General features: G+C 73.3%; 85 protein-coding genes and 1 tRNA gene. 31 read left to right on the forward strand and 55 right to left on the reverse strand.

Annotated features, from left to right (window positions below; genetic code table 11):
• Both AB0B41_RS07940 and AB0B41_RS07945 read right to left on the reverse strand, forming a co-directional pair.
• Positions 1-3,579: glycosyltransferase (locus AB0B41_RS07940; RefSeq protein ID WP_358200267.1), on the reverse strand; the 3,579-nt coding region annotated here is incomplete at its 3' end.
• Between the two features lie 326 nt (positions 3,580-3,905).
• The gene (locus AB0B41_RS07945) at positions 3,906-5,285 is read right to left on the reverse strand and encodes a GAF domain-containing protein (RefSeq protein WP_358200269.1); all 1,380 of its coding nucleotides are present in this window, start codon (positions 5,283-5,285) and stop codon (positions 3,906-3,908) included.
• 192 nt (positions 5,286-5,477) lie between these two features.
• Here AB0B41_RS07945 and AB0B41_RS07950 point away from each other — a divergent pair, with 192 nt between their 5' ends.
• Both AB0B41_RS07950 and AB0B41_RS07955 read left to right on the forward strand, forming a co-directional pair.
• Complete coding sequence (locus AB0B41_RS07950; RefSeq protein WP_358200271.1) at positions 5,478-7,001, forward strand: aldehyde dehydrogenase family protein; 1,524 nt, start codon at positions 5,478-5,480, stop codon at positions 6,999-7,001.
• A complete protein-coding gene (locus AB0B41_RS07955; protein ID WP_358200273.1) occupies positions 7,001-7,438 on the forward strand; it encodes a DUF779 domain-containing protein in 438 nt (145 codons plus the stop codon). Before AB0B41_RS07950 ends, AB0B41_RS07955 begins: the two co-directional genes overlap by 1 nt.
• A gap of 75 nt (positions 7,439-7,513) precedes the next feature.
• Here the strand turns inward: AB0B41_RS07955 and AB0B41_RS07960 are convergent, their stop codons facing one another.
• Positions 7,514-8,752, reverse strand: a complete 1,239-nt coding sequence (locus AB0B41_RS07960; protein WP_358200275.1) for a cytochrome P450 — start codon at positions 8,750-8,752, stop codon at positions 7,514-7,516.
• A 5-nt stretch (positions 8,753-8,757) separates the two neighbouring features.
• Entirely contained in the window at positions 8,758-9,474 is a 717-nt protein-coding gene (locus AB0B41_RS07965; RefSeq protein ID WP_358200277.1) for a helix-turn-helix domain-containing protein, read from the reverse strand.
• A 52-nt stretch (positions 9,475-9,526) separates the two neighbouring features.
• On the opposite strand from AB0B41_RS07965, the gene AB0B41_RS07970 reads away from it, so the two are divergent.
• Positions 9,527-10,297, forward strand: coding sequence for an enoyl-CoA hydratase-related protein (locus AB0B41_RS07970; RefSeq protein WP_358200279.1), 771 nt, complete (start codon positions 9,527-9,529; stop codon positions 10,295-10,297).
• Positions 10,298-10,318: 21 nt separating this feature from the next.
• Complete coding sequence (locus AB0B41_RS07975; protein ID WP_358200281.1) at positions 10,319-11,206, forward strand: transporter substrate-binding domain-containing protein; 888 nt, start codon at positions 10,319-10,321, stop codon at positions 11,204-11,206.
• A gap of 39 nt (positions 11,207-11,245) precedes the next feature.
• Here the strand turns inward: AB0B41_RS07975 and AB0B41_RS07980 are convergent, their stop codons facing one another.
• From AB0B41_RS07980 to ehuB, 4 genes are read right to left on the reverse strand one after another with little or no spacing between them, the layout of a single operon-like run.
• Positions 11,246-12,007, reverse strand: a complete 762-nt coding sequence (locus AB0B41_RS07980) for an amino acid ABC transporter ATP-binding protein (RefSeq protein WP_358200479.1) — start codon at positions 12,005-12,007, stop codon at positions 11,246-11,248.
• A gap of 13 nt (positions 12,008-12,020) precedes the next feature.
• The gene (ehuD, locus tag AB0B41_RS07985; protein WP_358200283.1) at positions 12,021-12,677 is read right to left on the reverse strand and encodes an ectoine/hydroxyectoine ABC transporter permease subunit EhuD; all 657 of its coding nucleotides are present in this window, start codon (positions 12,675-12,677) and stop codon (positions 12,021-12,023) included.
• On the reverse strand, positions 12,677-13,405 hold the full coding sequence (ehuC, locus tag AB0B41_RS07990) for an ectoine/hydroxyectoine ABC transporter permease subunit EhuC (protein ID WP_358200286.1): 729 nt from the start codon (positions 13,403-13,405) through the stop codon (positions 12,677-12,679). Before ehuC ends, ehuD begins: the two co-directional genes overlap by 1 nt.
• A 19-nt stretch (positions 13,406-13,424) precedes the next feature.
• Positions 13,425-14,336, reverse strand: coding sequence for an ectoine/hydroxyectoine ABC transporter substrate-binding protein EhuB (gene ehuB, locus AB0B41_RS07995; protein WP_358200288.1), 912 nt, complete (start codon positions 14,334-14,336; stop codon positions 13,425-13,427).
• 274 nt (positions 14,337-14,610) lie between these two features.
• Here ehuB and AB0B41_RS08000 point away from each other — a divergent pair, with 274 nt between their 5' ends.
• On the forward strand, positions 14,611-15,891 hold the full coding sequence (locus tag AB0B41_RS08000) for a hypothetical protein (protein ID WP_358200290.1): 1,281 nt from the start codon (positions 14,611-14,613) through the stop codon (positions 15,889-15,891).
• Positions 15,892-16,508: 617 nt separating this feature from the next.
• Here the strand turns inward: AB0B41_RS08000 and AB0B41_RS08005 are convergent.
• From AB0B41_RS08005 to glyA, 17 genes are all read right to left on the reverse strand, one after another.
• Positions 16,509-18,524 (reverse strand): protein meaA, encoded by a 2,016-nt coding sequence (locus AB0B41_RS08005; RefSeq protein WP_358200293.1) that lies wholly within the window; start codon positions 18,522-18,524, stop codon positions 16,509-16,511.
• Positions 18,525-18,702: 178 nt separating this feature from the next.
• Positions 18,703-19,677 (reverse strand): DUF1206 domain-containing protein, encoded by a 975-nt coding sequence (locus AB0B41_RS08010; RefSeq protein ID WP_358200295.1) that lies wholly within the window; start codon positions 19,675-19,677, stop codon positions 18,703-18,705.
• A gap of 115 nt (positions 19,678-19,792) precedes the next feature.
• Positions 19,793-21,061 (reverse strand): UDP-N-acetylglucosamine 1-carboxyvinyltransferase, encoded by a 1,269-nt coding sequence (gene murA / locus AB0B41_RS08015; protein WP_358200297.1) that lies wholly within the window; start codon positions 21,059-21,061, stop codon positions 19,793-19,795.
• 26 nt (positions 21,062-21,087) lie between these two features.
• Complete coding sequence (locus AB0B41_RS08020; protein ID WP_358200299.1) at positions 21,088-21,669, reverse strand: cob(I)yrinic acid a,c-diamide adenosyltransferase; 582 nt, start codon at positions 21,667-21,669, stop codon at positions 21,088-21,090.
• Positions 21,670-21,725: 56 nt separating this feature from the next.
• Complete coding sequence (locus AB0B41_RS08025; RefSeq protein WP_358200301.1) at positions 21,726-22,163, reverse strand: DUF2550 domain-containing protein; 438 nt, start codon at positions 22,161-22,163, stop codon at positions 21,726-21,728.
• Between the two features lie 33 nt (positions 22,164-22,196).
• Complete coding sequence (locus AB0B41_RS08030) at positions 22,197-22,589, reverse strand: F0F1 ATP synthase subunit epsilon (RefSeq protein WP_358200303.1); 393 nt, start codon at positions 22,587-22,589, stop codon at positions 22,197-22,199.
• 4 nt (positions 22,590-22,593) lie between these two features.
• Positions 22,594-24,030, reverse strand: a complete 1,437-nt coding sequence (gene atpD / locus AB0B41_RS08035) for a F0F1 ATP synthase subunit beta (protein WP_358200305.1) — start codon at positions 24,028-24,030, stop codon at positions 22,594-22,596.
• On the reverse strand, positions 24,030-25,043 hold the full coding sequence (locus AB0B41_RS08040) for a F0F1 ATP synthase subunit gamma (RefSeq protein WP_358200307.1): 1,014 nt from the start codon (positions 25,041-25,043) through the stop codon (positions 24,030-24,032). Before AB0B41_RS08040 ends, atpD begins: the two co-directional genes overlap by 1 nt.
• A 13-nt stretch (positions 25,044-25,056) precedes the next feature.
• Positions 25,057-26,703 (reverse strand): F0F1 ATP synthase subunit alpha, encoded by a 1,647-nt coding sequence (atpA, locus tag AB0B41_RS08045; RefSeq protein WP_358200309.1) that lies wholly within the window; start codon positions 26,701-26,703, stop codon positions 25,057-25,059.
• A gap of 38 nt (positions 26,704-26,741) precedes the next feature.
• On the reverse strand, positions 26,742-27,572 hold the full coding sequence (locus tag AB0B41_RS08050) for a F0F1 ATP synthase subunit delta (RefSeq protein WP_358200311.1): 831 nt from the start codon (positions 27,570-27,572) through the stop codon (positions 26,742-26,744).
• Entirely contained in the window at positions 27,572-28,114 is a 543-nt protein-coding gene (locus tag AB0B41_RS08055; RefSeq protein WP_358200313.1) for a F0F1 ATP synthase subunit B, read from the reverse strand. Before AB0B41_RS08055 ends, AB0B41_RS08050 begins: the two co-directional genes overlap by 1 nt.
• A gap of 39 nt (positions 28,115-28,153) precedes the next feature.
• A complete protein-coding gene (gene atpE / locus AB0B41_RS08060; RefSeq protein WP_037044700.1) occupies positions 28,154-28,360 on the reverse strand; it encodes an ATP synthase F0 subunit C in 207 nt (68 codons plus the stop codon).
• Positions 28,361-28,435: 75 nt separating this feature from the next.
• Positions 28,436-29,218, reverse strand: a complete 783-nt coding sequence (gene atpB / locus AB0B41_RS08065) for a F0F1 ATP synthase subunit A (protein ID WP_358200315.1) — start codon at positions 29,216-29,218, stop codon at positions 28,436-28,438.
• Positions 29,219-29,275: 57 nt separating this feature from the next.
• Positions 29,276-29,515, reverse strand: coding sequence for an AtpZ/AtpI family protein (locus tag AB0B41_RS08070; RefSeq protein WP_358200317.1), 240 nt, complete (start codon positions 29,513-29,515; stop codon positions 29,276-29,278).
• A 271-nt stretch (positions 29,516-29,786) separates the two neighbouring features.
• The gene (locus tag AB0B41_RS08075) at positions 29,787-30,233 is read right to left on the reverse strand and encodes a hypothetical protein (RefSeq protein WP_358200318.1); all 447 of its coding nucleotides are present in this window, start codon (positions 30,231-30,233) and stop codon (positions 29,787-29,789) included.
• 35 nt (positions 30,234-30,268) lie between these two features.
• Complete coding sequence (locus AB0B41_RS08080; RefSeq protein ID WP_358200321.1) at positions 30,269-31,510, reverse strand: MraY family glycosyltransferase; 1,242 nt, start codon at positions 31,508-31,510, stop codon at positions 30,269-30,271.
• Between the two features lie 19 nt (positions 31,511-31,529).
• Positions 31,530-32,840 carry a serine hydroxymethyltransferase gene (gene glyA, locus AB0B41_RS08085; protein ID WP_358200323.1) on the reverse strand — a complete coding sequence of 437 codons (1,311 nt, stop codon included), beginning with the start codon at positions 32,838-32,840 and terminating at the stop codon, positions 31,530-31,532.
• Between the two features lie 169 nt (positions 32,841-33,009).
• Between glyA and AB0B41_RS08090 the strand changes: the two genes are divergently transcribed.
• Positions 33,010-33,708, forward strand: a complete 699-nt coding sequence (locus AB0B41_RS08090; RefSeq protein ID WP_358200325.1) for a TetR/AcrR family transcriptional regulator — start codon at positions 33,010-33,012, stop codon at positions 33,706-33,708.
• Positions 33,709-33,730: 22 nt separating this feature from the next.
• On the opposite strand, the gene AB0B41_RS08095 is transcribed toward AB0B41_RS08090, so the two are convergent.
• The 11 genes from AB0B41_RS08095 to argS form a co-directional block, all read right to left on the reverse strand.
• Entirely contained in the window at positions 33,731-34,624 is an 894-nt protein-coding gene (locus AB0B41_RS08095) for a hypothetical protein (RefSeq protein WP_358200327.1), read from the reverse strand.
• Positions 34,625-34,740: 116 nt separating this feature from the next.
• A complete protein-coding gene (locus AB0B41_RS08100; protein WP_358200329.1) occupies positions 34,741-35,400 on the reverse strand; it encodes an L-threonylcarbamoyladenylate synthase in 660 nt (219 codons plus the stop codon).
• Between the two features lie 102 nt (positions 35,401-35,502).
• Positions 35,503-36,363: a peptide chain release factor N(5)-glutamine methyltransferase gene (gene prmC / locus AB0B41_RS08105; protein WP_358200330.1), complete on the reverse strand. Its 861-nt coding sequence runs from the start codon at positions 36,361-36,363 to the stop codon at positions 35,503-35,505.
• A gap of 7 nt (positions 36,364-36,370) precedes the next feature.
• Positions 36,371-37,465, reverse strand: a complete 1,095-nt coding sequence (gene prfA, locus AB0B41_RS08110) for a peptide chain release factor 1 (RefSeq protein WP_358200332.1) — start codon at positions 37,463-37,465, stop codon at positions 36,371-36,373.
• A gap of 83 nt (positions 37,466-37,548) precedes the next feature.
• A complete protein-coding gene (gene rpmE, locus AB0B41_RS08115) occupies positions 37,549-37,767 on the reverse strand; it encodes a 50S ribosomal protein L31 (RefSeq protein WP_037044689.1) in 219 nt (72 codons plus the stop codon).
• A 171-nt stretch (positions 37,768-37,938) separates the two neighbouring features.
• Positions 37,939-40,032 (reverse strand): transcription termination factor Rho, encoded by a 2,094-nt coding sequence (gene rho / locus AB0B41_RS08120; protein WP_358200481.1) that lies wholly within the window; start codon positions 40,030-40,032, stop codon positions 37,939-37,941.
• Between the two features lie 406 nt (positions 40,033-40,438).
• Positions 40,439-41,344 carry a homoserine kinase gene (gene thrB / locus AB0B41_RS08125; protein ID WP_358200334.1) on the reverse strand — a complete coding sequence of 302 codons (906 nt, stop codon included), beginning with the start codon at positions 41,342-41,344 and terminating at the stop codon, positions 40,439-40,441.
• Positions 41,344-42,360, reverse strand: coding sequence for a threonine synthase (thrC, locus tag AB0B41_RS08130; RefSeq protein ID WP_358200483.1), 1,017 nt, complete (start codon positions 42,358-42,360; stop codon positions 41,344-41,346). The genes thrB and thrC overlap by 1 nt, the downstream gene beginning before the upstream one ends.
• A 103-nt stretch (positions 42,361-42,463) precedes the next feature.
• Entirely contained in the window at positions 42,464-43,828 is a 1,365-nt protein-coding gene (locus AB0B41_RS08135; RefSeq protein WP_358200336.1) for a homoserine dehydrogenase, read from the reverse strand.
• A 138-nt stretch (positions 43,829-43,966) separates the two neighbouring features.
• Positions 43,967-45,415 (reverse strand): diaminopimelate decarboxylase, encoded by a 1,449-nt coding sequence (gene lysA / locus AB0B41_RS08140; RefSeq protein ID WP_358200338.1) that lies wholly within the window; start codon positions 45,413-45,415, stop codon positions 43,967-43,969.
• A gap of 10 nt (positions 45,416-45,425) precedes the next feature.
• A complete protein-coding gene (gene argS / locus AB0B41_RS08145) occupies positions 45,426-47,069 on the reverse strand; it encodes an arginine--tRNA ligase (protein ID WP_358200340.1) in 1,644 nt (547 codons plus the stop codon).
• Between the two features lie 146 nt (positions 47,070-47,215).
• Here argS and AB0B41_RS08150 point away from each other — a divergent pair, with 146 nt between their 5' ends.
• The 12 genes from AB0B41_RS08150 (at position 47,216) to AB0B41_RS08205 (ending at position 64,133) form a co-directional block, all read left to right on the forward strand.
• Complete coding sequence (locus tag AB0B41_RS08150) at positions 47,216-48,028, forward strand: DUF3105 domain-containing protein (protein WP_358200342.1); 813 nt, start codon at positions 47,216-47,218, stop codon at positions 48,026-48,028.
• Positions 48,025-48,753 carry a DUF305 domain-containing protein gene (locus AB0B41_RS08155; protein WP_358200345.1) on the forward strand — a complete coding sequence of 243 codons (729 nt, stop codon included), beginning with the start codon at positions 48,025-48,027 and terminating at the stop codon, positions 48,751-48,753. The genes AB0B41_RS08150 and AB0B41_RS08155 overlap by 4 nt, the downstream gene beginning before the upstream one ends.
• A 57-nt stretch (positions 48,754-48,810) precedes the next feature.
• Positions 48,811-48,882 (forward strand) — tRNA-Arg (locus tag AB0B41_RS08160).
• A gap of 115 nt (positions 48,883-48,997) precedes the next feature.
• Positions 48,998-51,886: a SpoIIE family protein phosphatase gene (locus tag AB0B41_RS08165; RefSeq protein ID WP_358200347.1), complete on the forward strand. Its 2,889-nt coding sequence runs from the start codon at positions 48,998-49,000 to the stop codon at positions 51,884-51,886.
• Positions 51,887-52,044: 158 nt separating this feature from the next.
• Positions 52,045-56,136, forward strand: a complete 4,092-nt coding sequence (locus AB0B41_RS08170) for a bifunctional nitrate reductase/sulfite reductase flavoprotein subunit alpha (RefSeq protein WP_358200349.1) — start codon at positions 52,045-52,047, stop codon at positions 56,134-56,136.
• A 120-nt stretch (positions 56,137-56,256) separates the two neighbouring features.
• A complete protein-coding gene (locus tag AB0B41_RS08175) occupies positions 56,257-57,492 on the forward strand; it encodes a hypothetical protein (protein ID WP_358200351.1) in 1,236 nt (411 codons plus the stop codon).
• Between the two features lie 80 nt (positions 57,493-57,572).
• Entirely contained in the window at positions 57,573-59,030 is a 1,458-nt protein-coding gene (locus tag AB0B41_RS08180; RefSeq protein WP_358200353.1) for a lipopolysaccharide biosynthesis protein, read from the forward strand.
• A 17-nt stretch (positions 59,031-59,047) separates the two neighbouring features.
• Positions 59,048-59,626, forward strand: coding sequence for a DinB family protein (locus AB0B41_RS08185; RefSeq protein WP_358200355.1), 579 nt, complete (start codon positions 59,048-59,050; stop codon positions 59,624-59,626).
• A 432-nt stretch (positions 59,627-60,058) separates the two neighbouring features.
• The gene (locus tag AB0B41_RS08190) at positions 60,059-60,256 is read left to right on the forward strand and encodes a hypothetical protein (protein ID WP_358200357.1); all 198 of its coding nucleotides are present in this window, start codon (positions 60,059-60,061) and stop codon (positions 60,254-60,256) included.
• A 1,003-nt stretch (positions 60,257-61,259) separates the two neighbouring features.
• On the forward strand, positions 61,260-62,015 hold the full coding sequence (locus tag AB0B41_RS08195; RefSeq protein WP_358200359.1) for a hypothetical protein: 756 nt from the start codon (positions 61,260-61,262) through the stop codon (positions 62,013-62,015).
• A gap of 33 nt (positions 62,016-62,048) precedes the next feature.
• On the forward strand, positions 62,049-63,128 hold the full coding sequence (locus AB0B41_RS08200) for a DUF3616 domain-containing protein (RefSeq protein ID WP_358200361.1): 1,080 nt from the start codon (positions 62,049-62,051) through the stop codon (positions 63,126-63,128).
• A gap of 201 nt (positions 63,129-63,329) precedes the next feature.
• Positions 63,330-64,133: a hypothetical protein gene (locus AB0B41_RS08205; RefSeq protein WP_358200362.1), complete on the forward strand. Its 804-nt coding sequence runs from the start codon at positions 63,330-63,332 to the stop codon at positions 64,131-64,133.
• 58 nt (positions 64,134-64,191) lie between these two features.
• On the opposite strand, the gene AB0B41_RS08210 is transcribed toward AB0B41_RS08205, so the two are convergent.
• A complete protein-coding gene (locus tag AB0B41_RS08210) occupies positions 64,192-66,267 on the reverse strand; it encodes a PhoX family phosphatase (RefSeq protein ID WP_358200364.1) in 2,076 nt (691 codons plus the stop codon).
• Between the two features lie 154 nt (positions 66,268-66,421).
• A complete protein-coding gene (locus AB0B41_RS08215) occupies positions 66,422-66,895 on the reverse strand; it encodes a hypothetical protein (protein WP_358200366.1) in 474 nt (157 codons plus the stop codon).
• 129 nt (positions 66,896-67,024) lie between these two features.
• Between AB0B41_RS08215 and AB0B41_RS08220 the strand changes: the two genes are divergently transcribed.
• Entirely contained in the window at positions 67,025-68,050 is a 1,026-nt protein-coding gene (locus AB0B41_RS08220; RefSeq protein WP_358200368.1) for a 6-phosphofructokinase, read from the forward strand.
• Between the two features lie 135 nt (positions 68,051-68,185).
• Complete coding sequence (locus tag AB0B41_RS08225; protein WP_358200369.1) at positions 68,186-68,605, forward strand: hypothetical protein; 420 nt, start codon at positions 68,186-68,188, stop codon at positions 68,603-68,605.
• Positions 68,606-68,765: 160 nt separating this feature from the next.
• Here the strand turns inward: AB0B41_RS08225 and AB0B41_RS08230 are convergent, their stop codons facing one another.
• Positions 68,766-69,722: an AIR synthase related protein gene (locus tag AB0B41_RS08230; RefSeq protein ID WP_358200371.1), complete on the reverse strand. Its 957-nt coding sequence runs from the start codon at positions 69,720-69,722 to the stop codon at positions 68,766-68,768.
• Positions 69,719-70,312 carry a cupin domain-containing protein gene (locus tag AB0B41_RS08235; RefSeq protein ID WP_358200374.1) on the reverse strand — a complete coding sequence of 198 codons (594 nt, stop codon included), beginning with the start codon at positions 70,310-70,312 and terminating at the stop codon, positions 69,719-69,721. The genes AB0B41_RS08230 and AB0B41_RS08235 overlap by 4 nt, the downstream gene beginning before the upstream one ends.
• A 67-nt stretch (positions 70,313-70,379) precedes the next feature.
• Between AB0B41_RS08235 and AB0B41_RS08240 the strand changes: the two genes are divergently transcribed.
• A complete protein-coding gene (locus tag AB0B41_RS08240; protein ID WP_358200376.1) occupies positions 70,380-71,114 on the forward strand; it encodes a GntR family transcriptional regulator in 735 nt (244 codons plus the stop codon).
• A gap of 126 nt (positions 71,115-71,240) precedes the next feature.
• On the opposite strand, the gene AB0B41_RS08245 is transcribed toward AB0B41_RS08240, so the two are convergent.
• The 7 genes from AB0B41_RS08245 to AB0B41_RS08275 form a co-directional block, all read right to left on the reverse strand.
• Positions 71,241-71,576 (reverse strand): glycerol dehydratase reactivase beta/small subunit family protein, encoded by a 336-nt coding sequence (locus AB0B41_RS08245; protein WP_358200378.1) that lies wholly within the window; start codon positions 71,574-71,576, stop codon positions 71,241-71,243.
• Positions 71,573-72,634, reverse strand: coding sequence for a diol dehydratase reactivase subunit alpha (locus AB0B41_RS08250; RefSeq protein WP_358200380.1), 1,062 nt, complete (start codon positions 72,632-72,634; stop codon positions 71,573-71,575). Before AB0B41_RS08250 ends, AB0B41_RS08245 begins: the two co-directional genes overlap by 4 nt.
• Entirely contained in the window at positions 72,631-73,389 is a 759-nt protein-coding gene (locus AB0B41_RS08255) for a hypothetical protein (RefSeq protein ID WP_358200382.1), read from the reverse strand. Before AB0B41_RS08255 ends, AB0B41_RS08250 begins: the two co-directional genes overlap by 4 nt.
• Positions 73,386-73,961 carry a propanediol/glycerol family dehydratase medium subunit gene (locus tag AB0B41_RS08260; RefSeq protein ID WP_358200384.1) on the reverse strand — a complete coding sequence of 192 codons (576 nt, stop codon included), beginning with the start codon at positions 73,959-73,961 and terminating at the stop codon, positions 73,386-73,388. The genes AB0B41_RS08255 and AB0B41_RS08260 overlap by 4 nt, the downstream gene beginning before the upstream one ends.
• The gene (locus AB0B41_RS08265) at positions 73,961-75,652 is read right to left on the reverse strand and encodes a propanediol/glycerol family dehydratase large subunit (protein ID WP_358200386.1); all 1,692 of its coding nucleotides are present in this window, start codon (positions 75,650-75,652) and stop codon (positions 73,961-73,963) included. Before AB0B41_RS08265 ends, AB0B41_RS08260 begins: the two co-directional genes overlap by 1 nt.
• Entirely contained in the window at positions 75,652-76,101 is a 450-nt protein-coding gene (locus AB0B41_RS08270; RefSeq protein ID WP_358200388.1) for a diol dehydratase small subunit, read from the reverse strand. The genes AB0B41_RS08265 and AB0B41_RS08270 overlap by 1 nt, the downstream gene beginning before the upstream one ends.
• Before the next feature lie 157 nt (positions 76,102-76,258).
• Positions 76,259-77,014, reverse strand: coding sequence for an MIP/aquaporin family protein (locus tag AB0B41_RS08275; protein ID WP_358200390.1), 756 nt, complete (start codon positions 77,012-77,014; stop codon positions 76,259-76,261).
• 249 nt (positions 77,015-77,263) lie between these two features.
• Between AB0B41_RS08275 and AB0B41_RS08280 the strand changes: the two genes are divergently transcribed.
• Positions 77,264-77,665, forward strand: coding sequence for a heme-binding protein (locus AB0B41_RS08280; RefSeq protein ID WP_358200391.1), 402 nt, complete (start codon positions 77,264-77,266; stop codon positions 77,663-77,665).
• A gap of 108 nt (positions 77,666-77,773) precedes the next feature.
• On the opposite strand, the gene AB0B41_RS08285 is transcribed toward AB0B41_RS08280, so the two are convergent.
• Complete coding sequence (locus AB0B41_RS08285; protein ID WP_358200393.1) at positions 77,774-78,547, reverse strand: response regulator transcription factor; 774 nt, start codon at positions 78,545-78,547, stop codon at positions 77,774-77,776.
• Between the two features lie 175 nt (positions 78,548-78,722).
• On the opposite strand from AB0B41_RS08285, the gene AB0B41_RS08290 reads away from it, so the two are divergent.
• A complete protein-coding gene (locus AB0B41_RS08290) occupies positions 78,723-80,246 on the forward strand; it encodes a GAF domain-containing protein (protein WP_358200394.1) in 1,524 nt (507 codons plus the stop codon).
• 93 nt (positions 80,247-80,339) lie between these two features.
• Here AB0B41_RS08290 and AB0B41_RS08295 read toward each other — a convergent pair whose 3' ends face one another.
• Positions 80,340-81,527 (reverse strand): MSMEG_0565 family glycosyltransferase, encoded by a 1,188-nt coding sequence (locus AB0B41_RS08295; protein ID WP_358200396.1) that lies wholly within the window; start codon positions 81,525-81,527, stop codon positions 80,340-80,342.
• Positions 81,528-81,590: 63 nt separating this feature from the next.
• Between AB0B41_RS08295 and AB0B41_RS08300 the strand changes: the two genes are divergently transcribed.
• Positions 81,591-82,778, forward strand: coding sequence for an MSMEG_0568 family radical SAM protein (locus AB0B41_RS08300; protein ID WP_358200398.1), 1,188 nt, complete (start codon positions 81,591-81,593; stop codon positions 82,776-82,778).
• Positions 82,775-83,371: an MSMEG_0567/Sll0786 family nitrogen starvation N-acetyltransferase gene (locus tag AB0B41_RS08305; protein WP_358200400.1), complete on the forward strand. Its 597-nt coding sequence runs from the start codon at positions 82,775-82,777 to the stop codon at positions 83,369-83,371. The genes AB0B41_RS08300 and AB0B41_RS08305 overlap by 4 nt, the downstream gene beginning before the upstream one ends.
• Positions 83,372-83,390: 19 nt before the next feature.
• Here the strand turns inward: AB0B41_RS08305 and AB0B41_RS08310 are convergent, their stop codons facing one another.
• Entirely contained in the window at positions 83,391-84,413 is a 1,023-nt protein-coding gene (locus tag AB0B41_RS08310) for an alpha/beta hydrolase (protein ID WP_358200402.1), read from the reverse strand.
• 57 nt (positions 84,414-84,470) lie between these two features.
• Between AB0B41_RS08310 and AB0B41_RS08315 the strand changes: the two genes are divergently transcribed.
• Positions 84,471-85,124: a Clp protease N-terminal domain-containing protein gene (locus tag AB0B41_RS08315; protein WP_358200405.1), complete on the forward strand. Its 654-nt coding sequence runs from the start codon at positions 84,471-84,473 to the stop codon at positions 85,122-85,124.
• Positions 85,125-85,192: 68 nt separating this feature from the next.
• On the opposite strand, the gene glmS is transcribed toward AB0B41_RS08315, so the two are convergent.
• The 5 genes from glmS to AB0B41_RS08340 form a co-directional block, all read right to left on the reverse strand.
• Positions 85,193-87,031, reverse strand: coding sequence for a glutamine--fructose-6-phosphate transaminase (isomerizing) (glmS, locus tag AB0B41_RS08320; RefSeq protein ID WP_358200407.1), 1,839 nt, complete (start codon positions 87,029-87,031; stop codon positions 85,193-85,195).
• A 32-nt stretch (positions 87,032-87,063) separates the two neighbouring features.
• Entirely contained in the window at positions 87,064-87,369 is a 306-nt protein-coding gene (locus AB0B41_RS08325; RefSeq protein WP_358200409.1) for a hypothetical protein, read from the reverse strand.
• A gap of 200 nt (positions 87,370-87,569) precedes the next feature.
• Positions 87,570-91,451 (reverse strand): ABC transporter ATP-binding protein, encoded by a 3,882-nt coding sequence (locus tag AB0B41_RS08330; protein WP_358200411.1) that lies wholly within the window; start codon positions 91,449-91,451, stop codon positions 87,570-87,572.
• A 67-nt stretch (positions 91,452-91,518) separates the two neighbouring features.
• Positions 91,519-92,370, reverse strand: coding sequence for a hypothetical protein (locus AB0B41_RS08335; protein ID WP_358200414.1), 852 nt, complete (start codon positions 92,368-92,370; stop codon positions 91,519-91,521).
• Complete coding sequence (locus AB0B41_RS08340; protein ID WP_358200416.1) at positions 92,367-93,275, reverse strand: ATP-binding cassette domain-containing protein; 909 nt, start codon at positions 93,273-93,275, stop codon at positions 92,367-92,369. Before AB0B41_RS08340 ends, AB0B41_RS08335 begins: the two co-directional genes overlap by 4 nt.
• 151 nt (positions 93,276-93,426) lie before the next feature.
• On the opposite strand from AB0B41_RS08340, the gene AB0B41_RS08345 reads away from it, so the two are divergent.
• The 5 genes from AB0B41_RS08345 to AB0B41_RS08365 all read left to right on the forward strand — a co-directional run bounded on the left by AB0B41_RS08345 (position 93,427) and on the right by AB0B41_RS08365 (position 101,245).
• Positions 93,427-94,995: a long-chain-fatty-acid--CoA ligase gene (locus AB0B41_RS08345; protein ID WP_358200418.1), complete on the forward strand. Its 1,569-nt coding sequence runs from the start codon at positions 93,427-93,429 to the stop codon at positions 94,993-94,995.
• A 31-nt stretch (positions 94,996-95,026) separates the two neighbouring features.
• Complete coding sequence (locus AB0B41_RS08350; RefSeq protein WP_358200421.1) at positions 95,027-96,058, forward strand: LLM class F420-dependent oxidoreductase; 1,032 nt, start codon at positions 95,027-95,029, stop codon at positions 96,056-96,058.
• Positions 96,059-96,291: 233 nt separating this feature from the next.
• A complete protein-coding gene (locus AB0B41_RS08355; protein WP_358200423.1) occupies positions 96,292-97,083 on the forward strand; it encodes a hypothetical protein in 792 nt (263 codons plus the stop codon).
• Positions 97,084-97,222: 139 nt separating this feature from the next.
• Positions 97,223-101,068, forward strand: coding sequence for a multifunctional oxoglutarate decarboxylase/oxoglutarate dehydrogenase thiamine pyrophosphate-binding subunit/dihydrolipoyllysine-residue succinyltransferase subunit (locus tag AB0B41_RS08360; RefSeq protein ID WP_358200424.1), 3,846 nt, complete (start codon positions 97,223-97,225; stop codon positions 101,066-101,068).
• Positions 101,069-101,074: 6 nt separating this feature from the next.
• Positions 101,075-101,245 (forward strand): DUF6104 family protein, encoded by a 171-nt coding sequence (locus AB0B41_RS08365; RefSeq protein ID WP_358200426.1) that lies wholly within the window; start codon positions 101,075-101,077, stop codon positions 101,243-101,245.
• Positions 101,246-101,359: the final 114 nt, after the last annotated feature.

Consider the following 101,359-nt stretch of genomic DNA (forward strand, 5'->3'; position numbering starts at 1 on the left):
GGCCGCTCGGCCGGTGACCCGCGCCCCGGTCCGCACCGGCGCAGCGCCCTCTCGCGGCACCGGCGCACCGCCCTCTCGCGCGGCCGCCGCAGCGCCCTCTCGCGCGGCCGCCGGGGCGCCCTGGCGCGGCACCACCGGCAGCACCTCGGTCGCCGGCATCTCGGCGATGCGCCGGGCGGTGGCCTCGGCGAGCGTCCGGGGCCGCAGGACGGGGCCCTGACGGACGGCGTCGTCGTCCTTCTTCCCGCGGGCCGCCGCGGCGCGCTTCCCGCCCGGCAGGATCTGCAGCGGCCGGCGAGCGGCGAGGTCCTCGACCCAGCCGAAGCAGGCCACCCCGATCACGATGACCACCACGGAGCTGAGCACGAGCCAGCCGCTCGAGTCGGGGAGGCCGAGCCGGTCGTTGGCCCAGGCGGCAACGTCGATCGCCGGGTTGTTCAGCAGGTAGATCGTGATGGCCCGCGCGTTGACGACGGCGATCAGCCGGCCGAGCCCGGGCACCTTGTCGACCCAGCCCAGCGCCGGGTTGATCCGCAGCACCAGCAGCACGAACCCGGCCGAGACCAGGGCCTGCGCCATCGGGATCTCGTTGAGGTCCAGCCCCGCCTCCGGCGACGGGTGCCCGACCGCCCAGAACATGCCCGCCGCGATGCCGGCCGCGGCCAGGCCGAGCAGGGCCGGCAACGGGAGCCTGCGGATCATGCCCTCGCGGTGCGCGAAGCCGAGCATCCAGCAGGCACCGAAGGTCACGAAGTCGAGCAGGCCGGCGCCGAGCCCGCTGGCGTCGGACAGCGGCGACCCGAGCAGGCCGTCGACGATCACCAGGGCCAGCGGGACCAGCACGCTGATCACCGGGCTCTTCCGGAAGGCCTTGAGCATCACCGGCGTGAGCAGCACGAACCACAGGTAGGCGCGCAGGTACCAGAGCACCTCGACGGTGTCGAAGCCCCACTCGCTGCCGGGCGGGTCCATGATCGGGAAGACCCACCAGACGAGGTCGCTCCACGGGATGCCGTTGCCGGGGCTCTCGGCGTCGGCCCCCTCGGCGGCCCAGCCCTGCCACACCATGATCGGCACGAAGATCACGGCCATCAGCCACAGCGGCGGCAGGAGGCGCCGGATCCGCTGCCCGATGACGTCGATCGCCGGGGTCTTCCGCATCGACTGCACCATCAGCGACCCGCCCAGCGCGAACATCACGCCCATCGACGGGAAGACGATCGACAGCCAGCCGAGCCCGAGCGCGTGGTAGACGACCACGCGGACCAGCGCGAGCCCGCGCAGCGTGTCGAGCCACCGCTCCCGGCCCCGCGGTCGCGCGACGGGGGCGGGGAGCGGTGACCCGGGGTCGTCGGGCCCGGCGGACCGGGGCTCCGGGACGGCCGCGACGGCGGTCGGGGCGGGCACGGCCGGCATGCTGGGGAACGACGGGTGCCGCCCGGCCGCACCCGCGGGCGGGACCGGGGCGGGCGAGGCCTGCGGGGAGAGCAGCGCGTCGACCGCGCCCGTGCGCTTGAGCTTCTGCCAGCGCACCCGGACGCCGCTGATGGCGCTCACCGCGGACTGCACGAGCACCACGTACATCAGCTGCCGGTAGACGAACTGCTGCACCGGGAGCACCCACAGCGCGCCCTTGGGCTCGCCGTCGACGTGGAAGGCGTAGATGCCGCCCGCGACCTGCAACCCCATCATCAGGCTCCAGAGCAGGATGGTGGTCGCGGGGTCCTCGAACAGCAGGCCGTAGAGCAGGAAGATGTCGACCAGCGGCGCGGACAGCGGCAGCATGATCTGGAACAGCATCACGTGGGCCAGGCCCAGCCAGCCGAACGACCCGGGCTCACGCACCGCCCGCCGGTGCTTCCAGATCGCCTGCATGGTCCCGTAGCTCCACCGGTACCGCTGCCGCCAGAGCTGGCCGGCGGTCGCGGGCGCCTCGGTCCAGGCCAGCGCGCGGTCCTCGAACACGACCTTCCAGCCGGCCCGGCCCAGGGCGATGGTGAGGTCGGTGTCCTCGGCGAGGGTGTCGTCGGACAGCCCGCCGACCTCACGCAGCGCCTCCTTGCGGAAGGCCCCGGCGGCGCCCGGGATCGTGGTGATCGACGACGTCGTGTCCTGCACCCGGCGGTCGATGCCGAACCCGACCACGTACTCGACGTGCTGCAGCCGGCCGATCAGCGTGTCGGTGTTGGCGACCTTCACGTTGCCCGCGACCGCGCCCACCCGCGGGTCGGCGAAGGGCTGCGCGAGGTGCCGCACGGTGTCCGGCTCGAAGACCGTGTCCCCGTCCATCATCACGACGACCTCGTACCGCGCGTTCGCCGTGCCGGTGTTGAGCGCGGCCGGTTTGCCGGCGTTGAGCTGCCGGATCACCCGGACCCGGGGCAGGTTGAGCGACTCGACGAGCTCGGCCGTGCCGTCCGACGACCCGTCGTCGACGACGATCACCTCGAGCGGATGGTCGTTCGCGAGGATCGACCGCACGGTCGCCTCGATGTTCTTCGACTCGTTGTAGGCCGGGACGATCACCGAGACGGGCTGCGTGTACGTCGGCCCCCAGGCCCAGTCCGGGTCGCGCCGCCGTTTGTCGTGCCGCCGCGCGGCCACGACCATCAGGATCAGCCGCAGGACGACCAGGGTCGCGACCCCGGCCAGGAGCCAGCGGGCGGCGTCGGAGACCCACCAGGCCGCGCCGATGACGCCGAGCAGGAGCTTCCCGAGCAGGACGTCCGTGGTGCTCGCCGCCGGGGCGGGCGGCAGGTTCATCGCCTGCTCGACGGTCTTGAACGTGTAGCCGGCCGCCTGCAGCTGGGGGATCAGCTTGTCGAGCGCCGCGATGGTCTGGGTGCGGTCACCGCCGGAGTCGTGCAGCAGGATCGTGCCGCCGGTGCCGTCCTTCGGCGTGGCGTTGCGGACGATCTCGTCGACGCCGGGCCGCTTCCAGTCCTCGCCGTCGACGTCGGTCAGCACGGTCAGGTAGCCCATGGCCCCGACCTGCTTGACCGTCTGGTAGCCGATGTCGTCGAGCGCCGCGGCGCTGGAGGAGTACGGCGGCCGCATGAGGTAGGTCGACTCGCCGGTGGCGCCCTGGATCACGAGCTGGGTCTCGGCCATCTCGCGCTCCACCCGCCAGCTCGCCGACGTGCCGAGGTCGGGGTGCGAGAAGGAGTGGACACCCAGCTCGGAGCCCTGCTCGTGGATGTCGCGGATCAGCTCCGGGTAGCGGCTGGCCATCGAGCCGACCACGAAGAAGCTGCCGGGCACGTTGTGCTTGCGCAGGATCGAGAGCACCTGCGGCGTCCACGTGGGATCGGGCCCGTCGTCGAAGGTGAGGACGACGGTGCCCTTCGGGATGCTCGTCGAGCGCACGGGCTCGTGCTGGCCGTCGATGATCGGGCCGCCCGAGAGGATCTCGTCGGGCACCTGCTCGGACGAGCCCTCGTCGTGGGCGCCGGTCGCGTCGTTGCCGATCTTGCCGGCGGTCAGCCCGCAGACGACGAGCACGACGAGGAAGGCGGCGAGGAGCGAACCGACCAGCAGCCACGACGGCGCGGGCCGGACCGTCGCGCGAGGGCGGGGCACGGCGAACCTTTCCCGACAGGGGGGAGCGCCGCGCCGGCGGGGTCCGGGCAACGGCCTGTCACTCGGCTTTCGACCGCCCGCGGGGTCCTGTTACACGCCGTGACCTGAATCCCGTCGTCACTGGGCCGGACGGGTGCGTCCTGCTGCTCCGACCTGCGGGGACAGGCGGGATGAAAACGACATAACAGACACCGAGCGTGCAAGGGTGGGGAACGTCGTCCTGCCGCCCTGAGAACGACCCCGCACACCCGTCCGAGCGCCGTCGCACACCGAGACCCGCTGAGACCCGCCGAGACCCGCCGAGACCCGCCGAGACCCACCGGGACTCAGTGCGGGTCGAGGCCCGGCAGGGTCCGGCGCGGGTCGCCCGCCGGGAGCAGCACCCCCAGCCGCTCCCGCACCTCCTCGTCCGACTTCCCGTCCTCGGTGCGGGCGTAGGACCACACCGCCTCGGCGTCTCCGCTGCGCAGCACCAGGGACCGGACGGCGACGGCGAGGGCGTCCCGTTCCTCGCGGACGGCGGGGGCGTCGGAGGCGGGCAGGAGCTCGCCCCGGTGCAGGTCGGCGGCCTCCCGGGCCCGGCCGAGGCGCAGGGCCTCGCGGAGGGCGAGGAAGTCGGCGTCGACGGCGGCCTGCAGGCGGTAGGGCTGGGTGCGGACGATCCCGGCGTCGAGCTGGACCCGGAGCCGGTGCATCTCGGCCCGGACGGTCACGGCCTTGCCCGCGTCGCCGTAGAGAGCGGTGGTGAGCCGGTCCGCGGTGAGTCCCTCCGGGTGCAGCGCCAGCAGGGTGAGCAGCTCGGCGTGCCGGGACGAGAGCCGGACGGCCCGGCCGTCGAGGCGCGCGACGGGCCGCTCCGCCCCGAGGAAGCGCAGCGCGAGCGAGGGGCGGCGACGGGCGCCGGGGCGGTGCAGGCGCAGCAGGTACCCCTCCGTCAACTGCTCCAGGACGCCCTCGCCGCGGGCGCCCAGCGCCACCCGCATGCCGTCGGCGGGGTCCATGCCGAGGTCGACCCGCTCGGCGAGCCAGCCGTCCGGCTGGGCGACCAGGACGCGCCCGCGCGGGCTGAGCAGCGCGCCGGGCTCGTCCCGGAGCCCGATCAGGTGCGGCAGGTTCCGGGTGAGCAGCCGCTCGTCCCGTACCGCGATCCGCGTCTCGAGGTGCTTCTCCGCCAGCTTCGCCGCCGCGCTGACCAGCGCGAGCGTGGTCGGATGGAACGTGCGGGCGGGCCCGGTGATGTCGACGACGCCGACCATCTCGCCCGAGTCGGGCTCGTGGATGGGGGCCGCGGCACAGGTCCACGGGTGGTAGGCGCGGACGTGGTGCTCCGACGAGTGGATCCGCAACGCCCGGTTCTCGGCGAGCGCGGTGCCCATCGCGTTGGTGCCGATGGCGTCCTCGCTCCATCGGGTGCCCTCGACGAGCCCGACGCCCTCGGCGCGGCGCAGCACGTCCTGGTGCCCCTCGCGCCACAGGATGTGCCCCTGCGCGTCCGTGACGATCATCATGTGCATCGCCTCGTCGGCGATCTGCAGCAGGGTGTCCCGCAGCAGCGGCAGCACCTCGGCCAGCGGGTGGCCGGCCCGGACGTCGGCGACCTCGCGGTGCTCGAAGACGTGCGGCGGCAGCCCGTGGTCGGGGTCGACCCGGGCCGCGTGCGAGCGGCGCCACGAATCGGACACCAGATCACGGACCTGCTCGCTCATGTCAGCCCTCCGCCGACGTCGTCGTCCCGCACGATCGTCCTCTCACCTGCGAGGACAGGCAACCCAAAGCTGTCTCCGCCCGTTCGGACTGTCCGAACGGAGGGGTCCGCATCTGCGTGCAACGCGGCTGCAACCCCCACCTTCCTAGTGTCCGCCATCACGAGCTGGACCCAATGTTGTGGAAGGACGGACATGGCCAAGTACGCCAACCCCGGGCAGCCGGACAGCGTCGTCAGCTTCAAGCCTCGCTACGACCATTTCATCGGCGGCGAGTACGTGGCCCCTGCGAAGGGTCAGTATTTCGAGAACCCGACGCCGATCACCGGCCAGACGTTCACCGAGGTCGCCCGCGGCACGGCGGAGGACGTCGAGAAGGCCCTGGACGCGGCGCACGCCGCCGCCCCGGCGTGGGGGAAGACCTCCGTCGCCGAGCGCGCGAACATCCTCAACAAGATGGCCGACCGCATCGAGGCGAACCTCGAGAAGATCGCCATCGCCGAGTCGTGGGAGAACGGCAAGGCCTGCCGCGAGACCCTGGCCGCCGACATCCCGCTCGCGATCGACCACCTCCGCTACTTCGCCGGCGCGGTGCGCGCCCAGGAGGGCGGCATCTCGGAGATCGACGAGAACACGATCGCCTACCATTTCCACGAGCCGCTGGGCGTCGTCGGGCAGATCATCCCGTGGAACTTCCCGATCCTGATGGCGATCTGGAAGCTCGCGCCGGCCCTGGCCGCCGGCAACGCGGTCGTCCTCAAGCCGGCCGAGCAGACCCCGGCGTCGATCCACGTGCTGCTGGAGACGGTCGCCGACCTGCTGCCCGCGGGCGTCGTCAACGTCGTGAACGGCTTCGGTGTCGAGGCGGGCAAGCCGCTGGCCTCGTCGAACCGCATCCGCAAGATCGCCTTCACCGGTGAGACCACCACCGGCCGGCTGATCATGCAGTACGCGTCGGAGAACCTGATCCCGGTCACCCTGGAGCTCGGCGGCAAGAGCCCGAACGTCTTCTTCGACGACGTCGCCGCCGCCAACGACGCCTTCTACGACAAGGCCCTCGAGGGCTTCGCGATGTTCGCCCTCAACCAGGGCGAGGTCTGCACCTGCCCGTCCCGCGCGCTGATCCAGGGCGGCATCTACGACGACTTCCTGCAGCAGGCGGTCAAGCGGACCGAGCAGATCAAGCAGGGGCACCCGCTCGACACCGACACGATGATCGGTGCCCAGGCCTCGAACGACCAGTTCGAGAAGATCCTGAGCTACATCGACATCGGTCGCCAGGAGGGCGCGAAGGTCCTCACCGGTGGGGAGAAGGCCGACCTCGGCGGCGAGCTCTCCGGCGGGTACTACATCCAGCCGACCGTGTTCGAGGGCAACAACTCGATGCGGATCTTCCAGGAGGAGATCTTCGGCCCGGTCGTCTCGGTCGCGCGCTTCAGCGACTACGACGACGCCATGAAGATCGCCAACGACACACTGTACGGCCTGGGCGCGGCGGTCTGGTCCCGCGACGGCAACACCGCGTACCGCGCGGGTCGCGACATCCAGGCCGGCCGCGTGTGGGTGAACAACTACCACGCCTACCCGGCGCACGCGGCCTTCGGCGGCTACAAGCAGTCCGGCATCGGTCGCGAGAACCACAAGATGATGCTCGACCACTACCAGCAGACCAAGAACATGCTGGTCAGCTACTCGCAGAACGCCCAGGGCTTCTTCTGATGGGCGACTCCGCGGTCGACCGAGCCGAGGCCCCGGTGGCAGAGGTCCCGGGTACGGGTACCGAGCGAGTGGCGCTGACGCCGGCGGCGGCGGAGCTGCTGGTCAAGCTGACCGACATCCACGGTCCGCTGATGTTCCACCAGTCCGGCGGGTGCTGCGACGGCAGTGCGCCGATGTGCTACCCCGACGGCGACTTCAAGTTAGGGGGGCAGGACGTCCACCTGGGCGACCTGACCGTCCCCGGCCTCGAGAAGCCGATCGGGTTCCACATGTCGGCGTCGCAGTACGAGTACTGGAAGCACACCCACCTCACCGTCGACGTGGTGAAGGGCCGCGGCAGCGGGTTCTCGGTCGAGGCACCGGAGGGCGTCCGGTTCCTGATCCGCTCGCGGCTGTTCACCGACGAGGAGTGGGAACGGCTGAAGGACGAGCTCTAGCGGTGTGGACGAACGGCGCTCTCGCTCAGACCTAGTGAGCGAGAGCGCCGCTCGCCGGTTCCCCCCGGGGTGGCTCTAGAGGCGGACGGGGAGGGCGGCGAGGCGACGGGAGCCGGGGACCGGCTGCCACACCAGCTCCTCGGGCGGCACGGCGAGCTCGAGGGACGGGAAGCGGGTGAACAGCGCCCGCAGCGCCACCTCCCCCTCCTGCCGGGCCAGCGCGGCGCCCAGGCAGTAGTGCGCGCCGTGGCCGAACCCGACGTGCCCCTCCCCCCGCTCGGTCCGCCGCCCGACGTCGAACGCCTCGGGGTCGTCGAACTCCCGCGGGTCGCCGTTGGCGGACAGCAGGATCGGCTGGACGGCGGCGCCGGCCGGGATCTCGACCCCGCCGATCTCGACCGCCTCGGTCGCGTACCGCACGCGGACCTGGCTGACGGGTCCCCAGATCCGCATCAGCTCGTTGACGGCGGTCGGCCACAGCTCCGGCTCGGCCTGCAGGCGTGCCAGCTGGTCGGGCCGGCTCAGCAGCGCGGCCACCGAATTCGCGATCAGGTGCGCGGTCGTCTCGTGCCCGGCGAAGACCAGTGCGAGGACCATCGTGACCAGCTCGAACTCCGACAGCCGGTCGCCGTCCTCCTCCTGGGCGCGGATCATCGCGCTCAGCAGGTCGTCGGCCGGCTCGGCCCGGCGACGGCCGATCAGGTCGCGGATGTGGTCCACGGTGGCCTGCAGGGCGGCCGGGACGCGTGCGGGATCGGTCGAGACCATCTCCCGGCCCCAGACGTGCCAGTTCGGACGGTCCGCCTCCGGGATCCCGACGAGCTCGCAGATCACCGTGATCGGCAACGGGTAGGCGTAGGCCTCGACGAGATCGACCGGCTGCTCCGCGACGGCCAGCTCCGCGAGCAGCCCCGCGGCGATCTCCTCGACGCGCGGCCGCAGGTCGGCGACGCGACGGACGGTGAACGCCCGGGAGACGAGCTTGCGCAGCCGGGTGTGGTCGGCGCCGTCCGCGTCGAGCACGCTGCGGGTCATGTAGTCCGCGAGCTCGGGCGTGATCCCGATGGCGGCCATCAGCTCCTTGCGCGTGTCCCGGCCCTCGGGGGCGTTCGCCGGGTCGTTGACGAACCGCGGGTCGCTGAGCACCGCGCGCACGTCGGCGTAGCGGGTCACGAGCCAGAGCGGCGCCTCGTCCCCGCCCAGCCCGAACCGGCTGCGCAGCACGGGCGCCTGCTCGCGCAGGCGGCCGAAGGCGTTCCAGGGGTCGGCGAGGAGCTCCGGGTCGGTGAGGGCGGGCGCGTCGAGCACGGCCATGGTGGTCACCTGGTTCCGCTCGGGGTGGGCAGGTCGTCGAGCAGCGAGCGGAAGAGTGCCGCGCACTCCGCCGCGCACTCGCGCGTCAGCGGTGCACCCGGGATCTCCAGGGCGCTCCGCAGGGCGTGTTCGAGCAGGTCGGCACGCGCGTCCGGGTCGGTGGGACCCGGCGCGGACGGCATGCCGTCGAGGAAGAAGAAGCCGGTGGTGACGGCGGAGAACAGATGCATCTGCGCGTCGATCGGCAGGTCGGTGGGCATCCGGCCCGCCTCGCGCAGCAGCGAGAACCAGCGCCGGCCCACCTCGGTGCGCCGGGCCGTGAGGCCGCCCAGCGCCTCGGCCGCCTCGTGCGCGAGCCGGCCCAGCACCTCCGGGTCGCCGAGGTAGAGCGGCCGGGTCACCGGGTCGTCGAGCAGCTCGCGGTAGATCGACCGGACGGCCCGCGCCGGCAGCGCCTCGGCGGGATCGGCCTCCATCCGGTCCGCCATCCCCGCGGTCACCGTGCGGTGGCTGCGCATCAGGACGGCGAGGAACAGCGCCTCCTTAGTGCGGAAGTGCAGGTAGACGGTGCCCTTGCCGATCCCCGCCCGGCGCGCGACCTCGTCGATCGTCACGCGCTGGTAGCCCCACCGGACCAGCAGATCGGCGGCCGCGTCGAGGAGCCGGTCCTCGCGTGACCCCGCTCCCGGTGACCCGGTGACTGGAATTGCCGATCCGGTCATGCGGTCACGGTAGACCCGTTCCACCCGGCCGTCCAGCCACTACCGTGGACGCATGGGTTACGAGCACCTCCTGGTCAAGGAGGACGGGGAGACCGTCCGCATCACGATGAACCGGCCGGAACGGCGCAACGCCCTCTCCGAGGACCACCTCCGCGAGCTGCTCGACGCCTTCGAGACCGCCGGCAGCAGCGACGCCACCGGCATCGTGCTCGGCGCCGAGGGCAAGGCGTTCTCGGCGGGGCACGATTTCGCCGACGTCGCCGCGCGGGACCTCAAGGGCGTCCGCGAGCTGCTCACCCTGTGCACCGAGGTGATGCAGACCATCCAGGCGGTTCCGCAGGTCGTGGTCGCGAAGGTCCAGGCCATCGCGACGGCGGCCGGCTGCCAGCTCGTCGCCACCTGCGACCTGGCCGTCGCGGGCGAGTCCGCCGCCTTCGCGCTGCCCGGTGGCAAGGGCGGCTGGTTCTGCCACACCCCGGCGGTCCCCGTGGCGCGCAACGTCGGCCGCAAGCGGCTGATGGAGCTGGCCCTGACCGGGGACCCGATCGACGCCCGCACCGCCGCCGACTGGGGCCTCGTCAACTACGTCGTGCCCGACGCCGAGCTCGACGCGAAGACGGACGAGCTGCTCGCCCGCGCGACCCGCGGCAGCCGGTTCGGCAAGGAGGTCGGCAAGCAGACGCTCTACGCGCAGCTCGACCGCCCGGAGGCCGACGCCTACGCCATCGCCGTCGAGGTCATGGCGGCGATGTCGCAGTCCGCGGGGGCCAAGGAGGGCATGGCTTCCTTCCTCGAGAAGCGCCACCCGGTCTGGCCCGACTAGCAACGACTAGTCTTCGGCGCGATGCACCTGGTCTCCCGACGATCGCTCCTCGCCGGGGCGGCCGCGCTCGGGGGCGCCGCCGCGCTGGCGGGGTGCGGGTCGCGCGCGGGCTCGGCGCTCGAGCGCATGCAGGGCGACGGCGTGGCCCGCATCGGGATCGCCGGCGAGCGCCCGTACGGCTACTCGGCCACGGACGGCACGGTCACCGGCGAGGCGCCCGAGGTCGCCCGGGCCGTCCTCGCCGGACTCGGCGTCGGCGGGATCGAGGCGATCCAGGTCCCCTTCGGCCGACTGCTCGACGGCCTGCTCGACGAACAGTTCGATATCGTCGCCGCGGGCACCACGATCACCCCGACGCGGTGCGCGCGCGTCGCCTTCTCGCGGCCGGACTTCCTGGCGCCGTTGGCCTTCCTCGTCCCCGCGGGCAACCCGAACGGGATCCGCACGTTCGACGGCGTGCGGCGCGCGGGCATCACCGTCGGCGTGCTGACCGGGTCGGCGGAGCAGGAGTTCGCGCTCGCGGCGGGCGTGCCGCCGGAGGCGGTCCGCACCTACGACGGGCAGAGCACGCTGTTCCGCGCCGTCGCCAACGGTGAGGTCCCCGCCGCCGCCCTCACCCGCATCTCCCTGCTCGACGAGCTGGCCCGCAACCCGGGTACGCCGCTGCAGGTGACCCCGGGCGTCGCCGCGCGGGTCGACGCGGACGGCCGGCGAGTGTTCCCGGTGGGCGCCTTCGCCTTCCGCCCCGCCGACACCGATCTGCGCACCGCCTTCGACGCCGGCCTCGCCGAGCTGCACGCCTCCGGCCGCTGGCTGGACCTCGTGCGGCCCTTCGGCTTCGCCGCCGAGAACGTCCCGCCCGCCGACCTCACCACCGAGTCGATCTGCGCAGGTCAGCCCGGGTTGTGAGTGGCAACTTCCCCTCTAGGGGCAGTTGCCGCGCACGGGTCAGTGGTTCAGGACAGCCTGCAGGAAGTCCCGGGTGCGCTGGTGGTCCGGGTCGGTGAAGAGCTTGGCCGGCGGCGCGTCCTCGAGCACCCGGCCGCCGTCGAACATCATCACCCGGTGCGAGAAGTCCCGCGCGAAGCCCATCTCGTGGGTCACGCAGAGGATGGTGATGTCGGTGGTGTCGCCGATGTCCTGCAACAGCTTCAGCACCCCCGCCACGAGCTCGGGGTCCAGCGCAGAGGTCACCTCGTCGAGCAGCAGCACGTCCGGCCGCATCGCCAGCGCCCGGGCGATCGCGACCCGCTGCTGCTGCCCGCCGGAGAGCTGGGTCGGATGGGCGTCGATCTTCTCCTTGAGCCCGACGAGGTCCAGCAGCTCCTCGGCCCGGCCGTTCGCCTCGTCCTTCGACAGGCCCAGCACCCGCGTCGGGCCCTCGATCAGGTTGCCCCGCACGGTCATGTTCGGGAACAGGTTGAACTGCTGGAAGACCATCCCGATGTGCTTGCGGACTTCGCGCAGGTACTTCTCCCGCGGCGGGCCGAGCTTGCCGCTGCGCAGCTCGTGGGACAGGTAGCGCCCGCCGACCGAGATCGTGCCCTCGTTGCACTGCTCGAGGGTCATGAGCAGGCGCAGGATCGTCGTCTTGCCCGAGCCGGAGGGGCCGATCAGGGTGACGTGCTCCCCCGGCGCCACCGTGAAGTGGAGGTCCTTGAGCACGACGTTCGACCCGAAGCGCTTCTCCACGCCGTCGAACACGATCATCGGCTCGGTGGTGTCAGGCGGTGACACGGCGGCGCTCCAGTCGTCGGACCAGTATGGACGCCGGGTAGCTCAGCAGCAGGAAGAGCAGGCCGGCGATCGTGTAGGGCTCGGTGTAGCGGAAGGTGAGCGAGCCGAGCTCCCGTGCCTCGTTGACGACCTCGACCACGCCGATCGCCAGCAGCAGCGGGACCTCCTTGAACATCGAGATCACGTAGTTGCCCAGCGCCGGCAGCACGCGCGGGACCGCCTGGGGCAGGATGACCCCGGTCCAGATCCGCAGGCGGGGCAGGGACAGCGCGGTGCACGCCTCCCACTGCCCCTTAGGGATCGCGTCGATGCCCGCCCGGTACACCTCGGACGTGTAGGTCGCGTAGTGCACCCCGAGCCCCACGACGCCGACCACGAACGCGCTCAGCGTGACCCCGAACTGGGGCAGCACGAAGAACAGGAAGAACACCTGGACCAGCAGCGGCGTCGAGCGCACGACCTCGATGAAGGCCCACAGCACCTGGTCCAGCACCGGGATGTGCAGGCGCCGCAGCACCGCGAACACCAGCCCGAGCAGGAGCGCGACCACCGAGCCGAGCAGCGTGATCTCGATCGTCGTGACCAGCGCCCACAGCAGGTCCGGCAGGATCTCGAACGCGTAGTTCCAGTCCCAGAGCGGCATCAGACCGCGACCCCCTCGGTCCCGGTCGGCCCGGCCGCCCGCGCCGCCGCCCGCGCCGCCCGGGAGGGCCTGCGGCCCAGCCGCGCCGAGGCCACCCGCTCCAGGAACCGCATCAGCAGCGTGATCAGCGCGGCAAGCACCAGGTAGATCACGAAGGTGACGCCGAAGATCAGCAGGATGTCCGCGCCGAAGTTCGGGATCAGCACCTCCCGGGCCTGCCGGGTCACCTCGGGCACGGTGATCAGGGCGAGGATCGCCGAGGACTTCAGCAGCTGGATGAACAGGTTGTTGAAGGGCGGCAGCATCTCCACGAACGCCTGCGGGAGGATCACGCGCCGCATCCGCTGCGCCGGGGAGAGGCTCAGCGCGATCGCGCCCTCGTACTGGGCCCGCGGCACCGACCGGACGGCGCCGCGCACGATCTCGGCGCCGTACGCGCCGTGGTTGAGCCCCAGCACCACGATGCCGGCGAAGAGGGGCACCAGCTGGAAGCCCACCAGCACGGGGAGCACGAAGTAGATCCAGAACAGCTGGACCACCTCGGACGTGCCGCGGAAGCCCTCCACGTACACCCGGGTCACGCCGCGCACGGTGCGCGACGACGAGAGCAGCAGCAGGCCCGCGCCGACCGACAGGACGATCGTCAGCAGCACGCCCCCGAGCGTCGCGATGACGGTCTCGGGGATGCCGTCGGACAGGACGCCGACGATCTGCGGGAGGTTCTCCACCGTGGACCGAGCCGGACGCTCAGGCCGCCGCGCAGAGCTTCTCGGTCGTGACGTCCGCGCCCGGCAGATTGTCCTCGGTGAACCCGAACGGCGTCACGATCTGCAGCCACTGTCCGCTCTGGTGCAGCTTCGTCAGCTCCGTGTTGAAGGCGTTGAGGAGGTCGGTGTCGGCCTTGCGGAACACGAAGGCGCCGGCGGAGACCGTCTGGGCCCCGTCGATCGTCGGGAAGAAGCCCTTGGTCACCTCGACGTTCGAGCCGGGGTTCTTGGCGACGACGTCGTTGAGCGAGATGTTCGTCAGCGCCGCCGCGTCGGCCCGGTCCGTGGTCACGGCCTGCAGGAGCGTGTTCTGCGAGTCGAACACCTGGATCTGGCTGTCCGGCACGCCGCTCTTCTGCGCGTACCCCTGCTCGACGGCACCACTGAGGACCGCGAGCCGGAGGTTCTTGTTCTTGATGTCCTCGAAGGTGGCCACGCCGTCCGGGTTGCCGGTCGGCACGAGGAAGGCCGTCGGCGCGGTGTAGTCCGGGGTGGAGAACGCCGCGTTCTGGCAGCGCTGGGGGTTGATGAACATGCCCGCGGTGACCATGTCGAACTGGTTGGCGTTGAGCGCGGGGATGAGCGAGCCGAAGTCCACGGTGGTCGCCTGGATGTCGTTGATCCCCAGGCTCCTCAGCACCGCGCGGCCCACCTCGACCGACTCGCCGGTCACCTTCCCGGTGCTGTCGGTGAAGCCGTAGGGCGCCTCGTTGGCGATACCCACCTTGATCGTGCCGGCGGACTTCGCGCGGTCGAGCGTGCCACCGGCCCCGGAACCACCGGTGCTGGTCTGGGTGCAGGCCGACAGCAGCGCCGGCCCCCCGATGGCGACGGCCCCCGCGATCGCGCTGCGGCGGAAGAAATCACGGCGGGTCCAGGCGGATCCGGACATGGCAGGCACCCCTTCGGCTGTCGACGACGTCGTCTCGAGCTGGCCGGACCGGGCACACCCCCTGCGCCGAAGACCGGCAACGGAGATCGAACGTAGGTGGTCGATCATGACTGGTCAAAGGCTGGCGGCGGTTACCCACGGTCGTTACGCGACTGTGACGAACGGCGACGTACCGCACCGACCGGGGGCGGCGGCGGTGCCGGAGAGTGATCGCCGCGGCCCGCCGGACGCGGGTGACCCGGCCGGGGCGGCGCGAATACGGGAGGATCGCCGCATGGCACTTCGCATCGCCGGCCTGCCCGTCCCGGGTCCCGCGGACCTGCTCGACGGGGCGCGGGCCTTCGCCGGGTGGACCGGCGAGGCGGTCGGCGTCGCGGCCGGGATGCCGGAGCGGACCGTCGGGCTGCTCGACGAGGTCTCCACCCTGCTCGCCCGGGTCAACGGCATCGCGGGCCGGGTCGAGGGCCTGCTCGACCGCGTCGAGGGCGTCGCGGACCGGGCCGACGGCCTGATCGGCCGGGTCGAGCTCGTCGCCGGGACGGCGGAGGGTCTCGTGGGGCGCGTGGACCGTGTCGTGACCGAGGCGACGGCCCTGATCACCCGGGTCACCACCACCGCGTCCGACGCCGAGGCGCTCGTCGCCCGCGTCGGGGTGGTCGCGGAGGAGGCCGAGGGGCTCGTCGCGGGAGTCCGCGGGACCGCGGGTACGGCCGACGAGCTGATCGCGCAGGTCACCAGCACGGCGGGCAGCGCGGACGAGCTGATCACACGGGTCTCCGGAACGGCCGAGTCGGCCGAGGGTTTGATCACCCGGGTCTCCGCCACCGCCGAGTCCGGCGAGTCGCTCATCGGCCGCGTCGCCGGCACCGCCGAGTCCGCCGAGGAGCTGATCACGCGGGTCTCCGGAACGGCCGAGTCGGCCGAGGGCCTGATCACCCGGGTCTCCGCCACCGCCGAGTCCGCCGAGTCGCTCATCGGCCGCGTCGCCGGCACCGCCGAGTCCGCCGAGGAACTGATCACGCGGGTGACCGAGACCGCCGGATCGGCCGAGGAACTGATCACGCGGGTCGGGGCCGTGGCGGCCGACGCCGAACGCCTCGCCGCCTCCGCGGGCTCGGTGGCGGACGACGCCCGGACCATCGTCACCAACGCGGGCTCGGTCGCCGACGACGCCTCCGGGGTGATCGAGCGGGCCACCGCGGTCGCCGAGCGCGCCGACAAGCTGGTCGGCGACGCCTCCGGCCTCAGCGAGCAGGCGGGCGCCCTCCTGGCGACCTACCGCCCCATCGCGGAGCGGGCCGCGCCGCTGGCGACGAAGTTCGTCGACGAGTTCTCCGAGGAGGAGCTGCACGCCGCGATCCGCATGGTCGACCAGCTCCCGGCGCTCACCGAGCACCTCGAGACCGACATCATGCCGATCCTCGCCACGCTCGACCGGGTCGGCCCGGACGTCCACGAGCTGCTCGAGGAGCTCAAGGGCGTCCGGCAGGCCATCAACGGCATCCCCGGCTTCAGCTTCTTCCGCCGCCGGGGCGAGGAGCGCGAGGAGCCCTGAGCGCGGCCGCACCCACCGCCACACCCACGAGCCGGCGAGACGCCCTCAAAAGCCCGAACGTGCGGTCGAGCACGGCATCCCCGCACACCCGGTGGCGCCCCGGCACACGTCGGTGAGCGCGGCACACCCGACGGCACCCACATGCTGGTGAGCGCGGCGCACCCCGACCAGCGCGACACACCCCCGGTGACCAATTCCCACACCCGCTGGGTTCGCTGCACAGTCGACGGGCTGTGGCCGGCGCGACCGGGTGTGCGAAGCGCCGGAGGCGATCAGCTCACCCGACTCCGCAGCCGACGCAGCTCCCCGCCCGCACACCCGCTCGCGCCCTCCACACCTCGCCGACGTCCGAGGGCGGGTCAGCGACCCGCCAAGATCCACACCTCGGCAGCGGAACGGCCGGAAGCCGAACGTTCCGCTGCCCGGTCATGGATCATCCGCAGTGATCACGGTCCTGGCGAGCAGGGTCTCGGTCAGCGGGGGCGACACCGCCCAGATCGTGATCATGAACGGGCCGATGTCGCCCGGCGCACCGTGATCCACATCCGGGGCGGACGTCGAACGTTCCGCTTCCCCACCGTGGATCACGCTCCGACGACCCCGCCCGGATCGCGGGCTCAGTCCAGACCGTGCTCCCGGCGGACGAGGGTGACGATCTCGTCCATCATCTCGGTGAGCTGGTAGTCCTTCGGCGTGAAGATCGCCGCCACCCCCTTCTCGCGAAGGGCCGCGGCGTCCTCGGCCGGGATGATGCCGCCGACGATGACCGGGACGTCGTCCGCGCCCTGGGCCCGCAGGCCCTCGACGACCGCGGGCACGACCTCGAGGTGCGAGCCGGACAGCACCGACAGCCCCACGACGTGCACGCCCTCCTGCACCGCGGCCGCGACGATCTGGGCCGGGGTGAGGCGGATGCCCTGGTAGACGACCTCGAAGCCGACGTCCCGGGCACGGACGGCGACCTGCTCGGCGCCGTTGGAGTGCCCGTCGAGCCCCGGCTTGCCCACCAGCATGCGCAGCCGCGAGCCCAGCTCGTCGCCGGTCGCCCGGACCCGCTCGCGCACCTCTGCGATCTCCACGGCCGCCTCCCCCGAAGCGACGGCCGCCGACACCCCGGTCGGCGCCCGGAACTCCCCGAACACCTCGCGCAGCGCCCCGGCCCACTCGCCGGTCGTCACGCCCGCCTTGGCGCAGTCGATCGAGACCTGCATGAGGTTCTCGTCCGTCTTGGCCGCGTCCTGGAGCCTCGTCAGCGCCTCGGACACCGCGGCCTGGTCCCGCGATGCCCGCCACTCCTCGATCGCGGCGATCGCGGCGGCCTCGGTGGCCGGGTCGACGGTCTCGATCGCCCCGCCCTCGCCCTGCAGCGGGCTGGGCTCCGTGGTGTCGAACTTGTTGACGCCGACCACCACGTCCTCGCCGGACTCGATGCGGCGCCGGCGCTCGGCGAGCGAGGTGACCAGCTCGCCCTTCATGTACCCGTTCTCGACGGCCGCGACCGCGCCGCCCATCTCCTGCACCCGGTCGATCTCCGCCTGCGCGGCGTCGACCAGCTCGGCCACCTTGGCCTCGATGACGTGCGAGCCGTCGAAGATGTCCTCGTACTCGAGCAGGTCCGTCTCGAACGCGAGCACCTGCTGCATGCGCAGCGCCCACTGCTGGTCCCACGGCCGCGGGAGGCCGAGCGCCTCGTTCCACGCGGGCAGCTGGATCGCCCGGGCGCGCGCGTCCCGGGACAGCGTGACCGCGAGCATCTCCAGCACGATCCGCTGGACGTTGTTCTCCGGCTGGGCCTCGGTGAGCCCCAGCGAGTTGACCTGCACGCCGTAGCGCAGCCGCCGCTGCTTCGGGTTCTCGACGCCGTAGCGCTCGCGGGTGATCGTGTCCCACAGCCGGCCGAGGGCGCGCATCTTGCACATCTCCTCGACGAACCGTAGCCCGGCGTTGACGAAGAACGAGATCCGCCCGACGACGTCGCCGAACCGCTCCTGCGGCACCTGCCCCGAGTCGCGCACCGAGTCCAGCACCGCGATGGCGGTGGAGAGCGAGTAGGCCAGCTCCTGCGCCGGCGTGGCGCCCGCCTCCTGCAGGTGGTAGCTGCAGATGTTGATCGGGTTCCACTTCGGGATCTCGGTGACCGACCAGGCCACCATGTCCGTGATCAGCCGCAGGCTCGGCGCCGGCGGGAACACGTACGTCCCGCGGGACAGGTACTCCTTGACGATGTCGTTCTGCGTCGTGCCGGCCAGCTTGGCGCGCACCTCGGCGTGGTCGAGCCCGGAGGCCTCGGCCTGCTCCTCGGCGACGGCGACGTAGAGCGCGAGCAGCCACATCGCCGGGGCGTTGATGGTCATCGAGGTGTTGGCCTCGGCGACCGGGATGCCGTCGAAGAGCGTGCGCATGTCGCCGATGTGACTGACCGGCACGCCGACCTTGCCGACCTCACCCTTGGCGAGCTCGTCGTCCGGGTCGTAGCCGGTCTGCGTCGGCAGGTCGAACGCGACGGACAGCCCCGTCTGCCCCTTGGCGAGATTGCGCCGGTAGAGCGCGTTGGACTTCTCCGCCGACGAGTGACCGGCATAGGTCCGGATCACCCAGGGGCGGTCGCGCTCTCGATCGGTCGGGTACGGCACCGGACACCTCCACGTCGAAGACCCCCGGATCGTACTGGCCGGTAGCCTCTGCCACCCCCGACGAACGGACGTCGTCACACCTGTCTGGGTGGAAAAGTACGCGACTTGCGCGGAAAAGTACGCACCCGGCCGGTCACACCGTCCGATCGGCCGGGCCGTCAGACCCGGTGGTACGCCGTCAGACCCGGTGGTACTTGGCGTCGAAGAAACAGAAGATGCCGTAGGCCGCGATCCCGAGCGCCACGAGACCGAGCAGCACGACGCCGAAGGGCTGGTCGGCGAGGGTCTTGAGCGCGCTGTCGAGCCCGTTGGCCTTGGCCGGGTCGAACGTGATCGCCGCGGAGACGATCAGCCCGCCCAGGATGCCGATCGCGATCCCCTTCGCGATGAAGCCGACCTGGCCGGTGCGCTCGTCGACCTTCCGCGCGTGCGGATGGACGCCGGCGAGGTCCTGGTCCTCGGTGAACTTCTTCTTCGCGCCGTGCCAGATCATCACGCCGCCGCCGATCATCACGCCGACACCCACTATCCCGACGATGACCTGGCCGCCCGGGAGGCCGAGCACGCCCGCGGTGGCCTGGCTGCCCCCGCCGCCACCCGCGTTCCCCTGGACCGCCGCGCGCACGGTGAGGACCGCGAGGGCGGCGTAGACGACGGCCTGGCCGGCGCTGGTCAGGCGCTTGACCAGCTTCTTCTTCTTGTCCTCGACGTAGCCGAAGCCGAACAGCGCGGTCGACAGCCGCCACAGCACCACGGCCACGAACCCGACGAACAGCACCCACAGCAGCACCCGTCCGAACGGCTGCTGCGCGAGTGTGGTGATCGCGCCGCTCTGGTCCGCCTGACCGCCCCCGCCCAGCGCCACCTGCAGCGCCAGCCACGCGATGAGCAGGTGCACCACGCCGTTGGCGGCGATCCCGACCCGCGCGCCCTTCCGCACGGGTTCGCTGTGGGAAGCCTTCGCGGCGTGCCGGTGCGCCCCGCGGGCGGCGGTGCCGACGGACCCGGCGACCTCGCCCACCTTCTCGCCGACGCCGCTGCTCGACGACTGGTCCGGCCGCTCCGACGCCCGGTCCGGCGTGCCGTCCGGACTCCGCCCCGCACCGTGCCTGCGCGAGGTGCGGGACGAGCGGTCCGGGCTGACGTCGGTCATCGGTTCCTCCGCGGTCATGCGTCCGGGTGAGGTATCACCCGGAGGTGACGCGGACTGTCGCACGCCGGGTGGGATCCGGCATCCCGGGCTAGTCCGTCGGAGGGAACGCCGGCCGCTACCGCTCGGGGTCGGCCGAGACCCGCCGGATGTCGGCGCCCAGCGACGCCAGGTTCTCGACGAACCGGGGGTACCCGCGGTCGATGTGGTCGACGTCCCACACCTCGGTCACGCCCTCCGCGCACAGCCCGGCGAGCACGAGGCCGGCGCCGGCCCGGATGTCGCTGGCCCACACCGGGGCGCTGGAGAGCTGCTCCACCCCGCGGACGACGGCGTGGTGGCCGTCCGTGCGGGCGTCGGCACCCAGCCGCACCATCTCGTCGACGAACCGGAACCGCGCCTCGAACACGTTCTCGGTGATCATGGACGTGCCGTCGGCCACCGCGGACAGCGCGATCGCCATCGGCTGCAGGTCCGTGGCGAAGCCCGGGTAGGGCAGCGTCACGAAGTCGACGGCCAGGGGCCGCCCGGCCATCGACACCGAGAACTCGTCGACGCCCGTGCGGGTCTCCGCGCCCGCGCTGCGCAGCTTGTCCAGGACGAGCTCGAGGTGGTGCGGGTCGACCCCCCGCACGGTGACCTCGCCGCGGGTCATCACCGCGGCGAAGGCCCAGGTGGCGCCGACGATCCGGTCGCCGATCACGCGGTGGGTGGTGGGCTGCAGGACGGGGACGCCGTGCACCGTGAGCGTCGACGAGCCGACGCCCTCGAGCTTGGCGCCCATCTGCTGCAACATCACGCACAGGTCCACGATCTCGGGCTCACGGGCGGCGTTGTCGATGACCGTGGTCCCCTCGGCCAGCACGGCCGCCATGAGGATGTTCTCGGTGGCCCCGACGCTCGGGAAGTCCAGCCAGATCTGCGCGCCGTGCAGGTCGTCCGCCTGCGCGACGACACGGCCGTGCTCGATCTCCGTGGTCGCGCCCAGCTTCCGCAGCCCGTTGGCGTGCATGTCGAGCGGCCGCGAGCCGATGGCGTCACCACCGGGCAGCGGGACGACGGCCTTGCGGCAGCGGGCCACCAGGGGGCCCAGCACGCACACCGAGGCCCGCAGCCGCGACACCGAGCGGTAGTCCGCCTGGGCGCCCGGCTGGGCCGGCACGTCGATGGTGACCGTGTCCCCCACGACCTCGACCGTGCAGCCGAGGCTGCGCAGCACGTCCGCCATCAGCGGGACGTCGAGGATCTCGGGGCAGTTCGTGATGGTCGTCGTGCCCTCGGCCAGCAGCGCCGCCGCCATCAGCTTCAGCACGCTGTTCTTGGCCCCGACGACGTCGACCGTCCCGGACAACCGGGCGCCGCCGCGGACCGCGAAATGCTCCGTCACGACGCCCGACGGTATCGGCTCCCGGCTCAGCTCCCGCCCTCGGGCCCACCCGGCTGCCAGAGCACGTCGCCCGCCGGGTTCGCGGCGCGGCAGAGGATGAACAGCAGGTCGGAGAGCCGGTTGAGGTACTTGGCGGTCAGCGGGTTGGTCCGCTCGGCGTCCGTCTCCAGGAGCGCCCAGACGCTGCGCTCCGCCCGCCGCGCGACCGTGCGGGCGACGTGCAGGTACGCCGCGCCGGGCGTGCCGCCGGGGAGGATGAACGACGCCAGCTTCGGCAGGTCCGCGTTGAACTCGTCGCACCAGCCCTCGAGCCGGGTGACGTACTTCTCGTCGATCCGCAGGGGCGGGTACTCCGGGTCGGGGACGATCGGCGCACAGAGGTCCGCGCCCACGTCGAACAGGTCGTTCTGGACCTGTCGCAGCGGCACGAGCAGCCGCTCGTCGAGCTGCCCGACGGTCACCGCGACGCCGACGGCCGCGTTGCACTCGTCCGTGTCGGCGTAGGCCGCGAGCCGGACACTCGTCTTCGGGACCCGGCTGAAGTCGCCGAGCGCGGTGGTCCCGTCGTCGCCGGTCTTGGTGTAGATCCTGGTCAGGTGCACGGCCATGGGCCGAGCCTAACCGGCGCCGCGCGCGCGGGCCCCGGCCCGAAGGGCAGGTCCGGTCAGCTGGCCTGCCGGTAGCCAGTGCTGCGGCCCGGCGGCGTGGCCTCGAGCCAGGCCAGGAAGCCGGTGAGGACGTCCTGGGACATGGCCAGCTCGACGTCCTCGCCGTGGTCCCGGCAGCGGAGCACCGCGGCGGCGTAGGGGATGGCGAAGGACTCCTCGGGCAACGGGCCCCGCCTGTCCACGATCTCGACCTCGGTGCGGTCGATGGCGACGGTCGGGCCCACCCGGAAGCTCGTCAGCCGGTACCAGGCGAACTCGTCCCCCCGGTAGCGCCCGACGCCGAAGTGCCAGTCCGTGACGGCGAAGCGGCGGCGCAGACACAGGTCCACACCGCCGCCCCGCATGAGTCGTACCCGCCGTACGGCGAGCCAGCCCAGCAGCAGGCACGCGAGCAGCAGCACGGCCCCGACGACGATCGCCACGGTCCCGGCCACTGTTGTGTCGACGCTCCCGCCTGCTGTCCGGGCCTACTGCCCGGCCGCGGCGGACTCGGCCGCCCGCAGCCGTACCTCGGCCCGCTTGCGCGCGGCCGCGCCCTCCTCGTCCGACGTGTCCGCGCGGTCGAGCGCAGCACGGGCGCGGCTGACGTCGATCTCGTCGGCCAGCTCGGCGAACTCGGCCAGGATCGACACGCGCTCCGGCGAGATCGACAGGAAGCCACCGTGCACGGCCACGGTGAGCGGCGAGCCGTCCACCGGGTCGATCCGGACGACGCCCGCCTCCTCGAGCTGCGCGAGCGTGGGCTCGTGGCCGGGCATGATGCCCAGCTCACCCTCGGTCGTGCGGGCGAGTACGAAGCTCGCCTCGCCCGACCAGAGCCGCCGCTCGACCGCGACCAGCTCCACGGTCATCTCAGCCATACGGTCAGCCCTCGAGCTTCTTGCGGTTCTTCTCGAGGTCCTCGAGACCACCGCAGAGGAAGAAGGCCTGCTCGGGCACGTCGTCGAACTCGCCCTTGGCGATCTTGTCGAACGACTCGATGGTCTCCTTGAGGGGGACCGTCGAGCCCGGCTGGCCGGTGAACTGCTCGGCGACCAGCAGGTTCTGCGACAGGAAGCGCTCGATCCGGCGGGCCCGGCCGACGAGCTGCTTGTCCTCCTCGGACAGCTCGTCGATACCGAGGATCGCGATGATGTCCTGCAGGTCGTTGTACTTCTGCAGGATCCGCTTGACCTCGTTGGCGACGCGGAAGTGCTCCTCGCCGATGTACTGCGGGTCCAGGATCCGCGAGGTCGAGGTCAGCGGGTCCACCGCCGGGTAGATGCCCTTCTGCGAGATGGGGCGGGAGAGCTCCGTCGTCGCGTCCAGGTGGGCGAACGTGGTGGCCGGCGCGGGGTCGGTGTAGTCGTCCGCGGGCACGTAGATCGCCTGCATCGAGGTGATCGAGCGGCCGCGGGTCGAGGTGATCCGCTCCTGCAGCTCGCCCATCTCGTCCGCCAGGGTCGGCTGGTAGCCCACCGCGGAGGGCATGCGGCCCAGCAGCGTGGAGACCTCGGAGCCGGCCTGGGTGAACCGGAAGATGTTGTCGATGAAGAGCAGCACGTCCTGGTCCTGCTCGTCGCGGAAGTACTCCGCCATCGTCAGCGCCGACAGGGCGACGCGCATACGCGTGCCCGGCGGCTCGTCCATCTGCCCGAACACCAGCGCGGTGTCGTTGATGACGCCGGACTCGGTCATCTCGGTGATGAGGTCGTTGCCCTCACGGGTGCGCTCGCCGACACCGGCGAACACCGACGTACCACCGAAGTTCTTGGCGACACGGGTGATCATCTCCTGGATGAGCACCGTCTTGCCCACGCCGGCGCCGCCGAACAGGCCGATCTTCCCGCCCTGCACGTACGGGGTGAGCAGGTCGATGACCTTGATGCCGGTCTCCAGCATCTCGGTCTTGCCCTCGAGCTGGTCGAAGTTCGGCGCCTTGCGGTGGATGCTCCACAGGTCACCGGTCGGCTTGAAGTCCGCGTCGTCCAGGCAGTCGCCGAGCGCGTTGAACACGTGCCCCTTGACCTGGTCGCCGACCGGCACCGAGATGGGTCGGCCGAGGTCCTCGACCGCCTGGCCACGGACGAGGCCGTCCGTCGGCTGCATGGAGATCGCGCGGACCAGGTTGTCGCCCAGGTGCAGGGCGACCTCCAGGGTCAGCGTCTTCGCCAGGTCGCCGAACTCCACCTTCACCTGGAGGGCGTTGTAGAGGTCCGGGACGGCGTTGCGCGGGAACTCGACGTCGACGACCGGGCCCGTGACCCGGACGACGCGGCCCGTTGTCGTGCCGGCGGCCGTGTTCTCAACGGTGGCGGTCATCAGCTCTCACTTCCTGCGCTGACGAGAGCGTCGGCGCCACCGACGATCTCGCTGATCTCCTGGGTGATCTGGGCCTGACGGGCCTGGTTGGCCTCCAGCGTCAGGGTACGGATGAGTTCGTTCGCGTTGTCGGTCGCGGCCTTCATGGCCCGCTGCCGGTTGGCCGACTCCGACGCCGCCGACTCGAGCATCGCCGCGAACAACCGCGCCCCGACGTACTTCGGCAGGAGCGCGTCGAACAGCACGTCCGCACTCGGCTCGAACGCGTAGAGCCGCGCCGGGCCGTCGCCCGCCGAGGGGCCCGACTCACCCGGCCGGACACCCGTCGCGCCGCCCGTCTCGGTCTCGGACGTCGTGGCGTCGACCCCGTCGCCCTCGCCGACGTACTCGACCTCCATCGGCGCCATCCGCCGCGCCTGCGGCACCTGGTTCACCATGTTGCGGAACTGCGTGTAGACGAGGTGCAGCTCGTCGACGCCGCGGACCCCGTCGTCGCCGTCGGAGTCCTCGGTGTCGTCCGCACCCGCCATGAACGCCTTCACCAGGGTCCGCGCCACCTCGGCGGCGTTCTCGTAGTTCGGCTGCTCCGAGAACCCGGTCCAGGAGGCCTCGATCGGCCGCCGGCGGAACCGGTAGTAGTTCACGCCCTTGCGCCCGACGACGTAGAGCACCGGCTCCTTGCCCTGGTCGCGCAGGAGCGACTGGAGCTGCTCGGCCTCCTTGAGCACGTTGGCGTTGTAGCCGCCGGCCTGGCCACGATCACTCGTCACGACGAGGACCGCGGCACGCTTCGGGTTCTCCCGCTCGACGAGGAGGGGGTGGTCGAGCGCCGAGTTGCTGGCCAGCTCGGTGAGCGTGGCCGTCATCTGCTCGGCGTACGGCTTGGCCTCCTCGACGCGCGCCCGGGCCTTCGCGATCCGGGAGGTCGCGATGAGCTCCATCGCGCGCGTGATCTTCTTGATGGACTGCGTCGACCTGATCCGCCGCCGCAGCACACGGATCTGTGCCGCCATCGGTCCCTACCCGTCAGCTCGAAGCCGGCGCCGGCTTGTTGACCTTGACCGTCTCCTGGTCGACCTGGTCCTCGTCGAGGGCCTCGGCCTTCTCCTCCTTGACCACGGAGGAGCCGTCGGACGCGGTGAAGTTCTTCTTGAACTCGTCCACCAGGCCCTTGAGCCGGTCCACGTTCTCGTCCTTCAGGAGCCCGGTGTCCCGGATCTCGGCGAGGACGCCCTCGTGGTTGCGCCGCAGGTGGTCGAGGAATTCGCTCTCGAAGCGCGAGACGTCGCCGACCGGGACGGTGTCGAGCTGGCCGGAGGTGCCGAGCCAGATCGAGACGACCTCGTCCTCGACCGCGAACGGGGCGTACTGCGACTGCTTGAGCAGCTCCACCAGGCGCTCGCCGCGGCCCAGCGCGGCGGCCGACGCGGCGTCGAGGTCCGAACCGAAGGCGGCGAAGGCCTCCAGCTCGCGGTACTGCGACAGGTCCAGGCGCAGCGAGCCGGACACCGACCGCATCGCCTTGATCTGCGCCGAGCCGCCGACCCGGGAGACCGAGATGCCGACGTTGATCGCCGGCCGGACACCCTGGTTGAACAGGTCCGACTCGAGGAAGACCTGGCCGTCGGTGATGGAGATGACGTTCGTCGGGATGTACGCCGACACGTCGTTCGCCTTGGTCTCGATGATCGGGAGGCCGGTCATCGAGCCCGCGCCGAGGTCGTTCGACAGCTTGGCGCAGCGCTCCAGCAGGCGGGAGTGCAGGTAGAAGACGTCGCCCGGGTAGGCCTCGCGGCCCGGCGGGCGGCGCAGCAGCAGCGAGATCGCGCGGTACGCCTCGGCCTGCTTCGACAGGTCGTCGAAGACGATGAGCACGTGGTTGCCGGCGTACATCCAGTGCTGGCCGAGCGCCGAGCCGGTGTACGGGGCGAGCCACTTGAAGCCGGCCGGGTCGGACGCCGGGGCCGCGACGATCGTCGTGTACTCGAGCGCGCCCGCGTCCTCCAGCGACTGCCGGATACCGGCGATCGTGGAACCCTTCTGGCCGATGGCGACGTAGATGCAGCGGACCTGCTTCTTGGGGTCGCCCGACTCCCAGTTCTGCCGCTGGTTGATGATCGTGTCGACGCAGACCGCGGTCTTGCCGGTCTTGCGGTCGCCGATGATCAGCTGACGCTGGCCGCGGCCGATGGGGGTCATCGCGTCGATGGCCTTGATGCCGGTCTGCAGCGGCTCGCGGACCTCCTGGCGCTCCATCACGGAGGCGGCCTGGAGCTCCAGCACGCGGCGGCCCTCGGCCTCGATGTCGCCCAGGCCGTCGATCGGGGCGCCCAGCGGGTCGATGACCCGGCCGAGGAACTTGTCGCCGACCGGCACCGAGAGGATCTCGCCGGTCCGCTTGACCTGCTGGCCCTCCTCGATCCCGGCGTAGTCGCCCAGGATCACGGCGCCGATCTCCCGCGCGTCGAGGTTCAGCGCGACACCCCGCACGCCCCCCGCGAACTCGAGGAGCTCGTTGGTCATCGCCGAGGGCAGGCCCTCGACGTGGGCGATGCCGTCACCGGTGTCGGAGACGGTGCCCACCTCTTCGCGGGAGGTCCCGGTCTCCAGCGACGAGACGTAGCTGGAGATCGCACTCCGGATCTCCTCCGGGGAGATCGTCAGCTCTGTCATGGCTGTCGTCTGTTCCTTCTCTTCGAAACGTGGGGCGGTCAGCTCGGGATCGACCGGCGGGCCGCGGCGAGCTTGCCGGACACGCTGCCGTCGATGACCTCGTCGCCGACCCTGATGACCATGCCGCCCAGCAGGCTCTCGTCGAGCTCCACCTGCAACGCGATGTCCCGGCCGTAGAGGCGCGTGAGGGACGCGCTGAGCTGCTGCTCCTGCGCCTCGCTCAGGGCGACCGCCGTGCGCACGTAGGCGACCGAGCGGTTGCGCCGGGCCGCGGCGAGCTCGGACAGCTCCTCCGCGGCGACGTCGAGGTGCCGGGCCCGCGGGGTCCGCACCAGGTCCCGCAGCAGGGCCGCGGTGACCGGATAGACCTTGGTGCCCAGCACCGAGTCCAGCAGCCGGACCCGGTTGTCCGCCGGCACGGCCGCGTCGGACAGCAGGGCCGTGAGCTGCGGCTCGCGCTCCAGGATCCGGCCGAACCGGAACAGCTGGTCCTCGACGTCGTCGAGGGCGCGCTGCTTCTCGGCGGCGGCCAGCAGCGCGGTGCGGGCCAGCGACTCGGTCGCCTCGACCAGGTCGGCCGGGCCGGACCAGCGGGCCCCGACCAGGTCCCCGACGCTCTCCAGGGTGGCCGGCGAGACCTTGCCGGCGAGCACGTTGCCGGCGAGCCGGCCGCGCTGCTCCGACGAGGTGGCCGGGTCCGAGAAGGCCCGGCGCAGGCTGCGCTCGGCGACCAGCAGCCGGGTGACGGCGTAGAGCTCCTCGCCCAGCTTCTGCCGGTCCCCCGCGGCGAGCGGGCCGAGTCGGGTCTCGAACCGCTGCGAGACCTCGCCCAGCGACTCGCGGCTGGTGGCGGCCAGGACGAGCGCCATCAGCTCGCCCCGGTCGTCTGGGGCGGGGCCATCGCGTCGAGCTCCGAGAGGAAGCTGTCGACGGTGGCCGACCGGCGCGACGGGTCGGCGAGCTCCGACCCGAGGATGCGCTCGGCCAGCTCGGCGGACAGGCCACCGATCTCGCCGCGGAGCGAACGCTCCGCGGCCTCGCGCTGCGCCACGACCTGCTCCTCGGCACGCGCCCGGATCCGCGCGACCTCGTCCTCGGCCTCGGTGCGCAGCTCGGCCTTGATCTGCTGGGCCTCGGCCCGGGCGTCGTCGCGGATGCGCGCCGCCTCGGCCCGCGCACCGGCGAGCTGGTCCTCGTACTTCTTCTTCAGCGCATCGGCCTCGGCCTGCGCCGACTCGGCCCGCTTGAGGCCGCCCTCGATCTGGTCCGTGCGCTCCGCGTACAGCTTCTCGAATTGCGGGAACACGGTCTTCGCGAGGACCCAGAACAGCAGGCCGAACGCGACGAGACCGACGATGATCTCGGCGAGGTGCGGGACGAGCGGGTTCAGCTCCTCCGCGGCGATTGTCATGGTGTGCTCCTCCGCGTCACCTGTGGTTCAGGGGGTGCGTCAGAGGGCGAAGGCGAGCACCAGGCCCAGAATCGCGAGGGCCTCGGAGAGGGCGAAGCCGATGAACGCGATGCCCTGGAGCTGGCCACGGGCCTCCGGCTGGCGGGCGACGCCGTTGATGAAGGCCGCGAAGACGATGCCGACGCCGATACCCGGGCCGATGGCCGAGAGGCCGTAGCCGATGGCGTTCAGGTTACCGGTGATCATTGCGCTTTCCTTTCGATCCGGGTCCGCGGCCGTCCCGCGGTTCCGAAGGGTCTCTGGGGTGGGACTCGACGGGACCTAGTGGTCGTCCGCGAGGACGGTGCCGATGTACGACGCCGTGAGCATGACGAAGATGTACGCCTGGATGACCTGCACGAACGCCTCGAAGAACGTGAAGACGATCGCCATCAGGAAGGCGAACGGGGACAGCACCTTCAGCTGCCAGTCCCCCGCGTGCAGCAGCATGTACTCGCCACCCAGGACGAACAGCAGCAGCAGCAGGTGGCCGGCGAACATGTTGCCGAAGAGCCGCAGCGACAGCGTGACCGGCCGCAGGACCAGGTTCGACAGGAACTCGATCGGCGTGAGGATGATCCGGACCCACCACGGCACGTCCGGAGGCCAGGTCGACAGGCGCACGTAGCCGCCGAACCCGTGCTTCTTGATGCCCGCGTACGTGAACACGACGTACACGAGCGCCGCCAACGCGTAGGGCACGCCCGGGTGCGAGAAGGTGGGGAACTGGATGAACGGAATGATCCCGAACAGGTTGTTCACCAGGATGAAGGCGAACAGCGCGGTCAGGAACGGCACGTACTTGACGAAGTCGCGCCCGCCGATCATGTCCCGCGCGATCGTGTTCCGGACGAGGCCGTGGAAGGCCTCGCCGAGGAACTGCGTCTTCCCCGGCACGAGCGCGGGCCTGCGCACGGCCACCAGGAAGAACGCGGCGATGATGACCGCCGCGAGCACGAGCTCCAGGACCGGCTTGGTCACGGGCCCGAAGACCGGCGGCAGCTGGAAGTCCTCGACCCCCGGGGCTTCGAACCCCGGCGCCGGGGCGGTGGCCGTCGTGGTCACCCAATGCTCCTTCCGGTTCCGCCGTCCGGGGAGCCGGACCCTGCGGAATCGAGACGATCAGGACTTAACGTACCTGACGTAGATCAAGTACATCGAGGCCGCCGTACCGACCAGCAGGCCGGCCACGGTGAAGCCCCGTAGGTCGAGCAGTTCGTCCACCGCCCACCCGATTCCCCCGAAGAGGAGGATTCCGGTCAGGAGGTGCGACAGAGCGGTCCAGGCCTCGCCGGGCGGCGGCGTGTTCCCCGGCGTCCCGCCGGGTCCGCCGCTCGCCTTGTGCGGCCGTTCCTGCTCCATCACGGGGGACCCTATCAGCCGGGTTACGGCTCACTTACCCGGTACGACCTGCCGTGACGACCCCCGGCGGCCCGATCCTTACCCTCCGGCACCCCCACGGGCGCCCGACGTCGCTCTATCGCCTGTAGAAGTTCCGGGAGCGTGTGACGCACGTCGCTGTGAGAGCGCCATCACGGACATCTCGGACACCGCGGACAGGATCCGCAACATCACCCGTTCAGCCCAACGAGTGAGGCCCGACGACCTGCGCGGATGCGTGCGAAAGACCCCGTCAGACGTCGACGGACGGAGCCTTCGCGCGCACGAACCCGACCACCTCGCCGGCGATCCAGCCGACGGTGACGCCCAGGAGGCTGAAGGCGAAGGTCTGGTTGTCGAAGAGGGTCGTACCCCGGAAGACGAGCAGGAAGACCAGCAGGATCACGAACTTGCCGGCGAACGACGCCATCGCGCCCACCATCACGCCGCCGGGCGTCGCGCGGGCCGTCCCCTTCATCACCGCGGTGCCGATGAACCCGAGGGCCAGCCCGATCACCACCCCGAGCAGGCTCCCGATCAGGCCGGGGACCCCGCGCAGCAGCACCGACAGGACGAGCGCCACCACGCTGACGGCGACGCCACCCACGATCGCGGCCTTCTGCATGGCGGCGGCCAGCCGCAGCACGGTACGGACGTGCGGCTGCTCGGCCGCGGGGGCGGGGTCCGGGTTCTCGCTCATGGTCACTCCTCGTCGGCCGGGACGGGCCGCTCGTCTCAGGTCCGCCCGGTGGCTCGCGGCGGGGCGCCGGGGCGGGGCGGCCCCGCGGACCCGGCCCGTCGCGCGGTACGGGCGCGCGGCACGGCGGTGGCGAGCACCGCCACGCCCAGGCCGAGCGCGACCGCCCACAGCACGAAGGCAGGGTCGTCGATCAGGGCGAGCGCCACCGCGCCGAACGCGAGGATGCCCGCCCACAGGTAGATCAGGAGCACCGCGCGCCGCTGGCTGTGCCCGATCTCCAGCAGCCGGTGGTGCAGGTGCATCTTGTCAGGCGAGAAGGGGCTCATCCCGGCCCGGGTGCGCCGGACGACCGCCATCAGCAGGTCCAGCAGGGGCACGAACACCACCGCGGCCAGCACGATGAGCGGGGCGAAGAGCGCCAGGACGTCCGTGCCGTCCGTGGTCGTGGTGATCGGGATCTTGCCCGACGCGCTCGTCGTCGCGGCGGCGAGCATGAGCCCGATCAGCATCGAGCCGGAGTCGCCCATGAAGATGCGGGCCGGGTTGAAGTTGTGCGGCAGGAACCCCAGGCAGGCCCCCGCCAGCACGGACGCCATCAGCGCGGGCGGGTAGGCCGCCGCGTCGTTGCCGTTCTCGCGGACCAGGCCGATCGCGAAGGCACAGGTCGCTGTGGCGGCGATGAGGCCGATGCCGGCGGCGAGCCCGTCGAGCCCGTCGACGAAGTTCATGGCGTTGACCAGGGCGACGGTCAGCACCACCGTGAGCACGACGCCCTGCTCGGGTCCCAGCGACAGGATCGAGCCGGAGATGCCGGTGCCGCCGCCGCCCCACGGGATCCAGAACACCGAGAACTGCACGCCGAACAGCACCAGCACGCCCGCCGCGGTGACCTGGCCGGCGGCCTTGGTGACGGCGTCGAGCTCGAAGCGGTCGTCCAGGGCGCCCACCGCGACGAGCAGCGCGGCCGCGAGCAGCACGCCCTGGACGTCCCGCGAGTAGTCGAAGGCCAGGCGCAGCGCGGGCAGCTGGGCGGCCAGCCCGATGCCGGCGAGCACGCCGCCGAACATCGCCAGCCCGCCCCACCGCGGCGTCGGCGTGACGTGGACGTCCCGGCCGCGGGGCCAGGCCACGGCGCCGAGCCGCAGCGCCAGCACCCGCACCAGGCCGACCAGCAGGAACGTCACGACGGCGGCGGCCAGCCCGACCAGCAGGTACTCCCGGATCGGGAGCCCCAACCCGAAGGAGGACTGGCCGTACGAGGACTGGGCGAGCTCCACCGCGGGCGCGCGGGCCGGGTCAGCCGCGCGGGTAGGCGGGCGCGCGTGAGACCAGGCTGGAGACGGCCTCCGCGACGTCCGCGAGCTCGCGGTCGCCCGCCGCGGTGCCGTGCTCCGCCTTGACGGCGCGCGCCAGCAGCGAGGCGATCTCCGCCATGTCCGACTCGACCATGCCCTGAGTGGTCGTGCTGGGCGAGCCCACCCGGATGCCCGAGGGCTTCATCGGCGGGGCCGGGTCGTACGGGATGGCGTTCTTGTTCAGCGTGATGCGGGCGAGATCGCAGCGGGCCTCGGCCTCGCCGCCGGTCACGCCGATCGGGCGCAGGTCGATCAGCGCGAGGTGCGTGTCGGTGCCGCCGGAGACGGCGCGCATGCCCTCGGCCTCGAGGCCCTTGGCCAGCGCCTGGGCGTTGGCGATGACCTGGTTCGCATAGGCCTGGTAGGCGGGCTGCGCCGCCTCCTTCATCGCGACGGCCTTCGCCGCCACCGAGTGCATGAGCGGCCCGCCCTGGGAGAACGGGAAGACGGCCTTGTCGATCGCCTTCGCGTGCTCCTCGCGGGCGAGGATCATGCCGCCGCGCGGGCCGCGCAGGACCTTGTGCGTGGTCGCGGTGACGACGTCGGCGAACGGCACCGGCGACGGGATCGCCTTGCCGGCGACCAGGCCGATGAAGTGCGCGGCGTCGACCATCAGCTTGGCGCCGACCTCGTCGGCGATCTCGCGGAACCGCGCGAAGTCGATCAGCCGCGGGTAGGCCGTGGCGCCGGCGATGATGATCTTCGGCTTGTGTTCCAGCGCCAGGTCGCGGACCTGGTCGTAGTCGATGAGCTCGGAGTCCTCGCGGACCGTGTAGGACACGGCGTGGAACCAGAGGCCCGAGAAGTTGACCTTGCTGCCGTGGGTGAGGTGGCCACCCTGCTTGAGGTCCATGGCCAGCACGGTGTCGCCGGGCTTGGCGAAGGCCGCGTAGGCGGCGAGGTTCGCGCTGGCGCCGGAGTGCGGCTGCAGGTTGACGTGCTCGGCGCCGAACAGCGCCTTCGTGCGCGCGTTGCCGATCTCCTCGGCCTGGTCCACCACCTGGCAGCCGCCGTAGTAGCGGCGGCCCGGGTAGCCCTCGGCGTACTTGTTCGAGAGCGTGGACCCGAGCGCCGCGAGGACGGCCGGACTGGTGAGGTTCTCGCTGGCGATCAGCTGCAGTCCGCCGCGGAGGCGCTCCAGCTCGTCGAGGACGACGCCGGCGATCTCCGGGTCCTCCTGCTGCAGGGCTCCGAAGTCCGGACCCCAGAACGGCACGTCCTGACCGGGGGCGTTCTCGCTGTGCGCACTCACGGTGGACCAGGCTACCTGCGGTTCCTGCCCGTCCGACGAGGACCCGCTCACAAATCCGAGGTCCTGCGGAGCGTCACCGGGTCGTGCACGGACGGTACGAACGAGGACGGCCTTCGGATCGGTGCTCGCTGATGTGGACACCGCTCCGGGACGCTGGGAGACTCCGCCCATGACCTCCCCCCGCTCCGCGCCCCGGACGGCCCGCGAGCGCGTCCGCGCGCAGCTCACCGCCGAGATCGTCGACGTCGCCCGGACACACCTCGCCACCTCGGGCGCGGCGGCGCTGTCGCTGCGGGCCGTCGCGCGGGAGCTGGGGATGGTGTCGTCGGCGGTCTACCGGTACTTCCCCAGCCGGGACGACCTGCTCACCACGCTGATCATCGAGGGCTACGACGCGCTGGGCGAGGCCGCCGAGCTCGCCGAGGCCGCCGTCGCGCGGGAGGACCTGCTGGGCCGCTGGCACGCGGCCTGCACCGCAGCCCGGAGCTGGGCTTTGGCGCACCCGCACGAGTACGCGCTGCTCTACGGCTCCCCCGTGCCCGGGTACTCGGCCCCGCAGGACACCACGGGCCCGGCGGGACGGGTCGCGCTCGTGCTCGCCGGCGTGGTGCGGGACGGGATCGCCTCCGGCACCGTCACTCCCCCGCCCGGCGGCGACGACGCCACCATCCGCCCCGGCCTGCTCGACGAGCTCGGCCTCCCGGGCGGCACGGGGCTCGGCGGGCGCCTGGTGCTGGCCTGGTCGGGCCTCTTCGGCGCCATCGGCTTCGAGCTCTTCGGCCACACCCACAACGTCGTCGTGGCGCACGAGGAACACTTCCACGCCCTGTCGACCCGCCTAGCCGCCGAGGTGGGTCTCCCGAGCTGAGTGGGACCTCGGAGCTGTTCGATCATGAGCCGACAGCTCTGATGTCCCGCTCGAGGTAGCGGGCGCGCTCGCTGCGGAGGCCGGCGACCAGGCGGACCGTGGCCTGCGGCGTGCGCAGGACGTCCGCGCCCAGCAGACGGAGGGTGTGCCAGCCGAGCTGTGCGGTGCGGGCGTCGCGCTGCCGGTCGAGCGTGTCGTCGTGCTCGTCGCCGTCGTACTCGATCGCGAGCAGCGCCTCCGGGTAGGCCAGGTCGAAGCGAACGCGTCGACCGTCCCTGGTGCGGATCTCGTGCTGCACGGCGGGCGCCGGCAACCCGGCCAGGACGAGCAGGAGCCGCATCCGGGTCTCCATCGGCGACTCGGCACGCGCATCGGCGAGGGCCACGACGCGATCCAGCCGGGCGGACCCGCGTGCTCCGGGCCGTGCCTCGCGCAGCCGCAGCAGGTCGCCGGGGACGAACGGCGCGGGCTGCCGGCGCTTCCGCCGCGCCAGCGCGTCGACCGCGACCACGGCCTCGACCAGGTCCAGGCGCCGCGCGAGGTCCCATGCGGTGCGCAGCGGCGAGGTGGCCGCCCACCCACCGTCCCGCCAGACCTCGCCCGGGCCGGTGGTGCCCCGGTGCACGACGAGGCCGGCGTGTGCGCGGACGTGCCCGGGGACCAGGACCTCCGCCGGTGCGTTCCGTGGACCGCAGGACCGGCCGAGGAGTTCGGCCGCGGCCCATCCCGCTGCGACGCCTCCACAGCGCTCGACCAGGAGGAAGCCCGCCCGCGCCCGGAGCACCGCGCTGTCCTCGGCCTCCGCGGCCACGTAGACGTCCGGGAAGAGCCTGCGGAAGCGCGGTCCCCGCAGCATCGCCTTCGTCAGGCGACCCGCCGCCACCGCTTCCGATCCGCGGAACGGAACGTCGTCCATGCGCGCAGCGTGCGCGCGCTCCCGTCGCGGCGAGGCAGGTTCGGCTCAGCCGTTGGCGATCGTGAAGTGGGACGGGAGTGCTGTCCGACCATGATCGAACAGCGCTGGTGTCCCGGTCAGCCGAGGGGGACGTCCTGGCCCACGACCTCGGCGACCTGGGCGCGGGTCACCGCGCCCTCGCGGAGGATGCGGGGCTGCTTGCCGGTCAGGTCGACGATGGTGGAGGCCACCGGGTCGCCGCTGGGGCCGCCGTCGAGGTAGAGGGCCACGGAGGAGGCGAGCTGGTCGAGGGCCTCGGCGGCGGTGCTCGCGGGCGGGCGGCCGGAGATGTTCGCGCTGCTCACCGCCATGGGGCCGACCTCGCGGAGCAGCTCGAGCGCCACCGGGTGCAGCGGCATCCGCAGCATCACGGTGCCCTTGGTGGAGCCGAGGTCCCAGGACAGCGACGGCGCGTGCGGCAGCACGAGGGACAGCCCGCCCGGCCAGAACGCCTCGATCAGCGCGCGGGCGGTCGCGGGGACGCCGAGGACCAGGCCGTCGATCGTGGACCACGACCCGACCAGCACCGGCACCGGCATGTCCGGGCCGCGGTGCTTGGCGGCGAGCAGGCTGCGGACCGCGGTCGAGGAGAAGGCGTCGCAGCCCAGGCCGTACACGGTGTCCGTCGGCAGCACGACGAGCTGTCCGGCCCGTACGGCGCGCGCGGCGGCAGCCAGCCCCTCGAGGCGGGCGTCGGGGTCGGAGCAGTCGTAGACGGGAACGGCCGGAGCAGTCACGTCGGGCACCCTACGACCGCGCCCCCACGGCCTCACCCGCACCCCCGTGACATGCACGAACGGCACTTTCGCTCACGAGGCGTGAGCGAGAGCGCCGCTCGCCTACAGGGGGGTGGTGCGGCGGGCGGTGGCGAAGCGGGGGCGGCCGTTGAGGTCGGCGTGCTCCTGGACGTCCGTGAGGACCTTGCGCCGCCGGAGCAGGGCGGGGACGGACTCGCCGTGGGTGTCGTCGTGCTCGATCGCGAGCCCGCCGCCGTAGCGCAGCAGGGTCGCGGCCAGCGAGATGACGGCGGGGATGAGGGCGAGCCCGTCCGCCCCGCCGAACACGGCGACGGCCGGGTCCCACTCGGCGACCTCGGGCGGCACCGCCGTCCCTTCCGGCACGTACGGCGGGTTGCACACCACGAGGTCGACGCGGGCCTCGAGCTCGGGCAGCGGGTCCGCCCAGCGGACGTCCGCGGCGTGCAGCGTGATGCGGTCGCCGTGCGCCGCGATGTTCCGCCGCGCCCAGCTCAGGGCGCCGGGATCGATGTCGACGGCGTGCACCCGCGCGTCCGGACGGCTCTCGGCGAAGGCGAGCGCGAGCGCCGCAGTGCCGGTGCACAGGTCCACGACCAGCGGGTTCTCGACGCCGCGGAGCTGCCGCAGACCCCACTCGAGGAGCAGTTCGGTCTCCGGGCGCGGCGTGAACACGCCGCGCCCGACGGCGACCTCGACCGGCCCGAGCACGGCGGTGCCGAGGACGTGCTGCAGCGGTTCGCGGGTGGCGCGCCGGGCGACGAGCCGGCGCAGCTCCTCCACCTGCGGCATATCGACGAGCGGGTGCAGCATCAGCCGCCCGCGCGGCACGCCGACGACGTGCGAGGCCAGGAACTCCGCCTCCACCCGGGGCGACTCGATCCCTGCCGCCGCCAGCGACCGCTCGGCCTCCGCGATCGCCACCCGCAGGGGCTCCCGGCTCACGCGTGCCTCACGTGCCCTCGTCGGCGGCGGCGATCGCCTCGGCCCGCTCGGCCCTCGTCAGCGCGCCGACGACGTCGTCGAGGTCGCCGTCGAGCACCGCGGAGAGGTTGTGCGCCTTGTAGCCCACCCGGTGGTCGGAGATCCGGTTCTCCGGGAAGTTGTACGTGCGGATGCGCTCCGACCGGTCGACCGTCCTGACCTGCGACTTCCGCTCCGCCGACGCGGCCGCGGCCTGCTCGGCCTCGTGCAGCGCCTGCAGCCGGGACCGCAGCACCTCCATGGCGCGCGCCCGGTTCTGCAGCTGCGAGCGCTCGTTCTGGCAGCTCACGACGATCCCGGTGGGCAGGTGCGTGATGCGCACCGCCGAGTCCGTGGTGTTGACGCTCTGCCCGCCGTGCCCGGACGAGCGGAACACGTCCACCCGGATGTCGTTCTCGTCGACCTCGACCTCGGCATCCTCACCGGTGTCGGGGTAGACGAGCACGCCGGCGGCGGAGGTGTGGATGCGCCCCTGCGACTCGGTGACCGGGACGCGCTGCACCCGGTGCACGCCGCCCTCGAACTTCAGCGCGGACCAGACGCCGTCCGGCGTCGGCGTCCGGGACCTGAGCAGCAGGGTGATGTCCTTGTAGCCGCCGAGGTCGGAGCCGACGGAGTCGAGCACCTCGACCTTCCAGCCGCGGCGCTCCGCGTAGCGGGTGTACATGCGCACGAGGTCGCCCGCGAACAGCGCCGACTCCTCGCCGCCCTCGCCGGACTTGACCTCCATGACGACGTCGGCGCCGTCGTGCGGGTCGCGCGGGACCAGCAGCTCGGCGAGCCGGGCCTCCAGGCCCGGGATGCGCTCCGCGATCTCCGCCGCCTCGGCGGCGAACGCCTGGTCCTCGGCGGCCAGCTCGCGGGCGGCGGCCTCGTCCGACCGCGCCCCGGCCAGTTCGCGCGCCACGGCGACGACCGGGCCGAGCTCGGCGTAGCGCCGGCCGAGCTTGCGGGCGGTGGCCGCGTCGGCGTGCACCGCCGGATCGGCCAGCCGCGTCTCCAGCTCGGCATACTCGTCGATCAGCGCGTCCACGCCTGCCGCGCTGCTGCTCACCGCCACCACGTACCCCCGTTCTCCCGGTCGTCACCCCTGACATGCGAACGGCGCCCGGCCCCTGAGGAGGGGACGGGCGCCGGACGGGAAAGCTACTTGGCGGCCTTGCGCTTGCCGTAGCGCGCCTCGAAGCGGGCGACGCGACCACCGGAGTCCAGGATCCGCTGCTTGCCCGTGTAGAAGGGGTGGCAGGCGGAGCAGGTCTCGACGGTCATCGAGCCGCTGGTCTTGGTGCTGCGGGTGGTGAACGAGTTGCCGCAACCGCAGGTGACCTGGGTCTCGACGTACTGGGGGTGGATGCCCTCACGCATGGGGATGTTCCTCTCGAAGATCGGCCGCCGGGTCTCACACCCCTCGCCGTTCGGGGGTTTCCGAGGGCGGAGCCCCCGGATGTGGGTGAACCGGAGCCGGATGCGTACAGCCCTATTCAACCACCCGGCCCCGGCGGGGATTCCCACCGGGGCCGGGCGTCGAGACGCGGGTCAGTCGTCGTTGCCGAAGTTCCCCGGCGTGGTCTTCTGGACCTGCATGAGGAACTCGATGTTGGTGCGGGTCTTGCGGAGCTGACCCAGCACCAGCTCGATCGCCTGCTGGTGGTCGAGCGCGGCGAGCACGCGGCGGAGCTTGACGCTGATGGCGAACTCGTCGCCGGACATCAGCAGCTCCTCCTTCCGGGTGCCGGACGCGTCGACGTCGATCGCCGGGAAGATCCGCTTGTCCGCGAGCTTGCGGTCCAGCTTGAGCTCGGCGTTGCCGGTGCCCTTGAACTCCTCGAAGATCACCGTGTCCATCGTCGAGCCGGTCTCGACCAGCGCGGTGGCGAAGATGGTCAGCGAGCCGCCGTCCTCGATGTTCCGCGCCGCGCCCAGGAACCGCTTCGGCGGGTAGAGCGCGGTCGAGTCGACACCACCGGACAGGATCCGGCCCGACGCGGGGGCGGCCAGGTTGTAGGCGCGGCCCAGGCGGGTGATCGAGTCCAGCAGGACGACGACGTCGTGCCCCAGCTCCACCAGCCGCTTCGCGCGCTCGATGGCGAGCTCGGCGACCGCGGTGTGGTCCGACGGCGGGCGGTCGAAGGTCGAGGCGATGACCTCGCCCTTCACCGACCGCTGCATGTCGGTGACCTCCTCCGGCCGCTCGTCGACGAGGACGACCATGAGGTGGCACTCGGGGTTGTTGGTGGTGATCGCGTTGGCGATCGACTGCAGCACCATCGTCTTGCCGGCCTTCGGCGGCGAGACGATCAGCGCGCGCTGGCCCTTGCCGATCGGCATGACCAGGTCGATGACCCGGGTGGTGAGCTTCGACGGCTCGGTCTCCAGGCGCAGCCGCTCGTTCGGGTAGAGCGGGGTGAGCTTGGTGAACTCCGCCCGCTGCTTGCCCGACTCCGGGTCGCGCCCGTTGATGGTGTCGATGCGCACCAGCGGGTTGAACTTCTGCCGCTGCTGCTCGCCCTCGCGGGGCTGGCGGACGGCGCCGGTGATCGCGTCGCCGCGGCGCAGGCCGTGCTTGCGGACCATCGACAGCGACACGTAGACGTCGTTCGGTCCGGACAGGTAGCCGGTGGTCCGGACGAACGCGTAGTTGTCCAGGATGTCGACGATGCCGGCCACCGGGAGCAGGACGTCGTCGTCGCGCACCTCGGTGTCGACGTTGCGCTCGCCGCCCCCGCGGGTGTCGCGGTCGCGGCCCCGGCGGCGGTCCCGGAAGCGGCGCCCGCGGCGGCCGCGGCCGTCGCCGTCGTCGTCGCCGTCGTCGTCCGCCCGGGAGTCCCGCGGCTCGTTCCGGCCGTCGCCGCGGTTGTCGCCACGGCTGTCGTTGCGGTCGGTGCGCTCGGTGCGGTTGCGCCCGCCGCCCTCGCCGCGGTCGGTGCGCTCGTTGCGGTTGCGGCCGCGGTTGCGCCCGCCCTCGCCGTCCCGGTCGGACCGCTCGCCACGGTCGGACTTCTCCTTCTCGGGCGCGCCGACGCTTGCGGCCACCGCCTCGAGGGCGTCCGACTGCGGCTCGCCACCGGAGCGGCGACGGGTCTGGCGGCGACGGCCGCCCTCCTCGCCCTCCGACGACTCGGCGGGCTGCCCGCCGGACTGCTCGGCGGCCGGGGCGACGCCGTTGGCGGCCTGCTCGGGCGCCTGCCCGTTGACCTGCCCGTTCGCCACGTCGGCGGCCGGGGCGACCCCGTTGACGCCGGGGGTCGGCTTGGGCTCCGGGGCGCCCGCGGGCCGGCTCGCCGCGCGGCGGCGCCGGGTCGGGGCGGGAGCCTCGCCGGAGGCGGCGGGGGTGTCGGCCGCCTGCTCGGCAGGCTTCTCGGCCGGAGCCGCGGTCTCCACGGCGGGCGCCGAGGCGGCCTCGACGCTCTCGGCCTTGGCCGCGCGGGTGCGGCGCGGCTTGACGGGCGCGGTGTCCTCGCCGCCGTCGAGCGGGAGCTGGTCGGCGGCGGCGGCCTTCCTCGAGGTCCGCTTCGCCGGCCCGGCGCCCTGCTTCTCCTTGATGGCGGCGATGAGGTCGCCCTTCCGCATCCCGGCGATGTCCGGGATGTTCAGCTCTCCGGCGAGCTGGCGCAGGTCGGCGAGGACCATTCCGGACAGTCCGCCCCGCCTCTTGGGGGCAGCACCCTCTGCCGTTGCCGGGGTGCTGACGAGATCGGTCTCGCTCACGAAGTTCCTTCCTGACCGGCCCGCGGGCGGTGCCGGGACCAGCGGATTCCACACGTCACGTCCGGCTCCTCCGCCGGACTACGACACCGGGGCGGCATGAAGAGAGCCGCCGTCGGCGATGTGCAGGGGCGGCGACCAGTGCGACGGTCGCGGGGAAGAGGCCGCTCGGTCCGGTCCGGAATCCGACCGCATGGACTGCAGAGAGTGGGATCCGGCTCGAGAGGCCACGCGGATGACGCGTGGATCGCCGTGCGACGCCGAGGGTAGCCCGTCGGCGGTTCCGCGGCAACAACAACCCCGGTCGGGCCCGGCGTGTCGGCGCAGGACCTCAGCCGATCTCGACCTGCGCACCGAGCGTGTCGACGGGCAGCGGGAGCGCCGTGAAACCGGTGGTGTCCACGTCCCCGGGCACCGTTCCGTCCGTGGTCAGCGCCAGGACGGTCGGACCGGCGCCGGAGATCGCGGCCGGCACGCCGTGCGCGCGCAGCGCGTCGACGAGGTCCGCGGACCCGGGGTACGCCGGGCGACGGTAGCCCTGGTGCAGCCGGTCCTCCGTGGCCGCCATCAGCAGCTCGGGCCGCTGGGTGAAGGCGAGGACGGAGAGCGCGGTCCGGCTCCCGGTGAACGCCGCGTCGGGCAGCGGCACCAGCTCGGGAAGGAGGCCGCGGGTCGTCTTGGTGGAGGACTCGACCCCTGCGACGAGCGCGACCGGCGCGATGCCGGCGTGCACGTCGAGCCGTACAGCGTGGAACCGCGCGCTGGTATTCCCGACCTGCTCCCACGCGACGACGAAGCCGCCGAGCAGGCTGGCCGCGGCGTTGTCCGCGTGGCCCTCCATCCCGGCCGTGACCTGCAGCAACGCCTCCTGCTCGAGCTTCGGGTCGCGCCCCGACAGCACGCAGGCGGCAACGGCGCCGGCGACCGCCGCGGCGGCCGAGCTGCCCAGCCCGCGCGAGTGCGGGATCGCGTTGCGGCACCGCATCCGCAGGCCCGCCGGCTCGTCGCCGAACAGCGCCCACGCGGTCCGCATGGCGCGCACCACAAGATGCGTCTCGTCACACGGCACCTGCGCGGCGCCCTCGCCCTCGACCTCGACGTGCACGCCGGGCTCCGCAGTGGCGCACACCTCGACGTCGTCGTACAGGCCGAGCGCGAGCCCGAGCGAGTCGAAGCCGGGCCCGAGGTTGGCCGACGACGCCGGGACCCGCACCCGCACCTCGGTGGGCCGCCCCATCAGGCCAGCTCCAGGGCCGCGGCGACGGCCGTGGGGTCGATCGGCACGATCTCGGGCGCCGGGGCGGTGGCCAGCACGCTGTCCGGGTCCTTGAGCCCGTTGCCCGTGACCGTGCACACCACGAGCTGCCCGCGGTCCAGCCAGCCGTTCGCCGAGGCCTGCAGCAGCCCGGCGACGCTCGCGGCCGACGCGGGCTCCACGAACACCGCCTCGCGGGTGGACAGCAGCCGGTGCGCGGCCAGGATCTCGTCGTCCGTGACGGCGGCGAACCGGCCGTCGGACTCCTCGCGGGCGGTCTCGGCGCCGTTCCACGAGGCGGGGGCGCCGATCCGGATCGCGGTGGCGATCGTCTCGGGGTTCTTCACGGGTGCGCCCTGGACCAGCGGCGCGGCGCCGGCGGCCTGGAAGCCGAACATGCGCGGCAGCGAGGAGACCAGCCCGTCGGCGTGGTAGCCGCGGTAGCCCTTCCAGTACGCGGTGATGTTGCCCGCGTTGCCCACCGGCAGGCAGTGCACGTCGGGGGCGCGGCCGAGCGCGTCGCAGATCTCGTAGGCCGCGCTGGCCTGGCCCGCGATCCGGGTCGGGTTCACCGAGTTGACCAGCGCGATCGCCGGGTAGTCCGCGGTGGTCTTGCGGGCCAGCTCGAGGCAGTCGTCGAAGTTGCCGTCGATCTGCAGGATCCGGGCCCCGTGCGCCACGGCCTGGGCCAGCTTGCCCAGCGCGATCTTGCCGCGCGGCACCAGCACGGCGCTGGTCATCCGGGCACGGGCGGCATAGGCGGCCGCCGAGGCGGAGGTGTTGCCGGTCGACGCGCAGAGCACGCTCTGCTTGCCCTCGGCGAGCGCCGCGGTCACGGCCATGGTCATCCCGCGGTCCTTGAAGGACCCGGTCGGGTTGAGCCCGTCGACCTTCAGGTGGACCTCGCAGCCGGTGCGCTCCGAGAGCACCGGCGCCGGCAGCAGCGGGGTGCCGCCCTCCGCCAGGGTGACGATCTCCCAGCCCGGCCCGACGGGCATCCGGTCGCGGTAGGCCTCGATCACGCCCGGCCAGGGGGCCAGCCGGTTCACGGCGGTGCTCACAGTCTCTCCCGTCATCGCGCGGCGTCGTCCGCCCGCGCGCTCATCCGACCACGCCGAGGGTGCTGACCGGACGGCCCAGCCCCTCCACGCGCAGCACGCTCTCCACACCGCGGACCACGTCGAGCCCGGCGAGCGCCTCGACCGTCGCGTGCAGCGCGGAGTCCGGCGCCCCGTGCGTCACGACGACCAGACGCGCGGCCTCGGCCTCGGCCTCCGGCACGTCCCCGTCCTCGCGGCCGCCGGTCTGGCGCACCGCGGCGATGCTCACCCCGCGTCGCGCGAACTCGCCCGCGACCGCGGACAGCACGCCCGCGCGGTCCGCGACCTCGAGGCTCACGTGGTAGCGGGTGTGCACGTCGCCGATCGGCAGCACCGGCAGGCTCGCGTAGGCGGACTCGCGCGGCCCGCGCCCGCCGGCGACCCGGTTGCGCGCCACGGCGACCAGGTCGCCCAGGACCGCGCTGGCGGTGGGCGCGCCGCCCGCGCCCTGGCCGTAGAACATGAGCTGGCCGGCGGCGTCGGCCTCGACGAACACGGCGTTGAACGCCCCGTCGACGCCCGCCAGCGGGTGGCTGAGCGGGATCATCGCCGGGTAGACGCGCGCGGACACGGACTCGGGCGCACCGCCGGAGCCGGGGACGCGCTCGCAGATCGCGAGCAACTTGATCGCACAGCCGAGCCCGCGAGCGGCGGCGATGTCCGCGACGGTGACCCGGCGGATGCCCTCGCAGTGCACGTCGGCCGCGGTGATCCGGGTGTGGAAGGCGATGGTGGCGAGGATGGCGGCCTTGGAGGCGGCGTCGTAGCCGTCGACGTCCGCCGTCGGGTCGGCCTCGGCGTACCCGAGCCGGGTGGCCTCTTCGAGGGCCTCCGCGTAGCCGGCGCCCGAGGCGCTCATCGCGGAGAGGATGAAGTTGGTGGTGCCGTTGACGATCCCGGCCACCCGGGTGATCCGGTCCCCGGCGAGCGACTCGCGCAGCGGGCGGAGCAGCGGGATCGCGCCCGCGACGGAGGCCTCGTAGTAGAGGTCGACACCGGCGCCGTCCGCCGCCTCGGCGAGCGTGGCCCCGTCCTCGGCGAGCAGCGCCTTGTTCGCGGTGACCACGGACTTGCCGGACTTGATCGCCTGCAGCAGCAGGGTCCGCGCGGGCTCGATGCCACCGACGACCTCGACGACGACGTCCACGTCCTCCCTGGTGACCAGGGCGGACGCGTCCGTGGTCACCAGGTCGGGGTTCAGCTCGGGGTGCCGGTGCGGCCGGCGCACGGCCACCCCGGCGAGCTCGACGGGCGCGCCGACGCGGGCCGTGAGGTCCCCCGCCTGGTCCTCGAGCAGCCGGACGACCTCGGACCCGACGGTCCCGCAGCCCAGCAGCGCGACCCGGACGGGCGCGTCTGACGTCACGACGATCCTCCTGACACGGTCATGCGGGCGATCCCGGCGGGTGCGACGGGCCGGGCCCGACCGGGGATCATCCCTGCTCGGCGCCCCGCGCGACAGTCCGGGGTGCCCACCCTCACGCCCGTCCGCACGCGGCCCGCCTCACGGGCCGACCTCGAGCCGGAACAGGTCCTCGTCCGTCTCCCGGCGCAGGATCACCCGCGCCTCGCCGTCGCGGACGGCGACGACGGCCGGCCGCGGCAGCCGGTTGTACGCGCTGGCCATGGAGTAGCAGTAGGCGCCGGTGGCGGCCACGGCCAGCAGGTCGCCGGGCGCGAGGTCGGCGGGCAGCCAGCAGTCCCGCACCACGATGTCGCCGGACTCGCAGTGCTTGCCGACGACGCGGGAGAGCGCCGGCCGGTCTCCGCCGGGCAGCGAGTCGACCGCCGACGCCCGGGAGACGAGCCGGCAGTCGTAGAGCGCGTCGTAGAGGGCGGTGCGGATGTTGTCGCTCATCCCGCCGTCGACGCTGACGTACCGCCGCGCGCCGACGCCGAGCGGGACCTCCTTGAGCGTGCCCACCTCGTAGAGCGTGATCCCGCCGGGCCCGGCGATGGCGCGCCCGGGCTCCACGGCGATCTCCGGCACGTCGAGCCCCGCGGCCGCGCACTCGCGCTCGACGATCCCGCGCAGCTCCTTCGCCAGCGCCGGGATCGACAGCGGGTCCTCGTCCGGCCGGTAGGCGATGCCGATGCCGCCGCCGAGGTCGAGGGTGGCGAGGTCGGCGAGGGCGGCCGCGCCGTGCTCGCGGTGCAGCTCGGCCAGCAGCCTGACGACGCGGTGTGCCGCCACCTCGAAGCCCTCGGTGTCGAAGATCTGGCTGCCGATGTGGCTGTGCAGCCCGACCAGCTGCAGGTTGCCGGCCTTGAGCACGCGTCGGGCGGCCTCGGCGGCGTCGGACTCGAGCCCGCCGGCGATGGAGAAGCCGAACTTCTGGTCCTCGTGCGCGGTGGCGATGAACTCGTGCGTGTGCGCCTCGACGCCCACGGTCACCCGGATCATCACCGGCTGGACGACCGCCCGCTCGGCGGCCACGGCGTCGAGCCGGACGATCTCGTGGAAGGAGTCGAGCACGATCCGGCCCACGCCGCTCTCCACGGCGTCGGTCAGCTCGGCGACGGACTTGTTGTTGCCGTGCATCGCGATCCGCTCGGCCGGGAAGCCGGCCCGCAGCGCGACGGCCAGCTCGCCGCCGCTCGCGACGTCCATCGACAGGCCCTCCTCGGCGACCCAGCGCGCGATCTCGGTGCTGAGGAAGGCCTTGGCCGCGTAGTGCACGGACCCGGCCCCGAAGGCCGCGGCGAACTCGGCCGCGCGGGACCGGAAGTCCCCCTCGTCGACCACGAACAGCGGGGTGCCGTACTGCTCGGCCAGCTCCCGGACGTCGACGCCGGCGACGCGCAGGGCGCCGTCGGCGCCGCGGGCGGCGTTGCGCGGCCAGACGGCCGGCGCGAGGTGGTCGAGCTCGGCGGCGCCGGTCGGGCGGGGGCCGGCGGTCTCCGGCGGCGCCTGGATGCCGCCGTGCAGCGGGCCGGCGGGGTGCGCTCTCACGGGTCCGTCCTCACATCCGTTCCGGTGCGCTCACGCCGAGCAGCCCGAGACCGTTCTCCAGCACCTGCCGGGCGGCGACGCACAGGCCGAGCCGCGCGCGGTGCAGCCCGGTGACCTCCTCGTCGCCCATCGGCAGGACCCGGCAGCTGTCGTAGAACTTGTGGTACGCGCTGGCCAGGGACTCGAGGTAGCGCGCGACCCGGTGCGGCTCGCGCAGCTCGGCGGCCGCGCGCACGATCTCCGGGAACTCGCCCAGCGTGCGGATCAGATCACCCTCGCGCGGGTGCTCGAGCAGGCCGTACTCGGTCCCCGGCTCGACGCCGAGGTCGGCGGCGTTGCGGGCGAGCGAGGCCAGCCGGGCGTGCGCGTACTGCACGTAGAAGACCGGGTTGTCGTTGCTGCGCCTGACCAGCAGGTCCAGGTCGACGTCCAGCGCGGAGTCGACCGACGAGCGGATCAGCGAGTACCGGGCGGCGTCGACGCCCACCGCCTCGACCAGGTCCTCCATCGTGACGACGGTGCCCGCCCGCTTGCTCATCCGGACCGGCTGGCCATCCTTGACCAGGTTGACCAGCTGGCCGATGAGGACCTCGACGACGGCGGGGTCGTCGCCGAACGCGGCGGCCGCCGCCTTCAGCCGGGCGATGTAGCCGTGATGGTCGGCCCCGAGCATGTAGATGCACAGGTCGAAGCCGCGCGCCCGCTTGTCCCGCAGGTAGGCGAGGTCGCCGGCGATGTAGGCCGGGCGGCCGTCGCTCTTGATGACGACCCGGTCCTTGTCGTCCCCGTAGTCCTTCGACCGCAGCCACCAGGCGCCGTCCGCCTCGTAGAGCGCGCCGGAGTCCTTGAGCTGCTGCACGACCGCGTCGACCGCGCCGGACTCGTGCAGCGAGTTCTCGTGGAACCAGACGTCGAAGTCCGTGCCGAACTCGTGCAGGTCCTGCTTGATCTCGGCGAACATGAAGCCGACGCCGACCCGGCGGAAGACCTCGTCCTGGTCGGGGGACCCGAGCGCCTCCGGCTCGGCCTCGACCACCCGGGCGGCGATGTCGACGATGTAGGCGCCGCCGTAGCCGTTCTCCGGCGCGGGCTCGCCCTTCGCGGCCGCGACCAGGGAGGCGACGAACCGGTCGATCTGGGCGCCGGCGTCGTTGAAGTAGTACTCGCGGGTGACCTTCGCGCCCCGCGCGGTGAGCACCCGGCCCAGCGCGTCGCCGACCGCGGCCCAGCGGGTGCCGCCCAGGTGCAGCGGGCCGGTCGGGTTGGCGGAGACGAACTCCAGGTTCACGTTGCGCCCGGCGTACTCGTCGCCGGTGCCGTACGAGCCGCCGGCCGCCAGCACCTCGCCGACCAGCGCGCCCTGCGCGTCCGCCGCCAGCCGGAGGTTGATGAAGCCCGGGCCCGCCACCTCGGCGGACGCGATCCCGGGGCGGCCCGCGAGGTCCTCGGCCAGCCAGCCCGCGAGGTCCCGCGGGGCCACGCCGGCCTTCTTCGCCGTGCGCAGCGCGACGTTGGTGGCGTAGTCGCCGTGCTCGGGGTTGCGGGGCCGCTCGACGCCCGCGTCGGCGGGCAGCGCGTCCGCGGCCAGGCCGCGCGCGGCCAGCACGTCCAGCGCGGCGACACGGACCAGGTCGGCGAGCACGTCGGGAGTCACCCCACGAGGATAGGAGGTGGCACTCGGGGGTTTCTCAGGCGGCGCTCCTAGACTGCGGGGCCGCGGCCACCGAGCGGAGCGTGCGGAGCGAGAATCCGGCTCAGTCCGGGTGAGGTCGCCTCGACCCCCGATCAACTGGACGGTTCATGGCCAGCGGCAAGAGCAGCAAGGCGAGTCGGAACAAGGCGCGCAACTCGGTCGTCACCCAGCGGTCGACGCCGTGGGGCCTGATCGCGGGCGTACTGGTCGTCGTGCTGTTCGCCGGCGCGATCTTCGGCTACGCGGTCTACAAGAACAACGAGAACAGCGCCGCCCAGGACGCCCTCGCCGCGTACACCCCGAGCGACACCAACAGGGACCCGTCCGCCCAGATCGCCGGCGTGGTCACGGACAACTACACCGGGTCCGGGCAGGGGCACGTCGTCGGGCCGACGCGCGTCGCCTACACCCACACGCCGCCGTTCGGCGGGGACCACGACCAGTACTGGGCCGCGTGCACCGGGATCGTCTACCCGACGGCGGTGCGCCAGGAGAACCTCGTGCACTCGCTCGAGCACGGCGCCGTCTGGATCGCCTACAACCCGGACCAGGTCAGCGGGGCGGCGCTCGACACCCTCTCGGCGAAGGTCGACGGCCAGCCGTACACGGTGATGGCGCCGTACCCGGGCCTGGACCAGCCGATCTCGCTGCAGGCGTGGAACCACCAGCTCAAGCTGAGCGACGCGAACGACCCGCGGATCGACCAGTTCATCACCGCGCTGCGCCGCAACCAGTACAACTACCCGGAGATCGGCGCGACCTGCCAGGCCCTCGGGCCGGGGGCGTTCGACCAGGACAACCCGCCGGCCTTCGAGCCGACCCCGGGCGTGGCCGAGATCAACGGCGGCACGATCGTCGCCGAGCGCGGCGCCGGCACCACCGGCGGCACGATGCCCGACCCGACCACCGGCGGCCAGTGAGCCCGGTGGCCGCGGACCTCGCCGAACCCCACGCGGCGGCCGACCCCGGCCGCCGCGAGCCGCGGTGGGTCCGCCCGCTGGTGGTGATCGCCGCCGCGGTGGCGCTGCTGCTGATCGGCGGGGCCGCCGGGATGCTGGTCGGCCTGCCCGGCTCCGCGGGGACCACCACGCCGTCGGCCGACTCGGTCGACGTCGGGTTCGCGCAGGACATGACCGTGCACCACGAGCAGGCCGTCGAGATGGCGTCCTGGGCCCGGGACCACACCTCGGATCCGCAGGTCAAGCAGCTGGCGTTCGACATCGAGACCACCCAGCTGCAGCAGATCGGGCGCATGCAGGGCTGGCTCGGGCTCTGGGGCGCCGCCCCCTTCCCCACCGGCCGGCCGTACATGACGTGGATGGCCGGCCCGGGCGACGACGGACACGGGCACGCGATGTCCGGCGCGTCGTCGGCCGGCGCCGCCCGGATGCCGGGGATGGCCACGGACGAGGACCTGCGGAACCTGCGGGCGGCGTCGGGTACGCAGCTCGACACGCTCTTCCTGCAGCTGATGCTCCGCCACCACCTCGGCGGCGCCGACATGCTGCAGTACGCGGCCGAGCGCGCGGCCGTGCCGGAGGTCCGCAACCTCGCCGCGCAGGCGTTGTCGGCGCAGACCTCCGAGGCCGACCTCATGCGGCAGCTGCTGGCCGCGCGGGGAGCGCAGCCCCTCCCGCAGAACTGAGCCGGGGGTGTTGTAGGGTTTCTCCTGCACGCCGCGGGAACGCGGCGAGCGGGAGTCGCCCCCGTAGCTCAGGGGATAGAGCACCGCCCTCCGGAGGCGGGAGCGCAGGTTCGAATCCTGCCGGGGGCACGACGAAGCGGCTACGGCCGCTTTTCGTGTTTCCGGGGTCCGTCCGGGCGTCCTGACCAGCGGCTTCGGCGTCGGACGCCCTGCGACCGTCGGCCCGGATGGCTACGATCCTCCGGTGCTCGATCCCCCCGCGGCCCCCGGTGCCGCGGATCCCCGCTTCACGGCCGGGCTCGAACGTGCGCTGCAGCCGCTCGAGGACCCCGAGGAGATCATGCGGGTGGTCGCGCGGATGCTGGGCGAGCACATGCGGGTCGACCGGTGCGCCTACGCCGAGGCCGAGGCGGACGAGGACCACTTCACGATGACGGGCGGCTATGCCCGCGGGCTGCCGCCGCTCACCGGCCGGATGGCGATGTCGGAGTTCAGCGCCGACACCCTGCGCTGCATGCGCGAAGGCGTGCCCTACGTGCTCGACGACGCCGGGACCGATCCCCGGGTGCTCCCGGCGCAGCGCGAGATCTACCACCGCACCGGGATCGCGGCCGTGATCTGCACGCCGCTGCACAAGGGCGGGCGGTTCGTCGCCGCGATGGCCGTACACCACGCGACGCCCCGGCACTGGACCCCCGACGACGTCGCCCTGCTCGACGCCGTCGTGGCGCGCTGCTGGGAGTCCCTGCAGCGGGCCCACGCGCACGCCGCGGTGCGGGAGGGCGAGGAGCGCTACCGGCTGCTGGCCGAGCGTGCCACGGACGGGATCTGGCTCGCCGACGCCGACGGGCGCTACATCGACGTCAACCCGGCGGCCTGCGCGATGCTCGGCCACACCCGCGAGGAGCACCTCCGGCTCACGATCGTCGACGTGGTGCGGCCGGACGACCGGGGCCGGCTCGAGCAGCTGCTCGCCGCGCTGCGGAGCGGCGAACCCGTCACCGAGGTGTGGGAGCTGCGCCGGCGCGACGGCGGCACCGTCCCCGTGGAGCTGTCCATGCGGTTCGCCGGCGAGCGGCTGCAGGCGATCGGTCGCGACATCACCGCGCGGCGGCGCGCCGAGGCCGAGCGGGAGCGCCTGCTGCGCCGCGAGCAGGAGGCCAACCGCCAGCTCGGGCTGCTGCAACGGGCCACCGCCGCGCTGTCCGCCGCCGCGACCCCCGCCCGGGTCGCGGAGGTCGCCCTCGAGCAGGTCCGGGAGCTGCTGGGGCCGTGCGGGGTGGCCGTGTGGGAGCCCGCGGGCGAGGAGGGGCTGCGCAGCATCGCCGTCGCCGGGTGGACGGACGAGCGGCTGGCGGACGGCGGGGCGCTGACGGCACGGCCCGACGGGCTGCTCGCGGGCCTGCGCGGGGCGACGCTCTGGCTGCTCGAGGAGGGGACGGCCGACGCGGCCGGCTTCGGCTGGGCCGGCCGGTACGCCCGGGTCCACGACGCCCTGGCGCAGCGGGGGTACGGCTCGCTCGGCTGCCTGCCCCTGCGCGCCGCGGACGGCGGGCCCGACCTGCTCACGGTCGCCCTGCCGGAGGGCCGGGTGCCGAGCCCCACCGAACGCGCGACGGCCGAGTCGCTCGCCGACCAGTGCGCCCAGGCGCTGCACCGGGCGCGGCTGCTGGAGGCGGAGCGCGAGATCGCGACCGTGCTGCAGCGCAGCCTGCTGCCCCGCGAGCTGCCCGCCCTCGCCCGGCTCGCCGCGTCGGCGCGGTACACGCCGTCGGCGGAGGACGCGCACGCCGGCGGCGACTGGTACGACCTGCTCCCCGTCGACGGCACGCGGGTCGCCCTGGTGATCGGCGACGTCGTCGGGCACGGGCCCGCGGCCGCCGCGGTCATGGGGCAGCTGCGCAGCGCACTCGCCGGGCACCTGCTCGACGGCCGCTCCCCCGCCGCCGCGCTGGAGCGCCTCGACCGCTTCGCCGCGCACGTCCCCGGCTCGGCCGGCAGCAGCTGCGCCTGCCTGACCTACGACTGGTCGAGCGGCGAGCTGCGCTGGTCCTCGGCCGGGCACCCGCCGGTCCTCCTGCTCGACGAGACGGGCTCCCGGTTCCTCGTCGGCGGCGCGGGCACGGTCCTGGGCGCGTCCGCCCGGTCGCCCCGGCCGGAGGGCGCGGAGGTCCTCGGCCCCGGCACCTCGCTCGTCCTCTACACGGACGGGCTGGTCGAGACCCGCGACGAGGTGCTCGACGCCGGGCTGGACCGGCTCGCCGCCACCGTGCGCGGGCACGCGGAGCTCGATCCCGGTGCGCTGACCGAGCAGGTCGTGGCCGGGGTGCTCCGCGGGTACGCCCCGACGGACGACGTCGCCCTCCTCGTCGTCCGGACCGTGCCGGCCCCGGTGTCCGTCACCCTGCCGGCCGACCCCATGAGCCTGCGGGGGATGCGCCGCGCCGCCGGAGCGTGGCTGGTCGAGGCCGGGGTGCCGCCCGAGGCCGCCGACGACGTCCAGCTCACCCTCGGGGAGGCCGCGGCCAACGCCGTCGAGCACGCCTACCCCGAGGGCGGCGGCGACTTCACCTGGTCGCTGGCGCGGGCGGGCGACGGCGCGGTCGAGGTCGCCGTGGCCGACTCCGGCCGCTGGCGTCCCGTCCCCGCGGACTCCGGCTACCGCGGGCACGGCCTGCGGGTGATGCGCGAGCTCGGCGAGGAGCTGGCGATCGAGCGCGGCGGGAGCGGGACGCGGGTGGAGTTCCGCGTGCCGGCGGGCACCGCGCCGCCGGCGCCCGCCGGCACGCTCCCGCACCGCCCCGTCGCGCCGGTCCCCGTCGCCGTGACGTGGCGCACGGGTCCCGGCGGCGCGCAGGTCCTCGTGGTGACCGGCGACGTCGACCTCGCCGGCCGCGGGCCGGTCGCCCGCGCGCTGCTGCCCGCCGCCCGCTCCGGGGAGGCACCGCTCGTCGTCGACCTCGCGGGGGTGCCGTACCTCAGCAGCGCGGGGATCGCCCTGCTCAGCGAGGCCGTCGCGCTGCGGCCGGATCTCGCCGTGGTGGTCGCGGCGGGCAGCGCCCCGGCCCGCGTTCTGGAGGTCACCGGGCTCGCTTCCGTCCTCACGGTGCGGGTGACCCAGACCACCTCCTGACCTGCGCCGCACACCGCCACCCCCGCCGCCGTGAGCGGGATGTGACACGGCGGACCGATTGCGCTGACCTCACGGCAATCCCCCGTTCCTAGCGTCGACCCGGCGGGTGACGAGAACCCGCGCAGGTCACCAGCGCGACGGCACGGAGGACATCAGGCGTGGGCACACCGGACCCCGGCCCGCTCACCAGCGTTCGGACGGTCTGCTCCTACTGCGGCGTCGGCTGCGGCATGGTGCTGGACCTCGAACCCGGCCCGGACGGGGCCACGCGGATCCGCAAGGTCCGCGGCGACGCCGAGCACCCCGCCAACGCCGGCCGGCTGTGCACCAAGGGCGCGCACAGCGCCGAGATGCTCGTCGCCGACGGCCGGCTGCGGACCGCGCTGCGCCGGCCCGAGCGCGGCGCCGAGGCCGAGCCCGCCTCCGTCGACGCCGCCATCACCGAGACCGCCCGCCGGCTGCGCGAGATCCTCGACGAGCACGGGCCGGACGCGCTGTCGCTCTACGTCTCCGGCCAGATGACGCTCGAGGCCCAGTACCTCGCCACGAAGCTCGCCAAGGGCTTCTGGCGAACGAAGTGGATCGAGTCGAACTCGCGGCTCTGCATGGCCAGCGCGGGCACCGGCTACAAGCAGTCCCTCGGCTCCGACGGCCCGCCCGGCTCGTACGCCGACCTCGACCACGCCGACGTCTTCCTGGTGATCGGCGCGAACATGGCCGACTGCCACCCGATCCTCTTCCTGCGCATGATGGACCGGGTCAAGCAGGGCGCGAGACTCATCGTCGTCGACCCCCGCCGGACGGCGACGGCCGCGAAGGCCGACCTGTTCCTGCAGGTCGAGCCGGGCACCGACCTCGCGCTGCTCAACGGTCTGCTGCACCTGCTCGTCGAGCAGGGCGCGGTCGACGAGGAGTTCGTCGCCGAGTTCACCGAGGGCTGGGAGGCGATGCCGGAGTTCCTCGCGGACTACGCGCCCGACGCCGTCGCCGCGATCACCGGCGTGCCCGAGGCGGACCTGCGCGAGGCGGCCCGGCTGATCGGCGGCGCCGCGAACTGGACCAGCTGCTGGACCATGGGGCTCAACCAGAGCACCCACGGCACCTGGAACACGAACGCCCTGGTCAACCTGCACCTTGCCACCGGCGCGATCTGCCGCACCGGCTCCGGGCCGTTCTCGCTCACCGGCCAGCCCAACGCCATGGGCGGGCGCGAGATGGGCTACATGGGTCCCGGCCTGCCGGGCCAGCGTGCCGTGCTGTCCCCCGACGACCGCCGGTTCGTCGAGGAGCTGTGGGCGGTGCCCGAGGGGACGATCCGCGCCGACGTCGGCGGCGGCACGATCGACATGTTCGCGCGGATGGCCGAGGGCGAGATCAAGGCCTGCTGGATCGTCTGCACGAACCCCGTCGCGAGCGTGGCCAACCGCGGCGTGGTGATCGACGCCCTCGAGCGCTGCGACTTCGTGGTGACCCAGGACGTCTTCGCGGCCACCGAGACCAACGCCTACGCCGACGTCGTGCTCCCGGCGGCCATGTGGGCCGAGGTCGAGGGCGTGATGATCAACTCCGAGCGGAACATGACGCTGCTGCGGCCCGCGGTCGCGCCACCGGGCGGGGCGCTGCCGGACTGGCAGATCATCGCGCGCGTCGCCTGCGAGATGGGCTACGCGGAGCACTTCACCTACTCCTCGGCCGAGGAGGTGTTCGAGGAGCTCAAGCAGGCCTGGAACCCCGCCACCGGGTACGACGTCCGGGGCGTGACCTACGAGCGGCTGCGCGGGACGCCGGTCCAGTGGCCGGCCGCGCCGGACGGGCCGGAGCGCAACCCGGTCCGCTACCTCAACGACGGGGTCAGCCAGCGGCGGCGGCCGGAGAACGGGCGGCTGTCCTTCGCCACGCCGTCGGGCCGGGCGCAGTTCCTCCCCCGCCCCCACATGCCGCAGGCCGAGCTCCCCGACGACGACCATCCCCTCGTCCTCACCACCGGCCGGGTGCAGCACCAGTGGCACACGCTGACCAAGACCGGCAAGGTCGCGGCGCTGAACAGGCTCAACCCCGGCCCGGTCCTCGAGGTCAACCCGGCCGACGCCGAGGCCGCGGGCATCGTCGACGGGGACCGGGTCGCCGTGGCCTCGCGCCGCGGGCGCGCGGTGCTGCCGGCGGTGGTCACCGACCGGATGCGGCCCGGCACCTGCTGGGCACCGTTCCACTGGAGCGACCTGTTCGGCGAGTACCTCGCGGTCAACGCGGTGACCAACGACGCCGTCGACGCCGCCTCGCTGCAGCCCGAGCTCAAGGCCTGCGCGGTGTCGGTGGAGAAGGTCGCCCCCGCCACTGTGAGTGCGGATGGTCGCTCCGGCGACGATTCCCACTCACGAGGGGTCGGGGCGGCGCTCGGGCTCGACCTCGCCCCGCCGGTCCTGACGGGTGCGGAGCGGCGCTACCTCGCGGGCTTCCTGGCCGGCGTCGAACGGGGCGGGGCGCCGGGCGTGCCGGTCCTGCCCTCCGGTGCGCCGGTGGGGTCCGAGACCGCAGCGTGGATCAACGGGATGCTCGCCGGGACCTTCTCCCGGCTCGCCGCCGGCGGCCCCGCGGAGGAGGCGGGAGCGGAGGCCGCGGAGGAGATCGCGGAGGACGGGCGGCCCCTGCTCGTCCTGTGGGCCTCGCAGACCGGCAACGCCGAGGGTGTGGCCACCGCCGTCGCCGCGCGACTCACCGCGGCCGGGCGGCGCCCGCGGCTGCTCTGCATGGGTGACACCTGTCCGGACGCCATCCCCCCGGATGCCGACCTCCTCGTGGCCACGAGCACGTTCGGCGACGGCGACTCCCCGGACGTGGGAACCGGTTTCTGGGAGGATCTCGCCGCCGACCGGCCACCGCTGCGGAACGTCCGGTTCGCGGTGCTCGCGCTCGGCGACCCCAGCTACTCGGAGTTCTGCGGGCACGGCCGCCGGGTCGACGAGCGCCTCGCCGAGCTCGGGGGCACCCGGCTGCTCGACCGCGTGGACTGCGACCCGGACTTCGAGGCCGCGGCCGAGGCGTGGACCGAGCAGGTCGTGGGCCTGCTGACCGGCGACGACGACGGCGCGCGGGCCCCGGCCACCACCCGTCCCGCCGCGGCCCCGGCACCGGCGGCCGAGCCGGCCCCCGCGACCGTCGACGCGACCCTGCGCGAGGCCCGGCTGCTGAGCCTGCCCGGCTCGGCCAAGGAGATCCGCCGGTTCACCCTCGCCGGCGAGGCGGGCTTCTCCTACGAGGCGGGGGACGCGCTCAGCGTGCGGCCGGTCAACCATCCCGACCTGGTCGCGGAGTGGCTCGACCTGACCGGCCTGCCCGCCGACGAGGCGGTGACCGTGCGCGGCACGGACATGGCGTTCGCCGAGGCGCTGGGCCGGCACCTGGACATCACCCGGATCTCCCCGGCGCTGCTCGGGTTCGTCGCCGAGCGGACCGGCGACCGCGTGCTCAAGGAGCTGCTGCGGGCCGGGCACGGCACGGACCTCGCCCGCTGGACGTGGGACCGGCAGGCCCCGGACGTCCTCACGGAGTTCCCGGTCCGGGCCTCGGCGCAGGAGTGGGCGGACACGCTGACCGCGCTGCAGCCGCGCCAGTACTCGATCTCCTCCAGCCCGCTGACCAGCCCCGACGCCGTCTCGCTGACCGTGTCGGTGGTCCGCTTCACCAGCCGGCACGGCCGCTCCCGGCGCGGGGTGTGCTCGACCTTCCTCGCCGACGCGGCGGGCGAGGGCTCCACGCCGGTCCTGGTGAAGTCGTCGCCCCGGTTCCGCCCGCCGGCGGACCCCGCCACCCCCATGATCATGGTGGGGCCGGGCACCGGCGTGGCCCCGTTCGTCGGGTTCCTCGAGGACCGGCGGGCCCGCGGGCACACCGCGCCGAACTGGCTGTTCTTCGGCGAGCAGCGCTGCGCCACGGACTTCTACTACCGCGAGGAGCTGGAGGCCATGCGGGCCGACGGCACGCTCGCCCGGCTCGACGTCGCCTTCTCCCGCGACCAGCGGCACAAGGTCTACGTGCAGGACCGGATGCGCGAGCACGGCGCGCAGCTCTGGCGGTGGCTCGCCGACGGCGCCCACTTCTACGTCTGCGGCGACGCCAGCCGGATGGCCAAGGACGTGGACCTCGCGCTGCGCGACGTCGTCGCCGCCCACGGCGGGATGGACGCCGACCGCACCGCCGCGTACGTGAAGCAGCTGGTCGCCGACGGGCGGTACGCGCGCGACGTCTACTGATCATCCGCTGGTCACGGGCGGAGCCCGTGATCGTCGACGCTCGGTCAGGGCTCCTTCACCGCGCGTTCACCTCACCCGTATGCTCGCCCCGTCCGGTCGAGTTGGGCCGATGGGGGGACCATGACGATCGACGACGCACGCGACGCGGTCACGCCGCCGAGGGGCCTCGCGGCCCGGCCCGCGGCCGAGATCCCGGCCTGGCGCGGGCTGGTGGTGTTCGTGGTCCGCGAGGCCGCCGCGCACCAGGTCGACGAGGCGGTGGCCGGCATCGCGCGCGGGCTGGAGATCCTCGACGTGGTCGAGCTCGACGCCGCGCAGCGCGCCGCCGCCCGCACCGGGCTGGCCGGTGCCGACTGGGGCCCGGCCGGCAAGCCCGTGCCCGGCGGCGGCCCGCACACCTTCGTGATCGCCTGCGACGTGGCGCCGCCCGTCGGCGTCGTGCAGGGGGTGCGGAGCATGGCCGACCGCATCGCCGAGGTCCGCGGGCACACCACGCACCGGCTGCTGCACATGCTCCCGCCGCAGCAGCACTACGAGCCGCTGCACGTGTCGACCGGGCCGCAGCAGGCGCTGGACTTCCTGGAGGTCCTCGGCGACCTCGGCGTCCAGGCCCGGCTGCTCCCGCGGGTCACCGCGCTGATCGAGGCGTGCTCGGTGCCGTTCCCGCTGGTGCGGATGCTGGCCCCCGACTCGCCCGGCTACCGGGCGCGCGTCGCGCTCGTCGACCACCCGGTGCACGGCCGCACGGTGTGCAAGATCTTCCGGCCAGGGGCGCTGGACTCGTTCCGGCGGGAGCTGCGGGCCCGCCAGGAGCTCGCCGACCTGCCCGAGGTGCCCGAGCTGCTCGAGCACGGCCCGAACTGGCTGCTCACGCCCTTCTACACGGACGTCGGGCGGCACCTCGTGCGCCCGCTGTCCGGGGTCCGTGAGATGCACCAGCTGCGGCCGGACGTCGTGCGGCAACTGGCCCGGTTCGCCCGCGACCTGCACGAGCGCGGCAAGTTCGTGCTCGACCTCTCCCCCCACAACCTCATGTGGGACGCTCACGCAGGCCTCAAAGTGCTCGATCTCGAGTTCGTGCTCGACTACCCCGGGCCCGTGCCGCCGTTCGCGGAGTGCTGGAGCTTCCACGGGGTCCCGCGCGAGCTGCGGCGCATCGGCGACGGCCTGCCGGACCTGATGCTGACGAAGGGGGTCGGGAACTCGGTGTTCCATCCCGCCGTGTCCGGGCTGTCGCCGGACAGCCTGTTCGGGCCCCCGCGCCGCGGCGAGACCGTGCGCCGCGCCGCCACCCAGTTCGCCTGGTACGCCGGGCTCGCCGTCGCCGGACGCGTGCACCCCGCGATGCGCCGATGACGGCGCTTCCGCCCGAGCCCCCCACCGAGCCGATCCCGAACCCCGGGCGCCCGTCCAGGCCGAGCCTCACCGCCCGGACCGTGCGTGGGTTCGCCTGGTCCTTCACCGGGTCGGTCGGGCAGGCGGTGCTGCAGATCGCGGCGACCGTCGTGCTCGCCCGGCTGCTCACCCCGGAGGAGTTCGGCTCGGTCGCGGCGGCGCTGCTCGTCGTCGGGCTCACCCAGCTCGTCACGCAGCTGGGCGTGGCGGCGGCGCTGGTGCACCGCCGGGAGCTCACCGACCGGGACGTGGCGGCGGCCTTCTGGTTCTCGATCCTGCTCTCCGCGGTCTTCGCCGGGCTGCTGTTCGCCTTCGCGCCGTCGTTGAACGGGCTGGTCGGACTGCCCGCGGACTCCGGGCTGCTCCGGATGCTGTCGGTCACGCTCGTGCTGGCCGGCGCCACCGCGGTGCCCACCGGACTCCTGCAGCGGGACCTGCGGTTCCGGCCGATGGCCGTCGTCGACCTGGTCGCGGCCGGGCCCGGGATCATCGGCGTGTCCGTGGTGCTGGCCCTGCTCGGCTTCGGCGCGACCGCCCTGGCGTGGGCGGAGATCGCGGCCGCGCTGATCAAGTGCGTCGGCTACCTCGCGCTCACGCGGCCGTCGGTGGCGGTCGAGGCGCCTCCCGCGGCGTGGGGGCGGCTGCGCCCGATGCTGAACTTCGGCTCGGGGTACTCGCTCACCCAGCTCGGCAACTGGATCGCCCTCAACGCGGACAACCTCGTCGTCGCCAACGTCCTGGGCACCGGGCCGCTCGGCGTCTACACGCGGGCCTACAACCTGCTCTCCGAGCCCGCCAACGTGATCGGCGGTGCCGCGGACAAGGCCCTGTTCCCGGCCATGGCCCGGGTGCGTGACGACGGCGCCCGGCTGCGGCACGCCTACGTCCGGACCTCGTCGCTGGTCGCCCTGGTGACCGCGCCCGCCGCCGTGCTGCTGTTCGTGCTCGCGCCCGAGGTCGTGCACATCCTGCTCGGCTCGCAGTGGGACGCGGTGATCCTTCCGGTCCAGGTGTTCGCGCTGGTCCTGCTGCCCCGCACCTCGTACAAGATCAGCACCTCGCTGACCCGTGCGACCGGCGCGGTGTACCGGGCGGCGTGGCGGCAGTGGCTCTACGCGGCCGAGGTCGTGGTGCTGTGCTCGCTCGGCGCGCGGTTCTGGGGCGTCGACGGCGTGGCGGTCGGGGCGTCCATCGCGATCCTGGCGCACTTCCTGGTGATGCTGCGGTTCTCCGCGCGCGTCTCGGAGGGGCTGATGGGCGCGGTGCTGCGGATGTACGTCAAGCACGTGCCGGCCGTCGTGGCGGTCGCGCTGGCCAGCTGGGCAGTGGCCGCCGCCGTGCGCCCGATCGGATCGGACGTGCTCACGCTGGTCGCCGCGGCCGCCGCCGGGGGCGCCGCCGCCCTGGGCGTGCTCGTGCTGCTGCGGGGCCGGTTCGCGGAGGAACTGGCGGTGGTCGCCAACCTGCGGCGCGGAAAGAAGGTGCCGGTCCCGGCGTGAGCCGGTAGGACGGCGCCATGACGGTCGCTCCCGATCCGAAGGCCGAGCTGCAGCACTACTTCCGGCAGGGCCGCGAGGCGCTCCTGTGGAAGCTCGACGGGGTCTCCGAGTTCGACGCCCGCCGCCCGCTCACCCCCACCGGCACCAACCTGCTCGGCCTCGTCAAGCACACCGCGATCGTGGTCGCGGGGTACTTCGGCGCCGTGTTCGACCGGCCCTTCCCGCAACCGCTGCCGTGGGCCGAGGAGACCGCCGCGCCCAACGACGACATGTGGGCCCTGCCCGGCGAGACGCGGTCGCAGATCGTCGCGCTGTTCCACGCGGCCAACGCGCACGCCGACGCCACCATCGACGCCCTCGACCTCGACTCCCCCGGCTACGTCCCGTGGTGGTCCGGGCCGGTCACGCTGAGCCGGATCCTGGCCCACGTGGTCGCCGAGGTGCACCGGCACGCCGGCCACGCCGACATCGTCCGCGAGACGATCGACGGCGCCGCGGGCCTCCGGACGGACAACTCCAACCTCGCCGACGGCGATGAGGCGTGGTGGGCGGAGTACCGCCGCCGGGTGCAGGCGGAGGCGGAGCGGTTCCGGTAGGTCGGTGTCGGTGGCGATTCGGGACGGAGTGGGGTCGTCGGCCCACCACGCGCCGTCGATCTCGGTCGGGTCACCACCGGCCGGCGACCGCCGTGGCACACCCACTCGGGCGCCCGACCGCCCGTCGACCGGGTGTGCGGCGGACACCGCGGGTGCAGGAGACCGCGCCGGCGGGTGTGCCCAGGACCCGAGCGGGTGGAGTCGTCCCGGACACTCGGAGGAAGGAGAACGGGCGTTCGGCAAGTACTCCGACCGACCGTTTCGCCCGCCCACGGATCGCCCATCGGGCCCCTCGGCCGTACGCCGATAGCAGGCTTCCGTTAACCGGTTCGCAACGACCCTGGCTGTCACCTCGCGTAGTCGCAGCACTACCTTCGCGGCCACAGTTCCAGGAGGTGACAGTCAGTGGCGCTTGCGTCGATCTTGTCCGGTATGCCCGACCTGTTGCAGCGCACGCTCGCGCAGCACACCCCCGACCCGAACGGGTACTGCCGGGAATGTCGCGAGGCGTCGGGCATCGCCGCGGCGTGGCCGTGCGCGACCCGCGAGGTCGCCGAGGAGGCCGAGTACATCCAGCGCGGCGGGCTCCCCGGCACGCTCGGCGGCCGGCACCGCACCAGCTGGGCCTGAGGCTGCCGGCACGGACCGCCCGAGGGTCCTCCCGCCACACGCGGGTGCCCTCGGACCGTCCCGCGGCATCGCTTCCGAGGTCGTCCCGGGGGCGGAGCCACCGGGCCGTCGCCGGCCGGTGATCACCGTTGATGTGCCGAGAAGGTCGACCCGCCGGCCCTGAGCGCACCCGAACGCTGATCACCGACGAGCGCGGGAAGGCAAGGTCGACGACGCCGGCCCCATGATCGTCAGCTGCATGCACACCAGGCTCTTCCAGCAGCCGCAGGCGCACTCGAACGCGGATCCTGCCCGACACCCCCGCCTATGATCGCCAGCTGCGTGCATCCACAGCTCATCCGGCACCGTCGGGCGCAGCCGAGCGCAGATCCGCCCCAGCGCCTGCCATGATCGCCGGCCGCGTGCATGCACGGCTCGTCCGACATCCTCGACTGCACGCGACATGGTCGGGACGGATCGGTCGGGACACCCGGAGCGGGAGGCGGGAGCGCCGACGTCACTCGGCGCACCCCTCCCCTCCTTGCACCGGGGAGCGGATTCCACTCAGGACGTTGGACCGGACGGACGCACCGCACCCCCGCCGGGACCGGACGTTCGGCGGAAGCCCGGCCGCAGCCGTCGCGGACGGCGCGCCGAACGGCACCTGACCTGTGAACGCGACCACGGTGTCGACCGCCCGGCGAGACCGCCACCACCCGAACGGCCGTTCGTCGCTCGGCTCGATCCGATCGTCTCAACAGGAGCAACCTCTCCGCACGACCCGGCCCGGAAGCCCCTAGCGTCGGTCGCGACCGGATCACGGAACGATCACGAACGGCCCTGGGCGCCCCGAACGCCCGCCTCCCCAGCAGGGCCGATCCCCTTCGGACCGCCCGCGGCCCGGTCGCCGTCCGACAGCTGAACACGAGAGGTCGTTGTGGCCCGGCATCGCTCCCCACGAGGCCGCACCGCGATCCCCCACCAGCAGCCGGCGCCGAGCTCCCCACGGCGTCGTCGCGCAGGGGTGGGGGACGCGGTCCGGTCGGTCCCCGGTCCCGTCCGTCACGGGTCCGCGCTCGCACTCGCCGCGGGCGGCGTCGTCGCCGTCCTCGCGGCCGCCGCCCCGCTGGCGGGATCCGTCGACGCCGCGCTCCCCACGAGCGCGTCGCCCGAGGCACGGCTCGCCGCCGAGGCCGTGCCCGCCCCGGCACCCGCGATCCCGACGCAGCGGGAGGCGCCGGTCGTCGAGATGACGGCGCTGGCCGACGCCGCCCGCATCGCGGGCGAACACGCCACCGCCGAGGTCGACCGGCAGAAGGAGGAGGCGGCCGCGGAGGCGTCGGCCGCCGAGGAGCGCGCGAAGCAGGCGCTCGCCGGCCGCACGCTGCAGACGAGCTCCGGCAGTACCTCGTGCGGCATGAGCACCGCGAGCCTCGGTGCGGTCAAGCCCTGGGTGTCCGACGCCGTCGAGTTCCTGGGCTGCCAGTTCGGCGAGCCGCAGACGCTCGGCGTCGGCAGCCGGGGCAACGCCTCGGACCACCCGTCGGGCCTCGCGGCGGACTTCATGGTCGGCCGGGCGAGCGGCGACGCGATCGCGGACTGCGCGCTGCAGAACATGCAGGCCCTCGGCATCAGCTACGTGATCTGGCAGCAGCAGATCAACTACGGCAGCGGCTGGCAGGCCATGGAGGACCGGGGCAGCCCCACGGCCAACCACGAGGACCACGTGCACGTGTCGTTCGAGAGCTCGGCACCCTCCGGGCGGCCGGCGACCTGCTGACCCGGAGCCCGTCGCACCGGTAGAACTGGAGGAATGGACGCAGGTCTCCTCCGGCTCGAACGCCAGGTCGAGCTCCGCTTCGCGGGCGACACCGTCCGCTCGGGCAACCACGTGAACCTCTCGGCCGTGCGGGTCGAGGGGTCCACGCTGTGGCTGGCCGGCGACGAGACGGCGACCATCGAGCGGCTCGAGTTCGACCACGGGCTCGCCGTCGCCGACAAGCCCGTGACGTTCCCGCTCGCCGAGCTGGTCCGGCTGCCCGGTCCGCCGGAGCAGGAGGCGGACGTCGAGGGCCTCGCGCGGTCCGGCGGCTTCCTGTGGGCGATCGGCTCGCACAGCCTCAAGCGCCGCCGCGTCCGGCCGCACGACGACGTCACCAAGGCGCTGAAGCGGCTGTCGAAGGTCCGCCGCGAGGAGAACCGGTACGTCCTCGCGCGGCTCGCCGTCGAGACCTACACCGAGGGGCCGCCCGAGCTCCGGCTGCGCACCGCGGCGGGCGCCTGCTCGGCACTCATCGGCGCACCCGGCAGCGTCGGGCTGGCGGACCTGCTCGCCGACGATCCGCGGCTCGGCCCGTTCCTCGCGGTGCCGGGCAAGGACAACGGGTTCGACGTCGAGGGCCTGGCCGTGCTCGGCGACTCCGTCTACGTCGGGCTGCGGGGGCCGGTGCTGCGCGGCTGGGCGGTGGTCCTCGAGCTGCTCCCGCAGCCGGACCCGACCGACGACGGCCGCCTCGTCCTCGGCGCCTTCCCCGGCGGCGAGCGGTACCGGACCCACCTGCTCGACCTGGGCGGCCTCGGCGTGCGCGACCTCTGTCCGCACGGCGACGACCTGCTCGTCCTCGCCGGGCCGAGCATGGCCCTGTCCGGCCCGGTGCGCCTCCACCGCTGGCGGGACGCGGCGGCGTCGGGCGGCAGCGAGCTGATCCGCCGCGACCGGCTCCCGCTGCTCGGCGCGCTCCCGCACGGGCAGGGCGAGGACCACCCCGAGGGCATCTCGCTGCTGCCCGGACCGGGTCCCGCGCGGCTGCTGGTGGTGCACGACAGTCCTGGGCCGGCCCGTCGGCCGACGCCGTCGTCCGTGCTCGCGGACATCGTCGCGCTCGACGGCTGAGTCGACGGGCAGGCCGACCGCTCGCCGCGCGCGCGGGCACGCACGACTCACGGTGAGTCACCGATACCCGACGGGTCGTGACCTCTCCGCTACATTCTGGACACGACGCGACGGCCCGGTTCCCCCGACGGACCCGGAGACCCTCCGCCCGGTGTCCCCGCACCGGCGGTCCGCCCGGGCCTCGCACCGAGAAGGCAGGACGTGTCGCGGCACCGCTCCCCCGCCGCGGGCGCGCCCGGTCGCGGGACGGTCGACGTACGCCGGCTGCTCGCGCGCGCCGGCGCCCCGCCGCCCCGCACCCGCCGTCAGGCGCTGCGTCGCGGCGCCACCGCTGCCGCGGTGACCGGCGGCGCGCTCGCCGTGGTCGCGCCGGCGGCGTCGCTGCTGGACACGGCCCCGTCCGCCGCAGTGGACTCGGCCGAGGTGGGCCTGGCGTCGGCCGACGTCGTCGACGACGAGCTGTTCGCCGCCGACGGCGCCGCGCTCGCGGCGAGCGTCCTGCCGGTCCGTCGCGAGGCCGATCCGCCCGGGCTCGTCGCCGCACAGAACCTGCTGAAGTCCGCGGGGCTCAACGACGCCGCCCGGCAGGCCGAGGAGGAGCGGCTGGCCCGGGAGGCCCGCACGCACTGCGCGGTCGACCTGTCCGAGCTCGGCGGGGTGAAGCCGTGGGTGCGCGACGCGGCCCGGTTCCTCTCCTGCCTCTACGACCAGCCCGACCTCATCGGCGTCGCCGGCCGCGGCCGCGTCTCCGACCACCCCACCGGCAAGGCCCTCGACCTCATGACGACCGGTGCCCACGGCGACCGGATCGCCGCCTGCGCCCTCGCCAACCGCGAGGCGCTCGGCATCTCGTACGTGATCTGGGAACAGCGGATCAACTACGGCGACGGCTGGGAGACGATGGAGAACCGGGGCAACGCCACGGAGAACCACTTCGACCACGTGCACGTGTCGTTCGAGGGTTCCGCGGGCTCCGGCGAGCCCGACCCCGACCTCTGCACCTGATCTGTGAGTGGCAATAGTCGCTATAGCGACTATTGCCACTCACAGGGTGCGGGCGCCTTCAGATGCCGATGCGGGCCGGGCGGCCGTCCTCGCCCTCGTGCCAGATGTTGACGACGGCGGGCCGCGGCTGGGTGCCCGGTCCGTCCGGCCAGGTCGAGCCGGGGTTGGCCGGGGAGGCGTCGTCGACGTCCCCGGGGTGCTGGACCGAGATCAGCACGAAGTCCTCGGTCACGACGGGACCGCAGGTCTCCCCGCCGATCGGGACGGACGCGAACTGCGTGGTCCGCCCGCGCGTGTCCCCGGTGAGCGAGACACCGAACAGGCCGTCGTTCTGCCCGAGCGCGGCGGTGGAGTCCGTCGAGATCCACAGGTTGCCGTGCGGGTCGAACGCCAGGTTGTCCGGCGACGTGATCGGGCTGACCTGGGACTTGTCGTAGCCGCCGAAGTACGTCGACGGGTCCTCGGGGTCCCCGCACACCAGCAGGATCGACCAGCCGAACCGGGTCCCGGTGGGGTCGTCGTCCGCCTCGGTCAGCTCGATGACGTGCCCGTGCTTGTTGTCGACCCGCGGGTTCGCCTCGTCCGGCCCGGCCTTGCCCGCCTTGCCGCGGTCGGTGTTGTTGGTCAGCGCGAGGTAGACCTTGCCCGTGGCCGGGTGCGGCTCGACGTCCTCGGGCCGGTCCATCTTGGTCGCGCCGACCTTGTCCCCGGCCTCGCGGGTGAAGACGTAGACCTCCTCCGCGGTCATCCCGGGCACGAAGCTCGTGGTGCCGGAGACGAGAGTGATCCACTCGCCCGAGCCGTCGAACGCGCCGTCCTTGGGGAGCGTCCCCGTGCCGTCGACCTGCGGGCTGTCGCCGGTGAACTTCGCGACGTACAGCGTGCCGTCGGACAGCAGCGACTTGTTGTGCTCGCGGGCGCGGCGGCTGTACCCGTTCATCATCGTCCTCGACGACACGAACTTGTAGACGTAGTCGAAGCGCTCGTCGTCGCCCAGGTAGACCACGGCGTGCTTGTCCTTGGACAGCCGCACGGTGGCGCCCTCGTGCTTGAACCGGCCGAGAGCGGTGTGCTTGACGGGGCGGGACCGGGGGTCGTGCGGGTCGACCTCCACGACGTACCCGAACCGGTTCGCCTCGTTCGGCTCCTTCGCCAGGTCGAACCGCGGCTCGACGGCCTCCCACGCCCGCTCCGAGGCGCCCTCCTCGAAGCCGTACCGGGCCAGCCGGGCGTCGGCCGGGTCGGCGTTGGCGAAGTACTGGTCGATGTTCTCCTCGCCGGACAGGAACGTGCCCCACGGCGTCACGCCGCCGGAGCAGTTGTTGACGGTGCCCAGCACGACCGTGCCCGTGGGGTCCGCCGAGGTCCGCAGCAGCGACGAGCCCGCCGCCGGCCCGTCGAGCACGAACTCCGAGGTGCCGGTGAACCGCCGGTTGCGCTCGCCCTCGACGTCCACCGTGATCCGGCCGTCCCGGTCGCGGACGATCTCCACGACGGACAGCCCGTGCGCCGCGAGCCCGATCCGGACCTGCTCCTCGGTGGGCGCCGCCGGGTCGTACTCGCGGAACATCAGCGGTTCGATCGTGTACTCGTGGTTGGAGAACATGACCCAGCGCCGCGCCGGGCCCTCCAGCAGGAGCAGGCCGCAGAAGTCGTTGTTGTAGCCGAACTGCCGGGCCTGCGCCTCGGCGGTCTGGTTGTCGAAGTCGAACTCCGGCGCGCCGGGCAGGATCGGATCGCCCCAGCGCACCACGACCTGTTGCGCGTACCCGCGCGGGACGCGGACGGCGTCGTCGGTGTTGGGCGGGACGGTCTCGTAGGCCAGCCCGTAGGGGGCGTGCGAGCGCTCGGGCGCAGCCGGGAGCGGTCCCGGCGGCGTGGCGGCGGCCGCCGCCGTGGATCCGACCAGCGCGGTCGCCCCCGTCGCCAGCCCGAGCACCGCCCCGGCCCGCAGCACACCGCGCCGGTGCAGGACGGCGCCCAGGACCTCGCCGAAGTACATGTTGGCCGAACGGTTCGGCTCGGGGCGGGCACAGGCGTCCCCGCAGCGGTAGCGGCAGGTCAGGCCCTGCCGGCCGCGGTGCAGCAGGGGCAGGGAACGGGGCGGGTGGTCGCCGGCGCACGGCTGGGCCACGGTCGTCCTCCAGTGTGGTGGTTCACCGGTTCGGGTCGCCGCGACGCTAGGTAACCGAGGCGAGCCGGAAGTGATCGCCACATGGACGACAGGCAAAGGCGCAGGTCGGTGGCCTGCGAACGTGACGAAGGCCCCAGGCGCCAGAGCCTCCGCGTCAGTCCTCCGAGTCCGGGGTGGCGGTGTGGTGGGGGTGGCCGTGGGTGCGGCGGCTCTGCTTCATCTCGGCCTCGAAGACGTGCCGGCGCCCCTCCATGAGGTCGTCGCGCAGCTCGCGCTCGGTGTCCTTGAGCGGGGTGTAGTAGTTGTCGTCGAAGTCCTCGACGATCTGGAAGCTCCACCGGCCCTCGATCGCGTTGCGGCCGATGAGCTCGGTCTCGATGCGCTCGGCCCACGCCGGCTGCCCGCACTCGCGCAGCTGCTCCACGACGTCGTCGAGCATCGCGTCCGCCCCGCCCATGAGCTGGTGGAACTCGTAGAGGGCACCGCGGGCGCGCTCGATCCGCTCGAGCATCTCGGAGAACTTGCCGGCCGCCGACACCAGCTCGTCCGAGGCGCCTTCGGGGCGGGAGTGGGCGGCGTCGACGGAACGGGAGACGGTGTCGGAGGAGACGGCGTTCGTCGTGCTCATGCCCATCGGTACCCCTGGCGCCGAGGCCCGAACCGCGGGTCCCCCGGGTGCCCGGGCCCACCCGGCCGCGCTGCTGTGACGACGGTAACATCGGCGCGTTTCTGCATCGATGGAGAACGGAGGCCCGCCATGCGTGTCGGGGTCCTGACCGGCGGGGGCGACTGCCCCGGGCTGAACGCGGTGCTGCGGGCGATCGTCCGCAAGGGCGCGCCGGCGTACGGGCACGAGTTCGTCGGGTTCCGCGACGGCTGGCGCGGCGTCCTGGAGGGCGACGTCCGGCCGCTCGGCGTGCCGGACGTCCGCGGCCTGCTCCCCCGGGGCGGCACGATCCTCGGCTCCTCCCGGACCAACCCCTTTGCGATCGACGACGGCGTGGCCCGGATCCGCGAGACGCTCGAGACGCAGGGCGTCGACGCGCTGATCGCGATCGGCGGCGAGGACACCCTCGGCGTCGCCACCAGGCTGCACGACGACGGGGTACGGGTCGTCGGCGTGCCCAAGACCATCGACAACGACCTGGGCGGGACGGACTACACGTTCGGCTTCGACACCGCGGTCTCCATCGCCATGGAGGCGATCGACCGGCTGCACACCACGGCCGAGTCGCACCACCGCGTGCTGATCGTCGAGGTCATGGGCCGGCACGCGGGGTGGATCGCGCTGCACGCGGGCATGGCGGGCGGCGCCAACGGGATCCTCATCCCCGAGCAGCCCTTCGACATGGACCGCGTCGAGGCGTGGGTGCAGAGCCGCTTCCGGGACCGCTACGCGTCGATCATCGTCGTGTCCGAGGGCGCGATGCCGACCGGCGGCGCCGAGGTGCTGCAGAGCGCGCAGAAGGACGCGTTCGGGCACGCCCGGCTCGGCGGCGTCGGGGACTGGCTGGCCCAGGAGATCGAGCGCCGCACCGGCAAGGAGGCACGCACGACCGTGCTGGGCCACGTCCAGCGCGGCGGCACGCCCACGGCGCGGGACCGCTGGCTCGCCACCCGCTTCGGCCTGCACGCGATCGACGCCGTCGAGGCCGGGGACTGGGGCACGATGGCGGCCCTGCGCGGCACCGACATCGTGATGGTCCCGCTGCTCGAGGCGACCAAGCGGCTCAAGACGGTCGACCCCGCGCTCTACGCGGAGGCGGAGGTCTTCTTCGGCTGATCCGTTGCCGCGGGCGGCGCAGGTCACGCGGCCGCGGAGCTCCTTCATCCGGATGAAACAGGTCGGAAATCGCCCGGTGCCGGTCGGGTTCTAGAACTGGGGTGTCCCCAGCGACCGCCGGATCGGAGGCCCGCCGTGCCCGAGCAGCCCCCACGTGAACAGAGTGCCGTCCCGGCCCGGCTGGCCTGCCCCGCGGAGTGCCGCGCGGACCATCCCCGGCGGGCCCACCACGACCGGCTGCTCGACGTCGAGACCGACCCGGACGCGGTCGTCGACCTTTTCGAGACGGCCGTGACCTGGGGGGAGCTGGAGTACCCGGAGGAGACCACGATCCCGCCGGCGCGATGGGTCGAGTTCGCGGAGAAGCACCGCTGGCGGGACCCGGAGCGTGCGCTGCGGATCTTCTCGCTGGCGGCCGACGCCGCGCTGCGCGGCACCCGCACGGCCGCGCCGGTGGCGGCGCTGGGCAAGGCGGTCGGGGCGGGGATCGGGGACGGGATCTGCCCGACCCTGGCCCCCGCGACCCCGCCGCGCCACCTCCGCGTCGCCCCCTGAGCACAGCTCCCCGACACCCACCTCCCGACTCGCCGAAGCCCACACCCCGACTCGCGGAACAGCAGCTGCCACCCCCGCGAGTCGGGAGATTTGGCAGCGCGAGTCGGGAGGTTCAGCAGCGCGAGTCGGGAAGAGCGGCAGCGCGAGTCGGGAAGAGCGGTCAGCGGGGGAGGCCGGTGATCGCGGTGGAGCGCAGGTCCAGGACCTCCACCCGCTGGTCGCCGCGGGTGAGGGCGAGGATGCCGGAGTCGTCGAGCCGCCCGACCACGCCGGCGGCGAGGTCCCGCTCGGCGAAGGCGGCGAGGCACTCCTCCTCGCGCCCGGCGGGCACGCAGAGCAGGAAGCCGAAGCTGGGGAAGCAGTTGAACCAGCGCACCAGCGGCACGCCGGCGGGCGCGGGCACGGCCGTGACGTCGACCGTCACCCCCAGCCGCGCCGGCTCCAGCAGCATCGCCAGCGACCCGACGAGCCCGGCCATGCTGATGTCCTTGGCCGCCACCACGACGCCCTCGCCGGCGAGCGTGCCGAGCAACCGGACGTCGCCGGCACTGCGCCGCCCGCGCGACTCGAAGGCGGGGAAGAACGGGAAGTCCTCGCGCATCCGCCCGTCGAGCGCGGCGGCCACGACCAGGGACTGCCCGGGCTCGGCACGGGTCACCGAGAGCGGCGCGGCCGTGGCCCCGACGGCGAACGCGGAGATCGCCGGCTCGCCCTCGTGCAGCGTGAGGTGCCCGCCGACGATCGGGACGTCGTAGAGCTCCGCCGCCTCGCGCATCCCGGCCAGCGCCTTGCGCGCCACTGCCTCGGACGCCACCACCGTGTCGACGATCCCGAGCGGCATCCCGCCCATGGCCGCGACGTCGTTGACGTTCGTCAGCACCGCGGCGAACCCCGCGCCGTGCGGGTCGGCGGCCACGAACGGCGGGAACAGGGCTTCGCCGCACGCCACGACCGGGCCGCCGTGCGCGGTGACGACCGCGCCGTCGTCGCCCGGGCCGCCCTGCCAGTCCGTGCCGCCCAGCACCTCGCCGACCAGCGCGATCTCGGCCTTCGCGGCGAGCCCCGGGTTGGCGAGGCAGGCGGCGGCGATCTCGGCGAGGGTCTCGGTCGCGCTCATCGCAGGATCACCCAGACCGCGCGGACCGGGACGTCGCCGACGTTGCGCCAGGCGTGCCCCCGGTCCGTGGGGTAGTGCAGCACGTCCCCGGCCTCCACCTCGTACGTCTCCCCCGCGACCTCGACCCACAGGGTGCCCTCCCGGACCATCACCAGTTCCTCGCCCGGGCGGCGCGGCCTGGTGTCGCCGCTCTCGCCGCCCGGTTCGACCACGACCTCCACCGCCGTGGCCCGCAGCGCGTCCGAAGGCGCGGCGAGCCCCTCCACCGCGACGCCGAGCGCGCCCGACGCCCAGTCGCGCGGCGCGGGCAGCCGCTCCGACGACCGCACGTGGACAGCGGCGGGCGGCTCGAGCCCGCTGTCGTCGACGAAGGCCGACACGGACTGGCCCAGCGCTCCGGCGAGCTTGAGCAGCGTGGTGATCGTCGGGACCATGTCGCCGCGCTCGACCTTGTGGACCGCCGCGGCCGAGACGTCCGCGCGGGCCGCGAGCTGCTGCAACGACAGCCCGAGCCGGGTGCGGGCGGCGCGCACCTTGGGGCCGATCGCGTCGACGATGGGCTCCCAGGTCGCGGGGCTCGGCCGGCTCACGTTGACCATCCTAGACGGCGTTCACCTATGGTGGACACCCACGGCGCACCGCGAGAGGGGAGGGAGCGTGGCGACACCCCCACGCCCCTACCGCCCGACGCGCCCGCCCTCGGCCTTCGCCCGCGAGCTGGCTCGCGCCCGCGGCGAGTCCGCCGAGGTGCTCGACGCCATGCGGGCCGTGATCCTCTCCGGCGACGCCGCGCCGGGCGTGCCGATCCCGCTCGACGAGATCGCGCAGGTGTTCGGGGTGAGCCCGATCCCGGTGCGCGAGGCCCTGAAGACGCTGATCGGCGAGGGGCTCGTCGACCACCGGCCGCGCGGCGGCTACACGGTCGCGCGGATCACCGTGGCCGAGCTGAGCGAGCTGTACGTGGTGCGCGGGGTGCTGGAGCAGGCCGCGCTGGCCGCGGCGCTACCGCTGGCCACCGAGGCCGACCACGAGGAGGCGCGGACGGCGCACGACCAGGTCGGACGCGCTCTGGCCGAGCGGGACATGCCCGGTTACCACCGGGCGTCGCGGCGCTTCCACCTCGCGCTGGTCGCCCCGGCCCGGATGCACCGGCTGCAGCGGATGCTGGAGTCGGCGTGGAACGTCACCGAGCCCTACCGGCCCATGTCCCTGCTGCCCGACGAGGGCCGCGCGGGTCTGCACGGCGACCACGCGGACATGCTCGCGGCCTTCCTCGCCCGGGACGCCGACGCCCTGCTCGCCCACGCCACCCGGCACCAGGACGAGCTGTGCCGGGCCGTCGCCGCCCTCCCCGCCGACCCCGAGCTCTTCGCCCAGCCCGATGCGGAGTGAGCGAGCGGCGCTCCCGCTCACCAGATATGAACGACAGCCCCGCTCGCTCAACCCCGCTCCGGACGCACGAGCGGCGCTCTCGCTCACCAGGTATGAGCGAGAGCGCCGTTGGCTCACCGGGGGCGGCTACGACAGGGGCAGGACCTTCACGATCCGGGCGGCGGTGCGACCGGCGACGCGCAGGTCGGGGCGCGGGCAGCCCGCCTCGACCTGGTGCACCGGGTCGTCCTGCGGCAGGGACGCGTGGTGCACCGCGACCCCGCCCGCCCCGTCGATCCCGATCCCGGTCTCCAGCGGGGACTCGAGCGCGGCGGCGTGGGCGAGCGCCAGGACGTCCGCGTCGCGGACCTGCTCCACCCGCGTCGGCACGCCCTCCTCCTCCGCCCCCGCGCACACCTCCCGCAGCACCACCGGGTCCGGGGACCCGGTGTGCCGCAGGACGATCGCCGGCTTCTCGGTCACGAGCCCGCCACGTGCGCGTCGACGAGCCCGGACGCCACCGCGTTGCGGGGCCCCTCGCTGCCGTGGACGTTGCCGATCCCGCAGACCACCCCGAAGCCGGCGAGGGCGTCGGCGATGAGGTCGGGGATCTCGAAGTCCAGCGCCGAGCCGCCGAGCAGCACCACGAAGTCCAGCATCCGCAGGCTGCCGCTCGGCGCGACCTGCTTGAGCGCCCGCACGGCGTTGACCGCGAACACCTTCCGCTTGGCCTCCCGGCGCACCCGCCGCACGTGGTCGACCGAGTGCCGGGTCGCGACGGGCGCGGGGCCCTCGGGCGTCATCGTGACCACCCGCGCGAACACGTGCGACGGCAGCGGCTCGGGAAAGAACTGCACCGTCCCGTCCTCGTGCCGCACGTGGAAGAAGCTCTCCACCTTCGCCAGCGGGTACCGCTTGACGGCCTCGGCCTGCTCCCGGTCGTCGAGCGCCAGCTCCGAGCCGATCAGCTTGGTGACCAGCTCGCCCGCCCCGGCGACGTGCACGGCCGAGGAGACGCCGTCGCGGTCGAGCAGCGCGGCATCCGTCGACCCGCCGCCCAGGTCCAGCACCGCGATCGGCACCGCCGTGCCGGGCGTGGTCAGCGCGCCGCGGACCGCCATCTCGCCCTCGACGCCACCGATCTCGGCCCGGCAGCCCAGCGCGGCCGCGACCTCGTCCGCCACCACCTGCATCCGGCTCCGGCTGGTGCGCACCATCGCCGCCAGCGCGACGGCGTTCTCCGGCGCGACCTCGCCGGCCAGGCCGCCGCGCACCTCCTTGGGCACGAAGGTGTCGACGGCGAGCACGTCCCGGATCCGGATCTCCGCGGCCGGCTGCCCGGTCACGTCCGTCATCGTGTCCCGGACCTGTGCGAGCATCCCGCCGACGTGCGTGCCGGCCTCGCCGGTCGCGTCGTCGAGCGGCTGGACCCGGCCGAGCACCTCCATGATCGCCTCGGCGCCCGCGTCGACGTCGACCTGCAGGGTCTTGCCCGCCCCGGTGAGGGTGAGCGTGCCGACCGGGATCCGCCGGTCGGTCACGTCACCGCTGGGGTCCGGACGACGACGGCGGACCGGTTCCCGGTCAGCGCCCGCGCCACCGGCGAGACCTGCTTGGTCTGGTCGGGGTCCAGCTCGAACACCGACGCCAGGCCGTAGGAGTCCGAGAGCGTCCGGATCGTGCGGCCGGGCGGCGCCACCTCCACCGCCGCCCGCATCCCGAGCGGCACCTTCTCCACCGCGCCGACCTCGTCGACGACCGGGATCGGCGCCCGCAGCCGGTTGACGACGAGCACGGCGTCGTCGTGCGCGAGGACCGCGGCCACGACCTCGAGGCCGCGCTCGGTGGCGGCGTTGAGCTCGGTCGCCACGTCGTCGAAGTCCCAGCCCGCCCCGACGACCGCGATCGTCGGGCCGGAGGCGCCGGCCAGCGCGTCGATCGCCACCGTGGTGCCGACCCCGAGCCCCTCCCCGCCCGGCGTGGCGGGGTTGTGCCCGATCATCGTCGACTCGGTGATGATCGTCTCGGAGATCGTCTCCATGGCCAGCCCGGAGATGACGGGCGTGGCCTCGTTGAGCAGGACGGTCTCGACCTCGGACTCGGAGCGGCCGGCCCGGTCCAGCGCGCGCCGGACCGCGGACACCGCCCCGTCCGTGTTCTCCGGCGTTCCCTTGACCCCGGTCGTGTGGGTGAGCGCCGTGCCCAGGTACTCGACGGAGTCCCCGGACACGGCGGCCACGCTCGCCTCGGTCGTCGAGTTGCCGATGTCGACGCCGACGACCAGCCGTCGCGTCATGCGCGGGAGATCACCGGCTCGACCTCCACCGGCTTCCGCCCCGCCACGATGCACTCGAACTCCTTGAGGTGCAGCAGCGCGGCCTTGGCCTGCCAGCGCGGCCGGGCCATCTGGTCGTTGCGGGTGGGCACCGGGGCCGGCGACTCGCCCTTCGCGTACTGGGCGGCGTTGGACCCGATCCGGCGGAACACCTCGGCGTCGAGCAGCGGCGACTGCGGGAACAGCTCCAGGTTGCTGAGCCGCGGCAGGTCCCGCTGGTGGATCATCGCGGTGCCCCGCGACAGCAGGCCGATCGAGATGCCGGAGCCGGACAGCCGGGCACCGGTGTGCGCGACCGCCGCGAGGTCCGCGGTGTTCCACACCTTGATCATCCGGGCGTGCACGCCCTGTTCCTCGATGCCGGCCAGGATCTGCCGGATCACCTCGGCGTGCGGCACGTCGACGATGGTCTTGGTGAACGGGTCGGCGAAGGCCGGGGACACGGCGACGACCACCTCGTCCGGCCGCGACGCCCGCTTGGCCGGGCCGACCTCGTTGAGCGTCAGGGTGCGCTCGGCGGTGGGGGCGGTCATCACGACACCTCCGTCTCGGGGTTCTCGGCGCTCGTCACGTGGCGCAGCTTCTTGAGCTGCTCCCACCGCTCGCCCTGGAGGCGGTACCCGGAGCCCGGGCCGCCGTAGTCGTTGGCGTCGTTGATCGCGGACTGGGGGACGAAGTCGTCGTCGAGGATGGCCGCGGTCTGCAGCAGGTCGCCGGAGACACGCTGGCGCAGGACGGTCAGCAGGTTCTCGGCGACGTCGTGGAAACCGGTGCGCTCCAACGCCTTCACCAGGTCCAAGCCCGTGACGCCCCGGTCCATGACGGACTGGGCGCCCTTGAGGTCCTCGAGGACGTCGCGCTCCGGGTAGTCGCCGGAGCCGTGGGCGTAGACGGCGGCCTCGACCTCGGCGTCGGTGATCGCGGGCAGGTCGAGCTCGGCGAACACGGCCTGCAGCGCGCGGGCCGCCTTCTCGCGGGCCTGCAGGATCTCCGGCTCGCGGACGTGCCGGAGCCCGCCGTCGACCTGGAGGTCGCGCTGGATGGTGTTCCAGTCGTCGTAGTCCTCGACGTCGAAGTTCGAGCCGGCGAACATGTTGTCCGCGTTGGGCACCCCGGAGAAGCCGGAGCAGACGAAGTCCGTGCCCGGCAGCAGCTGCGGCAGCGCGCGGCTGACCCGGCGCATCGACGAGTGCGAGAAGGACTGGTCGTTGCCGGAGGCGCACTCCAGGTCCATCCAGCTGGCGATCAGGTTCTCGGCGGCCACCGCCCGGATCCCGCCGGGCATCGCGCCCGGCACGCCGATGCAGGAGATGGAGCCGTTCTGCAGGCCCTGCACCCCGGCGCCCTTGGCCATGAGGATGCAGCGGATCTCCAGGTACAGCATGGACCGCCCCTCGGCGTTGCCCATCTGCACCTCCGATCCCGTGCCCGAGGTGAACCGCATCTTGATCCCGCGCGACGCGTACGCGCTGGCCAGGAAGGCCTTGGACCACGGGGTGTCGTCGCCGTCGACGAACACGGACTCGGTGCCGTACACGGAGATCGTCTCGGCGTAGGCGGTGATGCCGCGCATGCCGAGCTCGAGCTCGGTGGCCTCCTCCAGGGCGCACTGGGTGAGCACGCCGCCCCGCCCGACCTGGCCGCCGACCTGCAGCGCGATCGCGACCAGCGGGGCGTAGCGGACCACGCCGAGGGTCGTCTCCAGTTCCGCGAAGCCGCGCAGCGCGCCCTCGGCCGCGTCCGCGGCGACCTGGATCGGGTTGTCCTTGGCGCTGGTGGAGTGCGCCTGGTTCGCGGGCGTGCGGCGGGCCCGCATCTTCTGCATCGCCATCATGATCTCGACGACGTTCATCAGCTTGACGACGTCGAGGATCTTCGCCGGGGTGAGCCCACGCCCGATCCGGGTCAGCTCGTCCCGCGAGGCCCGCGGGTCGACGAGCGCCCGGGCGATCTCGACGGACGGGATCGCGTTGACCTCCTCCGCCGTCTCCACGTCGATCGCGTGGTCGGCGATGAAGGTGTCCATGAAGTCGAAGTCGGCGCGGGCGCGCCCGTCGAGCTCGACGATCTTCCCGCCCTCGACCCGCACGCTCGGCTGCGGGTCGAAGTCCGACTCCATGGCGACGAGGCCCTTCTCGGGCCACTCCTCCACGAACCCGTCGAGGTTGACGGGGCGGTCCTCGAGTACCTCGGTGCGCTTGCTGCGCCGCTCGGTCGTGGTCATCAGTCCTCCTCGTCGCGGGCCAGCAGGTCGCGGCGCTCGTAGACCTCGGCCGCCTCACGGACCAGGGCACCGCACACGGTGGCCTGGTACTTGCCCTCCAGGTTCTCGGCGATCTCCAGCAGCTGCACCTTGCTCGAGGCGCGCGGGCGGAGCGCGTTGTACATCGCCAGGACCTCGGCGTCGGGCACCGCGGTGAGCTCGGCCGCGCGCCGGAAGTTCGCGGCGAGCTGCCGGCGGTGCACCGACTCGGCCAGGGTGGCCTGCAGCTGGAGCGTGTCGGGGGCGATCCGCAGGTCCTCGGCGGAGATCTCCCCGGCGACGACGGCGTTCATCGTCAGCGCCGTGATCGGCTTGCCCGTCGGTGTGCGCAGGAGGTCCTGACGGTTGACCGAGAGCGGGTAGTCGGCGGCCCCGAGGTCGGGACCGGACCCGGAAGCTGGAGCGGACACGCGCATCACCTCTCGTCGTTCGCCGGGACGCGGGCGCCGGGGCTCGGTCGGTCGACCGCGGCGCCCGTGCCACCCACCAACCGTTGCGCAGCTGCGCAGGTAGCGGGAACCCCTCCGGGCAGGGGCAACCCGAACGGCGCCTCTCCTGCCGGTGAGGTCACGACACACCCGCGCTGAGCAGGCCCGCGAGCACGGCGCCGATGATCGGGCCGACGATCGGCACCCAGGCGTACCCCCACTCCGCGCTGCCCTTGCCCCTGATCGGAAGTAGGGCGTAGGCCAGCCGGGGGCCCAGGTCGCGGGCCGGGTTGATCGCATAGCCCGTGGGCCCGCCGAGCGAACAGCCGATGCCGATGACGACGAACGCGACCGCCGCGTAGCCCAGCGCTCCGTTGCCGAACTGCGGCACGCCCGCCCCGTCGGGTGCCTGGGCGGCCGGGTTGCTGAGGATCCAGAACACCAGCACGAAGGTCGCGACGACCTCGGTGACCACGTTCCAGCCGGACCGCGCCACGACGGGGCCGGTGCAGAAGATGCCCCGGGTGTCGCGGTTGCCCTCGGGGTCCTCCTCGACGTTCTTGTCGAAGTTCGCCTTGTAGGCGAGCCAGCCGACGGAGGCGCCCACGAAGGCGCCCACGAGTTGCCCGATCAGGTAGAAGGGCACCATCGACCACTGCGTCGCACCCGCCACCGCGAGGCCGATGGTCACCGCGGGGTTCAGGTGCGCCCCGGAGGGCTCGGCGATGCTCGCCCCCACGAACACGGCGAAACCCCAGCCGAAGGTGATCATCAGCCAGCCGCCGCCGGTCCCGAGCGTCGGGCGCAGCACCACGTTCGCCACGACGCCGACACCCAGGAGGATGAGCACCGCGGTGCCCAGTCCCTCCCACAACACGATCGATCCTGCCGTCATGCCGGACCTCCCTGTCCCGGCCGCCCTGCGCGGCCCGGCGATACGCTCCACAGTGCTGCGCGTGTGACGGAAGAGGTTGGGCGACAACGGCCCGCGAAGTCTCACCCTCTGCGGGGGTGCCACCTCACCACGGGGCGAGGAGGAACCTGACCCAAGGCGGAGCTGTCGGCGGCCGCGCCCGTCCGGTTGGGTGGAGGGGGCACCGCCGTACCGGGCGGGGCCCGCACGGACTTCCGGAGGGACTCGAGGATGAGCGGGTTGACCCTTACCGAGGCGCAGAAGGCGCTGACGGCCGGCCTGAAGAAGGCGGACGAGATCGGCCAGCCGATGAACATCGCCGTCGTCGACGCCGGCGGACACCTGCTGGCGTTCGCCCGCCAGGACGGCGCGATCCGGGCGAGCATCGACATCTCGCAGCGCAAGGCCGTCACGTCGATCCTGATGAACGCGCCCACCGGCGCGTTGACCGAGCTGGTCCAGCCCGGCGCCGAACTCTACGGCCTCGAGCAGCTGGCGGGCGGGCTCGTCATCTTCGGCGGCGGCATCCCGGTGGAGCGCGACGGCGAGGTCGTCGGCGCCGTCGGGGTGAGCGCCGGTTCGGTCGAGCAGGACACCCAGGTGGCGCAGGCGGCCGTCGACGCCCTCACCTGATCCGCGCTGACGAGCCTGTGCGCGGTAAGTGGTGCTCCAGCACCACTTACCGCGCACAGCGGTGCGTCACGCGGCCAGCGGCCCGTCGGCACGCCGGCCGCGCGGGCTCTAGACGATCCCCTGCCGGGTCGCGGTGTAGACGATCTCGGTCCGGCGCCGGACGTCGAGCTTGTCGCGCAGGTTCCGGACGTGGAACTTCACGGTCGCCTCGCTGATCACCAGCTCGGTGGCGATCTCCCGGTTCGACATGCCGGTCGCCAGCAGCTTGAGCACCTGGTTCTCGCGCTCGGTGAGGAGCGGGCCGCGCGGGGCGGTCGGGGCGGCCGGCTCCCGGGGGTCGCGCAGCGCGTCCATCATCATCGTGGTGATCCGCGAGTCGAACACGGCGTCGCCGCGCAGCAGGGTGCGGACCGCCGCCACGATGTCGGCGGTGTCGGCGCCCTTGCGCAGGTAGCCGTGCACGCCGAGGCGGACGGTGCGGAGCATCGTCTCCCGGTCGCGGCAGGCCGTCAGCACGAGGATCCGGGTGCCGCGGTGGCGCTGGAGCAGTGCGCGGGCCACGTCGATGCCGGCCGAGTCGCCGCGGCCGAGGTCCACGTCGAGGAGCACGACGTCGGGGCGCAGCCGGTCCGCCGCGACCAGCGCGTCGCGCGGGGTGGCGGCCTCGCCGACGATCCGCAGGTCGGGCTCGGCGGCGAACAGCTGGCGCAGGCCGAGGCGGACGATGCCCTCGCCGTCGACGACCAGGATCCGGCCGGTGCGGACGGTGGCGAACGGGGAGTCCCCGCGGCCCGTGTCCGAGGCCCCGGCGACCGTGGGGATGCGCGTGGGCTGCGCCGGGCGCGCGTCGAGGACCCTGATATCGGCGAGTTCTGCGGTCATCGCTGAGCCTTTCGAACGTCGACGGGTCGTTGTCGGGGCGACGGTAAGGTGAATCACGTTGCCCGTTCGTTGCACGCTCGCGCTGCCCGCTCGGACAGGCGCAACCTCGCCTTGCTGATCCGGGTGGAGGTGAACGATGATGGGTGCCGGAAGCACGCGGACAGTCTGGGAGCCGATGCCAGTCGACAAGGTGGTCGAGCGCGAGCCGGAGACCGGCCTGCCCGCCTCCGCGTCGGCCGCCGCCCGCGCGATCGACGAGCTGTTCGAGGCGGTCCTCGACGACACGGGGGACGCCACGGTCCGCCGGCTCGTCTCCGAGTCCTGGGAACGCAGCCTCGCCGCCGCGATCGACCCCGCCACGGCGCTGCCCCCGTTCCGGTTCGACCGGTCCGAGAGCGCCGCGCGGCTGGCCGCCCACCCGTTGCACAACGTCATGCCGCTGCTGCGCAGCAACCTGGTGAGCATCGCCGAGGAGGCGATGCACGTCGTCGTGGTCACGGACGAGCAGGGCATCGTGCTGTGGCGCGAGGGCGCCAACGCCGTCCTGCGTCCCGCGGACCGGGTGGGCCTGGTCGAGGGCTCCTGCTGGTCCGAGGAGGCCATCGGGACCAACGCGATGGGCACGACCCTCGCCGTCCGGCGGCCCGTGCAGATCCACTCCACCGAGCACCTCGTGCGGGCCGTGCACGCCTGGACGTGCGTGGCGGCGCCCGTCACGGACCCGGACACCGGCCGGATCGTCGGCGCCATCGACATCACCGGCCCCCGGCGCACGATCCACCCCGCGATGCTCGCGCTGGTCACGGCCACCGCGCAGCTCGCCGAGAACCAGATGCGGATGCAGCTCGCGATCGCCGACGAGCGGCTGCGCGCCCGCAACCAGCCGCACCTGCAGAGCCTGCGGGGCACGCCGGGCGCGCTCGTCACGCCGACCGGGCGGATCATCGCCGGCGAACCGTTCGGGGCGTGGCCCGAGCGGGTCGACCTCGAGCAGATCGTCGCGGGCGCCGACCGGCTCCGGCTGGCCGACGGGCGGGAGATGCACGTCGAGCCGCTGGCCGAGGGTTTCCTGCTGCGCGCCGCGAAGCGCAGCGGTCGCACCACGGCGGTGGACACGCCCCGGCACGCGCTGTCCCTGCGGTTCCTGGGGGACGGCAGCCCCACCGTGGTGCTCGACGGCGAGAGCCACTCGCTCACCCTGCGCCCCGCCGAGATCCTCACCGCGCTCGCGCTGCACCCGGAGGGGCTCACCGCCGAGCGGCTCGCCTTCCTCCTCTACGGCGACGACGGCAACCAGACCACCGTCCGCGGCGAGATCCACCGGCTGCGCGCGCTGATCGGCACGGACGTGCTGAAGACCCGCCCGTACCGGCTCGACGCCGTGGTCGACACGGACTTCGGCACCGTCCGTCGCGCGCTGCGCGAGGGCCGGATCGCCGACGCGCTGCGGGCGTGCGCGGGCCCGCTCCTCCCCCGGTCGGACGCCCCGGAGATCCGCGGCGCGCGGGACGAGATGGAGGTCGGGCTCCGCCGCGCCGTCCTGGAGTCGGACGACGTCGACCTCGTCCACCGCTACGCCACCCACCGGCTGGGGCGGGACGACCTCGAGGCCCACGAGCTGCTCGCCGACATGCTGCCCGCCGGCGACCCGCGTCGCGCGGTCGCGGAGTCGCGGGTCGCGCGGCTGCTGGCGGAGTAGCGAGCGGCGCGTTCGCTCAGTAGGTGTGAGCGAGAGTGCCGCTCGTGCAGAGCCCGGCCGCGCACCTCACGTGTGAGTGAGCGGCGCGTCCGCTCAGTAGGTGTGAGCGAGAGTGCCGTTCGTGAGTTCCGCGTAGATCCCGGCGTGCACCTCGGCGGAGTGCTCCCAGGTGAACCGGGCCGCGGTGGCCGCGCCCCCGCGCACGAGTGACGCCCGCAGCTCCGGTTCGGTGATCACCCGGCGGAGGGCGGCGGCGAGCGCCCCCTCGTCGCCGACGCCGGGCAGCAGCGCGTCGACCCCGTCGGTGAGGTGCTCGCGGAAGACGGGCAGGTCGCTCGCGACGACGGGCACCCCCAGCGCCATCGCCTCGATCGCGACCAGCCCGAAGCCCTCGGCCGTCGAGGGGTAGCAGAGCGCCCCGCCGGCCGCGGCCGCGGCATACCAGCCCGCCAGCTCGGCGTCCGTCAGCGTGCCGAGCTCGAGGACGTCCCGGCCGAGCTCCAGCCCCAGTTCCGGCAGCTCGGCGAGCGCGGCCTCGCGGTAGGGCGCGAAGTCCTGGAAGGAGTGCCCGCCGACGACCGCGAGCACCGGGTCGAGGCCCTCGCCCCGCAGCCGGGCGAGGGCGCGGAAGGCGTGCACCGTGCCCTTGCGCGGCTCGATCCCGCCCACCGCGAGCAGCAGGAACCGGCCGTCCGCCCGCCGCACGGGCACCGGGTCCGCGAACCGGCGCCGGTCGACGCCGTTGGGCACGATCGTCGCGTCGACGCCGAAGTCGCGGGCGAGGATCCCCCGCCACTGCTCCGACACCACCAGCACCCGGTCCGGCTCGGTGATCGCACGCCGCTGGCACTCGACGAGGACCGGGGTGGTGAAGTCGTCGACGTGGTGGGCGGTGCGCAGCACCGTCACGTCGGCGCCCGTGCGGTCCCGGGCGGCCAGCGCGGCCCGTGCGGCGATGCAGTCCTGCGCGTGCAGAACGTCGAACTCCCCGATCCGCGCGGCCAGTGCGGCCGCGAGCCGCTCGATGCCGTCGAGGGTCCGCTCGGTGAGCGTGGTCCCCTCGCGGCGCGGGCCCGGGACGATCGTGTGCGGAAGGTCGACGGGCCGGTAGAGCCCCTTCGCGGGGTCGCCCAGCGCGAACACGTGCACCGGGTGCCCGGCGCGGTGCAGGGCCTCGCCCAGGCCGAGCGTGTGGACGTGCCCGCCGCGGGGCGACGTCGAGTGGGTCAGCAGGGCGACCCTCGTGACCCCGGACCCAGTCGCGTTGACGATGTTGCGCACGCGTCCACCATAGTGAATTCTCTGATGAGAGACGACCGTGTCCGATAGTGGAGGAGCTCTCGCATGACCGTGACCGACGAGCGCAGGCCGGGCGAGGTCGTCGAGGCGCCGACGAGCGACACGGCGGCGCTGATCATGGACCTGCAGAGCGTGGGGCTGCGGATCGAGACCACGCTGGAGACCTCCCGCACGGGCGGGGCCGGCCCGTCCGACTCCGGGATGCTGTGGATCGAGGGCGTGCCGGTCACGGTCCCGCCGAACACCACCTCCCCGTACGCGCTGCGCGCCGAGGACGAGGGCCAGGGCATCTACCGCGACGGCGTGAAGGTCGCCTCGGTCTCCGGGACGCGGCGCCCGCGCTTCTACGACCTCGAGACCGCCGACGGCGTCCCGTACCACCAGATCGCGCTGCTCCACCTGGACTCGCTCGCCTCGACCGTGGTCCAGGCCTGCAACTACTGGGGCAACTCCGACCAGTGCGGGTTCTGCGGCATCGGCGTCTCGCTGGCCGCCGGCGCCACCATCGCGAAGAAGACGCCCGAGATGCTGGCGGAGGTCGCCGTCGCGGCCCGCGACCTCGACGGCGCCGTCGACGCCACGCTGACCACCGGGTCGTCGGTCGCCCCGGACCGCGGTGCGCTGTACGTGGCGAAGTGCGGGCAGGCGGTCAAGCAGGCCGCGGGACTGCCCGTGGAGGTGCAGTTCGAGCCGCCGCGCTCGCTCGACGTGCTGCACCAGGTGCACGACATGGGCGTCGACTCCGTCGGCATCCACATCGAGTCCTTCGACCCTGCGGTGCTGGCGCGCGTGGCGCCGGGCAAGTTCCGCACCGGCGTCGACACCTACTTCCGCACGTGGGAGCGGGCGGTGCAGCTGTTCGGCGAGGGCCGGGTGTCGACCTATGTGATCCTCGGCATGGGCGAGGACCCGGACCTGACCGTGGAGATGTGCCGGCGGGCGGTCGACATCGGCGTGTACCCCTTCGTCGTGCCGCTGCGGCCGGTGGCGGGGTCGCTGATGGAGGCGGTGCCGGCGCCGGCCCGGGAGTACACCGAGCCGATCTACCGCAAGGTGGCCGGCTTCCTCGCCGAGCGTGGGCTGGGCGCGGACACCGCCGTCGCCGGGTGCGCGCGGTGCCAGGCCTGCTCGTCGCTCAACCTGGTCCAGCAGTCGGGCGGGGCGACGCCGTGCGGGTCGGCCTCCGGGGGCGGCGCCCCACTGCTGCAGATCGGGAAGCGCCCGGGCGCATGACCGCCGTGCTGCCGGAGCGGGCGACCGTGGCCGAGGTGGTCGCACGCAGCACGGTGCGTCCGGCCCGGATCCGGCCCGTACGGGCGGTCAACGTGCTGGTCGGCGTCGACCCGGTCGCCTGCCGCCCGGCCACCGACCCGGCCGCACGCGCCGCGCACCACGCGATCCGGCGCGCGGTGTTCGTGGAGGAGCAGGGCGTGTTCGAGGACTCGGACCTCGATGTGCAGGACGCCCGCAACGACGTGGTCCACGTCCTCGCCACCCACCTCGGGCGACCCGCCGGCACGGTCCGCCTCTACCCGACCGGCCGTCCCGGTGAGTGGCTCGGCGACCGCCTCGCCGTCCTGCCCGAGTTCCGCTCCGCCGCGATCGGCGGCCCACTGGTCCGCTTCGCCGTCGAGACCGCGAGTGCGCACGACGGCCTGCGGATGCGCGCCCACGTCCAGCTGCCCAACGAGCGCTTCTTCCACCGCCTCGGCTGGACCACCGACGGCCCGGTCGAGACCTACGTCGGCCACCCCCACCTCCCCATGAGCACCGCCCTCGCCGGCCCGACGACCCCCTGGCTCGCCGGCCCCCGCCGCGCCGCCTGAGGTCCCGGACGGCTCGCCCTCAGAGGTGTCGGCCGAGGAAGCCGAAGACCTCGGCCATGGCTTCCTCGCCCTCGGGGAGGCCCGCCACGCTCTCGAACGCGTGCCACATGCCTTCCCAGACCCGCAACCGGACAGGCACGCCGGCGTCGCGCAGGACGCGGGTGAAGCGCACCGCATCGCTCTGGAGGAGGTCCCTGGTTCCCGTGGTGATCATCGTCGGGACGAAGCCGCCGTTGAAGTCGGCAAGGAGGGGCGAGATCCGGGGATCGACTGCGGACGCGGTACCGCGGTATGCGGCGAACAGCTTCTCGCCGGTGTCCCGGGTCAGCAGGGGGTCGCGGCCGTCGTTGGCGACGTAGCTGTCCCCGATCACGCGGAGGTCGGCGGCAGGCGCGAAGAATCCTGCGGCCGCGGGTCGACGCCCTCGGGCAGCGGCACTCACCGTGCTGATCAGGAGGTTCGCACCTGCCGAGGACCCTGCCACCACCACGGTTCGGTGCCGCCGCGTCACCGCCTGGTAGGCCCGCTGCGTCTCCTCCAACGCCACCGGGAACCGGGCCTTCGGACTGAGGCTGTAGTCGACGGAGTAGACGACGATCCCGAGATCGTGCGCCACCCGGTACGCGTTGTAGTCGTGCCCGCTCAGCAGTGCGAACCCGCCGCCGTGGGCGAAGACGCCGGCGACACCCTTCCGGTTTCGCCGGATCTTTCGCGGCTCGATCACCACGACCCGGGTCCCGCCGATCGTCTCCTCCCGCACTGCCAGGTCCAACTGTGCGCGTAGGCCGTCCAGGAACGGCCGGATCCGCGCCGCGAGCAGGTCGTTGACAGCATCGGCGTACTCCTGCGTCAGCACCGCATCGGGGATGACGAGCGGGTCCGTCATACGCAGGTGGGCCGCGGCAGCGGCACTGACGGTCTGTGCCTGGATATCGCTGACCTGAACCACGGCCCCTCCGTCATCCTCGACGCCTGCAGACTCGCTCGACAGCACGAGCTCGTTACCGGACGTCGCCGGAACACAACGGACCGTGGTGAGCATTGCCGTCGCCCCGAGGAGGGGTTATAAGTGGGGTTATAACCCTACAGGGAGCAGCTCGTGCCGAAGATCAACGTCTACCTGCCCGACGACCTGGCCGCCGCCGTGAAAGAGGCCGGGATCCCGGTGTCGTCGGTGTGCCAGCAGGCCCTGGCGGAGGCGGTCGCGGCGGCCGGTGGCGCTCCCCCTGCCGGAGGAGCGGACATGACCGGAACGCCGGGCTGGAACAGGTTCACCGCGCGGGCACGGACCGCGGTGCGGGCCGCGCTGGAGGCGGACCGGCCGAGCACGGTCGATCTCCTCGCGGCCGTGGTCGAGGAGGGCGGGAACCTCGCGCTGACAGTGCTCGCGGCGCTCGACGTCGAGCCGCCGGACGTCCTCGCCGAGGCCCGCGGGCTGGGCGAAGGCACCGACCTGGCCGCCGCGCTCGAGCGCGCGACCACCGAGGCGCTCCGCCTGGAGCACAACTACATCGGCTGCGAGCACCTGCTGCTCGGCCTGGCCGCCGGCCCGGAGGACGACGCCGTCGTCCGCGCCCTCGTGTCCACCGGCGCCGATCCCGACAAGCTCAGGCTCGCGGTCTCCTCCGCCGTCGCGGGTGTGGCGTTCACGCGCAGCCAGCAGGCGGCGTCGGGACTGTCCGCGCCCGTCCGGACGATCCTCGAGGACATCCGGGCGCGCCTCGGCCGGCTGGAGCGCGGCACCGCGTCCTGAAGGTCGGATCACAGCAGTACGCCCCGCCCGGAGAACGAGCGGGGCGCACGGCGCGTGCAGGCGAGGACCTACTCCACCGTCACCGACTTGGCGAGGTTGCGCGGGCGGTCGACGTCGCGCTCCAGCGCCACCGCGGCGTGGTAGGCCAGGAGCTGCAGCGGCACCGACATCAGGATCGGGTCCAGCTCGGGCTCGCCGCGCGGGATCACGATGGTGCGGTCGGCGAGCTCGGCGGAGAGTTCGCGGTGCGCCAGCGCGACGACCGGGCCCTTGCGGGCGCGGATCTCGGCGAGGGTGGAGACGTTCTTCTCGAACAGGTCGTCGTCCGGCACGCAGGCCACCGTCGGCAGCTCCGGGCTGACCAGGGCGAGCGGGCCGTGCTTGAGCTCGGCGCTGGCGTAGGCCTCCGCGTGCACGTAGGAGACCTCCTTGAACTTCTGCGCGCCCTCCTTGGCGACCGGCCAGCCGCGGCGGCGGCCGATGAACAGCACGCTGTGCCGCTGCGCGATCTCCCTGGCGACCTGCTCGATCGTGCCGGTGCGCTTCTCGTCGTCGAGGATCTGCTCGATCTGGCCGGGCAGGGCGACGAGGCCGTCGAGGATCCGGCGGCCCTCGGTCGGCGCGAGGTCGCGCATGCGGCCGAGGTGCACCGCGAGCAGCGCGAACGCCACGAGCGTCGAGGTGAAGGACTTGGTCGCCGCGACGGACATCTCCGGGCCGGCGTGGATGTAGATGCCGCCGTCGACCTGGCGCGCGATCGTCGAGCCGACGACGTTGACGATCCCGATCACCCGGCCGCCCTTGCGCTGCAGCTCCTGCACCGCGGCGAGGGTGTCGACGGTCTCGCCGGACTGGCTGACCGCGACGTAGAGCGTGTCCGGCTCGACGACCGGGTTGCGGTACCGGAACTCCGACGCCGACTCCGACGTCGCGGGCATCCGGGCCAGGTCCTCGATCAGCTGGGCGCCGAGATCGCCGGCGTAGCAGGCGGAGCCGCAGCCGAGGATCTTCACGCGGCGGAACTCGCGCGCCTCGCGCACGGTCAGGTTGAGCCCGCCGAGGTGGGCGGTGTTGAAGCGCTCGTCGATGCGCCCGCGGATCGCCCGCTCGATCGAGCGCGGCTGCTCGGCGATCTCCTTGACCAGGAAGTGCGCGTGGTCGCCGATCTCGGCGCCGACGACGTCCCAGTCCACCTCCGACGGGGTCTTCGCCGTGGAGCGGGCGTCGAGGGTGAAGGTGCGGTACCCGCCGGCGGTGATGGTGGCGAGCTCGCCGTCGTCGAGGTAGACGACCTGGCGGGTGTGCCCGACCAGCGCCGCGACGTCGCTCGCGACGAACATCTCCTTCTCGCCGATGCCGAGGAGCACGGGCGAGCCGTTGCGCGCGACCACGATCCGGTCGGGGTGCTCGGTGTCGACGACGGCGATGCCGTACGCGCCGACGACCTGGCGCAGCGCGTAGCGGACGGCCTGCTCGAGGTCCTCCGCGCCGCCGGTCGCGAAGGCCGCGGCCACGAGGTGGGCGACGGTCTCGGTGTCGGTCTGCGAGGTGAACTCGACGCCGTCGGCCTGCAGCTTGGCGCGCAGCTCCTCGGCGTTCTCGATGATCCCGTTGTGCACCACGGCGATCCGGCCGGCGCTGTCGACGTGCGGGTGGGCGTTGTCGACGGTGGGCTCACCGTGCGTGGCCCAGCGCGTGTGCCCGATGCCGGGCACGCCCTTGAACCGCGCGGGCAGATCCGCCTGCAGGTCGGCGACCCGGCCGCTGACCTTGCGCACCTTCAGCTGGCCGCGCTGGATCACGGCGATCCCTGCCGAGTCGTAGCCGCGGTACTCGAGCCGGTTGAGGCCCTCGATCAGGATGGGCGCCGCGTCCTGCGCGCCCACGTACCCCACGATGCCGCACATCGGTGTTCCTCCTCGCTTCTGACCGGCGCTGCTCAGCCGTAGACCAGGCGCCGGAGCTGACGCGCGGACAGCGGCGGGGGCGCCACGCGTCGCGCGTCGAGCTCGTCCCGGATCACGGTGAAGATCCGGTCGTTGCGGAGCCCGCGGGTGCGGAGCTCGGCGTGCCGCCGCCGCACGAAGTCCTCGGTCGGCTCCGCGAAGTAGGCGAGCACCTCGTCGACGACGCGGGCGGCCTCGCCCGGGTCGAGCGCGGTGCTGCGGACCAGGTGGCGCACCAGGTCCGGGTGCGGGCCGGCGAACGCATCGGGGTGCGTCGAACGGTCCGGGGCGGCGTGCACGGACGGAACTGTGCCCGATCAACCCTCAGAACGCCAAGTTCCTGCCCGATTTCGGGCAAGAATTCGGGCGAACTGCGTACGGACGGCGCAGCGACCTCACCCACAGTGGAAATCGGACGACAAGGGGCCGCCCGTTACGCCCGGTGCACACCGGGCGCCGGGCGGGCCGCACCGGCGGCGGTCGGACGGAAGCGCGGCGCTCAGGCCGAGCGGGCCGCGGAGAGGTCCTCGGTCTCCGCGTCGGCCGCGGGCTCCAGCTCGCCCGCCCGCCACAGCGCGGCGTAGCGCCCGTCCGCCGCGAGCAGCTCGGCGTGCGGCCCCTCCTCGGCGATCCGCCCCGCGTGCAGCACGACGATCCGGTCCGACGCCGCCGCCGTGGCCAGCCGGTGCGCCACGACGAACGCGGTGCGCCGCGCCGTGAGCCGGTCGCCGGCGGCCAGTACCGCCGCCTCGGTCGCGGGGTCGAGCGCCGCGGTGGCCTCGTCGAAGATCAGCACGTCCGGGTCGACGAGCTCGGCGCGGGCCAGCGCGACCAGCTGGCGCTGCCCGGCGGACAGTCCCTGGCCGCGCTCGCCGACCGGGTGCCGGAAACCGCCGGCGAGGCCCCGGATCATCTCCAGCGCACCGACGGCCCGGGCCGCGGCCTCGATCTCCGCCTGCGTGGCGCCGGGACGGCCGTAGGCGATGTTGGCCGCGACGTCCCCGGTGAACAGGTGCGGCTCCTGCGGCACGAACCCGAGCCGGCGCCGGTAGCCCTCGAGCGGGTAGCGCCGGACGTCGACGCCGTCGACCAGCAGTTCGCCCTCGCCGACGTCGTAGAACCGGGCGAGCAGCTTGACCATGGTGGACTTGCCCGCACCCGTGGCGCCGACCAGCGCGATCGTCTCGCCGGGCCGCACGCGGAGGTTCACGTCGGCGAGCGCCGGCTGCTCGACGCCCGGGTAGCGGAAGGTGATCCCGCGCAGCTCCACCGCGCCCCGCAGCTGCGGCGGGACGACGGCGGCGTCGGAGTCCGGGGCCGCCGGCACCGAGGTCGGGGTGCGGAGCAGGTCGGCGATGCGCAGCAGGCCGATGCGGGCCTGCTGGTAGCCGTCGAACACCTGGGACAGCTGCTGCACCGGGGAGAAGAACAGCCCGAGGTAGAGCAGGAACGCGGTGAGCACGCCCGGCGTGAGGTCGCCCGCCGCCACCCGCGCGGCGCCGACGCCGAGCACCGCGGCCTGTGCGACGTCCGACAGGAACGCGACGCCCGGGAAGTACGTCGCGATGTAGCGCTGCGCCCGGATCCGGGTGCGGCGGTAGGCGTCGCTGCGGGCCCCGAACGCCGCGGCGCTGCGCTCCTCCCGGACGAACGCCTGCGCGACGCGGACGCCGGTCACGTTCTCCTGCATGTCCGCATTGACGACGCTGACCCGCTCCCGCGCCTCCGCGTACGCCCGCGACGACAGCCGCCGGAACACCACCGTGGCCACGAGCAGGATCGGCAGCACCGCGAGCGCCACCAGGGCGAGCTCCGCGTCGGTGACCAGCAGCGCGACGGCGACGCCGACCAGGGTGAGCAGGCTGACGACGGCCTGGGCGAGCCCGGTCTGCAGGAACGTCGACAGTGCGTCGACGTCCGTGGTCATCCGGGTCATGATCCGGCCGGAGAGCTCGCGCTCGTAGTAGTCCAGCCCGAGCCGCTGCAGGTGGGCGTAGCTGCGGGTGCGCAGCAGGTAGAGCAGGCTCTCGCCCGCCCGCGCGGTCACCACGGTCTGTGCGGCGACCACCAGCGCGTCGGCCAGCACGATCCCGATCCCGATCAGCGTCGCGATCAGCAGGATTCGCGTGGACCCGGCCGTGATGCCGCCGTCGACCGCGAACCGGGCGACCGACGGGAAGGCCAGCGTCGCCAGCGCGTCGAGCGCCACGAGGGCCATGCCGACGGCGAGCGTCCAGCGCACCGGCCTCAGCAGCCGGGCGAGCCGGAAGCCGGGGTCCGGTGCGGCGGGATCGATCCCGCCGAGGCGCGGGGTCTCGGTGGCGGGCTTCAGCCTCGCGACGGCGTCGAGGAGCTCCGGGGTCGCCGCGATCCCGCCGACCATGCCCGACGCGCCGGGTCCGGTGCGGGCCTGCGGGCCGCCGGCGCGCGCCGACCCCGCCTGCTCCGCCGCGGCCCGCACCGCCCGGTCGGACTCCGCCTCGCCGGCGGCGGCCTCCGGCCACAGCTCGGGCGTGACGCCGCCGGCGGGCACGGCCACCGCCGGGGCGGCCGCCGGCAGGGGCGCGACCTCGGGCTCCGCGACGGTCCCGGCTTCCTCGACCGGCTCCTCGTCGGCGTGCGCCTGCGCGCCGGTGGCCAGCAGCTCGCGGAACAGCGCGCACCGCCCCCGCAGCTCCTCCTCGGTCCCGACGTCGACGACCCGGCCGGCGTCGAGCACCGCGATCCGGTCGGCGAGGGCGAGGGTGGAGCGCCGGTGTGCGACGAGGATCGTGGTCCGCCCGACGGTCAGCTCGCGGAGGGCCTCGTGGATGGCGGACTCGGTGGCGGTGTCGACGGCGGAGGTCGCGTCGTCGAGCACCAGGACGCGGGGATCGGTGAGCAGCGCCCGGGCCAGCGCGATCCGCTGCCGCTGCCCGCCGGAGAGCGTGAGCCCGCGCTCGCCGACCGGGGTGTCGTAGCCCTCGGGCAGCGCCTCGACGAACGTGGCGACCTGCGCGGCCGCCGCGGCGGCGCGGATCTCCTCCTCGCTCGCGTCGGGCCGGCCGTAGGCGATGTTGGCGCGGATGGTGTCGGAGAAGAGGAAGGCCTCCTCGAACACCACGCCCAGCTCGGCGCGCAGGTCCCGCAGCCGCAGCTCCCGGACGTCGATCCCGCCGATCCGCACCGCCCCGTCCCAGGGGTCGTAGAAGCGGGGCAGCAGCAGCGCGACCGTGGACTTGCCGGAGCCGGCGGTACCGACCACGGCCAGGGTCTCCCCCGGCTCGGCGCGCAGGGACACCCCGTCGAGCACCGGCCGTCCGGGCTCGTAGCCGAACCGCACGGCGTCGAGCTCCACGCCGACCGGGCCGGCGGGCAACGCGCGGGGCGCGGGCGGGTCCTGCACGTCCGGCTCCGCGTCGACCAGGTCGTACACGCGCTCGACGCCGGCGCGGGCCAGCTGCGCGCTGACGACCAGCGACCCGACCAGCCGGGCCGGCCCGACGAGCTGCGCGACGTAGGTGGTGAAGGCCAGGAAGGTGCCGAGCGAGATCGACCCGCGCACCGCCATCAGCCCGCCGATGCCGATCACCGCGACCTGGCCGAGCGTGGGCAGCGCGAGCAGCACCGGGTTGAGCCGGGCCGTCATCCGCGCGGCGCGCATCCGCTCGCCGAACAGCCGCCGGGCCAGCCCCTCCAGGGTGCCGACCTCGCGGGTCTCCTGGCCGAAGCCCTTGACCACACGGACGCCGGTGACCGTCTCCTCGACCTGCTGTGCCACGTCCGCCGCGCGCTGCTGGGCCGACCACGTGGCCGGGAACAGCGAGCGCCGGGTGCGGCTGGTGATGTACGCCGCCAGCGGCAGCATGATCAGCGACACCACGGTGAGCAGCGGGGACAACCACAGCATGGCCGCCACCGACGCGATCACGAGCGCGATCGTGCCGGCGGTGAGCGGCACCATCGACAGCAGCGACTGGACCTGCTGGAGGTCGGTGATCGCGCGGGAGGCGACCTGGCCGGTGCGCAGTGCGTCCTGCCGGCGCCCGTCGAGCCGCTGGACGGCGGCGAACACCTGGCGGCGCAGGTCGTGCTGAACGTCGAGCGCCATCCGCCCGGCGAGGTAGCGCCGCAGGAAGGACGCGGTGAAGCGGACGACCGCCAGCCCCAGGATCGCCAGCACGATCGGCAGCAGCACGTCCGTGACGCCCCGCACCGCGTCGTCGACCGCGACCCGGGTGAGCAGCGGGCCCGCCGCGTCGAGGCTCACCCCGAACACCGACGCGACGAGCGCGCCGACGGTGACCCGGCGGTGCCGCAGGCACTCGCGGGTGAGCCGGCGCAGCCATCCGGCGGGCCGGGTGCCCGGGTCGGGCGAGGGGGTGGGGAGCGGGTCGGGCACGGATCCAGGTTAGGACGCCGGTCCGACAGTCCGCCGCCCGACGACGTCCGCCCTGGTCACACCCGTCTCAGGTCACGTCCCGGCGGCCGCCGACGACCCACGCCACCGCCACCCCGGCCCCGGCCCACACGACGAGCACGAGCAGCGCGCCCCACGCCGGCGGGGGCCCGGCGACGCCCGCCAGGCCCTCGACGATCGAGGACGCGAACCGGCCGCCGAGCTCCTGGGCCGGCAGGTCGTAGAGCGCGATGTCGCCGGCGTTGGCGGGCAGGAACGAGGTGAGCCGGGCGATCGCCGACGGCGCGCTGCCCTCCTCCGTGCCCGAGCGCAGGATCAGCGAGACGAGGTTCTCCACCGCCAGCACGTAGACCAGCAGCGCGACGACGGCCCCGGCCTGGTTGACGACCAGCGTGCCGAGCGCGACCCCGAGCACCGCCCAGAGCGCACACACCAGGATCCCGAGGCCGCTCAGCGCCAGGATCCCGCCGACGGACGGCAGCGGCGCGGCGCCCTGGCCCAGCAGGCCGGCGAGCAGCCCGAGCACGATCGCGAGCAGGGCGTACGCGGCGCCGACGCCGGCCGCCACCGCCGACTTGGCCAGCAGCGTCGGCACCCGCCCGGCCAGCAGGTAGGTGGTGGTCACGGTGCGGTGCCGGAACTCCGAGGTGGCCAGCACCACGCCGTGCAGCGCCGCGAACACCGTGGTCAGCGACAGCGCGTAGGCCAGCGAGGCCAGCAGGATCCCGGGGAGACCGTCGCCCACCCCGGCGACGGCCGAGCTGAACAACCCGCCGAACAGGTTGACCATCACCGCGAGCAGGGCCACCGGGATCGCGAGCGCCCACCAGGTGCGCACGGACAGCGCCTTGAGCGCCTCGGCCCGCAGGACGCCCGCGGTGGGGAGCAGGTCGGTCGTCACACCACACCTCCGCCGGTCAGCCGCAGGAACATCGCCTCGAGGTCCGCGCGCTCCTCGACCAGGCCGTAGACGGCCACGCCCGCGGCGAGCGCGGTGTCGCCGACGAGCACCGCGTCGGCTGCGACGGCGAGCCCGCCGTCGGCAACGTGGTCGATCTCCAGCACACCCCGGGCGGCGAGCGCCTCGGCGAGCCGGACGGGGTCGGAGCAGCGGACGCGGACGGCGGGCCGGCCGTGCAGCCCGTCGGCCGGGCCCTGGTAGACGCAGGCCCCCACCGAGATCACGACGAGCCGGTCCGCGGTCTGCGCGATCTCCGCGAGCTGGTGGCTGGACACGAGCACGGTCCGCCCGGAACGCGCGAAACCGCGCAGGAACTCCCGCAGCCACGCGATGCCCTGCGGGTCGAGGCCGTTGCCCGGCTCGTCGAGCACCAGGATGCGCGGGTCGCCGAGCAACGCGACCGCGAGGGCGAGACGCTGGGCCATGCCGAGCGAGTAGCCGCCGGTGGCCCGGTCGGCGGCGTCGGCGAGCCCGACGAGGGCGAGCACCTCGTCGACCCGGTCCTCCGCCACGCCGATCGCCGAGGCGCAGACCTGCAGGTGCCGCCGGGCGGTGCGCGCGGGGTGGGCGCCCTGCGCCTCCAGCACGGCGCCGACGACCCGCCCGGGTGCGGTCAGCTCCGGGTACGGGGCGCCCTCGACCAGCGTCGCTCCCGCGGTCGGGGCGACCAGGCCGAGGATCGCGCGCAGCGTCGTCGTCTTGCCGGAGCCGTTGGGCCCCAGGAAGCCGGTCACCGCACCCGGCTCGACCGTGAACGACAGCCCGCGCACGGCCTCGACCGTGCCGAACCGCTTGGCCAGGCCGGACACCTCGATCCGGCCGCTGCCGTCGGGTTCGCGTCCCACACCTCTCCTCACGCTCGGGCCCCATCCTGCCCCCGGCGCGCGTGCCGCGGGCGCGCGGGTGGACCCGCGAGGTTCGTCCCTCGATTCCGGTTCTCCCCGACGCTAGAGTGGCGCCCGCCGTGATCCATCTCACGCCCCCGAGGGAGCACCGATGACGCTGTCCCCCGACCGCCCCGCCGACGTGTCCGGCCTGCTGGGACGCTGGGCCGCCGAGCGGCCCGACGCCGAGGCGCTGCGGTTCGCCGGCGTGCGCCGCACGTGGGCCGAGCTCGACGAGCGGGTCCGCCGGCTGGCCGCGGCGCTGCGGGCCGAGGGCGTCGGGCCCGGGGACCGGGTGGCCGTGCTCGACCTCAACCACCCCTCCTGCCTGGAGCTGACGCTGGCCTGCGCGCGGATCGGCGCCGCCAACGCCGTCGTCAACTTCCGGCTGGCGCCGCCCGAGATCGTCTACGTGCTCAACGACTCCGGCGCCGTGCTCCTGCTCGTCGGGCCGGAGTTCGCGCAGGCGGCCGAGGCCCTGCGGGACGAGGCGCCCGCCCTGCGCCGCCGGATCCGGGTCGGCGGGCCGGACGACGAGTACGAGGCCTGGCTGGCCGCGCACGAGCCCGACGACGGCCCGGCCGAGGCCGACCCGGAGGCCTGCTTCGTGCAGCTCTACACCTCGGGCACGACCGGCTTCCCGAAGGGCGTGATGCTCACCCACCGGGCGATGCTGGCGCACTCGACCAACGTGGCCGAGAGCTTCGAGGTGGACCATGACGCCGTCGTCCAGGTCGCGATGCCGCTGTTCCACGTCGGCGGCACCAGCTACGCCCTGCTCGCGGTCCACTTCGGCGCGCGGATGGTGATGCTGCGCGTGCCCGACCCGGCCGCGGTCGTCGAGCAGCTGGAGACCGAACGGATCACGCACACCTTCCTGGTGCCGGCGCTGCTGGCGGCGGTCACGAAGGTGCCGGGTGTCGAGACCCGCGACCTCTCCGCGATCAAGGTCCTCTCCTACGGCGCCTCACCGATGCCGCTCCCCGTGATGCGGGCGTGCCTGCCGCTGTTCCCGGGGCGGATGCACCAGGTCTACGGGATGACGGAGGCGTGCGGCGTGGTCACCGCGCTGCCCGCCGCCGACCACGAGGACCCGGCCGTCGCGCACCGGCTGGTCTCGGCCGGGACGCCGATCCACGGCGTCGAGATCGAGGTCCGCGACCCGGCGACCGGCGAACCGGTGCCGACCGGCGAGCCGGGCGAGATCTGGGTGCGCACCGCGCAGCTCATGGCCGGCTACTGGCGCCGGCCCGAGGCCACCGCCGCCGCGATCACCTCCGACGGCTGGCTGCGCTCCGGCGACGGCGGGCACCTCGACGCCGACGGCTACGTCTACGTGACCGACCGGGTCAAGGACATGATCGTCAGCGGCGGGGAGAACGTGTACCCGGCCGAGATCGAGCGCGTGCTCGCCGAGTACCCCGGGATCGCCGACGTGGCCGTGATCGGCGTGCCGGACGAGCGGTGGGGCGAGGTGCCACGCGCGATCGTCGTGCCGGCCGACGGTGCCGAGCTCGACGAGGCCGCCGTGCTCGCGCACTGTCGCGCGCACCTGGCCTCGTACAAGTGCCCCAAGGGCATGGACGTGGTGGCCGAGCTGCCCCGCAACCCCACCGGCAAGATCCTCAAGAAGGACCTGCGGGCCCCCTTCTGGGCGGGCCGGGAGCGCCGGACGGTGTGAACCCGGACCTGGATGTGACAGTCTCACTGTCGTGAAGCTCTCGACCCAGCTGCCGTACAGCGACGACCCGGTGGCGGGCGCCACCCGCATCGTCGAGCTCGAGAAGGCCGGGCTCGACGTCGTGTGGGTCGCCGAGGCCTACAGCTACGACGCCGTGTCCCTCATGGGCTACCTCGCCGCGCGCACCGAGCGGATCGAGATCGGCTCGGGCATCCTGCCGATCTACAGCCGGACCCCCACCCTCACGGCCATGACGGCCGCGGGCCTCGACGCGCTGTCCGGCGGCCGGGCGATCCTGGGTCTCGGCACCTCCGGGCCGCAGGTGATCGAGGGCTTCCACGGCGTCCCGTTCGACAAGCCGATCGGGCGCACCCGCGAGGTCATCGAGATCTGCCGGGCCGTATGGCGGCGCGAGCGCATCCAGCACGAGGGCATCTACACGATCCCGGTTCCGGAGGGCCGCGGCACCGGGCTCGGCAAGCCGTTGAAGCTGATCAACCACCCGCAGCGGGCGGACATCCCGATCTGGATCGCGGCGCTCGGCGACAAGAACGTGGAGATGACCGCCGAGCTCGCCGAGGGCTGGCTGCCGCACGCCGTCGTCCCCGAGCGGATGCAGGAGGCCTTCGGCGCGCCGCTGGCCGCCGGCCTGGCCAAGCGGGCGCCCGAGCTCGGCCCGCTGCAGATCACCGGCGGCGGCTTCCTCGCGATCGAGGAGGAGATGTGGGAGCCGGCCCGGCAGGCGGCGCGGGCGATGTTCGCGCTCTACGTCGGCGGGATGGGCGCGCGCGGGAAGAACTTCTACAACACCGTGATGCAGCGCCAGGGCTGGGCGGACGCCGCGCGGACCGTCCAGGACCTGTACCTCGACGGGCGCAAGGAGGAGGCCGCGGCCGCGCTGCCGGACGAGTTCATCGAGAAGTCGACGCTCATCGGCCCGCCCTCGTTCGTCAAGGAGCGGATCGCGGCACTGCACGAGGTCGGCGTCACGCACCTCCAGGTCAACCCGGTCACCGACGACGCCCCCAGGGTCCTCGGACAGGTGCGCGAGTGGCTGCCGTGACCCGCGGCTGAGCGGAGCTCGCGGAGCGACCATCGACGCTGAGCGGAGCTCGCGGAGCGAACATCGACGCTGAGCGGAGCTCGCGGAGCGACCATCGGCGCTGAGCGGAGCTCGCGGAGCGGATACCGTCCCTGAGCAGCGGGCGGTCACGCGAACCGGGGGTGGCGTCACGGGCCGTGTCGGGCCCGTTCCACAATGCCGGGTGAACCTGCCGACCCCCCGGGAGCTGCGTGGTGCCCGACCTTCCCGTGCGCACGTCCGACGAGCCGATGGAACCGGAGCAGTACCGGTACATCGCGACGCACGCGTGGTGGATGGGCACCTTCATGGGCCCCGACCCGGCCGAGCCGGTGCACGTGCACCTGTCCGAGCACCTGCTCCAGCAGTGGACGCCCGCGGTCCAGGACGCGGACTGGCTGCTCGACCGCGAGCTCACCGGCCGGGTCACCTGGCTCGCCGGCTCGGGCGAGGCGGCCGACGACGCCGGGTTCGACCTGCGGGACGCCTGGCCCACCGGCCGGTTCCGCGCGAAGTACGGCGACTTCTACGCCGAGCTGCACGACTCGACCCCGCACCGGCCCGCCGGGAACTGGGCCACGCCGACCCGCGAGTTCCTGGCCCTGCTGCCCCGGGAGCCCGGCGAGCTGCTCGCCCGGCTGCTGGCCGACGCGCCGCAGGGGCGCACCTACACCGGGCCGTTCCGCAGCGCCGTCGACGCACTCCGAACCTGCTCGGTCCCGGCCGACCTGCGCGCGCCGCTCTACGCCGCGCTGCTCGAGCTCCCCGCCGTCTCGCTCGTCGACGAGGTCAAGGACCTCGACGGCAACCTGTGCCTCGCCCTGGTGCACGACGCCGGGCCCACCCGCACCGAGCTCCTCGTCGACCCGGTCGACGGGCAGTACGCCGGCGAGCGGGACACCCTGCGCCGCGACTCCTCGTGCGGGCTGGTGGAGGGCACGGTGATCGCGGAGACCTCCGTGCGCACCGCCGTCGTGCCCGCGATCGGGGCCCTCCCCGTTTTCTGACCCGGCCCGGCGGGCACCCGCCGGACGGAGGTCACAACGCGACCGAGCACATACCGGCTCCGTCCCGGGGAGGACTACCCTGGGAGGGCGGTCATCGGCGACTGAGAAGCTTCAAGCGAACCAAGGCGGTTGAGAGCGCGTGTCCACCAGTAGTACGACCGGCCATACCGGGGAGTTCGGCGCCAACCAGTTCGGCCCGAACGAGTGGCTCGTCGAGGAGATGTACCAGCGCTTCCTCGAGGACCCGAAGACGGTCGACCCGGCCTGGCACGACTTCTTCGCGGACTACAAGCCCGGCGGCTCGCTGTCGGGCGCCGCGCCCGCCGAGGACAGCCCGACCGCGCAGGGCGAGGCCGAGCGCGCGGAGGCCGACCGCTCCGCCGACGCCGAGGCCGCCGGCGCGCCGACCGCCGACCCGGACCGCTCCGCCACCACCACCAACGGCTCCTCTCGCACCGGAAAGCAGGACGTGCCCCCCGCCAGCACACCCACGACCAGTCCCGCCGAGCCGACCGAGGTCCGCCGCGCCGGCGACCGCGCCGCGTCGAACGGCAACGGCGCGGCCCCGCCCGCCGCGAAGCCCGCCGCCGGCAGCACCTCCAAGGCCGCCGCCAGGCCGGCCGCGGAGAGCCAGGACCAGGTCCTGCCGATCCGGGGCGCGGCCAACGCCGTCGTCAAGAACATGAACGCCTCGCTCGCCGTCCCCACGGCGACGAGCGTGCGCGCGGTCCCGGCGAAGCTGCTGGCCGACAACCGCATCGTCATCAACAACCAGCTGAAGCGCACCCGCGGCGGCAAGATCTCCTTCACCCACCTCATCGGCTACGCCGTGGTGAAGGCGCTGGCCGACTTCCCGACGATGAACCGCCACTTCGTCGAGACGGACGGCAAGCCCACCGTCGTCCAGCCCGAGCACGTCAACCTCGGCCTGGCCATCGACCTGCCGGGCAAGAACGGGCAGCGCTCGCTCGTCGTGGTGTCGATCAAGGGCTGCGAGCGGATGACGTTCGCGCAGTTCTGGTCCGCCTACGAGGGCATGGTCCACAAGGCGCGCAACGGCTCGCTCACCGCCGAGGACTTCCAGGGCACCACGATCTCGCTGACCAACCCGGGCACGCTGGGCACCAACCACTCGGTGCCGCGGTTGATGCAGGGTCAGGGCACGATCGTCGGCGTCGGTGCGATGGAGTACCCGGCGGAGTTCCAGGGCGCCTCCGAGGAGCGGCTCGCCCAGATCGGTGTCAGCAAGATCATCACGCTGACCTCGACCTACGACCACCGGATCATCCAGGGCGCCGAGTCCGGCGACTTCCTGCGCCGGGTGCACCGCCTGCTGCTGGGCGACGACGGCTTCTACGACGACATCTTCACCTCGCTGCGGGTGCCGTACGAGCCGGTCCGCTGGGTGCAGGACTTCCCCGAGGGCGAGGTCGACAAGACCGCGCGCGTCCTCGAGCTGATCGAGTCCTACCGCACCCGCGGCCACCTGATGGCGGACACGGACCCGCTGAACTACCGCCAGCGCCGCCACCCCGACCTCGACGTGCTGTCCCACGGCCTCACGCTATGGGACCTCGACCGCGACTTCGCCGTCGGCGGGTTCGGCGGCGAGGCGCACATGAAGCTGCGGGACGTGCTCGGCCTGCTGCGCGACTCCTACTGCCGCACCGTCGGCACGGAGTACATGCACATCGCCGACCCCGAGCAGCGCGCCTGGCTGCAGGAGCGCATCGAGGTGCCGCACCAGAAGCCCTCGGTGGTCGAGCAGAAGTACATCCTGTCGAAGCTCAACGCCGCCGAGGCGTTCGAGACCTTCCTGCAGACCAAGTACGTCGGGCAGAAGCGGTTCTCGCTGGAGGGCGGCGAGACCGTCATCCCGCTGCTCGACGCCGTGCTGGACAAGGCCGCCGAGAACGAGCTCGACGAGGTGGTCATCGGCATGCCGCACCGCGGCCGGCTCAACGTGCTGGCCAACATCGTCGGGAAGCCGATCAGCCAGATCTTCCGCGAGTTCGAGGGCAACCTCGACCCAGGCCAGGCCCACGGCTCCGGCGACGTCAAGTACCACCTCGGCGCCGAGGGCAAGTACTTCCGGATGTTCGGCGACGGCGAGACGGTCGTGTCGCTGGCCTCGAACCCCTCGCACCTGGAGGCCGTCGACCCGGTCCTCGAGGGCATCGTCCGCGCCAAGCAGGACCTGCTCGACAAGGGCGAGGGCGGCTTCACCGTCCTGCCGCTGATGATGCACGGCGACGCGGCGTTCGCCGGGCAGGGCGTGGTGGCGGAGACGCTGAACCTGGCCCTGCTGCGCGGCTACCGCACCGGCGGCACCGTGCACGTGGTCGTCAACAACCAGGTCGGCTTCACCACCGCGCCGGAGCACTCGCGTTCCTCGCAGTACTGCACGGACGTGGCGAAGATGATCGGCGCGCCGGTCTTCCACGTGAACGGCGACGACCCCGAGGCCTGCGTCTGGGTGGCCAAGCTGGCGGTCGAGTACCGCGAGCGCTGGAACAACGACGTCGTGATCGACATGATCTGCTACCGCCGCCGCGGCCACAACGAGGGCGACGACCCCTCGATGACGCAGCCGGCGATGTACGACGTGATCGACGCCAAGCGCTCGGTGCGCAAGATCTACACCGAGTCGCTGATCGGCCGCGGCGACATCACCATGGAGGAGGCCGAGCACGCGCTCAAGGACTTCTCCAACCAGCTCGAGCACGTGTTCAACGAGGTCCGCGAGCTGGAGAAGACCCCGCCCGCCGTGTCCGCCTCGGTCGAGAAGGAACAGCTCGTGCCGAGCGACCTGGACACCTCGATCCCGCTGGAGGTCGTGCACCGCGTCGGGGACGTGCACGAGCACCTGCCCGAGGGCTTCACCCCGCACCAGCGCGTCAAGCCGGTGCTGGCCAAGCGGGCGAAGATGTCCCGCGAGGGCGACATCGACTGGGCCTTCGGCGAGCTGCTCGCCTTCGGCTCGCTGGCGATGGACGGCAAGCTGGTCCGGCTCTCCGGCCAGGACTCGCGGCGCGGCACGTTCGTGCAGCGGCACTCGGTGCTGATCGACCGGAAGACCGGCGAGGAGTACTACCCGCTGCGCAACCTGGCCGATGACCAGGGCCGGTTCCTCCCCTACGACTCCGCGCTCTCGGAGTTCGCCGCGGTCGGCTTCGAGTACGGCTACTCGGTCGCCAACCCGGACGCGCTGGTCATGTGGGAGGCGCAGTTCGGCGACTTCGTCAACGGCGCCCAGCCGATCATCGACGAGTTCATCTCGTCCGGTGAGGCGAAGTGGGGTCAGTTCTCCGACGTCGTGCTGCTGCTGCCGCACGGCCTGGAGGGCCAGGGCCCGGACCATAGCTCCGGCCGCATCGAGCGGTTCCTGCAGCTGTGCGCCGAGGGCTCGATGACGGTCGCGCTGCCGTCGGAGCCGGCGAACTACTTCCACCTGCTGCGCCGGCACGCGCTCGACGGCGTCCGCCGCCCGCTGGTCGTCTTCACCCCGAAGTCGATGCTGCGGAACAAGGCGGTCGTCAGCCCGATCTCGGACTTCACCGGCGGCCGGTTCCGCCCGGTGATCGACGACCCGGAGTTCCGCTCCGCGGACGGGCCCGCCTCGTCGGTCAAGAAGGTCCTGCTGTGCAGCGGCAAGATCTTCTGGGAGCTGCACCAGCAGCGGCAGAAGCGCGAGATCACCGACACGGCGATCGTGCGCGTCGAGCAGCTGTACCCGGTGCCGGACCGCCAGTTGGCCTCGGTCCTGGAGCGCTACCCGAACGCGCAGGACATCCGCTGGGTCCAGGAGGAGCCGGCCAACCAGGGTGCCTGGCCGCACATGGGTCTCGAGCTGCCGGACAAGCTGCCGGAGCGGCTCTCGGGCCTCAAGCGGATCAGCCGCCGCCGGATGGCCGCGCCGGCCGCCGGGTCGTCGAAGGTGCACGAGGTCGAGCAGCGCGAGCTGATCGACAAGGCGTTCTCGTAGGGAACCGTGTACTTCACCGACCGGGGCATCGAGGAACTGGTCGAACGCCGCGGGGACGAGGCGGTCAGCGTCGAGTGGCTGGCCGCCCGCCTCCGGGCCTTCGTCGACTCCCACCCCGCCTACGAGGACGCGGTCGAGCGCCTCGCGACCTTCCTGGCCCGCGACGACGAAGAATGACGCTCGTGAGTGGCGATAGTCGCCAGAGCGACTATCGCCCCACAACACCGGGGGGGGCGGGGGCGTGCCCCCTCCGCGGCGGGGGGCGCGCGGCCCGGGGTTCGCGTTTGTGGT

It is taken from the genome of Pseudonocardia sp. NPDC049154 (assembly GCF_040648315.1).
In the GTDB taxonomy this organism is placed as follows: domain Bacteria; phylum Actinomycetota; class Actinomycetes; order Mycobacteriales; family Pseudonocardiaceae; genus Pseudonocardia.

What these genes read in the sequence shown, in the direction of transcription:
- AB0B41_RS08305 (WP_358200400.1), top strand. Translation starts at nt 82,775, where the DNA reads ATGACCGCCGTGCTGCCGGAGCGGGCGACCGTGGCCGAGGTGGTCGCA.
- AB0B41_RS08050 (WP_358200311.1), bottom strand. Translation starts at nt 27,572, where the DNA reads ATGGCGCTCGTCCTGGCCGCCACCAGCCGCGAGTCGCTGGGCGAGGTC.
- AB0B41_RS08345 (WP_358200418.1), top strand. Translation starts at nt 93,427, where the DNA reads ATGACGCTGTCCCCCGACCGCCCCGCCGACGTGTCCGGCCTGCTGGGA.
- glmS (WP_358200407.1), bottom strand. Translation starts at nt 87,031, where the DNA reads ATGTGCGGCATCGTGGGGTACGTGGGCGCGCAGGACGCGGCGCCCATC.
- atpD (WP_358200305.1), bottom strand. Translation starts at nt 24,030, where the DNA reads ATGACCGCCACCGTTGAGAACACGGCCGCCGGCACGACAACGGGCCGC.
- AB0B41_RS08020 (WP_358200299.1), bottom strand. Translation starts at nt 21,669, where the DNA reads ATGGCCGTGCACCTGACCAGGATCTACACCAAGACCGGCGACGACGGG.
- AB0B41_RS07955 (WP_358200273.1), top strand. Translation starts at nt 7,001, where the DNA reads ATGGGCGACTCCGCGGTCGACCGAGCCGAGGCCCCGGTGGCAGAGGTC.
- AB0B41_RS08175 (WP_358200351.1), top strand. Translation starts at nt 56,257, where the DNA reads ATGACGATCGACGACGCACGCGACGCGGTCACGCCGCCGAGGGGCCTC.
- AB0B41_RS08075 (WP_358200318.1), bottom strand. Translation starts at nt 30,233, where the DNA reads ATGAGCGAGAACCCGGACCCCGCCCCCGCGGCCGAGCAGCCGCACGTC.
- AB0B41_RS08285 (WP_358200393.1), bottom strand. Translation starts at nt 78,547, where the DNA reads ATGACCGCAGAACTCGCCGATATCAGGGTCCTCGACGCGCGCCCGGCG.
- AB0B41_RS08200 (WP_358200361.1), top strand. Translation starts at nt 62,049, where the DNA reads ATGGACGCAGGTCTCCTCCGGCTCGAACGCCAGGTCGAGCTCCGCTTC.
- AB0B41_RS08190 (WP_358200357.1), top strand. Translation starts at nt 60,059, where the DNA reads ATGCCCGACCTGTTGCAGCGCACGCTCGCGCAGCACACCCCCGACCCG.
- AB0B41_RS08310 (WP_358200402.1), bottom strand. Translation starts at nt 84,413, where the DNA reads ATGCTCACCACGGTCCGTTGTGTTCCGGCGACGTCCGGTAACGAGCTC.
- AB0B41_RS07975 (WP_358200281.1), top strand. Translation starts at nt 10,319, where the DNA reads ATGCACCTGGTCTCCCGACGATCGCTCCTCGCCGGGGCGGCCGCGCTC.
- AB0B41_RS08300 (WP_358200398.1), top strand. Translation starts at nt 81,591, where the DNA reads ATGACCGTGACCGACGAGCGCAGGCCGGGCGAGGTCGTCGAGGCGCCG.
- AB0B41_RS07945 (WP_358200269.1), bottom strand. Translation starts at nt 5,285, where the DNA reads ATGAGCGAGCAGGTCCGTGATCTGGTGTCCGATTCGTGGCGCCGCTCG.
- AB0B41_RS08095 (WP_358200327.1), bottom strand. Translation starts at nt 34,624, where the DNA reads ATGGACGACGTTCCGTTCCGCGGATCGGAAGCGGTGGCGGCGGGTCGC.
- rho (WP_358200481.1), bottom strand. Translation starts at nt 40,032, where the DNA reads ATGGTCCTCGCCGACCTGCGCCAGCTCGCCGGAGAGCTGAACATCCCG.
- AB0B41_RS08150 (WP_358200342.1), top strand. Translation starts at nt 47,216, where the DNA reads ATGGCCAGCGGCAAGAGCAGCAAGGCGAGTCGGAACAAGGCGCGCAAC.
- AB0B41_RS08010 (WP_358200295.1), bottom strand. Translation starts at nt 19,677, where the DNA reads ATGACCGACGTCAGCCCGGACCGCTCGTCCCGCACCTCGCGCAGGCAC.
- AB0B41_RS08040 (WP_358200307.1), bottom strand. Translation starts at nt 25,043, where the DNA reads ATGGCGGCACAGATCCGTGTGCTGCGGCGGCGGATCAGGTCGACGCAG.
- thrB (WP_358200334.1), bottom strand. Translation starts at nt 41,344, where the DNA reads ATGGGGCGGCCCACCGAGGTGCGGGTGCGGGTCCCGGCGTCGTCGGCC.
- atpA (WP_358200309.1), bottom strand. Translation starts at nt 26,703, where the DNA reads ATGACAGAGCTGACGATCTCCCCGGAGGAGATCCGGAGTGCGATCTCC.
- AB0B41_RS08260 (WP_358200384.1), bottom strand. Translation starts at nt 73,961, where the DNA reads ATGACCGCCCCCACCGCCGAGCGCACCCTGACGCTCAACGAGGTCGGC.
- ehuD (WP_358200283.1), bottom strand. Translation starts at nt 12,677, where the DNA reads ATGCCGCTCTGGGACTGGAACTACGCGTTCGAGATCCTGCCGGACCTG.
- AB0B41_RS07950 (WP_358200271.1), top strand. Translation starts at nt 5,478, where the DNA reads ATGGCCAAGTACGCCAACCCCGGGCAGCCGGACAGCGTCGTCAGCTTC.
- thrC (WP_358200483.1), bottom strand. Translation starts at nt 42,360, where the DNA reads ATGCCCGTCGGGCCGGGCTGGGAGATCGTCACCCTGGCGGAGGGCGGC.
- AB0B41_RS08280 (WP_358200391.1), top strand. Translation starts at nt 77,264, where the DNA reads ATGAGCGGGTTGACCCTTACCGAGGCGCAGAAGGCGCTGACGGCCGGC.
- AB0B41_RS08265 (WP_358200386.1), bottom strand. Translation starts at nt 75,652, where the DNA reads ATGACCACGACCGAGCGGCGCAGCAAGCGCACCGAGGTACTCGAGGAC.
- ehuB (WP_358200288.1), bottom strand. Translation starts at nt 14,336, where the DNA reads ATGTCCGGATCCGCCTGGACCCGCCGTGATTTCTTCCGCCGCAGCGCG.
- AB0B41_RS08230 (WP_358200371.1), bottom strand. Translation starts at nt 69,722, where the DNA reads ATGAGCGCGACCGAGACCCTCGCCGAGATCGCCGCCGCCTGCCTCGCC.
- AB0B41_RS08290 (WP_358200394.1), top strand. Translation starts at nt 78,723, where the DNA reads ATGCCAGTCGACAAGGTGGTCGAGCGCGAGCCGGAGACCGGCCTGCCC.
- AB0B41_RS07970 (WP_358200279.1), top strand. Translation starts at nt 9,527, where the DNA reads ATGGGTTACGAGCACCTCCTGGTCAAGGAGGACGGGGAGACCGTCCGC.
- AB0B41_RS07965 (WP_358200277.1), bottom strand. Translation starts at nt 9,474, where the DNA reads ATGACCGGATCGGCAATTCCAGTCACCGGGTCACCGGGAGCGGGGTCA.
- AB0B41_RS07960 (WP_358200275.1), bottom strand. Translation starts at nt 8,752, where the DNA reads ATGGCCGTGCTCGACGCGCCCGCCCTCACCGACCCGGAGCTCCTCGCC.
- AB0B41_RS08055 (WP_358200313.1), bottom strand. Translation starts at nt 28,114, where the DNA reads ATGACAATCGCCGCGGAGGAGCTGAACCCGCTCGTCCCGCACCTCGCC.
- AB0B41_RS08030 (WP_358200303.1), bottom strand. Translation starts at nt 22,589, where the DNA reads ATGGCTGAGATGACCGTGGAGCTGGTCGCGGTCGAGCGGCGGCTCTGG.
- AB0B41_RS08255 (WP_358200382.1), bottom strand. Translation starts at nt 73,389, where the DNA reads ATGACGCGACGGCTGGTCGTCGGCGTCGACATCGGCAACTCGACGACC.
- AB0B41_RS08090 (WP_358200325.1), top strand. Translation starts at nt 33,010, where the DNA reads ATGACCTCCCCCCGCTCCGCGCCCCGGACGGCCCGCGAGCGCGTCCGC.
- AB0B41_RS08215 (WP_358200366.1), bottom strand. Translation starts at nt 66,895, where the DNA reads ATGAGCACGACGAACGCCGTCTCCTCCGACACCGTCTCCCGTTCCGTC.
- AB0B41_RS08275 (WP_358200390.1), bottom strand. Translation starts at nt 77,014, where the DNA reads ATGACGGCAGGATCGATCGTGTTGTGGGAGGGACTGGGCACCGCGGTG.
- atpE (WP_037044700.1), bottom strand. Translation starts at nt 28,360, where the DNA reads ATGATCACCGGTAACCTGAACGCCATCGGCTACGGCCTCTCGGCCATC.
- AB0B41_RS08070 (WP_358200317.1), bottom strand. Translation starts at nt 29,515, where the DNA reads ATGGAGCAGGAACGGCCGCACAAGGCGAGCGGCGGACCCGGCGGGACG.
- AB0B41_RS08000 (WP_358200290.1), top strand. Translation starts at nt 14,611, where the DNA reads ATGGCACTTCGCATCGCCGGCCTGCCCGTCCCGGGTCCCGCGGACCTG.
- AB0B41_RS08220 (WP_358200368.1), top strand. Translation starts at nt 67,025, where the DNA reads ATGCGTGTCGGGGTCCTGACCGGCGGGGGCGACTGCCCCGGGCTGAAC.
- AB0B41_RS07980 (WP_358200479.1), bottom strand. Translation starts at nt 12,007, where the DNA reads ATGATCGTGTTCGACGGCGTGGAGAAGCGCTTCGGGTCGAACGTCGTG.
- rpmE (WP_037044689.1), bottom strand. Translation starts at nt 37,767, where the DNA reads ATGCGTGAGGGCATCCACCCCCAGTACGTCGAGACCCAGGTCACCTGC.
- AB0B41_RS08185 (WP_358200355.1), top strand. Translation starts at nt 59,048, where the DNA reads ATGACGGTCGCTCCCGATCCGAAGGCCGAGCTGCAGCACTACTTCCGG.